The sequence below is a fragment of the Micromonospora sp. NPDC050397 genome, from assembly GCF_044901685.1.
Lineage (GTDB): Bacteria > Actinomycetota > Actinomycetes > Mycobacteriales > Micromonosporaceae > Micromonospora_G.
Window position 1 is genome coordinate 57672 of sequence record NZ_JBJDPS010000007.1, and the last position, 112250, is coordinate 169921.

The following is a 112250-nucleotide window of genomic DNA, read 5'->3' on the forward strand; positions in this document are numbered from 1 at the left end:
CGGTGTCGAAACCCCAGCCGGCGATCCGTGGGGCGAGTACGGCGAGCCGGTCGTCGGTGAGCGGGGAGACCCAGATCCAGGTGTTCGCGCCGATGCCGTACACGCTGCTCCTTCCGGTGGTCCGGGGCCGGCGGCGGCAACCGACGGCCCCGGGGGTCCGTTACTTTCCGCCCCACACCTCGGGGAAGCCGGGCATCTTCTCGCAGCCGCAGAGCGCGTAGTGCAGCGGCGGCATGTCGGGCAGCACGTACTGGGCGAGGTTGGCCTCGGTGATGGTCGGCTGCGGCAGCACCCACTCCTTCGGCACCTGCCGGCCGGCGAGGATCTCCACCGCCGCGATGACCGGCGTACGCCACTGGTAGGTCGGGTAGGTGGCCGCGATCGCGGTCAGCTTCTTCTCCTGCCAGATCTTCAGGAAGTCCTGCTGGTCCTCGCCGTTGATCGGCGGCACCTCCGCCCCGGCGTCCTCGAACGCCTCGATCGCCGCGACCGAGGTGGCCCCGGCGTCCATCCAGACGCCGTCGATCGTGCCGAACCGCTCGATGTAGTCGTTGACGATGGTCTTCACCTTGGCCGCGTCACCGTCGGTGAACTCGACCCCGACCACGTTCGCCCCGGCCTGGTCGAAAATCACCTTTGCCGCCGACCAGCGGGTCTCCAGCACGTCCACCCCGGGCAGGATGCGCAGCGCGAGGATCTTGCCACCCTTCTTGACCTTCTCCACCAGGAACTCGGCGGCGGTGGCGCCGAACGCGTAGCCGCCGATCGGGTGGACGAACGTGGTCGGGCAGTCGGTCTCCACCCCCCGGTCGAAAACGACCACCGGCAGCCCGGCGGCGCACGCCTTCTCCACCGCCGGGGTGAGCGCCTTGGTGGTGTTCGGCGAGACGATCAGCGCGCTGCACTTCTTGCCGGCGATCAGCCCCTCGATGTCGCTGATCTGCTTCTCGTCCTTGCCCTCGGCGTCGACGGCGGTGAGCGTGACACCGGGGTGGAGTTTCGCCTCGGCCTGCATGGTGGTCCAGCCCACCTGCCGCCACGGGTTGTTCACCGCCGCGTTGGAGAAGCAGATGGTGTGCGGACCCGGCTTGGTGAACTTCGCGGTGTCGGTCATCTGCGGGGCGATCGCCTGCAACCAGGGCGAGTCGGCCGGGCCGGTGGGGCTCATCTCCCGCTGCTTGACCTGCTCGTCGTAGTCGGCCTGGACGAAGAAGGACGACTGGCTGCCGGTGCCGCTTCCGGCCGGTCCGCCGTCACCCTCCCCGTCCTCGGGGGCGGTGGAGTTGCAGCCGGCGAGGGCCAGCACCGCCGCCGCGCCGAGCGCGAGTCGGCGCAGTGTGGTGGGGGAACGCATCGGGCCTTTCTCCTTCCGGTTGGCCGTGAATCGTGGCGTTTCGGTGAGCGGTGGAACCGGCTCTGACCCGCCGATGGTCAGCCCGAGCGGCGCATCCTGCGTGCCGCGTACGCGGCGGCGCCGATGATGATCACGCCCTGCACCACCTGCCGGAGCGACTGGGCGAGGCCGAACTGGTTCAGCAGTGAGAAGAGGGCCTGGAGGGTGAGCGCACCGGCGATCGCCGTGCCGACGCTGCCCCGCCCCCCGCCGAGCACCGCGCCGCCGAGCACCACGGCCGCGATGGCCTGGAACTCGTAGCCGACACCCGCCTCGGCGGTGACCCCGGTGGCGCCGCCGAGCAGGATTCCGGCCACCACCGCGCAGAGCGCGGAGATGACAAACGCGGTGGTACGGACCCGGCGTACGTCCACACCGGAGAGGGCGGCGGCCCGCTGGTTGCCACCGGCCGCGTAGACCTGGTGGCCGAACCGGCTGTGCCCGAGCAGCCACCAGAGCCCGAGGCCGACCGCCACCAGGATCAGCACCGCGTACGGCAGCATGGTCAGACCGAACGCGCCCTCGATCCCGCGGCGACCCAGCTCCCGGAAGTTGTCGGCCAGCGATCCGCGCGGTGCGCCGCCGGACCAGAGGAACACCGCCCCGTTGAGCACCAGCAGCATGCCCAGCGTGGCGATGAACGAGGGCACCCGCAGCCGGGTGGTGACCAGCCCGTTGACCAGCCCGACCAGCAGACCCCCGGCGAGCAGCAGCGGAACCAGCCACCAGGTGTTGCCCGGGTCGCCGTCGGAGAGCCGGGCGGCGACCACCACCACGGCCGTCACCAGGGCGCCGACGGAGAGGTCGAACTCCCCGGCGATGATGACGTACACCTGGCCGGCGGCGAGGATGGCCAGTGGCGCCGACCGGCGCAGGAAGTTGGCGAACGGGTCCGGCTCGATGAAGACCGGGTTGCGCCAGGCCAGCACCGCGATCACCACCAGCAGGATCACCCAGATCGGTGGCACGGCCCGCAGCAGACCCCAGGCCCGCCGCCCGGCCCCCTCGCCCCGCCGTACGTCCGGTGCCGGTTGCTCGGTGACGGTCACAGCCCCGCCTCGTCCCGCCGGGTACGCAGCGCGTAGAGCGCGACCGCGCCGACGATGATCAGTCCTCGGATCAGGGTCTTGAGGAAGGCGTTCACCTCGTACTGGTTGAACACCTGGTCGATCACGGCCAGGATCAGCACCCCGGCCAGGGTGCCGGCGACCGTGCCCCGGCCACCGGCGAGCGCGGTGCCGCCGACCACCGCCGCGGCGATCGACTCCAGGTCGTAGCCGCCGTCGGTGCCGACCCACGGCGCACCCGACCGCAACCGGCTGACCAGGAACAGCCCGGTCAGTACGGCGGTGACGCTGCACAGCACGTGCGCGGTGACGATCACCCTGGCCGACCGGACCCCGGAGAGTCGGGCCACCTCCGCGCTGCCGCCGACCGCGTAGAGATGGTGGCCGAAGCGGGTGCGCCGCAGCACCCACCAGGCGCCGCCGACGACGGCGAGCAGCAGGATCACCGACACCGGCACCGGCCCGACCGCGTTGTAGCCCAGGCCCTGGAAGGCGCGCGGCACCGAACCGGTGAAGTTGGTGAACAGCGCGTTGAGAATGCCGCTGATCACCAGTGAGGTGCCCAGGGTGGCGATGAACGCGTTCACCTTCAGCCCGGTGATGACCAGCCCGTTCACCAGCCCGATCGTGACGCCGAGGGCGAGCGTGACCAGTACGCCGAGCACCATCCGGTCCGGGTCGCCCTGCATCACGAAGGAGGCCGCGACCGCCGTGACCCCGACCGTGTACGCCACCGACAGGTCCAGCGAGCCGCCGATCAGGACGATGGTCTGGCCGACCGCGACCAGGCCGAGCGCCACCGACCGGACCGCCATGTTCTGTAGGTTGCTGACCGTCATGAAGTTGCCGCCGTCGAGTTCGACCAGCAGCCAGGCGACGGCGAACACCCCGCCGAAGACGAGCCAGACCGGGGCGCTGGCGAAGCCGAGGCGGGGCGGCCCGGTCCGGCCGAGCGCGGGGGAGAGGGTCTGCGCGGTCATCGGGCGGCACCTTCCAGGTCGGCCTCACCGGTCGCCAGCAGCATGATCTCGGCCTCGCTGGCCCCGGCCGGCAGACTGCCGGCGATGGTGCCCCGCCGCATCACCAGGATCCGGTCGGCCATCCCGATCACCTCGGGCAGCTCGGACGAGATCATCAGGATCGCCGCGCCGTTGCCGGCGAGTTCCCGCATCAGCTCGTGGATGCTCGCCTTGGCGCCGACGTCGATGCCCCGGGTCGGCTCGTCGAAGATGAGCACGTCGGCTCCGGTGGCGAGCCACTTGGCCAGCACCACCTTCTGTTGGTTGCCGCCGGAGAGGTAGCGCACCTCCCGGTGCGGGGCGCCGCCGCGCAACTGCACCCGGTCCAGCAGGTCGCGTACGGTCGCGCCCGCGCCGCGTCGGCCCGCCGCGCCCATCGCCCGGACCGCGAGCAGGCTGTTGTCGCGTACGGAGAGCGGCAGCACCAGCCCTTCGGACTTGCGGTCCTCGGTCAGCAGGCCGATGCCGCACCTGATCGCGTGCCGGGGTGAACGGAGCCGGCGGGGCCGACCGTCGACGGTCAGGGTGCCGGCGGTCAGCCGGGTCGCGCCGAAGAGCAGTTTCGCCAGTTCGGTCCGGCCCGATCCGGCCAGTCCGGCCAGCCCGACGATCTCGCCGGCACGCAGTTCCAGGTCGAGGTCGTGCAGTGGACCGGCGGCCCCGCCGTGCAGGGCCAGCCGGGTGGCGCCGGCCTGTCCGGGGGCGGCCCGGGGCGGGAAGTAGTGGTCGAGGTCCCGCCCGACCATCATCCGTACCAGCTCTCCGGGTTGCACGCTCGCCGTCTCGACGGTGTCGACCCGGCGGCCGTCCTTGAGCACGGTGACCCGGTCGGTCAGCTCGAAGATCTCCTTGAGCCGGTGCGAGATGTAGAGCACGGTCAGGCCGTTGTCCCGCAGCCGCCGGATCCGGGTGAAGAGCGCGTCGACCTCGTGCGGGGAGAGGGCTGCGGTGGGCTCGTCCAGCACCAGGATGCGGGGTTCGAAGGAGAGCGCCTTGGCGATCTCGACCAGTTGCTGTTGCGCCACCGGCAGCCGGCCGACCGGCGTGCGCGGGGCGACCACGTCGTCGGCGCCGAGGCTGGCGAGCAGTTCGGCCGAGGCCGCCTCCATCGCGCGCCGGTCGACGCCGAGGCGTCGCCGGGGTTCCCGGCCGAGCCAGATGTTCTCCGCCACGGTCCGCTCCGGCAACAGGTTCAGCTCCTGGTGCACGATGCTGACCCCGGCGTCGATCGCCTGCCGGGGATGGGTGAAGCGCACCTCGGTGCCGTCGATCGTGATTCCGCCGCCGTCCGGCTGGTACGCGCCGACCAGCACCTTCATCAGCGTGGACTTGCCGGCGCCGTTCTCGCCCATCACGGCGTGGATCTCGCCGCGTCGACATTCGAGATCAACTTGATCGAGAACCGTCACTCCGAAAAACCGTTTGGTGATCGCCCGCATTCGCAGCAGAACGGGGTCCGATGGCTCGTTGTCCTCCGTCGACGCAACGTCTGTCATCCGCGCCACCCCCGTGTCCGGCGACCCTTGGCATCGAAGAGTAGGCATTCATGACCGTCATGTAAAGCGAAAGTTACGCACGAAGTGGTAATACTTTTGCGTCGGCAACCAAAAGTTGATGAGATCGTCCGGAAAAGCCGGTCCGCTATGGATTGCCGCCCGAGTGCCCTCGCCGGCACCCGGGGTCACTCGGGCGGTGGCGCCGTGCTGCCGCGTCGTACCAGGGTGGGCACGACCGAGCCGACCGGGGGCTCGGTCGGCTCCCCGGCGTCGTCCAGGTCCAACAGGCGCAGCAGCGCGGCCATGCTCCGGCGCCCCACCTCGTCGAAGTCCTGCCGGACCGTGGTCAGCGGCGGGATGAGGAACTCCGCCTCCGGGATGTCGTCGAATCCCACCACGCTGACCTGCTCCGGCACCCGTACGCCGCGCTCGTGCAGGGCGCGGAGCAGGCCGAGCGCCATCTGGTCGTTGGCGGCGAAGACCGCGCTCACCTCACCCCGCCGGGCCAGCGCCTTGCCGGCGGCGTAACCGGACCGGGCACTCCAGTCGCCCGTGATCATCGGCGGCACCGGTCGGCCGGCGGCGCGGAGCACCGCTCGCCAACCCGCGACCCGGTCCTGGGCCTCGAGCCAGTCCGGCGGGCCGGCGATGTGCCACACCGTACGGTGACCGAGCCCCAGCAGGTGCTCGACCGCGAGCCGGGCACCGGCCACCTGGTCCACCCCGACCACCGGGGTACGTCCGTCGAGTCCCGCCTCGACCGCCACCGTCGGCAGCCCCGCCGGCAGGCTGTGCAGCGCGCTGGCGGCGGCGAGCTGCGGGGCGATGATGATGACCCCCTCCACCGACTGCTCGGCCAGCTTGTCCACGGCGGCGAGCACCCCGGCCCGGTCGATCCGTTCCAGGGTGGCGATGCTGACCCAGTAACCGGCCGCCCGCGCCGCCCGCTCGATTCCGTACAGGGTGGACGCCGGGCCGAACAGGGTGGTGTCGAAGCTGACCACGCCGAGCACCCGGGAGCGGCGTCGGACCAGCCCCCGGGCCAGCGCGTTGCGCCGGTAGTTCAGCGCACCGATCGCCGCCAGCACCCGCTCGCGGGTCTCCGGGCGTACGTTCGGGTGGTTGTTGAGCACCCGTGACACGGTCTGGTGCGAGACCCCGGCCAGCCGGGCCACGTCCGCCATCACGGCCCGGCGGCCGGTTATCGGCGTCACCACGCCCGCCGCCCCGGCCGGTTACGGCGCACGCCGGGCGACCGCTCGTTGCAGCAGGATGAAGACGGCCAGCAGTACGCCGATGACGATCTTCGTCCACCAGGAACTCAGGTCGCCCTGGAAAGTGATGATCGTCTGGATCAGACCCAGCACGAGCACCCCCAGCACCGTCCCGAACAGGTAGCCGGAGCCACCGGTGAGCAGGGTGCCGCCGATCACGACCGCGGCGATCGCGTCCAGTTCCAGGCCGGTGGCGTGCAGCCCGTACCCGGAGAGCATGTAGAAGCTGAGCAGCACGCCGCCGAGCGCCGAGCAGAAGCCGCTGATCGTGTAGACCGCGATCCGGGTACGCCCCACCGGCAGCCCCATCAGCAGCGCCGACTGCGGGTTGCCGCCGACCGCGTACACGTCCCGGCCGAGCCGGGTGTACGCCAGCACGTACGCCGCGACCAGCACCACGACCAGGGCGATCAGTACGCTGATCGAGACGAAGAAGCCGCCGGCCCGGAGTTTGCCCTGGGCCATCGAGGTCCAGAACGAGTCGGTGATCGGGATCGAGTCGGTGCTGATCACGTAGCAGAGCCCACGAGCCAGGAACATCCCGGCGAGGGTGGCGATGAACGGCTGGATCTCGAAGAAGTGGATGACGCAGCCCATGGCGAGGCCGAAGACGGCGCCGATCAGCAGCACCAGCGGCAGCACCACCCCCGGCGGCCAGCCGCGTTGCTCCAGCAGCGAAGCCGAGATCATGGTGGTCAGCGCGACCACCGCCCCGACCGACAGGTCGATCCCGCCGGTCAGGATCACGAACGTCATGCCGACCGCGACGACCAGCAGGAACGCGTTGTCGATCAGTACGTTGAGCAGGACCTGGGTGTCCGAGAAGCCCTCGTAGTTGACCGCCCCGAGGCCGTACATCAGGGCCAGCAGGGCAAGGGTCGCCAGCACCGGCAGGTAGCGCTGTCGGGAGCCGGCGAAGCGCGCCCCGGCGGTGCCGAGCACGGCGGTCCGGGTGCCCGACCCGTTGCCGCCGCCGTGGCCGAGATCGATCATGCCGGGACCTCCAGCTTCGGTGCCGGTGCGGTGGGTGCCGGCGGGTCGGGCCGCCGACGGCGGGCGAACACCCTGGCCCGGAACGCGGGCGACTGGGCCAGGCAGAGCACGATGACCACGACCGCCTTGAACAGCAGGGTGGTCTCCGGCGTGATGCCGATGGTGTAGATCGTGGTGTCCAGCGACTTGATGATGACCGCGCCGATCACCGTGCCGGCAATCGAGAACCGACCACCGGAGAGCGCGGTGCCGCCGATCACCACGGCGAGGATCGCGTCGAGTTCGATCAGCAGCCCGGCGTTGTTCCCGTCGGCGCTGGAGACGTTCGAACTGATCATGAGGCCGGCGACGCCGGCGCAGAGCGCGCAGAAGACGTACGCGCCCACGACCAGCCCGCGCGACCGGATCCCGGCGAGCCGGCTGGCCCGGGGGTTGCCGCCGACCGACTCGACCAGCAGACCCAGCGCCGTACGCCGGGTGAGCACCACCGCCACCGCCGTGACCACCACCGCGATCAGCACCGAGAACGGGAACGTCAACCAGTAGCCGGCCCCGATCAGCTTGTACGGGTCCGAGGTGACCGTGATGATCTGCCCACCGGTGACGAGCTGGGCGATGCCCCGGCCGGCGACCATCAGGATCAGGGTCGCGATGATCGGTTGGATGCCGACGGCGGCGACCAGCAGGCCGTTCCAGAGCCCCAGGACGACTGATCCGAGCAGGGCGATCCCGACCGCGACCAGCACCATGGCCACGCTCTGCTGGTTGTCCTGCTCGCTGATCCGCAGGCAGGCCAGGGCCCCGGCGATGGCCACCACTGCGCCGACCGAGAGGTCGATCCCGCCGGTGGCGATCACCACCGTCATGCCGAGCGCGACCAGCACCAGCGGCGCGCTCAGCCGCAGGATGTCGATCAGGCTGCCGTAGAGGTGCCCGTCGCGGAGCTGGATCGAGAGGAAGCCCGGGGTGAAGGCGAGGTTGCCGAGCAGCAGCAGGACGAGGACCAGCAGCGGCCAGAACAGGCGGTGGCGTACCAGGTCGGCGGTGCGCGGGTGCCGGATCAGGTTCGTCATGACGCCGACCCGCCCGCGATCGCCGCCATCACCCGGTCGGCGTCCAGGTCGCCGCTGTTCTCCAACTCGGTGACCACCCGCCGGTCCCGGAGCACCGCGACCTTGTGGCTCAACCGCAGCACCTCCTCCAACTCGGCCGAGATGAACAGCACCGCCATCCCGTCGTCGGCGAGTTGGACCACCAGGCGCTGGATCTCGGCCTTGGCGCCGACGTCGATGCCCCGGGTCGGTTCGTCGAGGATCAGCAGTCGGGGCTCGGTGATCAACCACCTGGCCAGCAGCACCTTCTGCTGGTTGCCGCCGCTGAGCGCGCGTACCGGCAGTTCCGGGTCGGCGGGTCGGATCCGCAGCGCCTGGACGTACCGGTCGACCAGCTCGTCCTGGCGGCGCCGGGGAATGGGGCGGGACCAGCCCCGGCTGGCCTGGAGGGCGAGCACGATGTTCTCCCGTACGGTCAGCTCCTCGACCAGGCCCTCGGCCCGGCGGTTCTCCGAGCAGAAGCCGATGCCGTGTGCCATCGCGCTGTGCGGCCCGCGCAGAATGACCGGCGCCCCGTCGACCAGGACCTGTCCCTGGTCGGCCCGGTCGGCGCCGAAGAGCAGCCGGGCCGCCTCGGTCCGGCCCGAGCCGAGCAGCCCGGCCAGCCCGACCACCTCGCCCCGGTGCACGGCCAGGTCGTACGGCGCGATCGCGCCCTCCCGTCCCAGGCCCCGGGCCTGCACCACCGGGGCGCCCTGTTCGATCGCGGCGACCGGCGGTTTGGGCTGCTCGTCGAGCTGTTCGAGCACCGCCAGCTCGCTGCCGATCATCTTGGCGACCAGGTCGAGCTGGCTCAGCTCGGCGGTCCGGTGCTCGCCGATCAGCCGGCCGTTGCGCAGCACCGTGATCCGGTCGGAGATCTCGTAGACCTGGTCGAGGAAATGGGTGACGAAGACGATCGCCAGCCCCTCCTCCTTGAGCTGGCGCATCACCCGGAAGAGCTGCGCCACCTCGGCGGCGTCCAGACTGGACGTCGGCTCGTCCAGGATGAGCACCTTGGCGTCGGTGTCGATGGCCCGCGCGATCGCCACCATCTGCTGTACGGCGAGCGAGTGGGCGCCGAGCGGGGTCGAGACGTCGATGTCGAGGTCGAGCCGGCGCAGCCGGTCGGCGGCCCGCCGACGCAGCTCCGCCCAGCGGATGTGGCCGAAGCGTCGGGGCTCGCGGCCGATGAAGATGTTCTCCGCCACCGAGAGGTTGGGGCAGAGGTTGACCTCCTGGTAGACGGTGCTGATGCCGGCCTGCTGGGCGGCGAGTGGCCCGGTGAACGCGACCTGCCCGCCGTCGAGATCGATTCGGCCGTGGTCGTGCCGGTAGACGCCGGTCAGCACCTTGATCAGGGTGGACTTGCCGGCGCCGTTCTCGCCCATCAGGGCGTGCACCTCGCCGGGGAAGAGGCGGAAGTCGACGTGGTCCAGGGCCACGACCCCTGGGAAGTGCTTGCCGATGTCGGTCATCGTGAGGATCGCCCGGCCTGCTGCCATGGCTGAAGCCCTTCTCCCGTGCGGTGGGCGGGTCGCCCCGGCGGCGCGCCGGGGCGACCGGAGATCGTTCCCTGGCTGGTCGCCGGGTCTAGTACTTGCGGTCCGGCAGCGCGGCCTTCGCCTGCTCCTGGGTGAAGGTGGTCTCCTCGGTCAGCACCCGCTGGGGTACGGTCTCGCCGGCGAGGACCTTCTTGGCCAGGTCCATGAGCTGTGGGCCGAGCAGCGGGCTGCACTCGACGATGAAGTTGATCTTCCCGTCGGCGAGGGCCTGCATGCCGTCCTTCACCGCGTCCACCGTCACGATCTTGATGTCGACGCCGGGCTTCTTGCCGGCGGCCTCGATCGCCTCGATCGCGCCCAGGCCCATGTCGTCGTTGTGCGCGTAGAGCACGTCGATCTTCGGCTGCGCCTTGAGGAAGGCGTCCATCACCTCCTTGCCCTTGGCCCGGGTGAAGTCGCCGGTCTGGGAGGCGACCACCTTGAACTTCGGGTCGGCGCCGATGATCTTGGCGAAGCCCTCCTTGCGGTCGTTGGCCGGCGCGGCACCGGTGGTGCCCTGGAGTTCCACGATGTTGACCGGGTCGGTCTTGCCCTCGTACTCCTTCTTCAGCCACTCGCCGGCCTTCTCGCCCTCGACCACGAAGTCGGAGCCGATGAAGGTCTTGTAGAGCGAGGTGTCCGGCGAGTCCACCGCGCGGTCGGTCAGGATCACCGGGATGCCGGCGTCCTTGGCCTCCTTGAGCACGGTGTCCCAACCGGACTCGACCACCGGGGAGAACGCGATCAGGTCCACCCGCTGGGTGATGTAGCTGCGGATCGCCTTGATCTGGTTCTCCTGCTTCTGCTGCGCGTCGGAGAACTTCAGCTCGATGCCGGCTTCCTTGGCCGCGTCCTGGATGGACTTGGTGTTGGCCGTACGCCAACCGCTCTCCGCGCCGACCTGCGCGAAGCCCATGGTGATCGTGTCGTCCGAACCGGCGCCACCGGCGCCGTCACCGCCGCCGCAGGCGGTCAGCGAGGCGACTGCGAGCAGTCCACCCAGCGCCGCTGCGGAAATCCTTCTGAACACCGCTTCCTCCTGACCCGTCGGAACGTCTTGGGGGTGGCGTCGGGGGGACTCCTGCCGCCTGGTGTCCGCGTCCCCGGCTCCGGTGAACCGATCTGTCGTTGTCGGATGGGGCGGGTGTCCCGGTGGTGTGTCCATCCGGGAGCTGATCGCCCGTTGAACGGGCGCCGACCGAGGCCGGTCGACGCGGGTGTTGTGGGGGTGAGGGCCGTCGTGTGGCCCCCGCGTTTCGGTAGTGTTAACGCTCTCATCGCGGCCGTCAAGGGTTTGATTCGACCGCTACCTATCTGTGATTTGAGGTAGCGCCGCCCGCCCAGGGCGACTGGCCATCCGGGCGTGGACATCGAGCGATCAGCCTGTTAGCGTTCACATCCACGGTTTTCCACGCGCCTGCCGCCCGGCCGTCGGGAGACCGCTTCCGGCTGCCCCCACACATGCAAGGAAGGGCCCCTTATTAACGCTATGCGTTAATAAGGGGCCCTTCCTTGCGCTTCAGGCGCGCGGGTCAGGCGTCGCGGCGCTTGAGCAGGACGGCCGCCGCGGCGAGGGCGACAACGACGTAACCGGCGAAGACCGCCAGCCCGGCCCACGGGCCGAGCATCCCGGCGCTCGGGGTGACGGCCATGAAGGACTCACCCGCGTGCGACGGCAGGTACGGCCCGACCGCGTCGTTCCAACTGCTCGGCAGGAGCGGGAAGAGTCCGGGCACCACCAGCATGGCGCCGAAGAGCGCGGCGATCGCGGCGGCGGTGGCCCGCAGCATCGCGGCCAGGGCCAGGCCGAGCAGACCGACGCCGGTCAGGTAGACGGCTCCGCCGACCACCGCCCGGAGCACGCCGGGATCGAACAGGTCGACGCCGTGCGTACCCAGGATCTGCTGGCCGCCGAAGAAGGCGGCGAGCGTACCGACCAGGGTCAGGGCGAGCGTGACGCCACCGAAGACGAGGGTCTTGCCCCAGAGCACCGGAAGCCGCTTCGGCACCGCCGCGAGCGTGGTACGGATCATGCCCGTGGAGTACTCACCCGCCACCAGCAGTACGCCGATCACCCCGATCACGAGCTGGGCGAGCTGTACGCCGCCGAGGCTGGCGCCGACCGGGTCGGCGGTGCCACCGGCTCCGATGCCCAACGAGTCGCCACCGACGTGTCCCGAGGCGACGGCGGAGAAGAGCAGCCCGAGCGCGACCACCACGCCGACGGTGGCGAGCAGGCTGACCACCGTCGACCGGAGCGACCAGATCTTGATCCACTCGGAGTGGATGACGCGGCCGAGGGTGACCCGCCCGGTCCGGCGGTGACGCGTACGCGCCACGCCCGGCGTACTCGCGAGAGCGCGGGTTTCCAGCATCGTGGTGGTCATGTCAGGCGGCCTTTCCGGCGAGTACGGGCTGCGGCGAGGTGGTGGCGGAGTACTCGACCGCGTCGTGGGTCAGCTCCATGAAGGCCTCCTCCAGCGAGGCGTGCTGCACCGAGAGTTCGTGCAGGGTGAGGCCGGCGGCGGCGGCGCGCTCGCCGATCTGTTCGGTGCTCAGTCCGGAGATCTCCAGCACCCCGCGTTCGGCACTGCTGATCGTGACCTCGGGACCGGCGAGCAGCTCGCCGAGCTGGTGCGCGTGCGGCGAGCGGACCCGGACGCCACTGGTGGAGGCCAATCCGCAGAACTTCGCCATCGGCACGTCCGCGATCAGCTTCCCCCGGCCGACCACGACCAGGTGTTCGGCGGTCAGCGCCATCTCGCTCATCAGGTGCGAGGAGATGAAGACGGTACGTCCTTCGGCCGCAAGGTCCTTGAGCAGGTTGCGGATCCACCGGACCCCCTCCGGGTCCAGCCCGTTGACCGGCTCGTCGAGCAGGATCGTCTGTGGGTCGCCGAGCAGCGCCGAGGCGATGCCGAGTCGCTGTCCCATGCCGAGGGAGAAGCCACCGGCCCGCTTGCGGGCCACCTCGCGCAGACCGACCAGCTCGATCACCTCGTCCACCCGGCGACGCGAGATCCCGGTGGTCGCGGCGAGCGCCCGCAGGTGGTGGTACGCCGACCGCCCGGTGTGCACGGCCTTCGCCTCCAGCAGGGTGCCGATCTCGTGCAGCGGCGCGGCGTGGTCGGTGTAGCGGCGGCCGTTGACGGTCACCGTGCCGGAGGTGGGCGCGTCCAGGCCCACGATCATCCGCATGGTGGTCGACTTGCCGGCACCGTTCGGACCCAGGAAGCCGGTGACGATGCCGGGGCGGACGGTGAAGCTCAGGTCGTCCACCGCGATCTTGTCGCCGTACCGCTTGCCCAGGTTCTTCACTTCGATCATGCTCGGACGCTCCTCATCGGGGCCGTGCCGCCAGCGGCGGCGCATGTCCCCAACCATCGCCTCTGCTGGGGGTACGCGTCGTCGTCCGGACGCAGACACCTGGTGTACTACAGAGGTGGTATAGCGAGCCGCTTACTCAGTGTGATGGGGGTTCGTTGGCCCGGACCAACCCGCTCTGGTACGCGATCACCACGAGCTGAGCCCGGTCCCGTGCGCCGAGCTTCGCCATCGCCCGGTTCACGTGGGTCTTGGCGGTCAGCGGCGAGACCACGAGCCGTTCGGCGATCTCGTCGTTGGAGAGCCCGGCCGCGACCAGGACCAGCACCTCCCGTTCGCGCTCGGTGAGCGTGTTGAGCTGTGCCGGCACGGTGGCGGCGGCAGTCTGGTCCTCGGGCTGGGACAGGAATCGGGCGATCAGGCCCTTGGTGGCCACCGGGGACAACAGGGCGTCGCCGCGCGCCACCACCCGGATCGCGTCCAGCAGTTCGGCCGGGTCGACGCCCTTGCCGAGGAAGCCGCTCGCCCCGGCCCGCAGCGCCTGGAGGACGTACTCGTCGACCTCGAAGGTGGTCAGGATCAACACCCGTACGCCGGCCAGGCCCTCGTCCTCGGTGATTTGTCGGGTTGCGGCCAACCCGTCCAGATCCGGCATTCGGATGTCCATCAGCACCACATCGGCCCGGGTTGTCCGGGCCAGCTCGACCGCCTCCAACCCGGTGGTCGCCTCACCGACCACCTCCAGGTCGGGAGCTGAGTCGACCAGCACCCGGAAACCGGCCCGGATCAGGTTCTGGTCGTCGGCCAGCAGCACCCGGATCGTCATGACTTGTCCTGACCGCCGGGCAGCACCGCGCGTACGCCGAAACCCCCGCCGGGCAGCGGCCCGGCGTCCAGGGTCCCGCCGACGGCGGTCACCCGCTCCCGCATGCCGAGCAGTCCGTGCCCGGTGCCGGCGACCGGACCGGCGGCCGGCTGACCCGGCCCGGGATCGTTCTCCACCTCGACGGTGAGCGCCTCCGGCCGGTAGTCCAGACCGACCCGGGCCGCGCCGCCGCCGTGCTTGTGTACGTTCGTCAGCGACTCCTGAACCACCCGGTACGCCGCCAGGTCCACCGCCGCCAGCAGCGGGTACGGCTGCCCGGAGAGGCGCCAGCGCACCGACAGCCCGGTCCGGTGGAACGAGTCGACCAACTCCTGCAACCGGTTCAGCGTCGGGGTCGGCTCGGTCGGCGCGGTGGCGTCGTCGGACTGGCGCAACACGCCCAGCACCGTGCCGAGCTCGTCCAGCGCCGCCCGACCCGCCTGCCGTACGTGTCCGAGGGCCTGCTCGGCCGCCTCCGGATTGCTCCGCAGCACGTGCCCGGCCACCCCCGCCTGTACGTTGATCAACGCGATGTTGTGCGCCATCACGTCGTGCAGGTCCCGGGCGATGCGCAGCCGGTCCTCGGCCACCCGCCGCCGGGCCTCCTCCTCCCGGCTCTGCTCGGCCCGGGTGGCCCGTTCCTCCACGGCGGTGATGTAGTCGCGGTGGTTGCGTACCGCGTCACCGACGGCGGTGGCCAACCCGCTCCAGAGGGCGAGGACGATCTTCTCCGAGTCCAGCCACGAACTCCGGGACGAGGAGTAGATCGCCCCGGCCACCAGGAGCAGCGCGGTGAACGTACCGGCGGTGATCGCGGTGATCCGGTTGGTGGTCGCCGCGACCGTGTAGACCGCGATCACCACCGCGAAGGTGGAGAGGTTGCGGGCGGCGCCGAAGGCGATCGAGGCGGCCGTGGCCGCGCTACAGAACGCCAGCACCGGCAGCGGCCAGCGGCGACGCAGCGCCACCGCCGCGCAGACCAGCGCGCTGAACGCGATCTCGCCCGCGCTGAGCTGACCCCGGACCGGGGCGGGGTCCACCAGGGGCTCGCCGATGCTGACCGCGAAGAGGCCGACGGCCGCCGCCGCGTCGAGGGCGTACGGGTGGAAGCGGGCCGTCCGCCGCCACCACCCCATATCCCACATACCGTGACGTTACGTCAACCCCCGAGGAGCCGTCCCCCACGTCGTCGAGGATCGGCCCGGAACGGCAACGATGTCCGTCGTCGCGTCGGAAGTCCGGATCGCGGAAAGCGGTCCGCGATCTGTGACGTCAGCCGGAGAAGATCTGTGACGTCAGCCGGGAAAATGGTGAGAAGTAGTTCGATCTGGAGAGCTGCATCACGCCATTTCGCGGCGCCTCGCCGGACGTGATTCGTGCCATATGTGTCCTCCCTCGGTGTGCATCTAATGCCCGAGAAGTAAAAGTAGAGCCTGTCCGGCTCATGGCCACCCGCGCCAGCGGACCGAATCCTGGGGGGGATTATCAATGAAGGTGTATTCGGCGATAGCCGACGTATTTGTCAAGGATGGCGTCGACACCGTGTTCGGCCTTGTCGGGGACGGCAACCTGCGATTCGTCGACAGTTTTGTCAATGAGTACAAGGGCACGTACGTCGCGGCCGCGCACGAGGCCGGCGTCATGTTCATGGCGTTCGGCTACGGCTACGTCTCCGACCGGCTGGCGGTCGCCACGGTCACCCACGGGCCGGCGTTGACCAACACGTTGACCGGGCTGGTCGAGGCGGTACGCGGCCGGGTGCCCCTGGTGCTGGTGGCCGGCGACACCGAAGACCCGGCCAGCGTCCAGAACATCGCGCAGCGCGACGTCGTCCTGCCGACCGGAGCCGGCTTTGTCCAGGTCAGGTCGGCGGGTACCGCCGCCGCCGACACCGCCGCCGCCATCCGCCAGGCCCGTGCCGAGCGTCGTCCCGTGGTGCTGAACGTCCCCGTCGAGCTGATGACGAAGGAAACGGGCACCCCGCCGGTCGTGCAGACCGTCGTGCCGGCAACGCGGACCGAGCCCGACGCCGCCTCGCTGAAGCGGGCGTTGGAGATCATCGCCGAGGCGCGTCAACCGGTGCTGCTCGCCGGCTGGGGCGCCCGCGACGACCGGGCCGAGTTGCTGGCGTTGGCGGATCGCATCGGGGCGCGGGTCGCGACCACCCTGAAGGGCAACGGCCTGTTCCGTGGCAGCCCCCGCGACCTCGGCTTCCTCGGCAGGCTCGCCTCGCCCGAGGTCGCCGAGGTCTGGGAGAACGCCGACTGCGTGATCGCGTTCGGCACCAGCCTCACCAAGCTGACCACCCGAGGGGGCGACTTCCTCCGGGGCAAGCGGTTGATCCACTGCGAGCCGGACGCCGGACAGATCGGCCTGGCCGCGCCGGTCGACGTCGGCCTGGTCGGTGACCCGGGGCGGGTCGCCGCCGCCCTTCTCGACGGGCTCGGTGCCGGCGGTGCGGCGGCGCCCGCTCCGGCACCGCTCGCACCGCCCACCTGGCCGACCAAGCAGACGGCCGAAGGCACCGTCGACCTCTGGTCGACGCTGAGCTACCTCGACAACGCGGTGCCGGAGGACCGGATCTACGTCACCGACGGCGGCCGGTTCATGGTGCAGGCGTGGAAGCTGATTCAGGCTCCGGACCCGAGGTCCTTCGTGTATCCGAACAACTTCGGCTCGATCGGGACCGGCATGGGCGCTGCGGTCGGCGCCGCGTTCGCCGCGCCCGGCCGCCCGATCCTGATGGTCACCGGCGACGGCGGTTTCATGCACGGCGGTCTGGCCGAGTTCAACACCGCCGTCCGCTACGGCCTGGACCTCATCGTCGTCGTCTGCAACGACGCGGGATACGGTGCCGAGCACGTGCAGTTGGTCGACCACGGACTCGACACCGGCCTGGCCTTCTTCGACTGGCCCGAGCTGGCCACGGTGGCGGAAGCGCTGGGCGGCCAGGGCTGCACGGTGCGCCGCCCCGAAGACCTGGAGCGGGCGGCCAAGGCGATCGCCCAGCGGGACCGGCCGCTGCTGATCGACGTCAAGCTCGACATGGCCGCGCTGCCACCGCTCTGGTGACCCGGGGCTGAGACGGGGGCGTACCCGCCGCTGTCGTTGACGGCGGCGGGTACAAGTCCCGGACCGGTCGCGGGTGGCGGCGGCACCGGAGTGACCGGTGCCGGTCAGCGCGACCGCTCGGGGAGCAGCCGGTCCAGTGGCGGTGGGACGCGATCCGGGTCGAGGGCGTGTACGAGTGCGGCGCCGTACCGGGCCTTGCGACCGCTGGTCGTACCCATGAAGCGCCGCAGTTGCCGCCCGATCGGTCGGTCCCGCTGTGCGGGCTGGTTCTGGAACAACCGGAACCGCTCCAGGTCCCCTTCGGCGGCGAAGACCCGCTCGACCCCCGCCGTGCCGAGCGCGCGGATCAACTCGTCTTCGAGGTCGGCGACGCAGACGTGGAAGCCGAGCGCCTCCATCGCGTCCCGGGTCAGGGCGTCGCCGAACCCGGCCTGCTCCAGCCCGCGCCGGAAGTAACCCTCCTCGGCCTCGTCACACAGCCCCCGCACCTCCACCGTCAGCCCGTCCGGGCCGAACAGGCGCAGGAACCGGCCCACGCTCATCGCGCCACCCATCGACAGCACGCAAACGCCCTCGTCGACCAGGTCACGGTCACGCCGCTCGGCCAGCGCCTCCACCGCGCTCCGGTCGCTGACCCCCTCGACCAGCACGACCGTACGCAGACCGTTGCCGGCCAACTCGCGCGCGACCGCAGCCGCGTCCCCGGAATCCGTTGCGCCGGCCGCCCAGACGCCGACGGCGGCCCGGAACCGGTCCGGTTCCCACCCGACCGAGGGAGCGGCAGCACCACTCCCGGCCACGGTCCGCGCCTCAGCGGTCGCCACGACCCGTCTCCCACATCTCACGCGTCATCTCGTACTCGACCTCACCCAGCTCCGAGCCGGGCAGCGGGTCGTCCCAGACCGGGAAGTACGTGCGGGCGTACCGCAGACCGACCGCCTCCATCACGCCCCGGGAACCGGTGTTCACGGTCATCGTCTGCGCGATGACGCGGCTCTGTCCGACCGTGTCGAAGGCGTGCCGCAGCAGGGCCCGGGACGCCTCGCTGGCCAGTCCCCGCCGCCAACAGCGGCGCGGCAGGCGGTAACCCAGCTCCGCGACCATCGGGTCGTCCGGCTGGTCAGGCCCGTGTGCCGGCGGAAGCATCATCAGCGCGACGAACTCGCCCTTTTCCTCGCTGGCGGGTGCGGTCGAACCACGGGAGCCGCCCTCGGTCCCGAACGCCATCCAGTAACCCAGCCCGTCCACCTTCTCCGTCAGGGCCATCCGTTGCTCGTGCGAGACGACCACCTCGTCCCTGGAGTGCGCCCGACCCGCGATGAAGCGGAGCACCTCCGGGTCCGAGTCGAGCTGGACCTCCAGTTCGAGGTGCCGGTCGGCCAGGGGGACCAGCAGCAGCCGGTCGGTGTGCAACGTGGGTTGGGCCATCCGGCAAGGGTCACACGACGATGCCGTACGCCGCGATCTGTTTTGCCACGGCTGACCAGGTTGGCCCGACAACCACCCCGCCGGGGGTTCCAATGGGCGCTGGTACATCCTTTGAAACCCCCGGGCGATCCGGGCGCGTCAGTGGGGAGTTCTCTTACCTCTGGGTCGCCCGGTCCTGCTGGGTCGAGTTCAGGCCCTTTCCGGCAACGCTGGTGTTGGGGACCGGGTGGGAAGAGGTCTTGCCCTTGGGCGCAGGCGTCGCGACACTGGAGGCAACTTGTGCGGACTCTGCGAGCGCCAGGTGTTGCGCCTTCACGGCGTCGTACTTGAGGAGAGGGAGCGCGGCCTCTCGATCATCCCGGTGAACATAGATGCTGCGCGGATCCCGCGCTTCCACTCCTACGAAGGCTGACATGACCAGGTCCTGATGAGCGGCTGCGTACTCGTCGTCGCCCTTCACGGCCTTGAACCCGCTTATGGCTTCGGTGTCACCGCGCTTCTTTGCATCCTTCCTCGCGTTTTCCCTTCCCATGACGAGAGCTTCGGCAATTTCCAGGCGAGATGCTCGACTTGCCATGACCTGTCTCCTGTCCGATGTTGACCCTTTGTGCGACGCCAGAGCCGGCTACCTTCGGATGGTCACGCACCACCAAATACCGGGTAACAGTTGGCGGTCTACTTGCTGGAACGAGCCGAGAATCCTTGTGGTTCACGGACCCATCACGCTCTCGTCGTGACTGACAGACATGTCTTGACCGACTGTCCTCGCGGCGGGACCACTGCCCGCCCCCACCACTGTGGGGGCTCAGACCGACCGCAACCGGCGCCGAACCGGCGGGTCCGAGATCCAGCCGGTGAACCGTGCCTCGGCCTGCTCGTGGTCCAGAGCCAGTTCCGGCACCGCGCGATCACGGAAACGGGCCATCACGTCGACCAACTGTCGCCGGTCGTTCCGGTAGAGCGTCCACATCCGCCGCCGGAAGACCGGACACGGCCACTGCTCACCGTCGTCGCGGCACCGCCAGTCGTCGCCCGGCCGGTGCGGGGCACCCATCGCCTCCTCGACGGCGTCGTGGTCGTCGGTCGTCACACCCGGGCTCCCATCCGGTCGGCCAGCTCCGTCACCAGGGACGACGGAACACCTTTGGTACGGCGAAGAAGCTCGCCCATCACGTCGTGCGCGACCGGCCGGGCGCGGATCTCGGTCGGCGCCAGCCGGTCCGCCTCGACCAGAGCCTCCCCAGCATGGCCCAACTCGCCGACCAGCAGGTACCCCCGGGAGATGTCGATCAGATGTTGCACCCGGCGTTCGGGCAACAACCCGTCGAGACACCGCCGGCCCACCCGACCGTGCACCGCGAGCGCCTCCCGCCCCTCGCCCAGCTCGACCGCCGACGCCGCCCGGTGCAGCTCGACGTTGGTCGGGCCGAAGGAGGTCCGGTAACGGTTGTCGTCCGAGCCGAGCGCCTTCGCCGCGACCCGGGCCTCCCGGAGCAGCTCACCGACACTGGCGTTGTCGCCGAGGTGCGCCGCCGCCATCGCCGCCTGCAACAGCAGCGACCCGTACACCGAGACGCGGTCGGGGTCCGCCCAGGTCGGCCCGGCCGGCGCGATCCGGTGCGCCATGACGATGTTCGCCTCGAACGCGGCGCGATGGTCACCGGCCCCGAGCAGCGCGTTGGCGAACCGGGTGGTCCCGGTCCCGGCGAGCAGTGGATCGTCGGCCCGCGATGCGAGCGCGATCGACCGCTCGGCGGCCAGCCGGGCCAGGTCGAAGGCGCCGAGCTTACGGGTCACCGACGAGACGATCTGGTACGCCTGCGCCAGCAGCCCCGCCCCCTCGGCACCGTGGCACGTCTCGGCCGACCGGGTATCCCGGAGCAGCTTCGGCATGGCGGTGACCAGTTGTTCGTACCGGGCGTGCTGGAGGCTCAGCCAGGCGTGCTCCACCGAGCGGCGTACCTGCGCCAGCGTCGGTTCGGCGTGCTCAGCGGCGGGGACCACCGGGGCGAAGCGGGCGAGCGCCGCCCTGATCCCGCCCAGGTCGATCGAGTCGGTCGAGGTCCCGCCCGCGCCGTTCGCCGCCCGGCCGACCAGGATGTCGAGACCGACCCCGAGGGTCGTCGCCAACTCGTGCAGCGTGGTCAGACTGTCCAACCGCCGCTCGCCGCGCTCGACCTTGTCGACCCAGCTCTTGGACTTGCCGATCCGGTCGGCGAAGACCTGCTGGGACATCTTCCGCCGCCCCCGCCAGTACGCCACCCGCCGCCCGATGGGCAACTCCTCCACGGGTCACACCGCCGGGGTACGCCGCACCCGACCGGACGACACCCCGGCGGCGAAGAACTCGTTCGGGAGGGGGTTGGCCGACGTACCGAATCGGCCCGTGTTGCGCGCACGTCGCCGGGTGCCGGGAGCCGGCGGTAGGTCGGGCGTCCCTTCGCCCGACACCGGTACGGGCGCCGCCGCCTGATCGTCGTCGTGATCTCGCATTCGCAGTCTCCTCTTCTCGATTGGAAGGGGCCGCCCCGGTGACACATGCGGGTGGGGAAGCGCGGGGCGGCCCCGCAGTTCCGCCCGGGCTCTTGCCGGTAGCTCCGAGCGGTTCCACTAGTGACAGTCTGGTGAGGAGTCCGCTACGTTCGAAACGATTCGGGCTTGGGTCGAGGATTGACGAACTGCTTGTGGGTGCCTTCCGAGTTGATCCGTCAACGACGAGAGAGGTCGAGAACGTGAGCATGTCTCCCTACGAGTTCCTTCTACGTGAGCTACGGCAGAGCCGAATCGACGCCGGGATGACACAGGAGGGACTAGGCGAGCGAATCCACTTCTCGGCCCAGAAGGTGAGCGCGGTGGAGACCGGCCGCGCGCCGTTGACCGGCGATTTCGTGCAGCTCGTGGACGACGCCGTGGGTGCCCGGGGCCGGTTGGTGCGCATGTGGGAAGAACTCGTGAAGGACGACGCCGCGCCTAACTGGTTGCTTGAGTGGATCGAGATCGAGCGCGCGGCGACCCTACTGCGCTGGTTCGAACTCTCGTTGATTCCCGGTCTGCTTCAAACCGAGGCGTACGCCCGGGCGGTGCTCAGCGCGGGTGGGCGGTACTCCGAGCAAGAGATTGCTCAACGTCTTGCCTCCCGCATGGAGCGGCAGGCAATCCTCAGCCGCGAGCAGCCGCCGAAGTTCGTCGCAGTGATCGACGAGATGGCGCTGCGGCGGACGGTCGGACCGGCAGCCGTGATGGTGGAGCAGTTCGAGCACCTGCGCGAGATGGCAAACATGCGGCACATCCACCTGCACGTGATCCCGGAGTCTGCCGGTATGCACGCTGGTCTCGTAGGTGGGTTCATCTTGGCCAAGGGGCCCGAGGGCGAGGCCGCGCACCTGGACAATCCGTTACGTGCGCACGTGACCGACCGTGTCGTGGACCTGGATATGCTTCATGATGTGTGGGAGAGCCTCCGAAGCGACGCGGCCTCCCGCCGGGAGACCGTAGACCTTATCCAGGAAGTGGCGAAGACATGGACCTGAACGGTGCCGTCTGGCGGAAGTCGACCCGTAGCCCCAACGGTGGTTCGACCTGTGTCGAGGTGGCGATGAACCTTCCGGGTGTTGTTGGCGTACGGGACAGCAAGGACCCGAAGGGCCCGGCGCTGGTCTTCGGCCCGGACGCGTGGCGCGCGTTCGTGACGCTCGCTCAGCAGCACTGACCAGCCCTAACAGGACCGGCAACTCTCGACGCGGAGGTGGTGGCGTGATGGACACCATCGGTGCGCGGTGGCGGAAGTCGTCCAAGTCGGGGACCAATGGCGGCGACTGTGTCGAGGTTGCCGACAATCTGCCCGGGCGTGTGCTGGTGCGGGATACCAAGGATCGTGACGGTGGCACGCTGGCCTTCGGCCTGGACGCCTGGCGCGCGTTCGTCACGCTCGCCAGGCGGCATTGACCAGCCGGGGCGGGCATGTGCATCCTGGATCTGGATCGGCAACGCTCACTCGACCCGGAGGTGGCGGCACGATGGACATGACCGGCGCCCGGTGGCGGAAGTCGACCAGGTCGGGAACCAACGGTGGTGCGTGCGTTGAGGTGGCCGACAACCTGCCCGGGCGTGTGCTGGTGCGGGACACCAAGGACCGTGACGGTGGCACGCTGAGCTTCGGCCCGGAGGCGTGGCGCGCGTTCGTCACGCTCGCCACGCAGCACTGACCAGCCCTGACAGGACCGACAACGTTCGACGCGAAGGTGGCTGCGTGATGGACATGACCGGCGCCCGGTGGCGGAAGTCGACCAGGTCGGGGACCAATGGCGGCAACTGTGTCGAGGTGGCCGACAACCTGCCCGGGCGTGTGCTGGTGCGGGACACCAAGGACCGTGACGGTGGCACGCTGAGCTTCGGCCCGGGGGCGTGGCGCGCGTTCGTCACGCTCGCCAAGCGGCACTGATCCCCGCTCCTGCCGCGCGGTTCCCGGATCAATCACTCCACACTCGACCGGAAGGCGGCAACATCATGGACCTGACCGGTGCAACCTGGCGGAAGTCGACCCGCAGTTCCAACGGTGGGTCGACCTGTGTCGAGGTGGCGAAGAACCTTCCGGGTGTTGTTGGCGTACGGGACAGCAAGGCCCCGACGGGTCCGGCGCTGACCTTCGGCCCGGACGCGTGGCGCGCGTTCGTGACGCTCGCCAAGCAGCATTGAGCAGCCCTAGCAAGACCGGCAACGCTCGACGCAAAGGTGGTGGCACGATGGACATGATCGACGCCCGGTGGCGGAAGTCCACCAGGTCGGGGACGAACGGCGGCGACTGTGTGGAGGTTGCCGACAACCTGCCCGGCCGTGTGCTGGTGCGGGACACCAAGGACCGTGAGGGTGGCACGCTGAGTTTCGGTCCGGCGGTTTGGCGGGCGTTCGTGACGCTCGCCAAGCAGCACTGAGCCTCGTCCGGCCGCACGTCCCAGGCTCGGAATCTGGGATCTGTGGCCCGTCGCGGATCATCGCGTATCGACCGGTGCTGAGGGTGTTGGTTTGGAACGCCCGGGGTCTGACCGCCGAACAACTTCGACAGGTCCAAGGCCGGGCCCACGCAATCCGTTACGCGCCAAGGAACTCAACTCCGGCCTACGGTGGGCATTGACGCAGAGCAATGGAACTTTTACGCTGAGTGCGGGCATCGATCACCATCGCCGCATGGCCAAAGCCGGCGGGAGAACGGGGGGCAAGGTGAGGATGGACAAGCTGCTACAGCTACTGGCGCTCACTGTGGTAGCGGTCCTGGCAGGCGCTACTGCGGTTGCCGCGCCCGCTCAGGCATCACACCTCACCAACTCGGAGACGGAAGCTGGTTCAGAGGTGCAGGATTTTGCGCCTCCTGTCTATTTTGAGCATGTGCAGAGCGGGCTGTGCCTGGATGGCAGCGTCAGCCAGGGCGTCCGGCTCAACGTCTGCAACTACCTTGCACATCAGTCCTGGGAGCAGAATTTCGGGCGGCTTTATCACCCGCAAAGTGGGCTGTGCCTGGACGGTAGCGTGAGTCAGGGTGTTCGTCTCAATGACTGCAACAGCGGTTTCTACCAGCGCTGGATCCTGATGCCAGCATTCGCGATCTCGAACGAGCAGACCGGGCGATGCCTCGATGGGAGTGTAAGTCAGGGAGTGCGGCTGATTACCTGCGAGCCTGGCAACGATTACCAACAGTGGTTTCGACAAGGCGGATAACCGGCAGGGATCTTTTCCTTGAGATGTGCCGGGTTGACCTTTGGGTGCGAGCGTTGATCAACTCACTGTTTGGCTGGACCTGACACGGAAGCGGGGGCAAGGTGAACATCGACAAGGTGCTGCGGCGACTGGCTCTCACCGTAGTGGTGATCCTGATGGGAATTGGTGCGGTTGCCGCGCCCGCCCAGGCGTCACTTGTAAGCGGTCCGGACGCACCAGCCGGGTCAACGGCAACGAAGGCTGCCGCAGTCTTCTTCTTGGAACACCAATCCAGTCAACGGTGCCTGGACGGCAGCGCCAGTCAAGGCGTGCGGCTCAACACCTGTCATTTCAACTCGTACCAGCTCTGGAACGACAACATCCCGAGGCGGTTCTACCACCCGGAGAGCATCCAATGCCTGGACGGGAGCCTCTCCCAGGGCGTCCGGCTGAACACTTGTAACGGCAGCAATTTTCAGCAGTGGACGTACCAGGCCGGCAGTGGGTTGATCGTCCATGCACAGAGCGGGCGGTGTCTTGACGGCAGTGTCAGCCAGGGGGTTCGACTGATCTCCTGTGACGCCGGGAATCCTTTTCAGTGGTGGATCCAGTCCTGAACGTGGATTTCGATCGTTGCTACATCCGATCGAAGGGCAACCTGAGCGCACCCACCGGGTCGTCTTCAACCTGGGTCGTGGGAGGTTAACCGTCCGGTGTCAGCGGCGCAGGGCGGTCTCCCGCTCCATGTGGGAGAGCTTTTCCGGATTGCGTACGGCGTAGAGGCCGGTGATCAGGCCGTCGTCGACGCGTACGGCGACGACGGTGTCGATCTCGCCGTCGAGTCGGATGATCAGCGCCGGGTAGCCGTTGACCTGTGCCGGCTCCAGCACCGCCGAAGCGGGCATCAGCCGGCCCAGCCCGACGGTCAGCAGACGGGCCACCTTGTCGGCACCCACGATGGGCCTCGGCACGGCCTGCCTGATCCCGCCACCGTCACCGAGCAAAACAACATCCGGCGCGAGGATGTCGAGCAGGCGTTGCAGGTCGCCGGTCTCGGTCGCCAGTCGGAACGCCTCGATCGCGTCCCGGGTCTCGCCCGGGGAGACGACCCCGCGCGGACGGCGTGCGGCGACGTGCGCCCGTGCCCGGTGGGCGACCTGGCGGACCGTGGCCGGGCTCTTGTCGACGGCCTCGGCGATCTCGTCGTAACCGAGGTCGAACACCTCGCGCAGCACAAAAACCGCCCGCTCGGTCGGGGCCAGCGTCTCCAGCACCAGCAGCATCGCCATCGACACGCTCTCGGCCAACTCGACGTCCTCGGCCACGTCCGGCGTGGTGAGCAGCGGTTCGGGCAACCACGACCCGAAGTAGGACTCCTTGCGACGACCCAACGTACGCAGCCGGTTGAGCGCCTGCCGCGTCGTGATCCGGACCAGGTAGGCGCGTTCGTTCTGCACGCCGTCGTGGTCGACGTCCGCCCACCGCAGCCAGGTCTCCTGGAGTACGTCCTCCGCGTCCGCGGCCGAGCCGAGCATCTCGTACGCGACGGTGAACAGCAGGCTGCGGTGAGCGACAAACGCCTCGGTGGCGGGGTCCATGGACGGCTCCTCTGCGCGCTCGGTCGGGCCACCCATGGGACACCGCAACCCGTCGTCCTGTGACACCGGAATTGTGGTCGAACGCGGTGAGCCACGTCACGTGACCGTGCTGTCACGCGGGGCGGGTCGCTGGCGTCTCGTGTTCGTCCGGTGCGGCAAACAGGCAACACCACGAGTGAGGACAAAGCCATGGAACCCCGTATCGACCTGTTCAGCAACGAGACCGGCCTCAGGTTCGCCAAGCGGTTCGCCAACGCCGGCCTGGCGATCCAGCAGTCGTCACTGCCGAAGTCGACGCAGGCGCTGGTGGCGCTGCGCGCCAGCCAGATCAACGGCTGCGGGTGGTGCATCGACATGCACGTCAAGGAGGCCGAGGCGGCCGGCGAGAACCCGCTCCGGCTCCACCTGCTCGCCGCCTGGCGCGAGACCACCGTGTTCACCGAGGCCGAGCAGGCCGCGCTGGCGCTTGTGGAGGAGGGGAGCAGGATCGCTGACGCCCACCAGGGGGTGTCCGACGAGACCTGGGGGCAGGTGCGCAAGCACTACGACGACGACCAGATCGCCGCGCTGGTCTGCCTGGTCGCCCTGATCAACGCGGCCAACCGGATCGCCGTGATCGTGCATCAGAAGGGCGGCTCCTACCAGCCCGGCTCGTTCGCCAAGTTCGACTGACCCGCCAGGCGAGACGTGGCCCGGACCGGGATCAGCCGATCCCGGTCCGGGCCCGTACGACGGTGGCAGCTCACCCGGGTTGCTGTGCCTCGGTGAGCCGGCGTACCACGCGCATGGTGAGGACTGCCGTGACGACCGCCGCCACGGCCGCCGTCACCCAGAGGGAGTACGCCAGCGCACGGGTGTCCAGCAGGGTGCCGTGGTACGAGCCGTCACGGGAGGTGGCCGTCCCGTGCAGCCAGATCAGGATGTTCAGCCCGACCGTGGTGAGCACGCCTGCCCACCACGAAGCCAAGGGGACCACGGGGACCCATCGGGGCCTGGGCTCGCCAGTCCGCTTCAGGGCGCGTACCACCAGATAGGGGATCGTCAGGTTGGCCACCGGGACGAACCACCCGCCGATCGCCCACCGGGGCGACCATTCCAACCCGGCGCCCAGCCGTTCGGCGTGACGCCGCGCCTGGTGGAGCCAGGTGACGAAGGCCGAGAGCAGGAGCAGCGTCGCGAACGCCCACACCACGTCGATTCCGCCGGTCGCGAAGTCCCGGGGCAGCAGCGCGTAGACCAGCCAGGCCGGCAGCACGTACGCGCTGTCGTGGGTGACCGTGACGATCCGGTCCTCGTAGTGTCCGATCGCGACGGTTGCGCGGAGTACGCCGACGGCCGCCCAGAGGACCAGCGTGACCTTTGTCAGCCGGGCGGCAAGCACCGGGCCACGTGTAGCCGAGGGCGGCGCCTCACCTGACGGTGCACCGGTCGACAGTCCCACGAGCGTCCATCCCTCCGTCGGTCACCGGCGAGTATGCCCGGCTGACGACGCCGACGGGTGCCCGGTTCGACCGGACGGCTCAGTCGCCGCTGGTGGCGTCGGTCGAGAAGGCGAGCCCCCTGCCGGCCTCGACCTCCGCGAGACGGTCGGTGAGTGCCTGGTGGACGTACGCGTACGCGTCGCTGCCCAGGACGATCCGCCTCGGTGCCGGCTCCCGGTCGACGCTGTCGATCATCGCCGCGACCATCGCGGTGAGGTCGCCGACGGTTGGCAGGGCCGGGTTCCTGATGCCCCGGGGGAGGGCGGCCGGGGTGTTGTCGTACGCCTTCATCGGGGTGGCGAGCCGGGCGCCGCCGTGCCGGAACCCGGTGCGCGCGCTGCCCGGTTGGACGATGGTCACGCCGATGCCGAAGGGGGCGACGTCCTTTGCCGTCGACTCCATGAAGCCCTCGATGCCCCATTTGCTGGCGTGGTAGACGCCGGCACCCGGGTTGATGGCCTGCCCGCCGTAGCTGGAGATCTGCACCAGGCGCCCGCCGCCCTGCGCACGCAGGTGTGGCAACGCCGCCCGGACCACCCGGATCGATCCGAGCAGGTTGGTGTCGAGCTGGTGGACAACCTCTTCGTCGGTGAGCTCCTCGGCCGCGCCGAACAGGCCGTAGCCCGCGTTGTTGACGACCACGTCGATCCGACCGAGGTCGGCGAAGGCGTGCTCCACCACACGTTGGATCGATTCGGCGTCGGTCAGGTCGAGCTGGGCCAGCCACAACCGGTCGCCGTGTTCGGCCCCGAGACCGTCCAGCGCGTCCGTCCGGCGAATCGTCCCGGCGACCCGGTCTCCGCGCCGGAGGAGTTGTTCGGTCATCTCGCGGCCGAAGCCGCTGCCGACTCCGGTGATCAACCACGTACGTTCGTTCACGGTAACGCTCCCTCCGTGTGACAACCTGTGGTGACCACTCTGCGCCGGACCCGTACCGGGTGACCGTGTCCCGTTTTTCCTGGGAGTGGCAGGGCCAGTCAGTGCCGCAGCAGTTCGAACAGGCCGAGTACGCCGACCGCGACGATCAGGGTGCGCAGGGCCGCCGGGCGGAGGAGGCCGCCGAGCCGGGCGCCGATCTGGCCGCCGAGCGCGGATCCGGCCGCGATGAGCAGGACCACGGTCCAGTCGTACCGGGCGACGAAGAGGAAGACGAGCGCGGCGGCCATGTTGACGACCCCGACCAGGACGTTCTTGATCGCGTTGAGGCGGTGCAGTGGCTCGCCCAGGAACGCGCTCATCAGCGCCAGGTAGAGGGTGCCCTGCGAGGCGGCGAAGTAGCCGCCGTACACGCTGGTGAGCGCCAGTCCCGCGATCAGCGGCGGTCCGTCCCCGCGCCGGCCGGCGGCGGCCTCGGGGCGTCGGCGCTGCATGGCGCGGGAGATCAGCGGTTGGCAGGCGACCAGCACCAGGGCGAGCCCGACCAGCACCGGCACGATGCGTTCGAACGCCTCGGCCGGCAGGACCAGCAGCAACGTGGCCCCGGCGAGGCCGCCGGGGATCGCGGCGGCGCAGAACCGCAGTACGCGCCGACGCTGACCGGCGAGCGCCGCGCGGTAGCCGACGGCGGCGCTGACCGATCCGGGTATCAGGCCGAGCGCGTTGCTGACGGTGGCGGTGATCGGCGGTATGCCGAGGGTGAGCAGGACCGGGAAGGTGATCAGCGTGCCGTTGCCCACCACGGCGTTGGCGGCGCCCGCGCCGACCCCGGCCGCCACGACGGCCAGCATCTCCCACGGCGTCACGGGCGTTCACCGCCGGTCCCGTTCTGGTCGCGGCGGTGGGCCCGGCAGCCGAGGGGTGATCTTCGCACCCTCTGCTCCTACCCCAACTCGCCGCCGGACGCAAAATCCGCCGTGGTCAGTCGCGGGCTGCTCCTCCCGTCGTGAGGCCGTCGTCGGACGCGGCGGCGTGGCAGGCGCCCCAGCCCTCGGCGCGGGCGACGATCCGGCCGGCGCTGATCGCGACGGCGGTCTCGGTGGCGTCGCTCACAGCGGGTACGCCGGCAGCCGAGGCGAGCAGGCCCCGGGTGTCGTGCACGATCTGGAGGCGTGGCCAGGCCGACGACGGCACGGACTGGCGCAGGTCGGCCCGGAGTTCGGCGACGGTGAGCCGGGCCAGTGGTGCGAGTTCGTCCGGGGCGCCGCTGACCAGCGCGAGGGTGACGTCGGCGTCGGGCGGTGCGGCGCGTACCGCCTCCTCGACGGCGGAGATCCGGTGCAGGCCGAGGATGGCGATCACACCGTCGCCGGTCAGCCGTGCCGGTTGGTCGCGCAGGGCGTCGGTGGCGTTCGGCGGTGACCACGGCTCGTCGACGGGCCGGGCCGGTCGGACCAGGGCGAGGTGCGGCACGTCCCACCGGTCGTCCAGGTCCAGGTCGGCGATCTGTCGTACGGCGCGCAGCACGCTGAACGGTTCCACGAAACCGGGTGCGGCGGCGGCGAGTTGGCTTGCCCCGTGCAGGGTGGTGAGCGCGGTCTCGGCGACGCGTACCAGCCGGCCGGCGGGGGTTCCGGTGCGGTGCAGCCGTTCCAGGGCGAGCCCGAGCACGATCGCGTCGAGGTGGGTCAGTTGCGCGTACGGCAGCCGGGTCCGGTCGGCGGCGAGGATCTCCGGGATCAGGTCCATGCCGAGCCGGGCCGCGCCGGAGGAGTCGGTGGCGAGCGGGAGGCGGGCGAGCCAGGCGCGGGCGAACTCCTCCAGGGCCGTACGCGGTGAGTTGCCCGGGTCCCGGTAGGGCGGATCGGGCGCGCGTTCGACCTCCTCGGCCAGTACCGCGAAGTAGAGCGCCTGCTTGCCCGGGAAGTTGGAGTAGACCGCGCCCCGGGTCAGCTCGGCCCGTTCGGCGATGTTGTCGATCTTCGCGTCCCGGAACCCGCGCTCGACGAACTCCTCCCGGGCGGCGGCGAGCACCCGGGACCGGTTGCGTTCCTGCATCTGCGCCCTGGTGAGCCGGACCATCGTTCTCCTCGGGTCGCGGCGCCTCCGCTGAGTCCGGAGCGCCGTTGCGTGTCGTGCCACTCCAAGATACCGTCACCACTCAGATGATATGAACATCTGAAGTGAGCATTCGAGATTGGAACCGTGATGACCGACACCCCTGCCCACGAGACGGGCGGTGCCGTCCCGGAGATCGACGTGACCGACGCCGACCTGCTGCGGGACCCGTTCACCGCGTACGGCGACGCCCGCGAACGCTCACCGCTGGCCCGGATCAAGGCGCCCGGCTTCGGGGCGGTTCGGGCACTCACCGCACCCGAGGAGGCCAGGGCGACCCGGTGAGGTGACCCTTGACCAGCCCGGACGCGATCGGACGCGGTAGGGGCCCGCCGGAGTCAACGGGGTGGGACAGCGCTGTTTATGATCTTCGCCATGCCCGCCGCCCCGACCCTGTCTCCCACCGTGGACCCGGCTGCCGCGTACCCCGAACTGGTCAGCTTCCGTGCCGCGTTGCGGGGCGGGGACTGGGACGGCGTACGGGCGCTCGCGGACGCCCAGGACCCCGCCGGACGTACCCGGTTGATCGCCCTCGCCGCCGACCACGAGGAGGCTGGCCCGCTGCCGCGCCAGCGGCTCGCCGCCGACCCCGCCGACACGCTCGCGGGTGCGCTGCTCGGCGCGCGTCTGGTGATGGAGGCGTGGGAGGTACGGAGTTCCCGCCAGGCCCAGTTCGTCAGCCAGGCCCGGTTCGCCCGTTTCCACGAGATCCTGCGTGACGCCGAACGGGTGCTGATCGACGCCGCCGCCTACGATCCCACCGATGCGGCGGTCTGGACACATCGGATGCCCACGGCACGAGGACTCCAGTTGGGTCTCTCCGAGGCGCGGCGCCGGTACGACCGGCTCGCCGAGCACCACCCGCACCACCTACCCGCACAGTCGCACCTTCTCCAACAACTCGCGCCGAAGTGGGGCGGGACGCTGGAAGCCATGCACGACTTCGCCCGCACCGAGATGCTCGCCGCCCCGGAGGGCGCGCCGAACGCGGTCCTCGTGGTGGAGGCGCATCTCGAACAATGGATGCAGCTTTCCGCGGGCGAACGGAACTCCTACCTGACCCGTACCGAGGTGCGGGAGCAGATCCGGGAGGCGGCGGCCCGATCGGTGCAGCACCCGAGCTACCGGCGGACCGTCGGTTGGGTGCAGGTGGAGAACTACTTCGCCTTCATGTTCGGGATGATCGGCGACGACGTCGCGGCCGCCAGGCAGTTCGCCGCGATCGGCCACCTCGCCAGCGAAAGCCCCTGGCACTATCTCGGCGACCCGCTCACGGTCTTCGCCCAGCGTCGTGACAAGGCAGTCAAGAGAGGCGGCGCGCGATGATCCGTCAGATCGAGGTGGACGGCGTACCCACGCTGCTCGCCGCCACCACCGGACCGATGCACGCCGGGCTGATGTTCCGGGTCGGGCAGGCCGACGAGACCCTGGCCCGTCGGGGCATCACCCACCTGCTCGAACACCTGGTGCTCTTCCCGGTCGGCACCGCCGACTACCACTACAACGGCACCACCGGCAGCGTCATCACCTACTTCCACCTCCAGGGTTCCGCCGCCGACATCACCACCTTCCTGGTCGGGGTGTGCCGGTCCCTGCGCGACCTCGCCACCGACCGGCTGGAGACCGAGAAGACCATTCTGCGTACGGAGTGGAGCGGCAAGAACGGCTCCGTCACCGACAGCATGCCGCTGTGGCGGCACGGCGCCCGGGACTACGGGCTGGTCAGCTACCCCGAGTGGGGGCTGTCCGGGTTGACCGGGGACGACCTGCGGGAGTGGGTGGCCCGGTACTTCACCCGGGAGAACGCCGTGCTCTGGATCGCCGGTGACGAGGTGCCGCCCGGCCTCACCCTCGACCTGCCGTCGGGGCGGCGGATGCCCGCGCCGGTCGCCTCCTCGGCGTTGCCGGTGACCCCGGCGTTCTTCTCCGGCAACTCACGGGCGACCGCCCTGGACGCGGTCGTGCCGAGGAGCATCGCCGCCACCGTCTTCACCGGCGTGCTGGAGCGCGAGCTGTTTCGGAGCCTGCGCCAGCAGGGCGGCCTCTCCTACACCGCCGCGACGAACTACGACCCTCGGGGCGACGGCTTCGCGGTCATCACCGCGCTGGCGGACGCGCTGCCGGAGAAGCAGGACGCGGTGCTCGGCGGGTTCGTCGACGTACTGGCCAAGCTCCGGGTCGGTCGGGTCGACGAGGCCGACCTGGTCGCCGTGGTCGGCAAGGCCACCGAATCGCTGACCACCGCCGAGGCCGATGCCGCCCGGCTCCCCTCGGCGGCGTTCAACCTGCTCACCGGCCACCCGTTCCAGTCCAGCGACGAGCTGGTGCAGGAGTTGAAGGAGGTCACGGTCGAGCAGGTGCACGCCGTCACCGGTGTGGCGCTCGAATCGTCGCTGCTGATGACCCCGCACCGCCGGACCGCCGACTGGGCCGGGTTTGTCGCCGCCCCGAACGGTTCCACCGAGGCCGTCGAGGGGACGACCTACCCGGGGCTGGGCAACGTGTCGAGCCGGCTGGTGGTGGGGGAGTCGGGGGTCAGCCTGGTGCCCGAGGAGGGCGACCCGGACACCGTACGGTTCGACGAGTGCGTGGTGATGCTGGCCTGGCCGGACGGTGGCCGGCAGCTCATCGGGGCGGACGCCATCACGGTCCGGGTCGAGCCCACGCTCTACCGGGACGCGAACCCGAGTGACATCGACGCCCGGGTGCCGGCCGGGGTACGGGTGGACCTGCCGGCCCGGTCCCCCGAGCAGATCCCCCGCCCGGAGACCGTCGACCCGTCGGCCGGCAAGGGCATCCGTGGCCGGCTCTCGGCCGAGCGGATCCAGATCATCGGGCTCGGCGTGGTCACCGTGCTGCTCGGCCTGGTGGCCCTGGGAGGCACCGTGGCGATGATCGTCGACTCCACGGAAGTCCGCCCGCTCACCTTGATCGGCGTCTGGATCATCGTCGGCTACGTCGGCCGTAACTTCCTGGCGAAGTGGAGGGAGCGGTAGCGCGGCGGGTGCCCGGCCGGTAGCGGCCCGCACGGTCACGGGGTACGGCGGACGAAGACCTCGATCCCGTCGAGCACCCGTTGCAGGCCGAACTCGAACGCCCGGGTCGGCTCGTACGCGCCCTGGTTCGCCTCGCCCGCCGCGCTGCCGACCGCGCTCGCGACCGGGTAGCGGTCCGGGTCGAGCACCTCGGCGAGCAGTGGTGCCTGGACCTCCCACCACTGCTCGTCGGTCATCCCGGTACGCCGTCGCACCAGGTCGGCCTCGACCGCGCCCCGGGCCGCCCCGGCGACGTAACCGAGCAGCAGGGTGAGCACCGAGTCCATCTCCACCTCGGTCAGCCCGAGGTCGGCCAGTGCGCGTAGTTCGTAGTCGTACTTGGCGATCAGGTGTGGGCCCATCGGTGGGCGTTGCACCGCGACCTCCAGCATCCACGGATGCCGCTGGTAGGTGGTCAGGTTCTCCCGGGCGATCTGCTCCAGCCGGGTACGCCACTCCGCGTCGACCGGTTCCGGCCGCTCCATCCGCCCCAGCACCGTGTCGAGCATGACGTCGATCAGCTCGGCCTTGCTCGGCACGTAGGTGTAGAGCGACATCACCCCGACGCCGAGCCGTTCGGCCAGCTTGCGCATGGAGAGCGCGGCCAGACCGTCGGTGTCGGCCAGCGCGATCGCGGTGTCGACGATCCGGTCCACGGTCAGCCCGGTCCGGGGGGCCGGGCGTTCGGTGCCCCGCCAGAGCAGGGCGATGCTGCGGGCCGGGTCCCCGCCGCCGGTGTACTCGGTGGTCATCTCCGCTCCCAGGGCGCTCTCGATCGGGTTGGCACCCGCCAACCGTACGGTGTACGGTCGGCGTTCCGTACACCGTACGATTCTAGGGGGTCAGGATGGCGGCACCAGCGGCGGCCGTACAGGTCGAGGGACTGGTCAAGCGGTACGGTGGGCGACCCGCGTTGGACGGGTTCGACCTCGCCGTCGAGGCCGGCACGGTGCACGGCCTGCTCGGGCCGAACGGCGCCGGCAAGACCACCGCCGTACGCATCCTCAGCACGCTGCTGCGACCCGACGCCGGCCAGGCCCGGGTCGCCGGTCACGACGTGGTCCGCGACCCGGTGGCGGTACGCACCCGGATCGGCCTGGTCGGCCAGCACGCCGCCGTGGACGAGATCCTCAGCGGCCGGCAGAACCTGGTCATGTTCGGCCGGCTCTACCACCTGCCGGCGTCGGCCGCCCGGCGTCGGGCGGACGACCTGCTGCACCGGTTCGGGCTCGCCGACACCGGCGACAAGCCCGTCTCCCGCTACTCCGGCGGGATGCGTCGACGACTCGACCTCGCGGCCAGCCTCATCCTCGCGCCGGCCGTGCTCTTCCTCGACGAGCCGACCACCGGGCTCGACCCGCGCAGCCGGGCCGAGGTCTGGCAGGCCGTACGCGGCCTGGTGGCCGGCGGCACCACCGTGCTGCTCACCACCCAGTACCTGGACGAGGCCGACCAGTTGGCCGACCGGATCTCCGTCGTCGACCACGGTCGGACCATCGCCGAGGGCAGCACCGACCAGCTCAAGTCGCGGCTCGGCGGGGACCGGATCGACGTGGTGGTCCGCGCCGCCGACCGGGTGCCGATCGCCGCGTCGGTGATCGCCGGTGTCACCGACGCGGCACCCGAGGTCAACCCGGACACCCGGAGGGTCAGCGCCCCGGTGGTCGACCGGGTGGCCGCGCTCACCGCCGTCGTCCGGGCACTCGACACCGCCGGGGTCGAGGCCGAGGACATCGTGCTGCGCCGGCCCACCCTCGACGAGGTCTTCCTGCACCTGACCGGTCACCCCGCCGTCCACACCGACCCGCCCGACGGCACCGGTGCCCCCGAAACCAGCGGCGGGAAGGCCCCCGAAACCTCCGACAAGAAGAAGGTGACCGCGTGACGGCCCTCGCCCCGCCGCCGACCCGCTCCATTCCCGGTCGCCTGCGCTGGGCGGTCGCCGACGGCTGGACCATCACCCGGCGCGACCTGTCCCACTGGGCCCGCCAGCCCTGGCAGATCGCCATCGGGCTGCTCTTCCCGGTGCTGAACGTGCTGATGTTCGGCTACCTGCTCGGCGGCGGGATGACCGTGCCCGGCGGCGGCGACTACCGCGAATTCCTGCTGCCCGGCATGTTCGCCCTGACCATGGTCTTCGGGCTGGAGACGACGTTCGCCGCGGTCGCCACCGACGCGACCAGGGGAGTCACCGACCGGTTCCGGTCGATGCCGATGGCGCCCTCGGCGGTGGTGGTCGGACGCGGCGCCGCCGACCTGCTCAACTCGATCGCCGGGCTGGCCCTGATGATCGTTTGTGGGCTGGCCGTCGGCTGGTCCTGGCATCAGGGGACGGCCCGCGCGGCGGCTGCGATCGGCCTGCTGCTCTGGCTCCGCTTCGCGTTGCTCTGGGTCGGCATCTACCTCGGACTGCTGACCAAGGGGCCGGAGGCGCTGGTCGCCGTACAGATCCTGGTCTGGCCGCTGGCCTTCCTCTCCAACAGCTTCTCGGCGCCGGCCACCATGCCGGGCTGGCTCGGGGCGATCGCCGAGTGGAACCCGCTCTCCTCGACCGTCGCCGCCACCCGGGAACTCTTCGGCAACCCCGGTGTGGGCGGCGACTCCTGGATCGCGCAGCACGCCCTGCTGATGGCGGTCGTCTGGCCTACCCTGCTGGTCGTGGTCTTCTTCCCGCTCGCCGTACGCCGCTACCGTGGGCTCGGCGCGTGACCGACAGCCTGCAAGCCGCACCGGAGGTGGTCGGCCCGACCGGGCCGGGCCGGCCGCCGGTCGCCCTGCCCCGGTGCGCGGTGCTGTTCGAGCCGGCCGACCCGCCCCGCCGCGCGACCGTGGTGTTCTGGAGCGTCGAGGGTGAACCGGAGCCGGTCGGTGAGCCGGGGCAGGTGGAGTTGCTCGTGCCGGACCGGGCCGGGCTCTCGCCGCGTACGGTCCCGGTCCGCCGGGTTCCGGTCCGCGACGCCCTGCCGCTGCTGCTGCGGGCCCGGCGCGGTGGCGACGACTCGCACCCGACGGCGGTGTTCTGGGGCGCGGTAGCCGACGAGGCGCTGCACATGGTCGGCCGGGGTCGGTTGGTCCCGGGCATCGCACCGTCCGGCTACGACGCCTGGCGGGTCGGTCCGCTGGACCCGCCCGACCTGGACCGGATCGCCGCCCTCGGTGCCGCGATGCCACCCGCCGCCCGCGCCGTTCCGGTGCCCGCGGCGGAGCCGGCGCGGCTGCCGGACGCGACCACGCTGGTACGCCGGTTCCTCGACGCGGTCGCCGACGCCCTGCCCCGTACGCCGGACGGAACGGGTCCGTACGCCGCCGATCCGCCCCGAGCCGTGCCCGAACTGGTCGACTGGGCCGGCGAGGTCGCGGCGGTGGACACCGGAATCCGGCTGTCGCTGCGGGTCGAGGCGGACCCGGACGACGTCGGCGGCAACCCGTTGCGCGCGGTGTTGCAGGTGTTCGAGCAGACGGATGCCGGGTCGCTGGTCGACGCCCGTACCCTCTGGGAGCCGGCCGGAGCCGGTCCCCGGATCGACCGGCCGGAGAGCGCGCGCACCGACACCACGCTCGCGCTGCGCCGGGCCGGGCGGGTCTTCCCGGCGCTGCTGCGACTGCTGGAGGAGGCGGTGCCGGACACCCTGGTGCTGGACGACGACGAGGTCACCGAACTGCTCGGCGGCGGCGCTGATCGGCTGGCGGCGGCCGGGGTGGCCGTGCACTGGCCCCGCGAACTCGTCGCCGACCTGCACAGCAGCGCCGTGCTCGGCGACGCCCGCCGGCAACCGCCGGCCGGCACCGGCGGACTCTTCGGCGACGGCCGGATGCTGGAGTTCAACTGGCAGGTGGCGCTCGGCGGCGCGGTGCTGACCCGGGCGGAGCTGGACGCGCTGGCCGAGGCACACCGGCCGGTCGCCCGGCTGCGCGGCCGGTGGGTCCTGGTCGACCCGGAGATCGCCCGGCGGGCCCGGCAGCGGAGCCTGCCGCCGATGAACCCGGTGGCGGCGCTCGCGGCGGCGCTGACCGGCACCGTCGACGTGGACGGGCGGCAGGTGGCGGTCGGCTCGACCGGCTGGCTGGACGAGTTGCGCCGACGGGTCGCCGACCCCGACGGCGGGTCCGAGGTGCTGGCCGCGCCGGACGGGCTGGCCGCGACCCTGCGCGACTACCAGCTTCGCGGGCTGCGGTGGCTGGTCCGGATGACCTCGCTCGGTCTCGGCGCCTGCCTCGCCGACGACATGGGGCTGGGCAAGACCGTCACCCTGATCGCGCTGCACCTGCACCGGCAGCGGGAGGCGGCGACGGCCGGTGCGACCCTGGTGGTCTGCCCGGCCTCGCTGCTGGGCAACTGGGAGCGGGAGGTCCGGCGGTTCGCCCCGGGGGTGGCCGTACGCCGGTTCCACGGCAGTGCCCGGGAGCTCGACGACGCCGACGGTTTTGTGCTCACCACGTACGGCACCATGCGGTTGGACGCCGCCCGGCTGGCCGAACAGGACTGGGGTCTGGTGGTCGCGGACGAGGCCCAGCACGTGAAGAACCCCGCCTCGGAGACCGCGCGGGCGCTGCGCACGATCGACGCCCGGTCCCGGGTGGCGCTGACCGGGACGCCGGTCGAGAACAACCTCACCGAGCTGTGGGCGATTCTCGACTGGACCACCCCGGGGCTGCTCGGACCGCTGCCCGACTTCCGGGAGCGGTGGGTACGGTCGGACGGTCGGGCCGCCGACCTGGACCGGCTGGCCCGACTGGTCGGACCGTTTCTGCTGCGGCGGCGCAAGTCGGACCCGGGCGTCGCCCCGGAGTTGCCGGCCAAGACGGAGACCGACCAGCCGGTCACGCTCACCCCGGAGCAGGCCGGTCTCTACCAGGCGGTGGTCCGGGAGACCCTGGACCGGATCCGGGACAGCACCGGCATGGCCCGGCGCGGGTTGGTGCTGGCACTGCTCACCGCGCTGAAGCAGATCTGCAACCACCCGGCGCAGTACCTGGACGAGGAGCGGCCCCGGCTGCGCGGTCGCTCCGGCAAGCTCGAACTGCTCGACGAACTGCTGGATACCATCCTCGCCGAGGGCGGGGCGGTGCTGGTCTTCACCCAGTACGTCGCCATGGCCCGACTGCTCGAAGAACATCTCGCCGAGCGGGGGATCACCACCGCTCTGCTGCACGGCGGCACGGCGGTCAACCGGCGGGAGGAGTTGGTGGCGCGGTTCCAGGCCGGCGAGATCCCGGTCTTCCTGCTCTCGCTCAAGGCGGCCGGCACCGGTCTCAACCTGACCCGGGCCGATCACGTGGTGCACTACGACCGGTGGTGGAACCCGGCGGTGGAGGAGCAGGCGACCGACCGCGCGTACCGGATCGGGCAGACCCGTCCGGTGCAGGTGCACCGGCTGATCGCGGAGGGCACGGTGGAGGACCTGATCGCGCGGACGATCGCGGAGAAGCGGGGACTGGCCGAGGCGGTCCTGGCCGGTGGGGCGGCGGCGCTCACCGAGCTGACCGACGACGAGCTGGCCGACCTGGTCTCGCTGCGGGACCGGGGGGCGGCGTGAGCCGGGGCGACGAGACCAAGGGCGCGGTGGATCCGGCCCGGACCGAGGTGCTGGGCTTTCCGGCGTTCCCGAAGGGGATGACCCGGGTACCGCGGTTCGCCCGGTCGTGGTGGGGACGGGCCTGGCTGCGGGCGATGGAGGAGACCGCGCTGGACACCATCCAGCTCCGCAAGGGCCGGAGGTTCGCGTACGGGGGACACGTCGGCTCGATCGCGGTCAGCCCGGGGCGGCTCGCCGCGACGGTGTACGGCGACGACGGTGACGCGTACCGGACGGTGGTGGAGGTCGAGCGGCTGGACGGGGCGCGGTGGGACCGCCTGCTCGGTGCGATCACCGCGAAGGCCGGTCATCTCGCCGCCCTGCTCGACGGGGACGTGCCGCACGAGCTGGTCGAGGCGGCCCAGGACGTCGACGTACGGCTGCTGCCGGGCCTGGGCGACCTGCAACCGCACTGCTCCTGCCCGGACTGGGAGTTCCCCTGCCGGCACGCGGCGGCACTCTGTTACCAGGCGGCGTGGCTGATCGACACCGACCCGTTCGTGCTGCTGCTTCTGCGCGGTCGGGGACCGGGTGAGCTCCTCGGCGACCTACGCCGGCAGCCGGTGGTGGACCCGTCGGTGCCGGTGGCGCCGGTCGGCGTCGACGCCGTGGCGGCGTTCGCCGGGCCGGTGGCGGAGCTGCCGCAGGTCCGGCCGGAGCTGCCGGAGCTGGACCCGGACGGGTTGCTGCCGACGGTCGTACCCGGGCCCGGGGTGGAGCCGGCGGTGCTGCGGCGGCTGGTCGCCGACGCGGCGCGCCGGGCGCGGGAGTTGCGCGCAATGTGAGTAGACAACCGACCCGTCGAGCTGATCCCGGGCTGACCGGACCGGCCGCCGCCTCCCGCCGAGCCCGGTGGGAGGCGGCGGTGCCGGGTCAGGAGACGCTGATCGAGCCGTTGCCGTTGCGTACGCAGGCAACCGTCCGGTTCGGCGTCACAGCCGCTCCGGCCAGGCACTGTCCGAGCACCGCGTGTCCGGCGGCGTTCGGGTGCCACGACTCCTGGCAGGTCTGGAAGTACGACACACAGGCGTTGGCGATCCGCTGGATGGCGATCTTGTCGTAGCCGGAGAGGCTGGTCAGCGGGTTCCCGGTCGGCCCGTCCTGGAGCCGGATCGGGGTGGCCAGGGTGCCGGTGGGGCTGTTCGCGCTCTCGCAGAGCCGGGCGCCGTCGAAGGCCCGCTGCACGTTGAGGTAGACCAGGTCGTCGCCGGGGAACTCGGCCCGCATGGTGTTGGTGACCGACTGGACCAGGGTGCCGAGGTTGCCGGAGAAGAGGTGACCGGCGGCGAGGCTGGCCCGGTGGATCGGGCAGCCGCCCGCGTACCGCTCGGCGCCCAGGTCACGGAACTTGTCCCGGCTGTCGTCGCGCCCGTCCTCCTCGTGGAACCTGGACTCCAGGTCGAACGGGAGCGGGTTGGTGTAGTCCTGGAAGACGATCCGGTGCTGCCCGTCGGGGTCGATCTGGTCCAACGTGCCGAGCAGTTGCCGTACGGCGTTGGTCGTCTCGGCGGTGGCGGCGCTGATCTGGGCCGGTGTGGCCAGGTCGCCCGCGCTGCACGGCGCCTGCTCGACCGGGCCGCCGAGGTAGGCCCAGAACTCCCACCAGCCGGTCCAGGCGTCGGCGACGAACCGGTTGGCGCACTTCGACGCCACGTCGCCGAAGGTGAACGAGCTGTTGTTCGACCCGAGACCGATCAGCACCAGGTCGATGTCGTGGGTCTGCGCCACCGCGCGGAGCTGGTCGAGTTGCGCCGGCACCGCCCGGCCCTTGGTCCGGTTGTTCGAGGCGGTGGCGATGTCGTACGGCTGGCCGCCGGAGCAGGCGAGGTTGAACCGGGCCTGGATGCCTGGGAGGTTGGCCTGGTTGAGCGACGCGTTGGCCGACCGGTGGCAGAAGAACGCGTTGTTGTTCGGCGCGGACCAGCCCGGGAAGCCCTGGGCCACGCCGTTGACGTCGGTCACCGAGGTGTACGCGCCGGCGCCCTCGCCGCTGACGAAGCTGTCGCCGAGCGCGACCGCGGCGGTCGGTAGGGCGGCGATCTCGGCTACCGGTCTGGCGGCGGCGCCGCTTCGGGTGGCGGTGGCCGAGAGCGCATCGACCGAGCTCAGCGTCGCGACGAGCGCGACCACGAGCGCGGTACGACGGAACATGGACATCTGTCCTCCCTGCTGATTCATCGAAAGCGAGGGATATTCGCGAACGGATCAGACCACGCCCCGAGCCCGTCGTCAACGATCGATGTCTGCCCGGTCGGTGCGGCCGGTCACGAGAAAAGGGTTGACCTCAACAATCGTTGAGGTTGGAGACTTCGTACTCCGACGTACGAGGGGATGGATCGATGAGGGCTGCGGCGTTCACGGAATTCGGCGGGCCTGAGGTGCTCCGGCTGATGGAACTGGAGACCCCACAGGCGGGCGCGGGACAGGTCCGGGTCCGGGTGCGGGCGGCCGGCGTGCAGCCGTACGACTGCGCGCTGCGGGGCGGTTGGACGCCGCCCGGGATCACCGGCGACCTGCCACGGGTGCCGGGCAACGAGTTCGCCGGCACCGTCGACCAGGTCGGCGAGGGCGTCACCGGGGTGACCGTCGGTGCCGAGGTGCTCGGCTTCGGACAGCTCAACTGCTACGCCGAATACTTGGTGATCCCGGCCGACCAGATCACCGCGAAGCCCGAGTCGCTGCCGTGGACGGTCGCGGGTGGCTTCACCGCCGGAGCGCAGACCGCCCACATCGCCCTTGATACGCTGGCCGTCGGAGCGGGTGACGTACTGCTGGTGCACGCGGCGGCCGGCGGGGTCGGCACCGTCGCGGTGCAACTCGCCCGGCTCCGGGGAGCCACCGTCATCGGCACCGCCCGGGAGGAGAACCACGACTACCTGCGCGGGCTCGGCGCACTCCCGGTCACGTACGGCGACGGCCTGGCCGACCGGGTCCGGGCGCTCGCGCCGACCGGGGTCACCGCGGCGCTGGACGGGGCCGGCGGTGACGCGCTGCGGGTCTCGCTCGAACTGGTCCCGGACCGCAGCCGCATTCTCACCCTGGTCGAACACGCGCGAGCCGACGCGCTCGGCATCCGGGTGACGCCCGCCCTGCGCTCGGCCGCCCGCCTCGCCGAACTCGTCGACCTGCACCAACGCGGCGAGCTGCGGCTGCACGTACGCAGGACTTTTCCGCTGGAGCGGGCGGCGGACGCGCACCGGGAGGTGGAGAGCCGGCACGGCCGGGGCAAGGTGGTGATCACCATCGACTGACGCGGGTGGTGGGGACGCATCCGTTCCGGTACGTCCCCACCACCCGTGCGGTCAGTTCGCCAGTGCCACCGGCGCCGGCTGGATTTCGACCCGGACCGCCGTGCCCGGGGCGTAGTCGGCCAGCCGGGCGCTCGAGACCTGCGCCACCACCAGCGTCTCGTCCTGCATCGCGACGGTCACCCGGCTGATCGGCCCGAGGAAGCTCGCCGCGAGCACCCGACCGGTGCCCTCCGGGTCCGCGACCAGGTCGACCGCCTCCGGGCGGACCAGCGCGGTCACCGGCGCCCCCGGATCGGCCGGGGCCTCGCCCGGCTCGACCAGCGGCAGCGTGCTGCCGAGCACCTCCACCCGGTCGGCGGTGAGCCGGCCGGGCAGCCGGTTGCTGAGCCCGACGAAGTCCGCGACAAACGCGCTCGCCGGCCGGAGGTAGATCTCCGACGGCGGCCCCAACTGCTCCAGCCGGCCGCCGCGCATCACGCCGACCCGGTCCGCCACCGCCAGCGCCTCCTCCTGGTCGTGGGTGACAAAGAGGGTGGTGGTGCCGACCTCGATCTGGATCCGCCGGATCTCGTCGCGGAGCTGGACCCGCACCTTGGCGTCCAGCGCGGAGAGCGGCTCGTCGAGCAGCAGCACCCGGGGCTCGATGGCGAGCGCGCGGGCCAACGCCACCCGCTGCTGCTGGCCACCGGAGAGCTGGTGCGGATACTTCGCCGAGTGCATGCCGATGCCGACCAGGTCGAGCATGTCGGCGGCCCGCTGCCGCCGGGCCGCCGCCGGGCGCCCGCGCAGCCGCAGTCCGAACTCCACGTTCTCCCGGGCGGAGAGGTGCGGGAAGAGGCTGTACGCCTGGAACACCATTCCCATGCCGCGCCGGTTCACCGGGCGCTCGGTGATGTCCTCACCGTCCACCAGCACCCGGCCCGAGTCCGCCTCCTCCAGCCCGGCGAGCACCCGCAGCGCGGTGGTCTTGCCACAGCCGGAGGGGCCGAGCAGGGCGACCATCTCGCCGGGTGCGAGTTCGAGGTCGAGCCCGTCCAGCGCGGACGTGTTGCCGAACCGGCGGTGCAGTGATTCGAGGCGTACCGTGACGCCCTGCCGGGCGCCGTCGCGGGCGCCGGGGGCGGCGGCGACGCTGGTCGTACCGGTCACCGGGTCTCCTTCGGGGAAGTGCGCCGCCGGCCGCCGCCGACGAGGGACAGGAGCATCAGTAGGACGAACGCGAGCACCAGCGCGGTCAGCGAGACCGCCACCGACATCGGGGCGCTGCTCTTGCCGACCAGGTTGATCGCGACCTGGAGGTTGCTGCGGTTGAGCAGCGAGGCGATGGTGAACTCACCCAGCACCAGCGCGACGGTGAGGAAGGCGGCCGAGAGCACGGCCGAGCGGATGTTCGGCAGCACCACCCGCCAGATCACCGTGGCCCAGCTCGCGCCAAGGCTGCGCGACGCCTCGGCCAGCGTCCGTACGTCGATCGCGGAGAGCCCGGCGTCGAGCGACCGGTACGCGTACGGCAGCACCAGGATCGTGTACGCGAAGGTGAGCGTGAGCGGCGAGCCGCCGAGGAAGTACGTGACCCAGGCGTAGACCGGGGCCAGACCGACCACCAGCACGATCGCCGGGATGGTCAGCGGCAGCAGGCAGAGGAACTCCACCAGCCGGCGGACCCGGGGCAGTCGTAGGCGTACCCAGACCACGGTCGGGACCAGCAGCAGCAGGGTGAGGGCGACGGTCAGCAGGACCAGCCCGAACGAGTTGGTGACCCCGGTCGACAGGTCCGGGTACGTCTCGCCGAGCTGCCGCCAGTCGACCAGCAGCTTCCAGGTCTCGAGGGTCCGCGTGTCGTTCGGGCCCCGGGTGGTGAACTCGAGCATCGCCAGCAGCGGCAGCAGGAAGAAGATGCCGAGCAGGGTGACGATCGTCCAACGGAAGGCCCGCTGGCGCCGGGCCCGGCGGCGGGTCACCCCAGCCATCGCGAACTCCTTCGCTGTAGCACCGCGTAGAGCCACATCACCAGCGCGACGACCACGATCATGCCGAGGGCCATGGCCTTGCCCAGGTTCTGCTGGCCGAGGATGACCTCGCTGGTGAGGGCGCCCCGGATCTGTAGCGGGATGATCGGGCTGCCCTGGCTGACCAGCGCGGCGGCGGTCGCGTACGCCGAGAACGCGTTGGCGAACAGCAGCAGCGCCGAACCGAGGAACGGCGGCGCGAGCAGCGGCATCGCCACCAACCGCCAGTACTGCCAGGTCGAGCCGCCCAGGCTCTCCGCCGCCTCGCGCCACTGCGGACGGATGCCGTCCAGGGCGGGCAGGAAGACGATGACCATCAGCGGCACCTGGAAGTAGGTGTAGACGAGCAGCAGCCCCGGCATCTCGAACAGCCACACCCCGTGGGCGTAGATGTCGACGCCGAGCTGGTCGTGCAGGAACACCGTGACGAAGCCGCTCAGTCCGATGGTGGCGAGGAACGCGAACGCGAGGGTCACCCCGCCGAACTGGGCGAGCACCCCGGCCGCCGAGGTGACCACCCGGCGCAGCAGGCCGTCCGGCTTCGCGGTGACCAACGCGTACGCGAGCAGCCCGCCGAGCACGGCGCCGACCAGCGCGGTGACGGCGGAGAGCAGGATGCTGCGCCCGAACGCCTCCAGGATGTAGGAGGTGCCGACCGCAGACAGGTTGTCGAGGGTGAAGCCGCCGCCGTCGCCGGTGAACGCGCCGATCACCACCACCAGGGTGGGGATCGCCAGGAACAGCACGATGAACGTGAAGAACGGGACGACGCCGAGCAGGTCACGACCCGGCAGGCTGGCCCGGCGCCGACGGGCCGGGGCGGGCCGGACCCCGGGCGCGGGCGCCACGGGGTCCGGGTGTGGAGTGACGACGGTCATCGTCGCTCAGCCCACTGCCTTCGCCCAGTTCGCGGCCAGGCTCTCCTTGGCCTTCGTGGTCTGCGCGTCGGTGAGGAACACCGGCTCGCCGCTGGTGGTGGGGAGCTTGCCGTACGCGGCCTGGTCGATCGTGCCGGCCTTGACCATCGCGTCGGCCCGGACCGGGCGCGCGCCACCGCCGAGCCAGAGGTTCTGGCCCTCGTCGGAGTAGAGGAACTCCTGCCACAGCCGCGCGGCGGCCGGGTGCGGGGCGTCCTTGCTGATCGCCTGGACGTAGTAGGAGCCGACCACCGCGTTCGCCGGGACCACGGTCTTCCAGTCCATCTTGCCCTGGAGCTTGGCGCCCTGGGCGACGTTCAGGTAGTCCCAGTCGATGACGACCGGGGTCTGGCCCGACTCGACTGTGGTCGCGGTCGGGTCGACCGGCAGGAAGTTACCGGCCTGCTTGAGCTGCTTGAAGAAGTCGACGCCCTTGGTGATGTCGTCCGCGGAGCCGCCGTTGCCGAGCGCCGCCATCGCCACACCGCTGAACGCCGCACCGGCCTGGGTCGGGTCGCCGTTGAGCGCGACCTTGCCCTTGAACTCCGGCTTGAGCAGGTCGGCGACGCTCTGCGGCGCGGGCACCTTGCTCGCGTCGTAGCCGATCGACATGTAGCCGCCGTAGTCGTTGACCCAGGTGCCGTTCGCGTCCTTGAGCGCGGCCGGGATGTCGTCCCAGGTCGCGACCTTGTACGGGGCGAAGAGCGAGGTGTTCGCCGACGCGACCGCGCCACCGAGGTCGAACACGTCCGGCGCGGTGGCCTGACCCTTGAGCTGGTTCGCCGCGTTGATCTCGTCCTGGCTGGACGCGTCCGGCTGGGCCGAGTTGACCTTGATGCCGTACTTGGTGGTGAACGCCTTGATGATCTCGCCGTAGTTGGCCCAGTCCGGCGGCAGCGCGATGACGTTGAGCTGCCCCTCGTCCTTGGCCGCCGCGACGAGCTTGTCCAGCCCGCCGAAGTCGCTCACGCTGACCGCCTTGGCCGCGTCGCTGTTCGAAGCGGCGCTTTCCTTTTCCGGGGGCGAGCAGGCGGCAATGGCCAGCGCCGTGGTGGACGCGGCCAGTAGGGCAACTGTTCGGGCAACAGAGATTCGCACATTTCCTCCTTCTAGCCGACGCGGCGTTCGACCAGCACGGACCGCGCGATTTCGGCTTGTACGCTCGTGACTGGCGTGGAACATCATGCACGTCCGTAATCCTGTGATCACGGGGGTAAATCGACGCTCCGGTGAACGTATGGCGCTATCCAGTCGAACGATCGGCGCCGGTGATGGCGGGATGAGCGATATGGGTGTGTACTACCCCGGCCTGTCCGGAAACGGGCGCCGCTGGCGTGCGCGCTGCGGCTGCCGACAGGGTCGTGAAGAGCATCAATGCTGATCGTTTGTTTTGGCGTCGGTATGGGCCTGTCTGAAATCGATCAGCTCTGTCGTCGGTTGCCCAAATGATTCGACCCGTCGGTCGAGCGCGCCGAAAGGGTGGGCGAAATCAGTTCTGGCCGGGTGGCGACGAATGCTGACCCGGTGGCCAGAAAGGCCATTCCTCGAATTCGCGGCAACGACCGTCGTCGGCGAAACGCACGATCCACAGGTCGCGGAACTCCTCGGTGACCGGATCGCCGTACCGCACCTGTACGCGTACCACGGCGGTGTCGCCGTCGACCGCGACCACCTCGCTGGTCATCGCGAACACCTCGTCCGGCCCCTCGCGCTGCGCCTCCCACATCTGGGCGATCGCCGGCAACCCGCGCACCGGCTCGTGGTACGGCGCCTGCCGGTAGGTCGCGTCCTCGGTGAAAATCGTGGCGAGCGCCTCGGTGCCCGATGTCCGCCAGATCCGCTGGTACGCCGCCACCCAGTCGCTCACCCCTGCTCGCTCCATGCCTGTGAGCCAAGCACGCGACCGGGCGCCCGCGCCCGGAATGCCGGCAATCCCAACGATGGCCTGGCAGTTGCGTCGGGCCGGCGGTGGCGCCGGGCTGGCGGTGGCGCCGGCCCGGCAGTTGCGCCGGCCCGGCAGTTGCGCCGGGCTGGCGGTGGCGCCGGGCTGGCGGTGGCGCCGGGCTGGCGGTGGCGCCGGGCTGGCGGTGGCGCCGGGCTGGCGGTGGCGCCGGGCTGGCGGTCGCCGGTGGTGGGGGTCAGGCTGGTGGCCAGTTGGCGAGGAGGAAATCCAGCGCGTCCAGGGACCTGGACCACGAGGCGTCCGCCGCCCGTGGGTGATGGCGGAACCCGCCCGACCTCTCCAAGCTTACGTACCCGTGGAAAGTGCTGTGCATGAGACGTACGGCGTCGGTCTGGTCGGGCTCCGAGAGCTGGTAGCCGCGCAGAATCGCCCGGGTCATGTCCGAGTGGCGGCGTGCCGCACTCGCCTCGGCCGTCTCAGGGTCGAGCTCGACCTGCATCGCGGCGTACCTTCCGGGGTGCTCCTTCGCGTAGTCGCGGTAGGCGTTCGCGAACGCCACCAGCGCGTCCTTGCCTGCGCGCCCGGCCAGCGCGGCGGCGGCGAGGTCGGCGAGTTCGGCGAGCGCCAGTACCGCGACCCGTGCCCTCAGGTCCTGCGCGTTCCTGATGTGCGAGTACAGGCTCGCATCCTTCACGCCGAAGCTGCGGGCGAGTGCCGAGACGGTCACGTTCTCGAAGCCGACCTCGTCGGCCAGGTCTGCCGCCGCACGGGTCAGGCGCTCGGCGGTCACCCCCGCACGTGCCATCTGCCAGCCTCCCTTAAACTAGATCTCCTAGGTTAAAACATAATGATTCGCCGGAACTCGCTATCAGGTGTAGCTTCCTGGCTATGGTACCCCTCACCGAGCGCGACATCCGCGCGTCGTTCGTCAACTGCACCAGGGGCGAGGCGCAGCGCCTGGCCCTGCCCCGGGACCTGGCCACCCGCCCCTGGGATGACCTGGACTTCTTCGGGTGGCGCGACCCCGCCGCGCCGCAGCGGGCGTACCTGGTCGCCGAATCCGGCGACGGAATCGTGGGCGTGGCCCTGCGGCTGGCCTCGGCGCACGCCGGCCGGGCCCGGCGCAACATGTGCTCGCTCTGCCTGACCACCCACACCGGCGGCGGGGTCTCGCTGATGACCGCCCGTAAGGCGGGGCGAGGTGGGCAGCAGGGCAACTCGGTGGGCCTCTACATCTGCGCCGACCTGTCCTGCTCGCTCTACCTGCGCGGGAGGAAGCAGGCCGGGCCGGGCGGACGGATGCACGAGTCGCTCACGCTGGTGGAGCAGGTCGGGCGGACCACGACCAACCTGGCCGGCTTCCTCAACCGGGTGGTCGAGTAGCCCGGCCGTTTAGGATCCGGGTCCGGTGGTCGAGTAGCCCGGCCGTTTAGGATCCGGGTCCGGTGGTCGAGTAGCCCGGCCAATTACGACCCGGACCGGGTGGTCGAGTAGCTTCGTCGGCCGCGACCTGGAGGCCAGTCCGGTGGTCAGCGCCAGAAGACCGCGACCGCCGCGTTGGCCAGGGTGAGCACGATGATCCCGATGAAGTGCCCCCGGTTGACGGCGTCCCGCTTGCGGGAGAAGAAAACCATCACGAAGATCATCAGTGCGATCACCAGCTTGGTGGCAAGCTTGGCCGGCGACGGCTCGTCACCGTCGCGCAGCGGTGCGGCGAGCCCCAGACCGGAGACCAGCTGGATGACCGCGCCCCAGAGCATCGCGGGGTTGATCCGGAGTACGCCGCTGACGTACTGGGCGATCGAACCGCCGAGCAGGACCGCGAACCCGATCAGGTGGACATAGAGCAACACCAGGCGAAGGGCTTCCACCCCGGCCATTCTTCACCATGCCCCACCCGGCCGGCGCCCCGCCCCGCTCCAGTGTTAGGAAGGGCCCCTTCCTCTACCAAAAACGATAATAAGGGGCCCTTCCTTACACCTCGGACCAGTGATGGGGGCGGCGGAGGAGCCGTGCCAGGACGACGACCAGCAGCGTCGCGCCGGCAACGCAGGCCCAGAACCAGAACCACCCGCCCGGGCCGGACGGTGGGTCGGCCACCCGGATGCGCCCACCAGCGACCACGTCGTCCGCCACGTCGATGGCGAGCACCTGGTCCGGCGCGGTGAGCAGGATTGTCGGTGCGGCGGCGGCCGGGGCCAGGGCGAGCACCCTGACGGTACGGACGGCGGTGTACCCGGTCTTCGCCGTCGCGGGCTCCGGGTAATACGCCACCGCCACGGCACTGCCGTCCGGATGCCAGCCGAGCAGCCGGATCGCGCTCACGCTCGCCACCGCGGGCAGGACCGGACCGCCGACCGGCACACCGGAGCCGGGATCAACCGCCCGTAGGGTTGCTGCGCCGTCGTCCCGCGCCTCGGCGACCGTCAACGCGTGACCGTCCGGCGTCCAGGCTCCCTTGCCGGCGAGCCTGCTTCCCGGCGCCAGCGCGAACGAGGAGATCGGCCGGCCATCGAGGTCGGCGACCGTGACGGTGCCCGACATCTGATACGCCAACCGACGCTGGTCGGGCGCGAACGCCACCGTGTAACCGTCGTACGACAACGGTCGCCCGTTGACGGTCGGCACACTCGGCAGCCGGCGGCTCACCCATCCGTCGACCTCGATCACACTGAGCACCGGTTCGAGGCCGCCGCGCTGCGGGTTGACCGGCACCATCTCGCGTACCACCAACCGGCGACCGTCCCCGGACCAGCCGAGCGGCACGGTGAGCTGGCTCTGTGACGCCGGGCCGGCGCGACACTCCCGATCACCGGTGGTCAGGTCGACCAGGCCGACGCACCCCCGGTCCTCGCCCCAGGCCGGATACGCGACCGTCCGGCCGTCGGGGGAGAGCACCACCTGCTCGCCGGCCGGGGCGTCGAAACCGACCTCGAACTTCCGGTACCGGTCCGCGTCGGCCCCGACCACCGCGACGACCCCGTGCTCGTCTCCGGCGGTCAGTCCGTTCCCGCTGCCGCTGAACAGGACGGCCGCCGGCCCGAGCCGGGGCAGATCACCGGTGTACAGGGTGCCGATCACCGGCAAGCCGATCCGGCTCGGGAGCGCGCCCGCGGCCCGGTCGGGCGGATCGGCGAACGCGCCGGGTACTCGAACGCCCCGTCCAGCCTGACGGTCTGGGTCGCCGACGACCGGCCCGACGGCCGGGACGGTCGCGCAGAGGACCGCGACGACCCCGGCCAGGGCCATCCTGGACCGAACGCGGTGCGTGTCGACACCCATGGGAGCTGATCGTGCCGCAGCCGGCGAGGAGTGTCCACTGGGTGCCGGACAGCCGGTCACGTCCCCCGGTCGCCCTGGTCCTTCGACCGTACGGCGGCGGCGAGTCGTACGTCGCGCGGCGCGGAGCGGTAGACCGAAGTCGCCGTCCGGCGAGACTTCGGTTCGTAGCCCGCCGGTCCGGGGTGAATCCACACTCGTCGGTATGACACAGGAATCCCCTTCGGCCGGTCCGCCGACGCGAATACCGTTCGGCCGACGGGTGCTGCCCGCCGTCGGCCTCGCCTTCCTCGCCCCCTGGGTGGCCGAGTACCTGATGGGCAGCCACTCCGTCCGCGACCTTCCGCTGATCGTCTTCCTGCTGCCGATGTACGGCGGCGGCGCGCTGCTGATCCGGGAGGTGACCCGCCGCAGCGGCCGGGGGTGGCCGACGATGCTGCTGCTCGGGCTCGCCTACGGTGTGATCGAGGCGGGGCTGCTCGACCAGTCGCTGTTCAACCCCGACTACGGGGGGTACGACTTCCAGAGCACCGCGCCCATCCCCGGGCTCGGGGTGAGCGCGTACTTCCTGCTGGTGTTCGTCGCGGGACACGCGATCTGGAGCATCGGCGTGCCGATCGCGCTGGTCGAGTCCCTGGTTCCGGAACGCGCCACCACCCCGTGGCTGCGTACGCCCGGTCTGGTGGTCGCCGCCCTGCTCTACCTCGGCGGCGGTGCCATCATCTACGCCGACCTGTACGCCACCGAGGGCTTCCGGGCCAGCCCGCTCCAGGTCACGATCGCCGCCGTGGCCGCGTTGGCGCTGGTCGTCGCCGCGTTCGTGGTGCCGCACCGGTCGCCACGTCCCGAGGTCGGGGCGCCGACCCGGCGGCTGCCGGTGCTGGTGCTGGCCTTTGTCGTCGCCCGGCTGCTCTGGATGCCCGAGAGCTGGCTCGGCGTCCTGCTCAGCACGGTGCTGCTCGCCGGCATGGCGTGGCTCGTCTGGCGGTGGTCCCGTAGTCCACAGTGGGCGCAGGGACACCGGCTCGCGCTGGCCGGCGGCGCCCTGCTGGTGCACGCCTGGGACGGTTTCTATTTGCACCCGTGGCGGGCCATCTCGCCCGCCGAGGAACTGGCCGGCGACATCGCGTTCACCCTCGCGGCGATTACCCTGCTCTGGGTGACGATCCGGCGACTCAAGCGCAGGCGGCTGGTCGAGCGGGAGCCACCGCTGCTGGTCGGAAACTAGGCGGTCGTCGCCACGCGACGGCGACCGGGTCAGCTCACCCGGCTACCGCCCGCTGACCGGTCCCGGGCCTCACCGCCCCAGGTACGCCCCGCCATTGACGTGGATGACCTGGCCGGTGAGGTGGCCGGCGTCGGGGGAGGCGAGGAACGCCACGGTCGCCGCCACGTCCTCCGTGGTGCCGGCGCGCCCGTTGCGGGTGGCCGCGACCCGCCGTTCGACGCCCTCGGGGGTCATCCGGTCACGGAAGAACTCGGTGTCGAGGATCAGGCCGGGAGCGACGACGTTCGCGGTGATGCCGCGTGGACCGAGTTCGCCCGCCAGCGTCGCGGTCCACGCCTCGACGGCGGCCTTCGCCGCCCCGTACGCCCCGGCGCCCTGGCGGGCGGCGATCGAGCCGATGGTCACCACCCGGGCGTTCCCGCTGAACCTTGCGGTGAGCGCGGTGGTCACCAGCACGGCGGAGAGCAGGTTGGCGTCGAGGTTGGCCCGCCAGTTCGCCGCGACGCTCGCCAACTCCCCGGCCGCAGCCGTCGGACGGTCGAAGTCGGTGTTGCCCCCGGCGTTGTTGACCAGGACGTCGACCCGCTCGGGTAGGTGCGGCAGCGCGTCGGCGATCGCGTCCGGGTCGGCCGCGTCGAACGCCACCGGGGTCGCGCCGATCCGGTCCGCGGCCTCCTTGAGCAGACTTTCCCGACGACCGGTGATCACCACCCGGTCGCCGGCCCGGACGAGTCTCCGCGCGACCGCGTATCCGATTCCGGTCGCGCCCCCGGTGACGACAACAGCCCGCACGACAGACTCCTTTAGGCCTAAAGTATTCTGGTGTTCGACGGTAACACGAGGAGAGCAAAATGGACGATGACGTCGACGCCATCGCTCGGGCCTGGGCCAGGGAGCGCCCCGGCACCCCGGTCGGGTCGATCGGCGTCATCACCCGGATCTGGCGGATCGGTAAGATTCTCAACGACGAACGGCGCCGCACGCTGAACCGGCTCGGCATCGACGCGGCGACCCTCGACCTGCTCAGCACCCTGCGCCGCGCCGGCCGCCCCTACACCCTGGCACCGGGCGAACTGGCCCGGCTGTCGCTGGTCAGTGCCGGCGCGATCTCGCAACGCGTGGCCCGTGCCGAGCAGTCCGGGCTGGTCTGCCGGAAAAAGGCCGGACCGGACGGCCGAGGCGTGCTGGTCACCCTGACCACGGCCGGCCACCGCCTGCTCGACCGGTCGGTCGACGCCCTGCTCACCCACGAGGAGGGCCTGCTCGACGCCCTCAGCGCGGACCAGCGCGACCAGGTCTCCGACCTGCTCCGGGTGCTGCTCGCCGACCTGACCGAGCGGGTCGGCACCGACGGCCGGTCGGGACCGTGACCGAAGGTCAGTGCGAAACCGGCCCTGCATGGCCGCGAGCGGGTTGACGAACAGGGTGTGCTGTTCGCCGGCACGATGTTCGTCAACCAGCCGGACATCCCGGTCCCGCTCTGCGCGCGGGCATGCGCGGACGCCGGTATCGCGAGCGGTGCGCCCGACGAACCGCACGTCCCCGCCCGACGGCGCCGGCGGCAGGCGGGACGCCTGCCGGATACCATCGGCCGCGTGCAGGCCACCGTGCGTGACGTCTCCGGTCGGGAGTTTCGTCAACGGACCGGCTGGCTCTATCTCCTGATCGCGGTCGCGCTGCTCGGACTCGGGATGAGCGCGGCCAACGTGGCCCTCACCAACGAGCGCTCACTGGCCGGCAACTGGACCCAGACCGCGATCGACTGCCAGCGACGGTTCCCGTGGACCCCGACCTTCGGCGCCGTTACCGACGCGGGCGACCGCGAGACGTACGAGCGGTTCCAGGAGTGTCTGCGGCCGGCACAGCACCGGCGGGTGTTCGGCATGCTCGGCGGAGCGGCACTCGTGGCCGTCGGCGTGCTCACCGTGATGCTGGTGGTGCCGGCGGTGGACCACCATCGACTTCGCCGCCACCGGGGACTGTTCCTACTGCCCGGCGCGGACGAGCGGTTCGCGCGGCTCTGCGACGAGTACGGGCTGACCGGGCGCCACCGACCCCACCTGCTCGTCGCCGGCCCGCCGGTACGGCAGGCGTTCACCACCGCCCGGTTGTGGCGACGACCGGTGGTGGTGCTGCCGGCGGCGGTCGCCGTCGCGTACCGTGATCCGGCACGGTTCGACCCGGTGGTACGGCACGAACTCGGGCACGTACTGGCCGGCGACGTGACCTGGGTGTCGGCGGTCCGTGGACTGAACTGGCTGCTGGTGCCGGTGGTCACCGCCGCGGTCGTGCCCGGGATCGTCGCCGGTGGACTCAGCGGTCAGGCCCTGACCATGTGGGCCAAGGCCGTGCTACTCGCCGGGGTCACCGTTGTGCTCGCGGCCGGGCTGCTCCGCAGACGTGAACTCGACGCGGACCGGCACGCGGCCCTGACCGGCCCGTCCGGACCGCTGCTGGCGCTCCTCTCCGGCGCACCGGGCACCCCGGCACGTCGACCTGGGTGGACACCCCGGCGGTGGTTGGCCCGCCACCCGTCGCCGGCCGCCCGGATCGCCGCGCTGCATTCCCCGGCGGCGCGCGAGGGCGGCCCGGTGCAGGGGTTCGTCACCGGACTGGTCGCGCTGCCCGCGATGACGGTCGCGGCGGATCCGGCCGACACGCTGGCCCCGGCGGCACACCCGCTCCTGGCGGCCGACGCGGCGGCGGTGGCGGGCGCGCTCGTGCTCGGCGGCGTACTCTTTCCCGCCCTGCTGCGGCGGGCGGTGACCGCCCGCCGCGCCGGTCTGCCGGTCTCCTGGTGGCGGCCGGTCCTCGGGGTGGCCGCCGGTCTGCTGCTCGGCAATCTGCTCGCCCCGGCGTGGCTGGCACCCGGCGTGGTGGTCTTCCCGGTGCCGGCGCAGGAATCGTGGACCAACCTCTGGCTCGCCGTGGTGACCTCGCTGGCCGGGGCTGCGGCGGTGAGCGCCTGGACCGGCCTCGCCGCCCTGTTCGCCACGGTCACGGCGACCACCGCCCGGCCGGCGCGGCGGTTGTGGTGGGCGACCTGGCTGGCCGGCGTCTGCCTGGCCGGCGCGGCGCTCTGGCCGGCGACGGTGCTCGGCACGCTCTGGTTGACCGGGCGTGCCGCCGTGCCCGCGTTCCTCCTGCTGGCGCTGCCGCAACAGTGGTGGCCGTGGCTAGCGATGGCCCTTCCAACGGTCGCCCTGCTGCTGCTCGCACACTCGGCCGGACGGCTGTCCCGGCTTCGACGGGAGCTGACGCTGCCCGCCGGTGCCGCCCTGGTCGCGGTCGTACTGGGGGTCGGGATCACCGCCCTGCACCTGGTTACCGTGACCGCCGTCGACCGAGGCGATTCGGATCTCCGGTTGGCGCAGGAACTCTGGTGGATCGCCGTGCTCACCGGTTTGGCGCTCTTCGTCGCCGTTGTCGCCCGCCGTGGTCACGCCGCCCTCCCACACGCGGTGGTGGTCTCCTGGGCGAGCACCGCGCTCGTCGCGCTCGCCGCGCACTGGCAGACACCCCCGGAGCTACAGACCGGGATGGAAGCCCAGCTCCGGGTACGGATCGCGGTGGTGTGGCTGATCTACCTCACCCTCCTCGCCGCCCCGCTGGCGGTCGTGGCGACATCCGTGCCGCGCCTGCGCATCCCGCCACGGATCCGGCCGGGCCGGGCGCGACCGTGGCTTTTCGTGACGACGGTCGGGCTCGCCGTCATGGTCTCCGGTGGGCTCGTCGGCGTGGTGGGCGTGCCCGGTGGCTACCTGGTGGTGGAATCCACGACGGATCCGACCGCCGTGCCGGCGACCACCGTGACGGCGCCACCCAGCCCGTCGTGGCCACCGGGGCCGACCCCCACCGGGCGGTCCGGTTCGATCCTGACCCAGGCCGAGGCGCAGGCGGTCGCCGAGACGTTCGGCGAGGAACTGCCGCAGCTCTGGCGGCCGGGCACCCCGCCGTCGGCGCCGGAAAATTTCGACGTACGGCCGGTGGAGTGCGGGCCGCTGGTCAGGAACCAGTTCCTGGACGAACTCGCCCCGCACCGGCAAAACTCCGCGCTGGCCTACTTCACCCAGGGAAACCCGATCCAGGGCTCCACCCTGGAGATCACCGTGACCTCGTACGCGGTGCCGGTCGCCGAGTCGGTCTTCGCCGGAGCGGAACGGGCGCGCCTCGACTGCCCACGCTTTGTCATGACGGCGGGCGCCGTCAGGATCACCGGTACGCCCCGGGCACGGCCGGCACCGGCTCTCGGGGACCATTCCTGGCGGGTCTACCACGAGATGGAGAACTCGCTTGCCGACGGTCTGCCGCTACCGGGCAGTGGTGGCACAGCGTACGCGATGGTCGGGGTGGGGAACACCCGGATCGCCGTCACCATGCTCTCGACCGGCGAACCCGTCGACGAGGCCCTGTTCGAACAGGCGCTGGCCCGGACCGTGGCAGCCCTCTGACCCGGGCGACCGAGGCTTGCCGACCCCGGGTTACCGGGGCCCGGCGGCCCGCACCAGCCGGAGCTGGCCAATCTCGGAGGTGTTCTTCATCAGCTCCGCGTTGACCCAGGCCACCATGTGGGCAACCCTGTGTCCGGGCTCGTCCTGCCACGGGAACGGCGCGGGCAGATCGAGATCACCCTCGGTGAGCCGGTCGAGCACCGCCACCCATCCGGTGCGAAGGTCGCGTAGCCAGGCCACGGTGCCGTCGCGGTCACCGGGCCAGCCGATCGCGGTGCGTTCCCGGGGTTGCCTCCCCTCGGCGTGGTCGATGGTCACGCTCCACCACCAGCCGAGGTGCCAGGTGATCCAGGCGATCGTCGGTACGGGAATCGGGTCTGGCTCGGACTCGGACCAGTCCGGAACCCACACCCCGTCGGCATCCGCCCGCACCGTCCAGCAGACCGGGGCCGGCTCCCAGAGCAGGTCCTCCGGCACCAACCGCTCCAGGTGATATTCGAGCAGTGACCAGGTCAGGTCGAACTGCCAGCGCAGCAGTTCGGTACGGGTTGCCGACACGCCGCGATCCTCGCATCAGCATTCGGTGCCGGGCGAGCGAATATCGCCGTCCGGGCCGCCAGCATCGGTCCGGGTGTTCTGATCGACACCCTGTTCGGTGGCCGTCGACCTGGCCCCGTGGCCGCGACGGCGGCACGGGATGTAGACCACGGGAGTATGTTCCGAGCGTGAGCGGTGATGTGAAGGTGGCCGGGGCGGCTGCCGTACCGGTGTTGTCATCGTCGTTGGACTATTACCTGATCTCTGCCGAGCCGGGTGACCCCTTCGTGCCTGTGGCGGGAATCCTGGTCGAGGAGTTCGTGTTCGGCGACGACAGCTCGACCATCACGCCGCGCGGCGCCGGCTGGACGGCCGGGCAGGACGGCTGGTGGGATGCGGGGCCGGTGAGCCGGCGGGTCCGGGCCGAGCGGGACCTGCGCCGACGGGTGACCGTGGCGAGCCGTGACGAGGTCGGGCGGATCTACCGCCCGCTCACCGGCGAGGCGTTGCCGGACGAGGCGACCCTGCGCTCGCACTTCGGCGGCGCCGAACCGGCGCGGTTCTCCGCCCCGCTGCGGCTCACCGCCGAATCCGTTCCCGAGGGGGTCCACGAGCGGCGGGTCTACCGCATCCTGCTCGCGGACGACCTGGGTGACGAGAGCCTGGCGAGCCTTTGTGCACGGTGGGGGATGGAGGTCGTCGGTGACCGCCGAGACCCGTCGACCCGGGTCGTCGGTAGTGCGGAGGCGACGATCGGCGACGATCGTTTTGCCTGGGACCTGCGCCGGATCGGCTCCGGAGTGGCCTGGGGCGTGGATGTGACCGTCGACCTCGGCGACAGCCGTACCGACCGGATCGAGCCGCTGCTGCGCGGGCTTGTCGCGGTCGTACGCGAACAGGGGCTGATCCCGGTGGCGATCGAACGCTTCTCCTGACCCGGGTGTCAGCCCGGAGAAAATGTGCCGGTCCGACGCGCCCGGCATTTACGGTCGTACGATGGTCGATCAGCCGTTGTCCGACGGTCCGTCGACGTGTCCACGGCGGGCGCCGGACGTCTCCGAGAACGACAGGTTCGCCGCCATGCGCATCCGCCCCTACCGTTCCGGTGACCGGAACGCCGTCCACGACATCTGCATCCGCACCGCCGACGCGGGCGAGGACGCGAGCGGGTCGTACGCCAACCCGGGCGTGCTGCCGGACATCTTCGCCCACCCGTACACCTGGTTGGAGCCGGACCTGGCGTTTGTGCTCGACGACGACGGGCAGGCGGTCGGCTACGTGCTCGGCACCGCCGACACCGGGGCCTTCGTACGCCGGTTCCGGCACGACTGGCTGCCCCGGGTGGCCGGTCGCTATCCGGATCCGGCCGGCGAACCGGGCACGCCGGACGAGGTGATGGCGCACCTGCTGCACACCCCGGAGCGGATGATCCTGCCCGAGCTGGTCGACTATCCGGCCCACCTGCACATCGACGTGCTTCCTGGCTACCAGCGGTCGGGTCACGGGCGGTCCCTGATCGACACCTTCACCCGGGCGGTACGCCGAGCCGGCGCGCCTGGCGTGCACCTCGGCATGGTCACCGTCAACCACCGGGCCCGCGCCTTCTACGACCGGCTCGGCTTCCACGTCATCGAGGTGGCCGACCCCGGGCCGATCACCTACCTCGGCCTTCGCTTCTCCTGACGCCTTCGCTTCTCCTGACGCCGCCCGACCGGGCGACCGTCGATCCGACGACCGCCAACCGGGTGACTGTCGGTCGAGCTGGAAGAGTCGTCGACCGCGATACGGTCGGGTGGTGGCGACGTTGACGACGCCCCGGCTGCGACTCCGGGAGATGACGGTCGCGGATCTGGACGACATGGCCGCGCTGATCGGCGATCCCGAGGTGATGCGGTATTACCCTCGACCGCTGTCGCGTTCCGAGACGCTCGGCTGGATCGAGTGGAACCGGCGGCTCTACCGGAACCGGGGCTTCGGGCTCTGGGTGATGCTGGACCACGACGACGAGTTTCTCGGCGACTGCGGCCTGACCGTGCAACGGGTCGACGGGGTGGACGAGATCGAGATCGGCTATCACGTACGGGCCGACCGGCAGCGCCGGGGCTTTGCCTCCGAGGCCGCCCTCGCCTGTCGCGACTACGCGCGGGACGTGGTGGGCACCGATCGGCTGATCGCCATCATCAACCCGGAGAACGTGCCCTCACAGCGGGTCGCGGAGAAGATCGGCCTCTCGCTGGAGAAGCGTACGGCCGGTTGGGGCACCGGGGAACGCGAGCAGGTCATCTACGCCGGGGCGTTGTAGGACACGTTCGACGAACTCCGGCTCGTCGTACGGCTTGACCTCAACGTTTGTTCGGGTTTTACGTTCGGTCGGTACCGATCCCCGTGGAGGAGCCGACCATGCGCGTCACCGACCAGTTTCCGGACCTCACCCGTACCGACGTGGGCGTCGCCCTGTCCAGCGAATGGGTGCTCGGCACACCCGAGCGGCAGCGGGCGGCGGCTGAGGCGACCGTCGCCGCCTGGCGGGACGAGCCCTGGCCGGCCGGTCTGCTGTCGTACGCCATCTACCTCGACACCGACGGCGAGCTGCTCCGGCACTACTCACAGTGGACCGACGACGCGGCGGTGGACGCGTTTGTCCCGGCCGGACGGGAAAGCCGGATCGACGCCGAGGTGCCCGGTATCGAACGGCGCGACCTCGCCCGCTACCAGGTTTACCGGGGTAACCGCGCCGACGACGGTCCCGCCCCGGGTGCCATGGTCGCCGTACGCGTCGACACCGACGGCGCCGACCGGTCCCGGCGTTGGGTCGACGCGGTCTTCGAGGCGCTGGCCGCCGACGAGCGGCTGCCGGCCGGTGGCATCGGCGGCTTCTTCCACATCAGCGCCGACGGCACGCGGGTGTTGAACTACGCCGAGTGGACCAGCCCGGAGGCCCACCTGGCGGCGCTCGCGGCGAACCGGGACGGCATTTCGAGCGGGCCGCTGTGGGACCGGGTCCGAACCATGGACGGGGTGCGGCCGGTCGGCGTCAGGCGGTACCGCCTGCACCGCACGCTGACCGACTGAGCCGGGCGTCCGGGGACGTGGCCGCCGACGGTCACGCCACCCCCGGAATCCGACGATGGGTCGGGTCGCGTCGGCGGCGGGTTCGACAGTCGTAGCAGAAGACATTGATGATTTTGAACATCAGTCGGACGACCGACCGTATGGAGATCCGTACTGTCGGTCAAAACCCTGGATGCCACCGGCAAGTCGACCGATCACGCCCTCGTACGTGTCCGCCCTGAAGGGAGCACCAGTGACCCTGTCCTCCCGTACCTCCCGGGTCCGTCACCACACCGCAACCGTGCTGGCCGCCGCGGTCGTCGCGGCCCTCCTGCCGGCGATGGCCCAGCCCGCCTGGGCCGCGCCCGACGACAGTACGGGCCAGACGTCCCCGGCCGGACGCAACCCGCTCTTCCTCACCGGCCCGAACGAGGGCACCCCGGACAGCATCGCGATCAGGCACCTCCGCGCCGATCCCGCCCGGTACGGCGTCACCGCCGCCGACCTCGCCGAGCTCGCGGTCTCCTCCACCACCTCCAGCCGCGCCAGCCGGGTGACCCACGTCAACCTTTCCCAGCGGTTCAAGGAACTCGAGGTCTTCGGCGCGACGGCGACGGTCAGCATCGCCTCGGACGGAAGTGTTGTCTTCGTCGGCCACACCCTGGCGTCCAACCTGGCGGAGAAGCCGACCGGCGCCGCCGCCCTGGACGCCGCCGGGGCGGTACGGGCCGCCGCCGACGCCCTCGACCTGCCCGAGCCGAGCGCCCCGAAGGTGCTCGACCGTCCCGATGGCCCCGCCCAGCGCACCGTCGTCTCCGGCTCCGGCATCTCCGACGAACCGATTCCCGCCCGGCTCGGCTGGCACCGTACGGCGGACGGGCTGCGCCTGGCCTGGCAGTTGGTGATCGACGACTCGACCGACGCGCACCTGTGGAACGCCACAATCGACGGTACGACCGGCGAACTGCTGGGCGCCGAGGACTGGACCTCCCACGACGCACCGGAACAGCTCGCCGACACCCTGGGGCGGCGCGGCGGGTCCGAGCACGGTGGCCCCGGCCACGGTGGCCCGGGGCACGGCACGGTCGTCGGGCCGCAGTTCCCGCCGCAGCGGGTGAACGACGGCTCCAGCTACCGGGTCTTCACCTTCCCGAAGAACGACCCGAACGAGGGGCCGCGCACGCTGGTGACGAACCCGGCCGACGCGTTCGCCTCGCCGTACGGCTGGCACGACAGTGACGGGGTGCCGGGTCCGGAGAGCACCACCACGCAGGGCAACAACGTGCGCGCCTACGCCGACCGGGACGCCAACAACCAACCGGACCCGGGCAGTATCCCGGACGGGGGAGCGGGGCTGGACTTCAACCTCCCGGCCGACCTGAACCAGCAGCCGCAGACGTACACCCAGGCGGCGGTGGCGAACCTCTTCTACTGGTGCAACATCGTGCACGACCTGACCTACCGCTACGGCTTCGACGAGGAGGGCGGCAACTTCCAGGCCGACAACTACGGGCGCGGCGGGGTCGGCGGCGACGACGTACGGTGCGAGGCGCAGGACGGCTCGGGGCAGAACAACGCCAACTTCTCCACCCCGGCGCAGGACGGCGGCGCGCCCCGGATGCAGATGTTCCTCTGGCCGGGCAACCAGTTCGGGCTGCCGAACGCGGTGACCGTCGGTTCCGGCACGTCGGCCGCGACCTACCAGGCCGAGTACGCCCGCTTCACCCCGGCGCCGACCAACGCCGGCTTCTCCGGCCCGGTCGTGCCGGTCGACGACGCGGTGGAGGCGGTCGGTGACGGCTGTACGCCGTATGCCCTGGCCGCCGGGTCGATCGCCCTGGTCGACCGGAGCGCCGCCTGCACCTACTACACGCAGGTGGTCAACGCCGAGGCGGCCGGTGCGGTCGCGGTGGTGGTGGTCAACAACGTCGAGGGTGCCCCCGTGGTGATGGCCGGTTCGGTGGCCCCGCCGGTCGGCATCCCGGCCGTGATGGTGAGCCAGGCCGACGGTGCCACGCTGCGGGCGGCGCTGCCGGCGGCGGGCCGGGTGCACCGCAACACCGACCGGCCGGCGATGCGGGACGCCGCCTTCCGGTCCGAGACGATCTTCCACGAGTACGGTCACGGCGTCTCCAACCGCCTCACCGGTGGCCCGAACGTCAACTGTCTCACCGGGCAGGAGCAGATGGGCGAGGGCTGGAGCGACTTCCTCGCCATCGTCTCGCTGATCAACCCGGACCTGGACGACCCGGAGGGCCCGCGCGGTTACGGTCAGTACGCACAGTTCGCCGACAGCCGCACCGGCGACGGCTTCCGGCCCCGGCCGTACTCGCGGAACATGGAGATCCAGCCGTTCACCTACGACAGCATCAAGACCGGCGCCTGGCTGGACGGCACCTCGCTGGCCGCACCGCACGGGATCGGCCACGGTTGGGCCGCCGTGCTGTGGGACGTGACCTGGGACCTGATCGACCGGCACGGGCTGAACCGCAACGCGTACGGCGCCTGGAACACCGGCGGCAACAACCTGGCCATGCAACTCGTCATCGACGGGATGAAGATCCAGGGGTGCGGGCCGGGCTTCGTGGTCGGTCGGGACGCCATCATCGCCGCCGACGCGGCGTTGACCGGGGGCGAGAACAACTGCACCCTGTGGGCCTCGTTCGCCCGCCGAGGGCTGGGCTACAGCGCGGTCCAGGGCACCACCGGGCGGGACGACAACTCGGCCGCGTACGACACCCACCCGGCCTGCGAGCGCGACTTCACCAAGCGGGCGGCCAAGCCGGCGCTGAACTCGGCGAGGGCCGGGTCGACCGCCCCGATGCAGTTCGACCTCGACCGCTACCGGGGCCGGGACATCCTGGCCAGCAACTCGCCGTACTCCCGGCTGGTCGACTGCCAGACCCTGGCCACGGTCAACCCGGACGGGACCGTCACCCCCGGCCCGCTGCCGGTGAAGGCGGAGACCCCCGGCCGCTCCAAGCTGGAGTACGACGGGCACGGGCGCTACACCTTCCCGTGGAAGACCGACCGTGGCTGGGCCGGCACCTGCCGCGAGTTCGTGCTGCAACTCGAAGACGGCGAGCAGTTCCGGACCTACTTCCAGTTCCGCTAGCACCGCCGCCCTGCTCTCGATGATCCTGAAGAGTTCGGCCGGCTATGGCGGGCCGAACTCTTCAGGATCACGGGCGGAGCAGCCGGTGGACGAGGGCGGCGAGCAGGGCGCTCCGGTCGCCCATCGCGGCGAGGTCCACCCATTCGCCCTCGGCGTGGGCGTTGCCGCCGACCGGGCCGAGGCCGTCGAGGGTCGGCACACCCCGGTAGGCGGTGAGATTGCCGTCCGAGGCGCCGCCGACGCTGGCGCCGGTCGGCTCGGGCAGTCCCAGGTCGACGGCGACCTCGCGGGCGAGGTGGTAGAGCGACGCGGAGGCCGACGCGGGTAGTGCCGGCCGGTGGACCCCACCGTGTACGGCCAGCCGGGTGCCGTCGACCACCGGCCGCAGCGCGCGGATGGCCCGGTCGACCCGGGTGAACTCGTCGTCGTCGAAGGAACGTACGTCGACCGCGAGGGTCGCCGAGGCCGGGACGGTGTTCGCGCTGGTGCCGGCCGACATCGTGGTCGGTGTCACGGTGGTCTCCCGGCTGGCGAAGCCGGCCACCGTCAGGATCTGGTGGGCGAGTTCCAGACCGGCGTTGGCGCCACGAGCCGGGTCGAGCCCGGCGTGGGCGGCCCGGCCCAGGATGTCCAGGCGGTAGCGGGCGATGCCCTTGCGTGCGATCTTCAGCGCGCCGTCGGCGCTCGGCTCGCAGACCAGCGCGGCACGAGCCCCCTCGGCGGCGTGCTCGATGAACGCCCGCGACGTCGGGGAGCCGATCTCCTCGTCCGCGTTGACCACGATGCTGACGCCGTCCAGTGCGGGCAGCACCGACAGCGCGTGGAACATCTGGACCAGTCCGGCCTTCATGTCGAAGCAGCCCGGCCCGGTGGCCCGGTCGCCGTCCACCGCGAACGGCCACCGGGACAGCGTGCCGACCGGCCAGACCGTGTCGTGGTGGCCGATCAGGAGAACCCTGGTGGCGCCGTGACTCCACATCAGGTGGTGACCGGCGCGTTCGGGCGGGATGCCGAGCAGACGCGCGCCCAGGTCCGCGACCTCGTCGGCGCTGGCGGCGGTGGCGCTCCGGTCGGTCGAGGGGGATTCGGCGGACACCAGTACGGCGAGGTCGTGCACCATCGCCGGGCGGCGGGACCGCAGTTCGTGGAGGTACGAGGCGGTGCCGGTCGGCTTGCCGGGGGTCGGTTCGGCGCTGACGGACATGGGAGGTCCTCTCTCGGCGGGGCGGCTCTGGGGTACGCGAAGATCTGCACCAACGAAATTGACTAGACAATCGAAGGTCTCGATCCATGCTCGCGCCCCGGTCGCGCTGGTGTCAATGGTTCGACTAGATTGACTAGACAACCTTGGATGACGGGAGTCTTGTGTGGACGTAGCCGGGCATTCGGGCGCGCCCGCGTACCAGCGCATCGCGGCGACGTACCGGAACAAGATCATTTCGGGTGAGTTGCGCCCGGGGGACCAGCTTCCCACCGAGCACGAGATCACCGAGCTGTTCGGCGTGGTCCGCCAGACCGTCCGCAGTGGCCTGAGTGTGCTGGTCACCGAGGGGTTGATCGTCGCTCGCCGGCCGCACGGCTACTTCGTCCGGCAGCGCGAGCACATGGTCTACCGACCGCAGCAGAAGTCCCGCCCCCGCCCCGCCACCCCGGAGATGGACCGCTTCTCCCAGCAGATCGTCGCCGAGGGCAGGACGCCGAGCCAGCTCATCGAGGTCTCGCTGGTCCAGGCCGGGCCCGAACTGGCCGAGCGGCTACAGGTCAACCCCGGCGACACGATCGTCGCCCGGCGCCGGGTCAGGTTCATCAACGGCGAGCCGACCAACATCAACGACTCGCACTTCCCGCTCGACCTGGTCCGGGACTCCGAGATCATGTCGCCGGCCTACCTGTCCCGGGGCACCGACCAGGTGCTGGCCGAACTCGGCTACCGGCAGGACTACGCCATCGACGAGATCTTCGTCCGGATGCCCACCCCCGACGAGATCCACCGCCTCAACCTCGGCCCCGGCACCCCCGTCGCCACGCACTACGACACCGGCTACACCGCCGCCGGGCAGGCCGTCCAGTGCACCGTCAACGTCCTCCCGGGGGACCGGCACAAAATCGTCTTCGAGCGCCAGTGGCAGGACGATCCCGGCAACTGACCCGCTCACCCGACCAGCACGTCAAGCAGTTCGCGCAGGGACCCGATCCGGAAACGCTCCCCGCGCGGACCCGTGCCGTCGCGGTCCAGGTGTACGGCACGCAGACCGGCCGCCCGCGCCGCGACCACGTCCAGGTCGTGGCGGTCACCCACGTTCACCACCGACCCGGGCGCCAGCCCCCACCGGTCACAGGCCGAGACGTACGCGGCCACGGCCGGCTTGGCGGCACCCAACTCCTCGGCGGTGTAGACCGGTCCGACCCGGCCCAGCAACCCGACCCTGGTCAGCTTGTCGGTCTGCTGCTCGACCGTCCCGTTCGTCAGCACGGCGGTACGCAGACCGGCGCGGCGGATCATCTCCAGCGTCTCGGTCACGTCGTCGTACGCCCGCCAGGAACGCTCGTACCAGTGCAGATATCCGCCGAAGAGCCGGTCGAGCCGATCCGGCTCGTCCTCGAACGGCACCCCGAGGTCGGTGAGGAAGTCGCGCAGCCGGCGGCGTCGCTGCTCCTGGAAACTGATCCGGCGTTCCCGCCAGGCCACCATGTGACGCTCCTGGACGGTGGACCAGAGCGCGAGCACCTCCTCCGTCGGTGGCACACCGAGCGAGGGCAGCCAGGCCAGGAGCGCTTCGGTCACCGCCGCCTCGTGGTCGACCAGCGTCCCGTCCAGGTCCAGCAGCACCCCGCGCAACTCCACCCCGGGACCCTAGCGCGCTACCCGGCCGCCCCGGCGGGTCCCCGTGACGGGGCGGCCGGGACCGGCCCGGTCACCGGCTGACGGGGCGGCCGGGACCGGCCCGCTACCGGCGCAGCGCCCCGGTCACCACCTTCGCCGCCTCGGCGATCAGCGCGTCGTCGTACGCGGCGTCCGGCTTGTCGCGGCTGGACAGGATGGCGAGCACGAGCGGCTCACCGTCGGGCGGCCAGACCACGGCGATGTCGTTGCGGGTGCCGTACCCGCCGGAACCGGTCTTGTCGCCGACCGTCCAGCCGGCCGGCACGCCGGCCCGGATCGTCTTGTCACCGGTGGTGTTGCCGCGCAGCCATCCGGTCAGCACCGCCCGGTCCTCCGCGTCGAGCGCCGAACCGAGGGCGTACGCCCGCAGGTCGGTGCCAAGGGCTCGGGGCGTGCTGGTGTCCCGCTGGTCGCCCGGCTTCGCCTCGTTGAGCGCCGTCTCGGTCCGCTCCGGGTCGGTGACCTGGTCGCCGAGGCCGCGCAGCGCCTGTTCGAGGCCGTCCGGACCGCCGAGACGCCGCAGCAGCAGGTTGCCGGCGGTGTTGTCGCTGTAGCGCACCGCCGCGTCGGCGATCGCGCGCAGCGTCATGCCGCTCTCCACGTGCTTCTCCGTCACCGGGGAGTAGGTCACCAGGTCCGCGCTGGTGTAGCGGACCACCTGGTCGAGTTCGGCCGTCGACGTGGTCGCCAACACCGCGCCCGCCGCGAGGGCCTTGAAGGTCGAGGCGTACGCGAAGCGTTCGTCCGCGCGGTGCTCCACCGTACGGCCGGTTCCGGTGTCGAGGGCGTAGACGCCGAGCCGGGCACCGAACCTCGCCTCCAGCCGTTCGAACTCGGGGCCGAGTCCGGCAACCGGAGCGGGGCTCGTCGCCGCGGCCGAAGCGGTGGCGCCGGCGGTGGCGGTCGTGCCGCCGGTCGGCGTCCCGGTCGACGAGCAGGCGGCGAGTGGGACCAGCGCGAGCGCGGCCGAGACCACGATCGCGACACGTCGGGGCGAGGGGACCACGAAGCGGAGTCGCATCGTCGATCCTTCCTGTTGTTCTCGGTGGGTTCGGTTGCCCGGCCGGGGCGATGTTGAGCGTCGCACTGCCGGGCCGATGCCGTCCAAGACACAAGTGTGCGGATCAATGCTGATCCGGCATAGACTGCCCAGCCGTGGATGTCGTACGGGCATGTGAGGCATTTGTGGCCGTCAGTGGGTACGGCAGTTTCACCGTCGGCGCGGCGGCGGCCCGGATCCCGCAGTCGGTCGCCAGTCGCCGGATCGCCGCCCTGGAACAGCACTTCGGCGCCAAACTCTTCGAACGGTCCTCGCGCAGCGTCCTGCTCACCCCGTTCGGCCGGGACATGCTGCCGTCGGCGCGGCGGCTGGTCGAACTCGCCGAGGCGATGGAGCACGACGCCGAGCGGGCGAAGCTGCGACCGTTCCGGCTGGCCGTACCCGTTGTCTGCGCGGCCCGGCCGCTGGCGCTGCTGGTCGCCGAGGCCCGGCGGCACGACCTGCATCTCGAACCGCAACCGGCCGGACCGGGCGAGCGGGCGGAACTGGCCCGAGCGCTGGAGGTACGGGCGGCGCTGGTGGCGGCACCACCGACCGGGAGCACCTGGCGGGTGCCGCTCGGTCTCGCCGGCCGGGACGACACCGGCACCAGTGCCGTCTACCTGGAGACGCTGCGGGCGGGGCGGGCCGACCGGGCGACGCGGCGGCGACGCGCCTGGATCCAACCGGAGGACGACGTCCCCCACGTACGTGACCGGCTGACCCGGCTGGCGGACGCCGTCGGTCTGCAACCCGCGCAGGTCACCGTCTCGACCGCGCTCGTCGACGCGGCGGCCCAGGTGCTCGACTCGACCGACCTGCTGCTCTGCTCGCCCGACCAGGCCGACGACCTCGGACTGCACTGGCGCCCGATCGGCGAGCTGGACCTGGCCCGCGGTTACGACGTCGCGGCGTCTTCGGGCGAGGACGCACACCGGATCCGTACCCTGCTCTCCGCCGCGATCGGACGGTGCCTCGGCGTGCCGGGCCCCGCCGGGGCCCGACCGTGAGTGCCGTGCGGGTCCTGCGCGAGGCCCGGGAGGCGCTGCGTGACGGCGGCCTGCGCGGCTCGTTCCTGGTACGCGACCTGGACACCGGCGACGAACTCGGCCTCGACCCCGACCTGGAGTTCCCGGTGGCGTCGATGGTGAAGGTGCCGCTCGCGGTCGCCACGCTGGAACGGATCCGGCGGGGCGAGTTGGACGGCGCGACGATGGTCCCGGTGGCACCGGGCCGGATCACCACGGCGGGCCCGACCGGACTGAGCAAGTTCCGCCACCCGGTCACGGTCGCCATCGACGACCTGCTCTACCTGAGCACATCGGTGAGTGACAGCGTCGCCGCCGACGCCCTCTTCGAGCTGACCCCACCGGCCGAGGTCACCGCCGAGCTTCGACGCCTCGGCTTCGACGGCATCACCGTACGTCAGCTCGCCAGCGAACTCACCCGTACGCCGGCCGAGCGGCTGGACCCGACGGAGACCCATCTCGTGCACTCCCTGGCCATCGCGGCGGCGACCCCCGGACACGGTCACCCGGTGCCGCAGCTCGACGTCAGCCGCGCCAACGTCGGGTCGGCCAGGGCCTTCGTGGATCTGCTCCGGGGCCTGTGGCGACCCTCGACCGTGCACCCCCGCACCGCCGAACGGGTTCGCGGGCTGATGGCCGACAACGTGCACCGGCAGCGGCTCGCGCCCGACTTCGCCTCCGACGCGTCGCGCTGGTCGTCGAAGACCGGCACCCTGCTCAATCTCCGTCACGAGGTCGGGGTCGTCGAGCACGCGGACGGGCGGGCGTACGCGGTGGCGGCCCTCACCGAGTCGCGCGTGCCGGCCGTCGTCCAACCAGCGGCGGAGGCGCTGATGGCGCAGGTCGCCCGGACCCTGCGCGACCACCTCCGGATGTCCTGACCGCCACACCACAGTGCCGCCGGTCGATCTGGCAGACTTGGCACGGTGGTGACCGGGGGAGCCGACCGTGACAGCGGGCGGGGCGTGATCACCCCGGATGGCTGCGCGGTTGAGGTCTACCTTCGACTGCCGCCCAACGGCGAGCCGGAGATCGTCAACGGTGTGATCCCGGCGGGCGCCACGATTCTCGAACTCGGCTGTGGCACCGGACGATTGAGCAACCCGCTTGCCGAGTTCGGTCACCGGGTCGTCGGCGTGGACGAGTCCCCGGCGATGCTCGCGCACCTGCGGCAGGTCGAGCCCGTACCGGCCCGGATTGAGGACCTGCGGCTGGACCGGCGATTCGACGTCGTCCTGCTGGCGAGCCACCTGGTCAACACCCCGACCGACGAGCAGCTTCGGCGCTTCCTGGTCACCTGCCGGCACCACCTTGCTCCCGGCGGGCAGTTGATCGCGCAGTGGCACCCGCCGAGGTGGTTCGACGCGCTCCAGGTCGGCGCCTTCCGCGAAGGTGACCTCGGTCCGGTCTTCGGTCGCCTGGACGTGCTCGACATCGCCGGCGACCTGCTCAGCGGGGAGACCTCCTACCGCAGCGGCGACGACGTGTGGGTGCAGCGGTTCACCGCGCGCCGGCTCACCGAGCAGCGGCTGACCGAGGAGCTTCGCCGCGCCGGCCTGGGAGCGCCGCGTTGGCTGGACGACGCCCACCACTGGTTCAGCGCCCGGCTGGCGGACGACCCGGACAGGTGACCCCCGGCCAGCGGCTCCACCCCGCCCGTCGCCGGTAGCTCCGTTTCTCGGCCTCGGTCGTTGGTCCAACGGACGGTCCAACGCCGGTGACCTGGCCGGCGCCGAGGAACGTAGGTGCCGACATGCGCAGGTGGCTGCCGCTGCTCACGGTCTGTCTGGGTACGTTCATGCTTCTGATCGATGTCACGATCGTGAACGTCGCCCTGCCCGACATGGTGGTCGACCTGCACGCGTCCTTCGGGGCACTGCAATGGGTCGTCAACGCGTACGCCCTGGCGCTGGGGGCGCTGGTGCTCGGCGCGGGTTCGGTCGCCGACCTCGTCGGGCACCGCCGGGCGTACGTCGTCGGGTTGGTGGTCTTCGCGGTCTCGTCACTGGCCTGCGGCCTGGCACCCGGTCCGGGCGTGCTGATCGCCGCCCGTGCCGTCCAGGGCGTCGGCGCGGCGGCCATGTTCGCGACCACGTTCGCCCTGCTCAACAGCGCCTACGTCGGCCGTGACCGGGGCACCGCGTACGGGATCTGGGGTGCGGTCTCGGGTGCCTCGGCGGCGGTCGGCCCGATCCTCGGCGGCCTGCTCACCGACGGGGTGTCGTGGCGCTGGATCTTCTTCGTCAACCTGCCGGTCAGCGCCGTCGCCCTCGTGCTCTGCGCCACCCTGCGCACCGACGCCAACGCGCGTGGCCGGGGCCGGGTGGACATCGGCGGCATGGTCGGCTTCAGTGCCTCGGCGGCCTGTGCGACGTACGCGCTCATCCTCGCCAACGAGCGCGGCTGGGCGGACGTGGCGGTCTGGGCGCTGTTCGGGCTGGCGGCGGTGCTGCTGACCGGGTTCGTGATGGTCGAGTCGCTCTCCCGACACGCCATGTTCGACCTGAGACTGCTGGGTGACCGTTCGTTTGTCGGGGTGCTGCTCGCCGGGCTCCTGCTGACCTTCGCCGCCTTCGCGACGTACCCGTACACCTCGATCTGGCTCCAGTCGGTGCTGGGAATGAGCGCGATCGGCGCCGGGCTGGCCGGTCTGCCGATGTCGATCACCGCGTTCGTGGTCTCGGCGGTGCTGGGGCGGGTGCTGCACGGTCGGCGGCCGGATCTGGTGATCGGCGCCGGGCTGCTCCTCGTCGGCCTCGGCAGCCTGCTCACCGCCGTACTCGTGCACGGCTCGGCGGGCTGGCCGGAACTGGTCCCGGGCCTGGCCGTGATCGGCGTCGGCGTCGGGCTGGCGACGCCGGTCCTCGCCTCGGTCGCCATGTCCCTGGTGCCGGCCGCGCGCGGCGGGATGGCCGCCGGCGCGGTCAACACCGCCCGCCAGCTCGGGTTCGCCTTCGGTGTCGCCGCGCTCGGCAGCGTCTTTGCCGCCCGCGCGCAGAGTGTCCTGTCCGGGCGAGGTGTTCCTGATCCGGGGCGGGTCGCGCGTGCCGTCGCCGGTGGGCAGACGCCCGAGCTGCTGCACGCCGCGCCGTCGGACGGGCGGACTCTTCTCGACGGCGCGGCGCACGCGGCGGCGGTGAGCGGTGTCCAGGCCACCTTCGCCGTGGCCGGAGCCGTCGGTGTGGCTGCCGCCCTGCTCGTGGCCGTGCTCATGCGACCCACGGCGGCCAGGCGCGAGCAGGAACGGCCGCCCGTACCGAGCCCTACAGTTCCGCGCTGAAGAACTCGTGCAGCGCCGCGACCGCCGGGGTGACGTACTCGTCCCGGTCGTAGAGGTCGACGTGGCTGGCGCCGTTGATCCGGTGCAGCCGTTTCGGCTCCCGGGCGTGCGCGAACGCCTCCGTGGTCATGTGCGCGGTCACCGCCTCCGTTCCCACGATCATGAGCAGCGGATGCGGCGCGATCAGGTCGACGAACCGGAACGCGTCGAACGACACCACGCGGTCGATGCTGTTCCAGGTGAACGCCGTCGCCGAGCGCGGGTGCCGGGCGCGGTCGGTGCGGTAGTACTGCCAACCCTCGAAGGTGTGTCGACCGAGCGCTCGGGCCTGCTCCTCGGTCGCCGGGAAGATCGGGAAGGTGCCGCCGCCCTCGCCCCGCACCTCGGCGGTACGGGCCGAGGCCGCGGCGTCGAGCAGCCCCTGGACCACCGACGGGTCCTGGGTGCCGTCGGCGCCCTCGCGGAACTGGCGGCCGATGTCCGCGGCGCTGACCGTCGCGACGGCCCTGATCCGGTGGTCGGTCGCCGCGGCGGGCACGACGTAACCGCCGGAGGCGCAGATGCCGAGCGCCCCGATCCGGTCCGGGTCCACCTCCTGACGCACGCTGAGGAAGGAGACGGCGGCCTTGATGTCCTCGACCCGGTGGGCGGGGTCCTCCAGGCCGCGCGGGCTGCCCCCGCTCTCACCCTGGTAGGCGGCGTCGAAGGCGAGGGCGACATAACCCTGCCGGGCCAGGCGCTCGGCGTACAGACCGGCCGCCTGTTCCTTCACCCCGCTCGCCGGGTGACCGACGACGATCGCCGGGCGGGGTCCGACGACCCCGTCGTCGGGAAGGTGAAGATGACCGGCGATGGTGATGCCGGCGCTGTCGAACGTGACGTTTGACTTCACTTGTGCGTTCCTCTGGATTGGTGTCCGAATCAGCCCGGGTATCTCCCGGACCCCTGCCGCGTCGCGGAGGCAACGCGTCGTACACATCGAGACTTTCGCCGTCGGACCAGGTGCGGAAGGTCGGGTCATTGCCCCGGAACGCATCCGCCGGGGAATGCAACTGCCAGGGAAAAAAGCTGCCCCCTCACAGGGGGCCGGGCGGTTGAATAATGGAACGATGAGTGCCGCGCCGAGCCGTCTCTCCGAATTCGGCGACTTCCTGAAAGCCCGCCGAACCGAACTCACACCACGCGAGGTCGGGCTACCCGACAACGGTGCGCCGCGCCGGGTCACCGGCCTGCGCCGGGAGGAGGTCGCGCAGCTCGCGGCGATCAGCGTCGACTACTACACGCGGTTGGAGCAGGGTCGGGTGCGGGCGTCCGCCTCGGTCCTGGTCACCCTCGCCCGCGCGCTGCGCCTCGACGACGACCAGCAGACCTATCTGTACGAGCTGGCCGGCAAGAGCCGCGCGCGCCCGCGCCGCCGCCAACCCCAGCGGGTACGCCCGGCGATGCGCCGACTGCTCGACCGGCTCGGCGAGACCCCGGCGTTGGTGTTGGGCCGGCGAATGGACATTCTCGACTGGAACGCCGGTGCAAGCGCCCTGTTCACCGATTTCGCGCGGATTCCGGCGAGCCATCGCAACTACGTACGGCTGCTCTTCGCCGAACCTGCCTTCCGTGCCCTGCACAGCGACTGGGAGAGTGCGGCTCGTACCGCCGTGGCCTCGCTGCGGATGGAGGCCGCGCAGAATCCGGACGACCCCGACCTGGCCGTGCTGGTCGGTGAGCTGTCGATGCGCGACCCGGATTTCCGTGCCTGGTGGGCGTCCCACCACGCGGCCAGTGTCGGGTACGGCACCAAGCACTACCGCCACCCGCTGGTCGGCGTCCTGACGCTCGACTGCGACATCTGGACCAGCCCGGACGACAGCGGACAGCGTCTGATGGTGCTCACCGCCGAGCCGGGCACCCCCTCGCACGAGGCGCTGCGAATCCTCGCCTCATGGACCGCCGAACCCTCGGCCGCCAGGGCACCGGGCGGACCAACTCCCGGAGCCTGACCGCCCGCTGGCGGTAGATTCGACGGAATGCGCGTCCTCTTCGCCAGCCTCGCGTCGGTCGGGCACACCTATCCGCTGCTCCCGCTCGCGATCGCGGTGCGGGACGCCGGGCACGAGGTGCACTTCGCGGCGGGCGAGGAGGTGCACGCGCCGCTGGCGGCGAACGGCCTGGGTCCGTTCCGCCCGGCGGACTCGTTCTACGAGATCTACCCGGAGGACCTGGCGCCGGAGCTGGCCCGGTTGCGGCCCGACCTGGTGGTGCACGGGTGGGGCGTACCGGGTGCGGCCGTCGCCGCCGCCCGCGCCGGGATCCCCGGCATCTGGCACGGGTTCGGTCGACTGATTCCCGAGGGGATCGGCTTCGACCTGCCGACCCGCAACGCCGAGGCGCCCGACCGGCCGCACCTCGACATCTGTCCACCGTCGCTCCAGGACAAGGACTTTCTCGCGACGGCGGACCGGGTGCTGCTCCGCCCGGTCCCGTACTCCCCGCCGGGGGAGATGCCCGAGTGGCACGGTCGGGACACTTCGCGGCCACTGGTCTACCTGACACTCGGGACCGCGTTCGGCACCACGGAACTGCTCACCACCGCGCTGAAGGGGTTGGCGACGCTGGATGCCCGAGTGGTCGTCGCGACCGGTCGGGTGCGCCCGGAGCAGCTTGGCGACGTACCGGGGAACGTCACCGTACGGGCCTGGGTGCCGCAGGCGGAACTGCTGCCGTACGTCGACGTGGTGGTGCACCACGGCGGCAGCGGCACCACCCTCGGCGCGCTCGCCGTCGGCGCCCCGCAGTTGCTCCTGCCCCAGGGCGCCGACCAGTTCGCCAACGCCGAGGCGGTCCGGGCGGCCGGCGCCGGGTTGCGCCTGCTCCCGGACGAACTCAGCGCGGACGCCGTCGCCGACCACGTACGGACGCTCTTGCCCCGGCCCGGTCGGACCGACCACCGGGACGCGGCCCGCGTGATCGCCAGGGAGATCGCCGAGATGCCCGGTCCGGACCAGGTCGCCCGCCACCTGCCGAGTTACGCCGAGCGTGGCTGACCGACACATCCCTCTCCATTCGGGCAGGATTGTGCAAGAGGAGGCGAGCATCGTTCTAACGAATCACCAGTTCACGATGCTTCGATTAGAGGGTCACATTCCCACTTGAACGAACGCGGAGAGTACCCAGATGGCACTCGATTCCTACCTCACCCTGGGCCGTTCCGGGCTGCGGGTCAGCCCGTTCTGCCTGGGCGCGATGAACTTCGGCGAGGAGGGTGGCTGGGGCTGCGGCGCCGAGGAGTCCGAGCTGATCCTGCGGAGCTACCTCGACCGGGGCGGCAACTTCATCGACACCGCCAACTTCTACACCAACGGCCACTCGGAGAAGATCCTCGGCGACTTCTTCGCCGCCCGCCCCGGACTGCGCGACCGGGTCGTGCTCGGCACCAAGTTCTTCGGCAACATGTACCCGGGTGACCCGAACGGTGGCGGCGCCGGGCGGAAGGCGATCGTCTCGCAACTGGAGCAGTCGCTGCGCCGGCTGGGGACCGACTACGTCGACCTGTACTGGCTGCACAACTGGGACGCGCACACGCCGGTCGAGGAGACCATGCGCACCCTGGACGAGCTGGTGACGGCGGGCAAGATCCGCTACGTCGGGTTCTCGAACACGCCCGCCTGGTACACCGCGCAGGCGAACACCCTCGCGCTGCTGCGGGCCTGGACGCCGGTCATCGCGCTCCAGGTCGAATACTCGATGCTCGCCCGTACGGTCGAGGGCGAACTGGTCCCGCTGGCTCTCGACGCCGGCATGGGCGTCCTGCCGTGGAGCCCGCTGGCCGGCGGATTCCTCTCCGGCAAGTACCGCCGTGGCGCCGAGGCCCAGGACACCTTGCGCGGGCAGATCACCGGCGGCCCGAGCGACGCCCAGTACCCGGTCATCGACGCGCTGACCACCGTCGCCGAGGAGGTCGGGGCCGCGCCGGCCGCCGTCGCCCTGGCGTGGCTGCGCAGCCGCCCCGCCGTCACCGCGCCGATCCTCGGCCCACGCCGGGTCGGGCACCTCGACGCCAACCTCGCCGCCCTCGACCTGACGCTCACCGCCGCGCAGCTCGCGACCCTGGACGAGGTGTCGGCACCGACGCTCAACTACCCGTACGACCTCAACCAGCAGGTCGGCCCGATGCTCCAGTTCGCCGGCACCACCGTCGACGGGCGCTCCTCGGTGGTCTACCCGCCGCTGCTCCAGGACGCGACCCGCTACTGAGTGCCGGCGGGTTACCGAGTGCCGGCCGGGTCACCCCGCCGGTTCGATCGTGACGACGACCGGACCCAGACGCAGCGTGCCGTCGTTGAGCGGGGTGCAGCGTACGCCGCCACGGCCACGCAGAGCCCGCCACGTGCCGGGAGCGACGGTCACGTCCATCCACGCGCACGGGTGCGCCCGCCGGTTCACCCGTAGGCTCACCGGGCCGTCGCCCGAGTCCAGGGTCAGCACGGAGCCGACCAGGTCGTCGACCGGGATCCCGGAGACGAGAATGTTCCGTCTGAGCTGCACCAGGTCGGCGTCGGGCGGCAACGACTCCCGCGCCATCACGGTGATGCTCGCGTCCCGGTGCGCCGGCTTCGCGAAGTAACGGTCGCCGACGATGCCGAGCCCTTCCCGGATCCGGACCTGCCCCACCAGCTCACCGGGTGGGGCAGGCGCCGGACCGTCGCTCGGGCGTCCCTGGTAGCGGTGCACGGGGGAGGCCAACAATTGGACGATTTCCGGCATGACAGCGAGTCTACGAACCCCGAACGCCTGGCCAGGGCACCTGGGGCAGCCAGAGCACCGATCCCGGGTGGATGGTGACGTCGGTGGCGACCAGCCGGGTCGCGGTCGCCGCCGGCTCGCCGCTGCCGGTGTTGCGGGCGAATCGGGGATGGGCGCCGCCACTGACCTGCAACCGCACCCGGTGCCCGGGACGGAACCGGTACGCCGTCGCGGACATCGCCACCGTGACCTCGACCGGTTCGTCGCCGGTGAACGCCGGCAGCCGGAGCAGGCCGTCGCAGACGTTGCGGGAGCGACCGGTCTTGTCCACGTCACAGAGCCGGGCGAAGAGGTCGACGTTGCCGCCCGCCTTCGCCGACACCCGCAGCCGGGCGCTCACCGCCCCGATCACCTCCAGTGGTTCGGTCAGCGCGCCGGTGGTGAAGGTGAGCACGTCGGGGCGGGCTTCGAGCGCGGTGTTGTCGCGTACCCCGGCGGTGCGGGAGAGCAGCGGCCCACCGACCGAGGGCGTCGGGTCGGCCGGGTCGTAGCGGAACCCGCCGACCGGCCGGGATGCCCCCGGCGGCTCGTCCTCCAGCCGGCCACCAACCTGGCCCGAGCCGCCGGGCTGTCCGGCGGTGGGCCGCGTGTTCGCGTCGGCCCCGAGCTTGGCCACCCCGGCGACCGGCTGCCCCTCGTCGGGGTGCGGGTAGAGCGGCCGGGTCACCGAGGGAGGCGGCCAGTCGGCCAGGTCGCGCCACTCGTCGGCGCCGCCGACGTGGACCCGTACCGGTGAGCCGGGCGGTGCGGACCGGTCGCCGGTGATGTGCGCACGCAGCCAGGCGACGCTCTCGTCCAGCACCATCGGGCCGTCCGCCTCCAACATCGAGGTGTGCGTCCACGGGCCGACGAGCAGTGAGGTGGGGCAACCGGCCGCGCGCAGCCGGGCGTACTGCTGGAGGTTCTGGTCGAGGAGCAGGTCGTGCCAGCCGGCGATCACCTTGGTCGGCACCCGGAGCCGGTCGGCCGCCGCGCCGATGTCCATGCCGTCCCAGAACGGGGCGTCGCGGTCGGGGTTCCCCAACAGCCCGTCGATGTACGGCACCCGCTGTCCCACGCCCGGCACGTACGCGTCGGCGAGCGGCAGTGACCGGGTGATGCGGGACAGCCGGCGCTGTAGCCGGATCACCGCCCGGGCGAAGCGCAGCGCGCCCCGGCCCTGGTGCACCACGGCGACCGAGGCGATCAGCGAGTTCTCCAGCGCGAACGCCCCACCCGGGTAGACCGTCGCGTACGGGTCGTGCGCGGCCACCTGGACGACGAGGGCGCGCAGCTCCGGTGGCGGGTCGAGCGCCATCGCCCACTGCACGTAGCCGAGGTAGCTCAGCCCGACCATGCCGAGGTCACCGGTGAACCAGGGTTGCTCGCGCAGCCAGGCCACCGAGGCCAACCCGTCCGAGGGCTCGTCGAGCCACCAACGGAACTCGCCGCCCGATCCGCCGGTGCCCCGGCAACTCTGGATGACGACGTGGAAGCCGTGCGCCGCGTACGCGAAGCCGAACAGTGAGGCGAAGGGAAAACCGCGACCGTACGGCGTCCGGACCAGCAGTGTCGGGAACTCGCCCGGGCCGAGTGGCTGGTAGTGGTCGGCGAGCAGTGGCGTGCCGTCGGCCGCCGGCACGGTGATCCGCCCGGTGTAGCCGACCTCGTGCGGGCCAACCCCGCGCCGGTTGAGGCGGCGCATCAGCCGGATGTGCCGGGGTAGCCGACCGGGGGAGAGGCGGGTGGCGGGCTCGGTCATGGGGGCCTCCTCGGTGTCGAGGAGACTTATCGTACGTCGTACGAGAATTCGTGGCCAGCCGGGACCGTGACGGTGCCCACCCCGGCTGAAACGCGGCGGGGCGTCTGCGTTTAATGGGGTGTGACAGTGATACCGCTCCGATTTGTCGGTGACCCCGTCCTGCGCGAGCCGGCGAAGCCGGTCGAGACGTTCGACGCGGAACTGCGCCAACTGGTCAAGGATCTGCGGGAGACGCTCGCCAACGGCCGAGGTGCCGGCCTGGCCGCGCCCCAGATCGGTGTCGGCCTGCGGGTCTTCGCCATCCACCCCGACCTCTCCGACGGCACGCTCGACCACCTCGTCAACCCGACGATCACCTTCCCGGACGACGAGGAGCAGGACGGCATCGAGGGCTGCCTCTCCATCCCGGGCGTCTACCTCGACACCAAGCGTCGGATGAACGTGGTCGCCACCGGGTTCAACTTCCACGGCGACCCGGTGCAGATCGTCGGCGCGGGGCTGCTCTCGCGTTGCGTCCAGCACGAGACCGACCATCTCGACGGTGTGCTCTTCCTGGACCGGCAGGACCCCGAGGGGCAGCGCCGCATCATGGCGACACTGAGCGCCGCGACCTGGTTCGACGGGTACGAGGGCCGGGAACCCGTCGTCAAGGTCAGCCCGCACTGACCGCCGGACGGAGCCCGGCGGCCGACGCCCGCCGGGCCCGCCAATTCATCCGGCCCAGGTAGCCGGCGCGCCCCGAAAGACGGCCGGAACTTTCGACATCCCAGGCACGAGTCCTGATCGTCGTGCGCGCGTTTCCGTTGCCAGCTCCTCCTGCGCGTCGCCACCGCGAGATGACAGGCAGGCCAAACGCCTCGCCAGACGGGCCCGGTGTCAACGGAAGGTTACCGAAAGATTTCCGGAAAGTGTTGACAAGCAATCGATGCCGTACCGATACTGGCGCCATCGATCGGCATCAACCGTTGTCGATTGAAATCACGCACCGCGACCTGCTCCTCCGGCCGTCGACCGCACGACGACCGGCCACCCCACCGCGTGGTACGGCGCGACGTGCGGTGACCACCACCTGGCCACCACCGCTGAGCCCTGTCGGGCCGTAACACGCTGCCCTGGCCTCCCCGCCAGCCCTCACGAGGAGGAAGCACGCAGATGAACGACACCCCCGTCCCTGCCAAGACGCACCGGCGCGGCCGGCTCAGGCTGCTCGTCGGCGCGGCCTGCGCGGTCGCGCTCACCGCCGCCACGGCACTGCTGCCCGGCGTCGCGTACGCCGCCATCACCTCGAACCAGACCGGCACCAACAACGGCTACTTCTACTCGTTCTGGACCGATCGTCAGGGGTCGGTCTCGATGGAGTTGGGTTCCGGCGGCAACTACAGCACCTCGTGGAGCAACACCGGGAACTTCGTCGCCGGTAAGGGCTGGAGCACCGGCGGGCGCAGGAGCGTGACCTACTCGGGCAGCTTCAACCCGTCCGGCAACGCCTACCTGACCCTCTACGGGTGGACCACGAACCCGCTGATCGAGTACTACATCGTCGACAACTGGGGGACGTACCGGCCGACCGGAACGTACAAGGGCACGGTCACCAGCGACGGCGGCACGTACGACATCTACCAGACGCAGCGGGTCAACCAGCCCTCGATCATCGGCACCGCGACGTTCTACCAGTACTGGAGCGTCCGGCAGTCGAAGAAGACCGGTGGCACCATCACCAGCGGCAACCACTTCGACGCCTGGGCCCGTAACGGGATGAGCCTCGGCAACCACAACTACATGATCATGGCGACCGAGGGGTACCAGAGCAGCGGAAACTCCAACATCACCGTCGGCGGCTCCGGTGGCGGCGGCGGTGGCGGGGGTGGAGGCGGCGGTGGCGGCGGTGGCTGCACCGCGACCCTCTCCGCCGGCCAGCAGTGGAGCGACCGCTACAACCTCAACGTCGCGGTCTCCGGCTCCAGCAACTGGACCGTGACGATGAACGTGCCCTCGCCGGCGCGAATCATGTCCACCTGGAACATCAGCGCCAGCTACCCCAGCGCCCAGGTGCTGACCGCCCGGCCCAACGGCAACGGCAACAACTGGGGTGTCACCATCCAGGCCAACGGCAACTGGACCTGGCCGAGCGTCTCCTGCAGCGCGAGCTGACCCTCGGCGCAAGCCCCACCCGTGGCGCGGCGGCGATCCGGCCGCCGCGTCACGGCGGCACGGCGGCACGGTCCGGGCCCGCTGTAAACCGCTTTTGCCGGCCCGCCGGACCGAGGATGCTCTACCGGGTGAATGATCAGCAGCAGTACGGTGGCACCACGCGCCCGCCACCGCCGGACATCCGCATCGTGCACCTCGACGGCCCGGTGTTCCGAGCCCTCGCCGCGGGTGACCTGGGCGAGGCCAACGGGAGCAGCCCGGTGCCCCTGTCGGCGTACCTGGCCGGTCCCGAGTGCCAGGGAACGTGGCGTATGCGCAGCCGCCAGGCCGTGGAGGATCCGGCCAGCGCGGCCTGGGTCACCGGCATCATCTGGGACGAGCGCCGACGGATCGCCGTCGGCCGGGCCGGCTACCACGGGCCGCCGGACCCGGCGGGCATGGTGGAGATCGGGTACGCGGTCGACCCGGCACACCGCCGCCTCGGTTACGCCCGCGCCGCGCTCGAAGCCCTGCTCAAGCGGGCTGCCGAGGAGCCCGAGGTAGCCATCGTGCGAGTCAGCATCCGACCCGACAACCTGCCCTCCTACCGCTTGGCGTCGCAGTACGGCTTCCGCCGGATCGGGGAGCAGTGGGACGACGAGGACGGACTGGAAATCATCTACGAGGTCGCCGCGGGACAGTCGTGGCGGAGGGAAGATCAGGCACCTGAATGACGCGGTGACGCGGCGCCACGGACCGTGCCACCTCGGTGATTCGGAAAATTCCTACATGGAAAAACATGTACGCACACGTTTTTCCATGTAGAAACTTTCCGTCTCACCACTCCGGCCGCGGCTCACCCGTTGACCCGCTCACCCGTTGACCTGCTGGCGTCAGGCGCTCAGCGGGAAGATGGCCCCGAGTTCGGTGAAGACGGCGCCGTTGAGGGCGAACGCGGCGCGACACTCCTCCACCACCCGGCGCTTCTCCAACTCGTCCACCGGCAGGGCGTCGAGCAGCGCCCGGTACTCGCGCTTGAAGGAAGCGGGATTGGCGATGCCCTCGAAGACGTAGAAACGTACCCCGTCGCCCTTGCGCGCCAGGCCCCAGCTCTTCTCCGCGATGCTTCGGATCACCTGCCCACCGGCCAGGTCGCCCATGTACCGGGTGTAGTGGTGCGCCACGTACCCGGCGGGCCAGGTCGCGGCGACCTCGTTGATCCGGGCGGTGTACCGCAGGGTCGCCGGCAACGGCGCGACCCGGTCGCGCCAGCCTTCCCCCAACAGGTACGCGAGGTCGCGCTCCAGTTCACCCACCCGCATCAGCTCGGGGCGGAGGAACGGGCCGGCGACCGGGTCCCGCTCCAGTGTGACGGCGGCGTCCTCCAGGGCGCGGTACACGAACAGCAGTTGCTCCGTGTAACGAGCGTAGGCGTCCACCCCGACGCGGCCACCGAGCAGATCGGTCATGAACGCCGCGCTGTTGACCTGGTCATGAGGACCCTGGCTGGCCGTACGAAGGACCGACGAGAAGGGGGGTGTCGACATGCTGCCTCCCGGGTAGCGCGTGCAGCCATGGTCCAACTAAGGCTTACCTAAGTCAAGATCTGAGGGTGCTCCCGTCGAGGGGCGCGGGGTCGGCCTGTTCCGATCAACCACCATCCGTGAAACCCTGTCGAAGCGAGCAATATATCGATGGAGGTGGATGGTGGCCACTGTTGCGCGTACGTGTTCCACGATGCTCGGCGCGTTAGCCCTCGCCGTCGCGACGGTCGCCGTGCCGGGCTCGGCGGCCGGAGCGGCGGCGGACCCGCCCTCGGTGATCGCCGAGCCGGACACGATCCTGGTTCCCGAGGGGACGAGCGCGTCGTTCACCGTACGGCTGAGCCACGCGCCGAGCAGCACGCTGTTTCTCGGCGTCGGGATCCGGGGCAGCGGCACCTGGGCCAGTCCTCCGGTGGTGATCGTCTTCACCCCGACGAACTGGAGCACCCCACGGCCCTACTCGGTGCACAACATCCCGGACGCCGACACCGTGGACGACGTCGCCAAGTTCACCCTCTCCGTCCAGGGGTACGTCCCCGACGAGGTTGTCCTCGCCCAGGTCGACGACGACTGAGGGTCAACGACGACTGAGGGTCAACGACGACTGAGGGTCAACGACGACTGAGGGTCAACGGATCGGGGCACTCGACCACCGGACGCCGGTGATCTCCTCGGATCGGGCCCAGAGTCCACGCCCGAGGTCGGGGTCCTGCGCCTCGGGCGACAGCGTCGCGAGGCGCGGGTATCCGGAGCGCCCGCCCTTGCCGTCCGGACCGACGTACGCCCCGGCCGGCAGGTTGGCTTCGGTGGCGGCGAAGAGCTGGGGGAGTGCCCCCATCTCCACGTCCTGCGCGAAGAGGTTGCCGGAAATCCGCATGGCGACGCCCATCAGCCCGGTCCCCTTCTTCTGCATCGGGGTGTTGCTGTAGCCGGGGTGGGCGATGACGCTCTTGATCGGCCTCGGCGACCTCTCCTCCCGCCGGGCAAGCTCCACCCCGAACACCGCGTTCGCCAGCTTCGAGGCCGAGTAGGCGGCGAGCGGCGCGTACTTGCGCCGTTGCCAGGTTAGGTCGTCCAGATCCAGCTCGCCCTGGGCGTGCAGGTACGACGTCACGGTGACGACCCTGGGCGCGTCCGACCGACGCATCGCCGGCTCCAGCAACGCCGTCAGTGCGAAGTGACCGAGATGGTTCGCCATCAGGTGGTGTTCGGCACCCTGTGGCGTGACGGAGTGCCCGACCGCCGAGATCCCGGCGTTGTTCACCAGTACGTCGACAGCCGCCTCCTGCCCGATCCGCTCGGCGGCCCGGCGGATCGAGTCCAGGTCCAGGAGGTCGACGTGACGTACCTCGACCTCCGCGCCGGGATGCGCCCGACGTAGCGACGACGCGACCGCCTCCCCACCGGCGACGTCGCGCACCGCGAGCAGCACCCGCGCCCCGTGTGCGGCCAACTCCCGTGCGGTCACCAGCCCGAGGCCGCTGGTCGCCCCGGTCACCACGAAGGTGCGCCCCTGCTGGCTGGTCATCCGATCGGCGGTCCAACCCGGCGCGGTGGACGTGCTGCAATTCATCGTGGCACCCCTCCTGATTTCGTGACTGATGTCCGGCTCGTGACCTGCGGTCGGCAGATATCGACCGCGGCGAGTTGGCAAACCGTAAACCTTGCCATTAATGTCAAGGTCAAGCGAAGGCGGGACCGGCCGTCCCGGATCACGACAGGAGAGTGGGCGTCGGATGAAGATCGGAGACCTGGCGGAGCGGACCGGAGTCGCCCCCCGGCTGCTGCGCTACTACGAGCAGGTCGGCATCCTGCACCCGTTCCGGTCGCCCAACGGCTACCGGTCGTACGGGGAGCCGGCCATCGAACGGGTGCTACAGATCCGCGAACTGCTCGAAGCCGGCCTGACCACGGACATGATCCGCGAGGTCCTGCCCTGCCTCGGCGCCGAGCGACCGCCGGACCCGCGCGAGTGTCCGACCCCCCAGGACCTGGACGGGCTGCGCCGCCAACTCGCCAGCATCGAGCGGCGCATCGACGTCCTGCAACGCAACCGCCAGGCGATCAGGAACTACCTCAGCGCCTGGGAAGAGCCCTGCGTCACCACGGAGTCGTCCAACTGAGGGACACACTCAGCCCGTGGTCGGCCTAGGACCTTGGCTCGCGGAATGGGGTCGCGGCGGCGTACGCCGCTCCGTACGCTGACGCGGCCAACCACAACGGAGGAAACTGCATGCATTGTCAGACCTGCCACGCCGAAACGACACCGACGAGCCTGGAGTGTGGAGTCTGTGCCACCCCGACAGGTGCGCCGGCAATCGTCCCCGGGGCGCGAACGTACGCCGTGCGGGGTGTCGGAATGGCAGCGGCGATCCTGGTCGGACTCGTGGTACTGCTCGACGTACTGCTCGCCTTCTGGCCGCTCGTCGGTGGTGCGATGGCCGAACGCGCAAAACGCGAACTCGACCCCGACGTGATCAACGCCGCGTCCCTCGTCGAAGCCCTCGCCCAGTTGGCGTACCTCGTTCCGTTCGCCGCCGCCGGGGTGCTTGTCATCGTCTGGGGCTACCGGGCGCGGGCTAACCTGGACGCCTTTCCGGGCGCCACGACAACGCTGGGCAAGGGCTGGGCGATCGCCGGTTGGCTGGTGCCGATCGCGAACCTCTTCATGCCGGCACGCCTGATGGCGGGCATCGCCCGGGACAGCCTGTGGCGCTCGACCACGCCCGCCCTGGTACGCATCTGGTTCGGTGGCTGGCTGCTCTACCTGTTTGTCGGTCAGGCGGCGACGCTGGACGACACCGGGAACTGGGAGGCGCTCCCGACCGAACTCGCCGACGAGAGCGACTACCAGGCGTACGTCGACTACTACTCCGCCGCCACCGGACCGAACCTGCTGGTGGCGCTGCTCGGCGCGGTGGCCGGCGCGGCCCTGATCCTGCTGATCACGCGGGTGTCGGCGGCCCAGGAGACCCGGATCGGGCGCGGCACCCAGGCTGCCCCGGTGATGCCCGGCATGCCGATGACCACCGCCTGAGTCATCGCCGCGACCAGTCGATTCAAGGTTTGCCGCAGGAGTGGCCAAGGTCGGGCGTCGAGACTCATGGGCGCCCAGTCAACCTGTCTCCGCCGAGTAGGGCACTGACACCCGGCAGAGAAACGGCCGATAGGAGTAGCTCCATGCACATCATGCGTAAGGTCGCCGCAGGAATCGCGCTCGGCGCCGTCCTGGCGCTCGGCGCTCCGGCCGTGTCGGCGCAGGCTGCCACCCAGGCCAGTGCCGCCTTCTGCGGGCCACAGCACTGGCAGGACCAGAACACCTACGGCGCCCGCTGCATAGGTGGTGACTCGGCCACCCGCTACTACGCCAGGGTTCTCTGCACCAACGGCAGGTACGCGATCGGTCCGACGATCACCGGGTCCGCGTGGTCGTACGCCTACTGCACGAAGTTCGGTGGGAACGTACACATCGCCCCGGGGGCGTACGGCGAGATGTGGTTCCTCTGAGCGACCGGACACCCGTCGCTGGTCGGACCCGGCGTGCATTGTTCTGCGGTGAGCGTTGATCCGGAGGTTTCTGGCCTTCGGATCAACGCTCACCCAGGCTGGTCGCCTCAGGAGAGGGCGAGGACGCAGAACTCGTGGCCCTCCGGGTCGGCCAGGCACGTCCACGGGACGTCGCCCTGGCCGAGGTCGAGGTCAGTGGCACCGAGGGTCCGCAGCCGGGCCACCTCCGCCGCCCTGTCGTCACCGGGGTACGGCAGCAGGTCAAGATGGACGCGGTCGGGCACAGTCTTCATGTCCGGGGTGCGGAGGAACTCCAGGTACGGGCCGACGCCCATTGCCGAGCGCAGCACCGCACGATCGTCGGCCATCTCGTGCAGGGTCCAGTCCAACGCCTCACCCCAGAAGCGAGCCATGGCCTGCGGGTCGGCGGAGTCGACCACCATCCGCGCGATCGGCCCGGTGTCCCGGTAGCGTTCCCGAGGCTCCAGCACGCAGAACTCGTTGCCTTCCGGGTCGGCAAGCACCGTCCACGGCACCCTGCCCTGGCCCACGTCGGCCGGCGTCGCACCGAGAGCCTGGAGGCGCGCGACCAACTCCGCCCGGTGGGTCGCAGAGGCGCTGGCGAGATCGAGGTGCACCCGGTTCTTCGTCGTCGTCTTGGGTTCCGGAACGGGGACAACGTCGACGCACACGGTGACCGGGTCCGGCCAGACAAAGTCGCGACCGGGGGCAACATAGGTGGTCAGGCGGCTGAAGACGGTCCACCCGAGCGCCTCCGCCCAGAACCGGCCAACCGCCGAATGATCGAGCGCCTTGATGTTCACCTGCACGGGTCGCAGCGCCATGCCGGCGATCCTATGCGCTCGTCCGTAACGGACGTGGTCAGCGGCGGCGTCGGGGCGGTTTGGTGTGACGGGTAGGTGCGGGACGGAGGCCGTCGAGTTGGACGTACACCTCGCGTTTGGTGGTGGCGTTTCCGCGTTCGTCGAGGACATAGCCGGTGAGCCAGATCCAGCCGTCGCAGGTCGGCTCCCGGGAGCGGGAGATGAGGCGGAGGATCAGCGCCCGGTCCCCGGCAAACTGGACGCTGGCGCGTTCGCCGATCAGGAGCACGTCGCCGGGCTCGGGCAGGGGCGGGCCGAACCTCATCAGGGCAGCGGGATGAGGAAGCCCGGTCCCTCGGGTGAGATGCGTACCCAACATTCGGTCTGCTCGCCGCAGGTGGGACAGCGTCCGCCGGGGTCGGGGAGTGGGCCTTCGCCAGCTCGTACGAGCTGACCAGAACATCAACAGCGGTGTACGGAGCCGCCCCGCTCGTCGGAGCGGATCCAGCCGACGAAGCGGTTGTGCAGCCAGCCGCTCGGCACGTGCCGCAGATCCTCGGCCGCGACAACGAAGAACTGCGCCAGGTAGAGCCCGAGCGACACCCGACTGCCAGCGAACTCGGCCCGCAGCTCCCGCCGTCGCGTCACGCACGGCCAGTCACCCCCACACCCCGAGCAAACCCAGGTACGCGCCACCGGATTATGCGTACTCACCCCTGCTCCTCCTCGGTCACTAGGTCTAATGGCTCGTTTGCGCTGTTCAGTTGCGTCGCCGTTTGGCGGACGATCGCGGTCACCCGAACCAGGAGTTCGAGGCATGGGGTGGAGCAGTCGGACGACTCCCATGCGCACTCCGGCGCGTGCCCGGTCACCCACACCTCGTCCGACCGAATATGCAGCCTCTTGAGATGCACCCGTGCGACGACGACCACCACGGCTGCGCTCGGTGGAAGATCCCGGCAGTGCGACCATTCGCCGGGCTCAAGACGAAGTGCGGTGCCAACGGGCACCTGTGGCAGCCCTGCGGGCGTGGTCACGACCGTCGACCGTTCCCGAGGCGGAACCGGCAGCCCCGATTGCTGCGGAGTCGCGCCAGCGTCACGTCCTCGGGATTTGCTGGCACTGTCGGCTGCCCTTCGGCAGACGGCGCCGGTCCTGGAGTCGCTTTGAGCTCCTGGTGTTGATAGCCGGCTCGCTCCGGATACTGAGTTGCGGGGCCGATGCCGTCGTCATCCGGCTGGTAGGGATCGCTGAACCACCGCCATCTGGCCATTCAGGACCGTCCGGGGGCGTGGACCGATACCCGCTGTCCTGTGGGGCGTCCCTGGTGTGCCTGCCTGACCTGCTCGTACGCCATCCGTCGCCCCTTTGCGATGGAGGCGCGGCGGCCGGGACTCGCTTCCCCTCACCGACCGCCGCACCCGCTCTGGCGGATGCGGTGACCTGACGCAACGGGGTAGGCCAGGTCACCGCATCCGGACTGGGTAGGGGTGCCGCGACCGCGTGGGCTCGAAGCTGATGGAGCCGAGAATCCAACACCCCTTTGTGTCCTGTCCGCCGTGACAACTTGTCGGACAAGACGTAACTTGAGGTTAGGATTGGTGTGAGCGCAGCCACAAGGCCATCACCGTACGTATTGTTGTTCGTACAGGACGACCGGATCGGAAGCTCTGATGACCGTCACCCTGTTCAGCCGCGTCGCGGATGACCTGCGACGCGATCTTGTTCAGATGCCAGCCGGACAGAAGCTGCCCAGCGAACATGACCTCACCAAGCGCTACAAGGTGTCACGGCAGACCGTCAGGACCGCCCTGCAAACCCTTGCCAGGGAAGGGCTCATCGTCTCGACCCAGGGCCAGGGATGGTCCACTCGCGACCAGCGAACGCTCGACTGGGTCGCCTCTACGCCAGAACGCAACACGCGCACCGACCAGTCTCCGGCCGACACCTGGTCCAACGGGATCCGATCCCAGGGACGCGAGCCGAACGAGGTCATCACCACCGAGACGATCCTCGCTTCCGGCCGGATCGCCGCCTTCCTCGAAGTGCCCGAAGGTGAACCGGTGACCGTTCGCAGGCGACTGCGGTACGTCGATCGACAACTTCACACAACGTCGGACAGCTACTACCCGCGCTGCTTGGTGGCTGGGACGGTGATCGAGCTGCCAGCCGATGTCCTGCCGGGCACCTATGCCGTCCTGGAGGCGGCCGGGCATGGGTGGCGGACCTGGCGCGACACCCTGAGGTCCCGGCCGCCAACCGCTGCCGAGCTTGACCTGTTCGGCCTTGACCCCGGTGTGGCGGTCACCGAACACACGAGGGTTCGCAGGGCCGAAGACGGCCGGGTCGTAGCGGTATCGGTCACCGCGCTACCCGGCGACCGCAACGAAATCATCTACGAAGGGACGGCGTGATGACTACGCAGACCATGCTGGGCGTGCTAGCAGTCGAGGAGATTTCGATCTACGACCACGAGTACCGCACCGACATGCCCGCCCGCACCATGTACCAGCCGGTCGGAGTGCCCCTTCGGAACGACGGGATCTTCCGTCACTGGATGCTCCGAGGCGAGACGTACCGCCTAGAGCACGACGGCACCGGCTGGCGAGTCCATAACGACCTGTTCGGCGACCATGAGTATCGCCTCGTAGACGCCCAGGACGCCCAATACGTTTCCCGGTTTCTGTTGAGTGGCGGCGAACTGTTTCTGGCTGCAGGGAGCATCTACGAGATCCGCACTGTTGAGCCGATGGGCCCGTGGGCTCTCTATACAAGCTGATTCTTCCTGTTCGGAACTACAACATCTGGGTGACCGCCAACCTATTGGGCATCGGGCTGGGTGTTATGTCAGGGTAAGAGTCTTCAGTGACTGTCGCGGAGCGTCCCCGCGCTGTGACGCGTTAGGCGGTTTATCGAACCCCTAACAACGTCTCGATCGGCGACCTTCCGGCGCGTGCGGGCCTCCGGGCTTCGTCTAGGATCCAGCTAATCATGTTTCCGCTATAACGATCTACGTGGAGTCTGCCCTCCGCGATGGCGGGGGCTGATGAGAAGATGAAATGGACCCCCGTGAAGTCGCGATTCAATTGGCGTGACAAAGTGCTTAGTCTTGTGAGGGTGCTTTCTCGAAGTGGCTCGGGCATCGCTTGAAGAATTCCAAGGGATGGAAGGTCTTCCTCCTGTACAATCCGAAAAAGGTCGGTGTCATCCTTGGTAAGCGATGACATTGGTACCACTAAATCAACTTTGGATAGAACGATCAGTAGAGGCACTGCTGATGTTCCACCTCTGATTTGTTGTTTCAGGCGGGCAACAAGTCGCAAGTCGTCTACTTCGCGTGAAATTGTCTCCCTGTCGTCTCTCTCCATTAAGTGGTCAAAGGGTATAACATGGGCGATGCCGTGTGCCGAAATGACATACTCAAGGTAACCCGGGTTCCGCTGCTCCTCGTCGCTGAAGTCCAGCCAGTATTCGCCAGCCGAGTCACCCACCTCAAGGTCGATTTTTGTTCGCTTCGCGTTTATGGTGCCTTCATACAAGGAGACGTTGCCGGTTGATGTCGACCGTGGCCAGATGCCTGCTGGTAGGTTGCGAATCGCTTGATAGACCGCGATGACGGCACGCGACTCCGCGCTGAAGTCAACGCCGGGTGCTCGTCCGTTCATAAGGGCATCAAATATGAGAATACTGAATACCGTTTTTCCTGCCTGGGGGAGTCCTGTCACGGCGAGGCGGAACTTATAGTGCCTGATGCGGCGAGTGTATCGGATGAATTGGAAGAAGAATAAGAAATATAGGGCCGAGAAAATTGCGAGCATGAGTGCCGTGCCAGTACCTGAATCTAGCGAGATGCGATCCGTGAGGGTTAGGGCTAATGCCAAAAGAGAGGAGATTGCAAAGATTGCCTGCGAAGTTACCAAGATCAAATCGAAGGCACTTCGGGTGGGCTTATTGTCGGAGCCGAATGCGTTCATGATTCGCTCAATATTGCGTAGACCGAGATTGAGCAAAGTAATGCACCTAGGAAGGTTGACGTCATCCATAGCAGGGTCGGTGGAGCATTTGCGGTAATTTGAGTTGCGACGCTATGAAGCGCGATCAGGTCGCATCCTGCCTGACATTGAGTGGCTTTCATCAGCAGGTTATCGGACTCGATCATGGTGTCTCGACTGACCGCAATTGCCGTCTCGAAGACGATGACGAAGATCCCAATCATCGCGACAAGCTTCCAAGATTCGCCTCTCCCGGTTAATGCTCGCGTTAGGGCTGCAAAAGCTACGGACACGATGCTGAATGCGATGTCACTCAAGGTGAAGCCTGAAATAAATGCTCTTTCCGGGCTAAAGCGAACCGTTGCGAGAACGAACGCCGGCACTAAAATTGGCGCCACCACGACAGCCGTGACATCTATGATCTTGCTGACCCGTGTTGCTGCCTGCAGGCCGATCGGTGACTTTGCCGCATCCTCGATAGGTATTTGCGGGGGCCCGGCGGGAGCTGGCGTATGCCCAAGAAGGGGATCAGCCATCAGTATATATCCCTTCGGATGCTCCGACTCCAATTGCCGACATACCATACCGACAGATTCAAGATCGACATACTGCCGGAGCCAGGTTCGTGTTCCAGTGCTGTGTTCGGTCCTCGATTTGTGCTAAATACGACCAGGCTGGCGCCTGTGCTCGCCCAGGTATTGTCCGATAAGTGACAGCCGTGCCTGAAGCGCGTCGTCTTGCTGGCCGTATGGGAGCATCGAGGCGCGGGGCAACGGATGGGCTGTCGCGGCCGCTGTCTGTCGCGGGCCATGCCGCTTCAAGCGCCAACCAACTTGTTGCGCTACGTGCGGTGAGGCTCCTGCCGGCGCCGGTGTCGTCGTGAATCCTGCGCGCACTGCTGGTGGTGGTTTCCGGTGGCGTCGGTTCACCAGACGGCGACCTGGACCATTGTGTACCGGTGCCCTCGACGTAGACGGTGATGGCGCCGGCGTCGGACCCTTGGCAGGTCGATGAAGTGTCGTGGCAGGGCTCGTGGCGCTGGTCAGGCCCTTACTGGCGCCGTCTGAGCGGGGCCCTTCAGACGGCTGTTGAGGGGGCAGAGTCGGCTGCGATCGGTCTCGGCGGGGCACGCGGTCCAGTACGCCGTCGGCCCGTTCCCGCAATCCGTGCTGGTGACGCGGCTGCTCAAACCGGCTCAGCAAAGTGCACTGTGGTGAGTGCTGGTCCGCTATGGCCGATCGCCTTTCCGGAGCCTCGTTGCATGAAGGTGCAGAACCAGGTGACGGTGTTGACCTTCGATGGCCTGACCAAAGAGACTTTGTGAACGGGAGTCAACCAACCGGTGGCTCAAGGATGAAGTGGAGTCCGCCCGCCTGTCCATTGGGGATTGTCGGCTGCTCGCGCGGCGGCTGTCCTTAATGGTGGGCTTGGCTTTCCTTTTTCATTCACCTATTCGGAGTCAGGAGGGTTATATCGGCGTGCGCTCATGAGGTAAGTGTCATCACGGCGGCCGGTTGAATGCCTATCGCCGGTCGTGGAGCGAACAAACGTTGCAGTTAATTGGAAAGCGGGGAAGTGCTATGCGTCTGCGTAATGGTTTGATCAGTCTGGGGGTTGGCGTCGCCCTGGCGTTGGGTGTCGGGGCCGCGCCCGCCCAGGCCGCGACGAGCTGGAACCTTCAGTACACGCCGGCCGACATGGTGGGCGCGCACGCCTGGGGAACCGTCGGCACGCGGTCCGACGGCCGTTGGACACTCACGGGCAACATCAGGGACTCCGCGTCCGACAGTCACGGGGCCCGACTCGAAGTCTGGGTCGTCTACGACTGCGGATTCGGTGGCGAGCGCTACGAACAGCTCGACGCCAGTGGCTACCTCGCCGAGAACCGGATGACCTGGAACGGTGACGGCGACACCACGTCGATGATCGCGGTTCGCGAGGTGCTGACCGAGGCGGGCGAGAACTGGGACTGGGATAGCTGGGTGACCATCTACGGCGGTGTCTGCTGAGCCCCGCCGGCTCCTAGCTCTCTACGCAGTGAGGGCTCCTGTCGACTCCCGGGTACGGGAGTCGACAGGAGCCCTGTGTGCGTACTGCTGGTGGTGCTGTTTAGCCGAAGGCGCGGGCCTGCCAGCCGACGATCTGGTCAGCGGGGAGTGCCGTGGGGAAGATGGCGACCCGGTCGAGTTCGCCGGTCAGGCGCTGGCCGCCGTCCTGGTCTGCGGCGAAGCGCAGTTCCCGGGTGGCACAGCCGATGATGCCGCCGTCCGGGACCTTGGCCGTGCCGGCGACCTGGCCGTCGACGTAGACCGTGATCGCACCGTCGTCGGCCATAGTGATCACCAGGTCGATGAAACGGTTGGTGGGCAGGGTCGCGGTGCTGGTCACGCCGTTGCCGGCGCCGATGAAGCGGAGCTGGTTGCTCGGCGTCAGGTCGATCAGCACCCCGTCGGTGCCCGGGTTGCCGCCCGGCTGGAAGTCGAACAGCCGGCGGTAGCTGCCGGTTGTCGTCACCTTCACCTCGGCCGCGAAGGTGGCCGTGTTCAGGTATCCCAGCGTGGTCGGGGTGGTACGCAGGTAGCGTGTCCCGTTGAGCGCCAGCGCGCTGCCGGTGGGGCCGGCGTTGACGTACGCGGCTCCGGTCTGGACCGTCGCGGTGCGCCCGTTGGGGGAGCGGTCCGCGATGGTGTCGCCGGAGGTCGGGTCCCAGGCGACGAGCGGGTGTGCCGGGTTCGGCACGGCGCACGGCGGCGGGACCGGCAGGGCGATGCTGGTGCTGGCGGTGGCCCGCCAGTCGTCGTTGATCAGTCGTGCTTCCAACCGTGAGGCGCCCGGTTCGGCGTCCCGGGTCGGGGCGACGGTGAAGGCGTAGACCTGGGAGTCTCCCGGGCGCAGCTTCGGCGTGTTGAGCTGGCCGGGCCGCACGGTCCAGCCCTCCGGCACGGCGAGCTTGACCGTCGAGGCCGGCACGGTGGTCGTACCGGTGGCCTTGACCGCGACGGTGACCTGCGCGGTCTGGCCGACCTCCAGGGTGGCCGGGGCGGTGATCGCCAGGTCGACCTGGGCGGTGGCGACGTACGTGTGGCCCTTCTTGACCTCGAAGGTGACCTTCTCGCCGCCACCGGTCGTGGTGATCTTCCGTCCGCTGGCCGCGTCGACGATCTGGTACGGGCCGGTGAACATCGAGTTGCGCAGGCTGACGTTGCCGTTGCGGCCGGCGGTCACCTTGATCTCGTCGGCGGCACCGCTGGACCAGCGTACGTCCACGGTGTTGTCGCCCTGGGCCCGCAGCCCGCTGACGGAGCCGTTGGCCCACTTGCTCGGCAGTGCCGGCAGGACCTGGATCTCACCGGTCTGGCTCTGCAACAGCATCTCGGCGATGCCGGAGGTGGCACCGAAGTTGCCGTCGATCTGGAACGGCGGGTGGGTGTCCCAGAGGTTGTTCAGCGTGCTGCCCTTGAGCTGCTCGCTGAGCATCTTGTGCGAGTGGTCGCCGTCGAGCAGCCGGGCCCAGAAGTTGATTTTCCAGGCCTTGCTCCAGCCGGTGCCGCCGTCGCCACGGGCGTTCAGCGACACCTCGGCCGCCGCCGCGATCTCCGGGTTCTTGGTCGGGGAGATCTGCGAGCCCGGGTGCAGGGCGAACAGGTGTGACACGTGCCGGTGGGTGTCGGTCGGGCTGTCCAGGTCGAGCTTCCACTCCTGGAGCTGGCCCCACGAGCCGACCCGGATGCCCGGGTCGAGGTTGGCCAGCGCGGCCTTGACCTCGTTGCGGAACGTGCCGTCGCCGCCGAGGATGCCGGCGGCCTCGATGGTGTTGGTGAACAGGTCCCAGACGATCTGCTGCGACATGGAAGCACCGGCGGTGAAGTCACCGTTCTCCGGGGAGTAGCTGGGGGAGACGACCAGCTTGCCGTCGCGCGGGTCGACAATCAGCTCGTCCATCCAGAACTGGGCCAGCTCCTTCATCAGCGGGTAGGCCCGGTCACGAAGGAACTGCGTGTCCTGGGTGAACTCGTAGTGCTGGTAGTAGTGCTGGGCCAGCCAGGCACCCGCCTCCGGGAACCAGAACGACTGCGGGTAGTTGTGCAGCCCGGTGAAGCCCCACGGGTTCGTCTCGTTGTTGACCACCCAGCCCCGATTGCCGTAGATCTGCTGGGCGGTGACCTTGCCCGGCGCCACCATCGAGTCGACGTAGTCGAACAGCGGCGCGGTGGTCTCGGAGAGGTTGGTGACCTCCGCCGGCCAGTAGTTCATCTGGAGGTTGATGTTGACGTGGTAGTCGGCGTCCCACGGCGGGCTGGTCGAGTTGTTCCAGACGCCCTGGAGGTTCGCCGGCAGCGAGCCGCCCCGGGACGAGGCGACCAGCAGGTAGCGGCCGTACTGGAAGAAGAGGTGTTCCAGCGCCCGGTCGGCGGCGTTGTTGCCCTTGTCGTAGCCGCGCAGCAGGTCGTCGGTGGGGATGTTCGGCATGACCTGGCCGAGGTCGAGGTCGACCCGGTCGAAGAGTGCCCGGTAGTCGGCCTCGTGCGCGGCGAGCAGGTCGCCGAACGACTTCGCCGAGGCGGTGTCGACCCTGCCCGTGACGGCGGCGTGCGGGTCGGTGCCCCGGTAGGTGGGGTAGCGGCCGGCGTAGTCGGTGCCGGCGGCGAGGACCAGGGTGGCCGAGTTCGCGCCGGCCACGGTGACCGTGCCGTCGGTGCCGTCGGTACGCGTCCCGCCGTCGTTGACGACCTGGATCTGCGACTCGTACTTGAGCTTGTTGTCGTTCAGGGTGCCGGCGAAGGTGATCCGGCCGCCGCTGGCGGTGGTCGACTTCGAGCGGTTGTTCGGCGCGGTCACCCCGGCGGTGAAGCCGACCTTGCCGGGCTGGTCGGCGCTGAGCCGGACCACCAGCACGTTGTCCGGGTTGCTGGCGAAGTACTCGCGGGTGTAGCGGACGCCCTCGTCCACGTAGGAGACCTTGGCCAGCGCGTTGCCGATGTTCAGCTCGCGGCGGTACTCCTGCACCGCGCCCGGGTCCTGGGTCAGCCGCAGCGACAGGTCACCGAAGGTCTGGTAGGAACCGAAGCTGCTCTTGGGCTGGCCGAGCCGGTTCGCCACCTCCTGCGGGGTGATCCGGCCGTTCTGGTTGATCAGTGCCTGGATGTCGGCGATGGCGTTGGGCCGGGGCGAGGTCCAGTTGCCGAAGTTGTAGCCGGGTGCACCCGGGCCGCCGGTCCAGAGTGTCTTCTCGTTGAACTGCACGGTCTCGTTCGCGACCCGGCCGAAAATCATGCCGCCGAGCGCGCCGTTGCCGATCGGCAGCGCCTGGGTTTCCCAGTCGGCGGCCGGTTCGTCGTACCAGAGGGTCAGCGGGTCGGCGCCGGCCGCGGCGGGGCCGGTCTCCGGGGCAGCCAGCGGCGTCGGCCCGGCAAAGGCGGGCACGGGTACGGCGACCGCCGCCGCCAGCACACCCGCGAGCAGGGTACGGGGCACGAGTCGCCTTCTTCGCGTCGATGACGGTTGGGCGGGTGGTGGTGCTTGGGGGCTCAACAGTTCCTCCGGAATCATCCGAGGTGCACGGGGGTGGTGGCCATGATTCGTTGGATAAAAACGGACTAATGGCAGTACGGTGCCAAGAGGCATCGGATGTTTAATCGGCAGGTTACGGATTGAACATCGAGGAAACAAGACCCGTACCTGTTGGTGGCCGGTAAGCCGCCGGTGAGCCCCGCCCGGTGTCGGTGGCAGAATCCGCGACATGTCGAGTGATGTCGCCATTCCGCCCGTGTTCCGGCAGAACGTGGTCGGGAACTGGGGCGACGACGGTCGGCGGTGGCTCGTCGAGCTGCCGTCGAGGGTCGCCGCCATCGCCCGCGACTGGGAGCTGACCGTGGGCGACCCGTACCCGTTGAGCTTCAACTGGGTGGCACCGGCCCGACGCGCCGACGGATCGGCGGCGGTGCTGAAGCTCGGCGTACCGTCGTCCGGGCACCTCGCCGACGAGGCGAACGCGCTGGAGGCGTACGCCGGCCAGGGCGCCGTACGGCTGCTCGCCCGCGACGACGACCGGGGCGTGTTGCTGCTGGAGCGGGCCACGCCCGGCAGTCCGGCGAGTGATCTGGTGCCGCATCTTCCCGGCCGGCTGGGCGGCACCCTTCGGGCGTCGGACGAGGCGGCCACGGCCGCGTTTGTCAAGGTGACCCGACGGCTGCACCGCCCCCCGCCACTCGGCTGCCCGCTGCCCGAGCTGGCCGATCGGGGCGGGTCGTTCGTCGCCCACCTGCGTGCGTACCCCGACGACCGGGTGCTTCCGCGTCGTCTGGTGGAACGCGCGAGCCGGCTCTTCGACGAACTCGTCGCGAGCGCCACCGACCGGGTCGTGCTCCACGGCGACCTGCACCATGACAACATTCTGCGGGCCGACCGGGAACCGTGGCTCGCCATCGACCCGCACGGTGCGGTCGGTGATCCGGGCGCCGAGGTCGGTCCGCTGTTCTGCAACCCCGACCCGTCCCGCCGCGACGACAACCTGGTCGCGCTGGTCCCGGCCCGGGTCGAACAGGTCGCCGACGGCCTGGGCCTGCCGATCGACCGGGTTGTCGCCTGGGGTTTTGTGCTCTGCGTGCTCTCCGAAGTGTGGGACGTCGAGGGCGGCGCCACCACCACCGGCCGTGCCCTCGACGTCGCGCTGACCCTCCTGCCACGTCTACCCTGAACCCCGCTGTGCAGCGCAAGGAAGGGCCCCTTGTTAACGCATAGCGTTAACAAGGGGCCCTTCCTTGCATGTGAGAGGAGCGCGCGTGCTGGTGGACGGGCTGTTCGCGGAGACATCCGACGATTCGGGGGCGCTGGTGGTCGCCGGCCGGTCGTTGTCCCGGCAGGAACTGGTCGGCTGGGCGACGGCCGTCGCCGACGACATCCAGGGGGCGGCGGTGGTCGCGGTGCACGCCACGCCGACCGTCGAGACCGTCGTCGGGGTGCTGGCCGGGCTGATCGGCGGGGTGCCGGTCGTGCCGCTGCCGCCGGACTCCGGCCCGGCCGAACTCGCCCACCTGCTCGGCAACTCGGGCGCCGAGATCGTGCTGACCGAGCAGCCGGACCTGCTCGCCGACCTGCCGGCCGGGACGCGGCGTCCGGCGGTGCTGCCGATCGCCCGGACCAACCGGTCGAGCACGAGCTATCCGGAGCCGCCGGCCGGACACCCGGCGCTGATCCTTTACACCAGCGGCACCACCGGACCGCCGAAGGGCGCCCTGATCAGCCGGGCCGCGATCGCCGCCGACCTGGACGCGCTCGCGCAGGCGTGGCAGTGGACCCCGGACGACACGCTGGTGCACGGACTGCCACTGTTCCACGTACACGGGTTGGTGCTCGGGGTGCTCGGTCCACTGCGGCTCGGTGGGCGGCTGGTGCACACCGGCCGCCCGACCCCACAGGCGTACGCGGCAGCCGGCGGCACGCTCTACTTCGGCGTACCGACGGTCTGGTCCCGGATCAGCGCCGACGAGTCGGCCGCGCGGGCGCTGCGCGGGGCGCGGCTGCTGGTCTCCGGCAGCGCGGCTCTGCCGGTGCCGGTCTTCCACCGGCTGGCGGAGCTGGCCGGTCAACCGCCGCTGGAACGCTACGGCATGACCGAAACCCTGATCACGGTCAGTGGTCGGGCGGCCGGCGAGCGGCGCCCGGGGCAGGTCGGCCTGCCGGTCGCCGGGGTGCGCACCAGACTGGTCGACGACAGCAGCGCTCCGGTGCCGTCCGACGGCGAGTCCATCGGCGAGTTGCAGGTGAGCGGCCCGACCCTGTTCAGCGGTTACCTCGGTGCCGGTGCCGGTGCCGGTGCTGGTGGTGCTGGTGCCGGCACCGGTGCTGGTTTCGATGCTGGCGCTGGTACTCGTTCTGGTGCTCGTGCTGGTGCTGGAACGGCGGAGACGGTCGACGGCGGCTGGTTCGCCACCGGGGACGTGGCGACCATCGGTGCCGACGGTTGGCACCGGATCGTCGGCCGGGCCTCGACCGACCTGATCAAGAGTGGCGGCTACCGAATCGGTGCCGGTGAGGTGGAGGACGCCCTGCTCTCCCACCCGGCCGTGGCCGAGGCAGCGGTGGTCGGCACCCCGCACGACGACCTGGGCGAGCAGGTCACCGCGTACGTGGTGGCCGAAGGGGTGAACGCGGAGCAGCTCATCGAGTTTGTCGCGGCCAGGTTGTCGGTCCACAAGCGTCCACGCCAGGTGCACCTGGTCGACGGGTTGCCCCGCAACGCCATGGGCAAGGTCGCCAAGAAGTTGTTGACCGCCGGGTAGCCTGCCGACGCGCCCTTGATCGGGTACTGCCGCCGGTGGCGCGGAGGCGCGTTCCTACCATGGATACCGGCTGTCCACCGAGCGGTGGTGGGTGGCGTCCCGACCACGATACTTGGGACCGACACCGATGGACATTTGGGATCGACACTGATGGTAGCCACGGGCATCGACGCCGATTTGCTGCTCCGACCGATCTTCCCGCCCGGGGAGGCTCCGACGAGGATCGCCCGGGGTGAGCTGTTCGAGCGGGCCGGCGTCGTGGCACGGCCGGAGTGCAAGCTGGGCCAGGTCACCCGTCGCCGTCCGCAGGGCGTCACCGCGCACCAGTGGAGCTCGGCGATCCGTACGCAGCTCGCCTTCGTGGTCGGCGACCGGCACAGTCTCGTGCCCACCTTCGCGGTCGAGCTGACCGACACCATCGGCCGGGGTCCGGAGGTGAACCGGGACGACCGGATGACCAACGCGGTCTGCGCCGCCGTCGGACTGCCTCTGCTGCGGGTCGAGTCGGCGACGCTGCGCGGCGGTGGCAACGGGCGTCGGCTGCTCGACTATGTGCTCGACGCCCGGGTGTTCCGTGCCGTGGCCGAACTGGACGAGCCCGACCCGACCGGCGCGGCTCCGCTGACCTACCGGGACATCGTCGGACGGCTCCCGGACGGGCGCAGCGGCTACGTCAACGATCTCGGCGCGGTCGCGAGGGCCGCCGCCGTCGACGCGTACGCGGGCCGGCAGGTGGCCGACCCGATCATCCGTAGCCTCTACGTGAGCTGGGCGAACGGGCCGACCGAGGGCTGGGCCTGGCTGGAGGTCTCACCCGGCGGGTTCTTCTTCGAGCGGGTGCGGATCTGGGAGCACGGGGTCACCTGCGGCGTCGACCCGGGTCGGTTCGCCGAGGACCTGGCGGTGGCGGCGATCGGAGAGCGGCTCAAACACCTGGGGGACCAGGCTCCGGTGCTCGCCGCCCGGGAGCGGCTGAGCCGGGACCTGGCCGAGCTGCGCGGTCGCCAGGGGGAGTTGGCGGACGACTTCGCCTTCGCCCACGTCACCTTCGACTGACCGTCGGCCCCGGACCCGGGTCGGTGAAGTGAAACGTGGCGTACAGCTTCGGTACCTGAACTGTCCTTCAGGGATTTCCATACGCCGTACTGATCTTTCTTAGCATCCATATGCCCAGGTTGGGACGTATGGCGGCAAGGAGGAAGATACGGTGCGTATGACAAGACCCAGGTCCGCGCTGGTCGCGCTGGTCGCGACGCTGGTGACGGTGGCCGGGGGAATGACGTTCGTCGGGGCCGCGAGTGCCGCCGAACCGTCCCAGTTCACCGTGGTCAACGGCGCGATCCGTACGGCGACCGGCACCCCCGTGCCCGCGTCCGGCACCCACGCCTCGCTCTGGGCCAATTCGAGTTACGCCACCACCAGCATCAGCGGTTCGGGGCGGGTGCTGATCGGCGCCATCGGCGAGAACTGCCAGGGCTGGCCGACGGTACGGCTGACCGTCGACGGTGTGGTCGTCGGCAGCACCACGATCGTCAGCGCCACCAGCTACGGGACCTACCCGGTCGGCGCGGCGGTCGGAGTGGGCCAGCACAACGTGAAGATCGAGTTCGTCAACGACTTCCAGGCGTCGCCCTGCGACCGGAACGTCCACATCGCGTACGCGAAAATGGAGACTCCCGGCACCACCGACACCAAGTTCAGCTTCGCCGTCATGCCGGACACCCAGCAGGAGGTGCTGAACAGCGGCGACACCCGGTTCCGCAACCGGACCGACTGGCTGGTGCAGAACCGGTCCGCGCTGGACCTGCGGTTCGTCACCTCCTCCGGTGACGTGGTCAACTGGGACACCCCCGACCACTCCCAGTACGTGATCGCCCGCAACGCCATGCGCCCGATCGAGACCGCCGGGATTCCGTACGCGTTGGCGATCGGCAACCACGACACCCAGGCCACCGGCGTCGGCGGCTCGGCCCGCGACCCCGCTCGCACCCGGGAACTCGTGCGGGACACCACCGTGTTCAACCAGTTCTTCACCGTCAGCCAGTACGGCGCGGTCAAGGGGCAGTTCGAGACCGGCAAGGTCGACAACTCGTACTCGACGTTCGAGGCCGGCGGTGTGCAGTGGATGGTGCTCACCCTCGAACTGTGGCCCCGGGTCGAGGCCGTCAACTGGGCGAAGAACGTGGTCGCCGCCCACCCCCGGCACAACGTCATCGTCGTCACGCACGACTACATCGACGGTAACGGCAACATCGAGCAGAGCGCGTCGTACGGCGCGACCAGCCCGCAGTATCTTTTCGACAACCTGGTCAAGCAGTACGCCAACATCCGGTTCGTCTTCTCCGGTCACGTCGGCGTCGCCGGCAACCGGGTCGACACCGGTGTCAACGGGAACAAGATCTACACGTTCCTTCAGACGTTCCACTCGAACACCACCAACCCGGTCCGACTGGTGGAGGTCGACACCGCCGCCAACTCGCTGCGTACGTGGATCTACGCGCCGTACAACAACCAGTCGTTCACCGAGTACGACCGCTCCTTCACCGGCATCGGCGTGGTCCGCTAACCCCTACCGGCGCCCCCCGCCCACAGGTTAGGAAGGGCCCCTTCCTATACAAAAAACGATAAGAAGGGGCCCTTCCTTCGGGCGAGGGTGGAGCGTTCCGGGCGACCGCGCGCCTGCCGGCGGGCGGTGGGCGGTGGGGGTCCGGGCGGTGGGCGCCCGGCGCCGGTACGGTTAGCGGGACTGGCGGACGCGCTCCAGGTAGCCGACGAGGTCCCGCATCCGTTCTACCGGCCAGGGTAGGTTCCGCCCGATTTCGTCGCTGTTGCCGGCCCACATTCGCTGGGCCGCCGCCCGTGTCGGTTCGCCTGCCGTGCCGTCGGCGTGAAACAGGTTCGCCAGCGCGTCCCAGCGAGCGACCAGGTCCCGTACCGCCGGGTCGTCGACCGGGGTGCCGTCCTGGACGTGCCGGAGCAACTCCTCGACCAGGCCCGACCACTCGGTCTTGGCCGTCTCGATCGTTTCTGAGCCGAGTTCGGCCCGGCGGCGGGCCAGGTCCTCGCGCTGTTGGTCGGTGAACGAGGTCTCGAACACAGAGATCATCTCCAGGGTCGTCATGAACTGGTCCGGATCGGGCATCGATGCCGTGTCGATCTGCCCCAGCAGCCCGCGGAGCTGCTGGGTGAGCTGCTCGACCCGTACGGCGTGCGCCTCCAGCCCGTGCAACTGGGCGGCCAGCAGGCCACGCATGGTCGCCAGATCGTCGCCGGAGTCGGCGAGCACCACCGCGATTTCCTCCAGCGACAGCCCGAGCGTCCGCAACGCCCGCAGGCGGTAGAGCCGCCGTACGTCCTCGCCGGTGTAGCGGCGGTGCCCGGAGGACGTACGCTCGCTCGGCCGCAGCAGGCCGATCTCGTCGTAGTGGTGCAGCGCGCGCACCGTGGTGCCGCTGGCCCGTGCCACCTCGCCGACGCTCCACCGGCGGCCGGCGTCATCTTTCCCGATCACGCCAGCAACGCTATGACCTGCCGCGACGTCAGGTGCAAGTCCCGACCGAATCGGCCGGTTGACCCCGGTTGACCCGGTCGACCCGGTCGATCCAGTCGACCCCGTTCACGGGGTCGACCGGCCGGTGCCGCCCCGAGTGTTAACAGGGGGCCCTTCCTATACCGAAAGCGATAACAAGGGGCCCTTCCTTGCAGGGGCCCTTCCTTGCGCGGGGCGCTTTGCTTTCTTGTGCTGGGGCTTTGTGTTGTGGGTTGTTTGCGCCGTGTGTTGCTTGAGCTACAACTCGGTGACCACCACGTCTAGTTGGCGTGGGCGGCCGGGGGCTGGCGGCTGCTCCTCGACGGTGTACTTCAGGTCGCGTAGCGCCTCGACCAGCTTCGCCGTGCTGCGTGGCATCGCGCCGGCCAGCAGTAGGTCGCGGACGAGTCGCCCCTTGGTGGCCTTGTTGAAGTGGCTCACCACCGAGCGCCGGGCCACCCCGCCCACCATCTGCTCGTGCAGCACCCGTACGGCGACGGTCCGCTCGGCGGTACGGCCGGTCGGTCGCCACATCGCCGCGTACGCCCCCGAACGCAGGTCGAGGATCGGGGCACCGTCGGCCGCCTCGGTGACCACCGGTTCCAGCGGCTCCCGCCAGTACGTGGCCAACCCGCCCAGCCCCGGCAGGTTCACCCCGATCGAGCAGCGGTACGCCGGAATCCGGTCGTCCACCCGTACCGCCCCCCAGAGGCCGGAGAAGATCAGTGCCGAGCGGCGGATCCGGGACCGGGCGGCCCCGGCCAGGCTGCCGATGTCGAGCGCGTCGTAGAGCACGCCGGTGTAGATCTTCGCCGCCGGCTGGGCCGGTGCGGTGCGCAGCCCGGCGTTGCGGCTGATCTCGTCGTCCTGCCCCGGGCTCAGGCCGAGCACCGCGCGGGCCCGTTCCCGGTCGTCGCCCGCGCAGAGTTCGACCAGCGTCTCCAGCACCCGTTCCCGAGCCGGATTCAGTTCGCCCAGATTGATCGTGTCCAGGTTCAGCGGTCGGCCGGACCGGGGCGCGGTCTTTCCCTCCGACGGTGGCAGCAGGATCAGCACGAACAGCAGCGTACGGCCCACGCGGTCGGCCCCCGGCGCCCGGTCGCCGGCACCGCACCCGTTAAGGAAGGGCCCCTTGTTAACGCTATGCGTTAACAAGGGGCCCTTCCTTCAAAGGTGGCGGAGTTGCGCCATGTCCGTGCTCCGCCACCGGCGAAGCCTGCCCTCGACCATCCCGCCCGCCCAGAATCGGCGGCGGTGGCACTCGGCTGCCGCCGTCCGCCCGAGCAGGAGCGGGCCGACGGCGAGGACCGGCCGAGGTCGTCCCCGTGACGTGAACCGCCCCGCTGTGTGGGGGCGGGGCGGTTCACATCACTTCCGGGTACGTCTCACAACACTTCCGGGTACGTCTCACAACCAGTCGTTGCGGGCCACGAACCAGCCGAGCTGCATCCGGGTGGCGCTGCCGGTGATGTCCATGAGCTGGCGCAACCGGCGCTGCACCGTCCGCAGCGACATCCCGAGCTGGGAGGCGACGGCCTTGTCCGGCAGCCCGGTCATCAGCAGCGACAGGATCTGCCGGTCGGTCGCGCTGGGCAGCCCCCACCGGTCGATGTCGTCGATCGCGTCGGTCGCGGGGGAGAGGCGTAGCGGCGTGGCCCGCTCCCAGACCTCGATGAAGAACGCCACCAGTACGTCCACCCAGGTCGCGCCGCGTACCACCAGCGCCCAGGGTTCGATCGTGCCGGTGCGTCCCGGGAACGAGAGCAGCGCCACCCGCCGGTCGGCCACCGCGAGTTTCCCCGGTACGTCCAACGCGACCCGCGCCTGCTCACCCGCCGCGACCAGCGCGCCGATGTGGGTCGAGGCGTTGGGCCGCTCCAACGCCCGCCGGTCGTAGACCACCCGGAACCGTACGCCCCGACCGAGCAGGTCCAGCTCGGTCGGGTTCTCGTGGATCTCGGCCGTGTACGGCGGCCGGTCGAAGCCGAGCACCTCCTCCTGCGCCCCGCGCAGGAACTGGTCGAAGGTGCGGTTGATCACCGCTCGTCCCACCACCATGTGCACGCCCTGGTCGAGCGGACCGGCCGCGCGCTGCCGCTGCAACCAGTCCCGCAGCCCGATCCGCGCCTCCTGGAGTTCTCGCATCCGCTGCATCACCAGCGAGTCGATCGCGAGGTCGGGGGAGGTCGCCTCGGCCCGACCGTCGACCGTGTGCACCAGGCCGGGGCGTTCCAACATCCGTACCGCGCGGGCGACCTCGCCGGGGTTGAGGTCGAGCCGGCCCGCCAGTTCGGCGGTGGTCCCGGGTTGCCCGGAAACCAGCTCCAGGTAGACCCGTTCCTCCAGCTCGGTCAGGCCGAACGCCGCCAGCATCTGCCACCACCCCGATCGACCCGTCCATCCTCAGTGGACCATGATCGATCCTGGAGCGCTCCCAGGTCCGCGTCAAGCGCCGTCCCGGATATCCGACGCGGTCCGCCCGCCGTGGGCCACCTTCCCGTCCACGCATCGATGGCAGACGTTCATTTACGTACCGTCCTACGGAAAGCACTGATCGTTACGGTTCTCGGACCGCCCACCAAGGAGGTCATCGATGGATCGACGGAACATGCTGCGCGCCACGGTGCTCGGGGCCGGCGCGGTGGCGCTGCCCTTCACCGCCTGGTCAGCCGCGTACGCCGCACCGGCACAGAACGCGTCGGGCCCGTACGGTCCGCTCCAGTCGGCCAACTCGCACGGCATCCAACTGCCGGCCGGTTTCACCAGCCAGATCGTCGCCCGTTCCGGCCAGGTCGTGCCCGGCACCTCGTACACCTGGCACAGCGCGCCCGACGGCGGGGCCGTCTTCGCCAACGGCAGCGGCTGGGTGTACGTCTCCAACTCGGAGGTCAGCTCCTCCTCCGGCGGCGGCGCGTCCCGGATCCTCTTCGACTCCAGTGGCGCCGTCGTCGGGGCGTCCCGGATCCTCTCCGGCACCAACAACAACTGCGCCGGTGGCAAGACCCCGTGGAACACCTGGTTGTCCTGCGAGGAGGTGAGCCTCGGTCGGGTGTGGGAGACGTACCCGCTCGGCGGCACCGCCGTGGTCCGCCCCGCGATGGGCCGGTTCAAGCACGAGGCCGCCGCGGCCGACCCGGACCGGCGGGTCATCTACCTCACCGAGGACGAGACCAACGGCAAGTTCTACCGGTTCATCCCGACCACCTGGGGCGACCTCTCCAGCGGCGCGCTCCAGGTGCTGGTCGCCGGCAGCGGCACCTCCGGCTCGTTCACCTGGGCCGCCGTGCCCGACCCGGACGGCTCCCCGACCGTGACCCGGTCGCAGGTGTCCGGGGCGAAGTCGTTCAACGGCGGCGAGGGCTGCCACTACTCCGACAACACCGTCTGGTTCACCACCAAGGGCGACAACCGGGTCTGGCAGCTCAACCTCACCAACAACACGTACGAACTCGCCTACGACGACAACCTGGTCAGCCCTGGCTCGGCGCCGCTGACCGGGGTGGACAACATCACCGGTTCCACCTTCGGTGACCTCTACGTCGCCGAGGACGGCGGCAACATGGAGATCTGCGTGATCACGCCGGACGACAAGATTTCCGTCTTCCTGCGCATCACCGGCCAGGGCTCGTCGGAGATCTGCGGTCCGGCGTTCACCCCGGCCGGGAACCGGCTCTACTTCTCGTCCCAGCGAGGCACCTCGGGCTCCTCCTCCGGTGGGATCACGTACTGCGTCACCGGTCCGTTCCGCACCTGAGAGTCCGCGGCGGCGAACGGCTATCCGGCCGCCGCCCGGCCGCCTTCACCGTCCCCGCCGGTCTGTCGCCCGTCCGGCGGGATGTCGTCCGAGAGCCGCCGCCGGAGCCGGAATTGGATCACGGCTCCGGCGATGCCGAGGAGCAGACCGATCGCCACGGTGAGGGCAACCTGCCAGCCGGCCGTGGCGATCGCCTCCGCCTTCTGCCCGCCCAGCTCACCCTCGCCGTCCTGGCCCGGCAGCGCCGCCGACGAGAGCAGTCCGAAGGCGACACACGGCAGGACGAAGGCGAGCGCGACGAGCAGGCGCCCGAGGACACCGGTGAGACGAGTCTTCAACGTCGGCGCCCGCCCGTCCACCGTCGCTCGCCCGGGATTACTTCTGGTAACCGTAGTTGTCGCACGTCCGGCGTTGGAGGACGCAGTTCTTGGTGCGCTTGTTCATGGTGGTGACATCCCACATCACGAAGGCGTCGCCATGCATGGACGAGGCGCTCTTACCCTCCTTGTCCGAGGAGAGGTAGTAGCCCTGCGGGGTGCCCTTCACCCCGTACTGGATGTCGAAGGTGATCGCCGGGATCTTCACCGGGTGGCTGCGCGGGCAGGCGTTGCCCGCCGCGTACGCCACGTGGTCCTTGTGGTTGGGGCTGTCCACGTGCTTGCCGTCCCAGCAGTCCGGGAACCGCATCATGTAGTGCAGGGTGGCGTCCCCACCGCAGATCGGCCAGTTGCCGTTGGTGCTGCGGGCGATGCCGTCGAGGTCGCCGGGGCCGTAGAAGGCGCAGTAGAACTGTCCGCTCGCGCCGCGCGGGGTCGGCGTCTTCTTCTTGGCGTCGCCACTGATCATGCGCATGCCGTTGGGCATCGGCATCTGGCCGGTCGAGTCCTGCAGGTGCGAGCGGTAGTAGACCCGGAAGCCGGTGGTCTCGACCGGCTTGCCGGTCGCGTTGTCGTAGAGCGTCGGCACCCAGTACGCGGAGTGGTCCTGGACCGGCTTGCACGAGGTGGCGGTGAACTTGGTCAGGTCTTGCGCCACGGTGTGCGCGTCGACCGCCTTGTTGCCGACGAAGGAGTGCATGTGCGAGGCACCCGGTAGGCCGGGGGCGACGATCGGGTCGTCCGGCAGCCGGTGGCTGTACTGGCAGTCCGCCCGGAACTCGGCGAGGTTGCCGACACCGGCCGGCACGGGGTCGATCTTCAGCGCGTTGTACGCGTCGACCTGTGCCTTCCAGGCCGTGTTGTCGACCGGGATCCAGCCGGTCTTGGGCACCTTCTGCGTCGTCGCGGCCGAAGACGTGGTGGCGGCGGTGGACGGGGTCACCGGGGCGGTGGCGGATGCGGCGGCGGACGGGGCCGCGCCGAGCGACTCCGCCTGTGCCGCCGACGGCGAGGCGTACGCGAGCGAGTTGGACGCGTTCGACGGCTCGGGTCCGGCGGCGGCGCCGGTCACGTACACGACCGCGCTCGCGACGACGACCACGGCCGCGGCGGCACTGATCGCCACACCCAGTTTGTTCCGGGCGAGCCATCCGGGCAGGCCCGGACGTGACGGCGGCGGGCTCGCGTCGGGTTCGCGAAACGAGGTGTACGACACGGATTACTCCCCAACAAGCAGGACGCGAAATGCCGACCGGACGGCCACGGCCGCCGTATGTTAGGCACTTTCCGCGCGTACCCGTTAGTTTCTTAAACCTCCCTTAAAGCAGGTAGTGCCGACGACCGATGAATCCGATCCGGCTAATCCGGCTGATTTCCCCGGTCGTCCGGGACCAGGCCGTTGAGGAGTTGGTCGAGCAGCCGGTCGAAACCGGACGCGGTGCCGTTTCCGCCGCTGGTGACCACCTCGGCGAGCCGGGGGTAGTCGCCACCGCCCAGCACCGCGCGCAGGTAGCGGGCCTGTGCGTCGGCCACCTCCTGAGGTTGCCCGATGCCCTGCTCGGCACCGCGTTCCTGGGCGATCTCCCGTGACACGTAGTTTGCGACGAAGCCGGTGAGGATGGCGATGACCTCCATCTTCGTCTGGCCGTCGAGGTCGGTGCCGCGCAGCGCGGTGAGCGCGTACTCCAGGGCGGCGAGGGTGTTGGGGCCGAGCGTCTGCCGGAAGACGAGCGCGGACGGCAGCCACGGGTGGCGCCGCATCAGGCCGCGTTGCAGGTGGGCCAGTGCCCGCAGGTCGGTCCGCCAGTCGCCGCTGGACGGTGGCAGCCCGTCCTCACCGCTGGCCTGGTCGATCATCAGCTCCAGCAGGGTCTCCTTGTCCGGCACGTAGCTGTAGAGCGACATCGCCCCGGCGCCGATGTCGGCGGCGACCCGGCGGATCGTGACGGCGCCCAGCCCCTCGACGTCAGCGATCGCGATCGCGGCCGAGGTGACCTCGGTACGGGTGTGGGTCGGTGGCCGACCGCGCCGGGAGCCGCCGGGGCGTAACCACAGCGCCTCGGGGTCGACGGCACCGGTGCCACCGGTCGGTCCTGCCCGGCCCACGCGCGCCACCTCCGGTTGTCTCGGCGCTGCTCGCCATCGGCGCCGATTTATTCTAGTACGCCGTACGACAATTGGGTTTTGTCGGCGCGGGACCATCCGGGTCAGCCCGCCTGGTCCGCCTCCGTGCCGGTCAGGGTATCGCCGGTCTCCAGCAGGGTCTTCAGGCCGGAGAGCAGTTCCGGCCAGCCGTGCTGGACCCCCTCCCGAATCGCGCTGCCCGGCTCGAACCCGTCGTGGGTGACGGTCAGTTTCACCATTTCCCCGCGCGGCTCGATCTCGAAGGTAACCTTCGACCGGGGCTCGGCGGCCATCCGGGCCAGCAATTCGTCGCCCATCTCGTACGCCTTGGCGAACTCCGGTGTGATGGCGTGCCAGGTGAACGAAAGCCGCCGGTACGGGTCCGATTCGAGCACGACCTGGCCCGGATCGGTGATCGTGATCCCGTTCACCGACCACGCCATCGCCGATCCGACGGTCCAGTCCGACTCGAAGGTGACACCCCAGTAGCGCCGGGTGAAAGCCGGGTCGGTCAATCCCTGCCAGAGACGCTCCGGAGTGGTGCGGATGTAGTTGGTGTAGACAAATTCGAGGTCGCTCATCGGGCTCTCCTCCAGTGCTCGCTTCAGGTCGGCGAGCGCGTGCACCCGCTCGCGGTGGTACTGGCTGATCCAGCGTTCGGTGATGGCGTTGATCGGCGCGGCGTTGAGGTGGTGCAGCTTTTCCCGGCCGCGCCAGACCGGGGTCACCAGGTTGGCCGACTCCAACACCGCCAGGTGCTTGCTGACCGACTGTCGGGTCATGTCCAGGCCGGCGCAGAGCTCGCGCAGGGTCTGGCCGTTGCGGGCGTTCAGGCTGTCGAGCAGCCGGCGCCGGCTGGCGTCGGCCAGCGCCTTGAACACCTCGTCCACTCGTCCGCCCTGGAAAAATGCAGCCGCCCCTGAAAATCGCAGCCGCCCTTGAAAATCGGAGCCGTCCGGTAAGAAATGCAGCCGTCGGGCTGCCTAAAAATAGGCAACCAAACGGCTGCATGTCAACGCGGGGCCGGCGGGTCGCGCGCCGGCACCCGCCCGCTGACCTCGCGTTACTCGAACTCGTACCGGTAACGGGCGCGCCGGGCTCCCGGCATCACGGTTCTCACCCAGGCGAGCGGGTTCACCCCGACCGGCTCGGGACCGAGCAGGTTGAGCCGGACGAACCGGTCGGCCGCCGGGGACGACGACGCCTGGATGTCGTACGGGTGCTCCTGGGCCATGATCTCGTCGAGCACCGGCGAGTTCACCCGACCCGCGGAGAGCCAGATCGAGATCTTCGCGTACGCGTTGACCAGTTCGCGCCGTCCCACCATGAGCAGGGCGACCGGGGCCACCAGCCCGAACAGGTAGAACCAGGAGAACCGCCAGCTCAGCACCCCCACCAGGGCGGTGGCGGGTACGAAGAGCGAGATCCGGAACTGGGCCTCGGCGACCCACCGGTCGAACTCGCCGTGCAACTCCGGCTCGGCGCCGATCAGACGCTCCACCGTGGGTTCGAGATCCTTCAACACCTCGGCGACCTTGCGCTCGATGCCGAACATCGACTCCGCGATCGCCTGGTCCAGCACCGGGTACTTCACCACGAGTTCCGCCGTCGTGACGGTGGCGGGCACCAGCAGCGCCCGGTCCGGATGCCGTACCGGCAGGGCCTGCCACGCCCGGTCGATCAGTTGGTGGCAGTTGCCCTGGTAGTCCGGGATGGCGGAATACTGCTCGATGGCCCGCCTGCGGATCATCTCGAACAGCGGCCGGCTGACCGACCGGGGACCGGGGCAGCGCATGCTGGAGTCGATCCGCCGCAGCGTCTCACCGCGAGCCAGCCTGACGACATTGCGGTAATCCCAGCCCGAGGCGAGGAGCCTCGGCTCCAGCAGCCGGTTCGTCGTGTTCGAGATAATGCCGATGATGTACGCGCAGACGCTGATCGCGCCGAGCAGAACCGTCTTGCCGAGCCAGTTGCCGAGCTGGACCAGACTCTCCAGAGCCGGCGGATACGGCTGGAGTTCGAGGATGTTGTCCCCGACGGCGATCCAGAGCGCCAGCACCCAGACGTATCCCGCGATGAGTGGCGCACGCACCTCTCGGAAGCCGGGCAGCAGATTCGCGAGCAATGTCAACCCTTCTCGGTCCACATAGTGCTTTGTCATTCCACTTGGTGCGGCCGGAAGCGTACAACGCCGTGCTCACCTCCCCAGCGGACCGCCCGGTCGAGCAGGGCGCGTGCCATGACGACCAGGCAGGTCCCCGCGTTGACGAACGAGCCGATCACGTCACTGGGGTGGTGCATGCCCCGGTACATCCTGGTCAGCGCCACCCCGATCGGGATCAGCACCAGCAACGACCACCAGGCCACCCTGGTCGACGTACGGCGGGCGTGCAGCGCCAGCAGGATGGCGAGCCCGCAGTAGAGCGCGACCGCCGCCGAGGTGTGCCCGGACGGGAAGCTGGAGGTCGGCGGTGACACGTCCATGTGCTCGACGGCGGGCCGTTGCCGGTCGATCGCCAGGGTGGTGAGCAGGAAGACCAAAGCCTGGGCGCTGACCGCGCTGACCAGGAACACCGGCTCCCGCCAGCGCCGTAACGTGACCGTGAGGGTGAACGCCACCACGGCGGTGACCGCGATGATCGCCGGCGTGCTCGCGATCGTGCTGAACACCAGCGAGACGTCGTTCGCGCCACTGTTCCGTTCGAGTTCCAACTGCCGGTTGACGGTGTCCTCGACGGTGAGCGGCCAGACGTCGTTCAGCACCTTCGTGACCAGCAGCCCCAAGCCGACCATGACCCCGTAGAGGAGGGCGATCGGCAACACGAGTCGGGTGGCGACCTGCCGGAGGACGGTGATTGTCGCTGCGAGGGGCATCGCGCCTTGCTACCCGCCGTCGTCGGACGCTATGCACCGGGGGCCGTTGGCGTGCTCGGGCTCTCACGTTCGAAGACGCCCTCGGTCAGCGGGGCGCTCGGACGGCGCCGGACCCTGCCCCGCCAGGTGGCGAAGGCGGCGGTGGTGGCGGCGACCACGGCGGCGCCGAGCACCCAGCCGCCCAGCACGTCACTCGACCAGTGCACGCCGAGCGCGATCCGGCTCAACCCGGTCACCAACGTGACCACGACGGCGGCGAGCCAGAGGCCCCAGCGGGCCGCCCGCCGACGCCGGGCGCCGCCGATGCCGCCGGCAACGGGCAGGAAGACCAGCAGCAGTACGCCGGTCGCCAGCGCCGCCGTGAGCGCGTGACCGGACGGGAAGGCGTAACCGGGCGCGTGCGACACCGGGTCGAGCAGGTCCGGCCGTTCCCGCCCGAAGAGGAGTTTGAGCGTGGCGCCGAGCACGCCGCCGGCCACCGTGGTCGTGGCCGCCCAGAGCGCGACCCGACGGGCGCCCCGCCACCAGAGCCAGACGACCACCACCAGGACCGTCACCCGCAGCGGCCCCGGACCGAAGACGTCCGTCCAGGTCTGCATCGCCGACGCCCAGCCGGGATTGCCCAGGGCGTGGGCGTGCAACGATCCGGCCAGGCTCTCGTCCAGGTCGCGCAGTGGCGACCAGGCCGTGACGACGAGCAGGGCGAGCACCGAGAACGGCACGAGCACGAGCAGCGCCGCGACCGACGCGAGCGTCAGCCGCAGGCCCAGCGAACGGTCCGGATCGAGGCGCCTACCCCACCATCCGCTGTTGGTCGACTGTTCATCTTCTCGTGGTTGCGGGCAGCGCATGCGTCCGCTCTACCCGGCGGCCCCGTGAACCATGCCCGGTTGCCCGGGACGGGTGTTCCGTCAGGCGGCTGATGCCAGCGTCCGGCCCCAGATGCGCTTGTCGGCCGTGCTCGGTCCGTACGACTCCATCAGGACGGGGGCGGCGAGCAGTGCGCCGATCGTGGCGGCCCAGCGCGCGGGCCGGTCGAGCCGCGCCGGCCGGGCGCGGCCCAGCAGCGCCGTCAGCCGCTCCTGGTACGCGAGGTCGCCGCGCTGCCCCGGGGCCAGCCGGTCCAGCCGCGCCCCGTCGACCAGGTACGCCGAACAGACGGCCAGCTCCGGGGCACGTCCCGGGGCGTCCAGGTGGGTGACGGCGAGCGCGTCGACGCCACCGACCACCTCGACCGCGTAGCGGTGGGCCACCGCGTCGAAGTGACCCACCCGGAACGGTCCCTGCCAGGGTCCGTTGCCGTTGTGCCGGTCGGGCAGGGCGGCGGTGAGCGCCGGGTCCTCGGTGACCAGCGGGCCGACGCCGTGCCGCGTCGTGTACGTGCGCACCACCCCCAACCGTCGCGCGCCGTGACCCGCCTCGGCCAGCAGTGTCTCCGCGTTCTCGAACGTCGTGGTCGACCACGTCGTGTACGGGTGCCAGCCGAACCACTCGTCCAACAACACCCCCTGCGCCCCCTCGAAGACACACCTGCCGGAGCCGAGCAGCCGGCGTCGGGTCGCCGGCCCGTCCACGACGGAGACGATCGCGCCGAAGGTCCGGAACACGGAGACCACCTCGTCCACCGACGGCCCGCCGAGGTCGCCCAGCTCGTCGGTGAGCCGGTCCCGTACGGCCGCCAGGCGTGCGCGCAGTCGGGCCGGGGCGAGCGTGTCGCCGGCCCGGGGGGCGTCGGCGTGACGCAGCGCGTACGCCGTGGTCTCGCCGACCCCCATGCCGCAGGAGCCGTGCCGGCTTGCCCCCCGACCCAGCTCGCGCAGCCGGTTGGCGGCGACGTGCCACGGTGTGCAGAGCGGCGCCTC

At 70.3% G+C, this 112250-nt stretch carries 113 protein-coding genes (2 of these 113 cut by a window edge); 51 read left to right on the forward strand and 62 right to left on the reverse strand.

Going from position 1 to position 112250, the window contains the following annotated elements; genetic code table 11:
- From ACI2K4_RS23335 to ACI2K4_RS23400, 14 genes are all read right to left on the reverse strand, one after another.
- A protein-coding gene (locus ACI2K4_RS23335) for a sugar phosphate isomerase/epimerase family protein (protein ID WP_404514141.1) crosses the window boundary here: on the reverse strand, positions 1-103 show its 5' end (the start). It extends 779 nt beyond the left edge of the window; only the first 103 of its 882 coding nucleotides appear in the window; it begins with the start codon at positions 101-103; its stop codon lies beyond the left edge, outside the window.
- A gap of 57 nt (positions 104-160) precedes the next feature.
- On the reverse strand, positions 161-1354 hold the full coding sequence (locus tag ACI2K4_RS23340; RefSeq protein WP_404514143.1) for an ABC transporter substrate-binding protein: 1194 nt from the start codon (positions 1352-1354) through the stop codon (positions 161-163).
- Between the two features lie 77 nt (positions 1355-1431).
- Positions 1432-2442, reverse strand: a complete 1011-nt coding sequence (locus ACI2K4_RS23345; RefSeq protein ID WP_404514144.1) for an ABC transporter permease — start codon at positions 2440-2442, stop codon at positions 1432-1434.
- On the reverse strand, positions 2439-3440 hold the full coding sequence (locus ACI2K4_RS23350) for an ABC transporter permease (RefSeq protein ID WP_404514146.1): 1002 nt from the start codon (positions 3438-3440) through the stop codon (positions 2439-2441). The genes ACI2K4_RS23345 and ACI2K4_RS23350 overlap by 4 nt, the downstream gene beginning before the upstream one ends.
- The gene (locus ACI2K4_RS23355) at positions 3437-4888 is read right to left on the reverse strand and encodes a sugar ABC transporter ATP-binding protein (protein WP_404514147.1); all 1452 of its coding nucleotides are present in this window, start codon (positions 4886-4888) and stop codon (positions 3437-3439) included. Before ACI2K4_RS23355 ends, ACI2K4_RS23350 begins: the two co-directional genes overlap by 4 nt.
- A gap of 272 nt (positions 4889-5160) precedes the next feature.
- Positions 5161-6159, reverse strand: coding sequence for a LacI family DNA-binding transcriptional regulator (locus ACI2K4_RS23360; protein ID WP_404514398.1), 999 nt, complete (start codon positions 6157-6159; stop codon positions 5161-5163).
- 51 nt (positions 6160-6210) lie between these two features.
- Positions 6211-7242 carry a galactofuranose ABC transporter, permease protein YjfF gene (yjfF, locus tag ACI2K4_RS23365; RefSeq protein ID WP_404514148.1) on the reverse strand — a complete coding sequence of 344 codons (1032 nt, stop codon included), beginning with the start codon at positions 7240-7242 and terminating at the stop codon, positions 6211-6213.
- Positions 7239-8315, reverse strand: coding sequence for an ABC transporter permease (locus tag ACI2K4_RS23370; RefSeq protein ID WP_404514150.1), 1077 nt, complete (start codon positions 8313-8315; stop codon positions 7239-7241). The genes yjfF and ACI2K4_RS23370 overlap by 4 nt, the downstream gene beginning before the upstream one ends.
- A complete protein-coding gene (locus ACI2K4_RS23375; RefSeq protein ID WP_404514151.1) occupies positions 8312-9838 on the reverse strand; it encodes a sugar ABC transporter ATP-binding protein in 1527 nt (508 codons plus the stop codon). The genes ACI2K4_RS23370 and ACI2K4_RS23375 overlap by 4 nt, the downstream gene beginning before the upstream one ends.
- A gap of 88 nt (positions 9839-9926) precedes the next feature.
- Positions 9927-10907 carry an ABC transporter substrate-binding protein gene (locus ACI2K4_RS23380; protein WP_404514152.1) on the reverse strand — a complete coding sequence of 327 codons (981 nt, stop codon included), beginning with the start codon at positions 10905-10907 and terminating at the stop codon, positions 9927-9929.
- Positions 10908-11409: 502 nt separating this feature from the next.
- On the reverse strand, positions 11410-12264 hold the full coding sequence (locus ACI2K4_RS23385; protein WP_404514153.1) for an ABC transporter permease: 855 nt from the start codon (positions 12262-12264) through the stop codon (positions 11410-11412).
- 1 nt (position 12265) lies between these two features.
- The gene (locus ACI2K4_RS23390; protein WP_404514154.1) at positions 12266-13204 is read right to left on the reverse strand and encodes an ABC transporter ATP-binding protein; all 939 of its coding nucleotides are present in this window, start codon (positions 13202-13204) and stop codon (positions 12266-12268) included.
- A gap of 136 nt (positions 13205-13340) precedes the next feature.
- Complete coding sequence (locus tag ACI2K4_RS23395) at positions 13341-14027, reverse strand: response regulator (protein ID WP_404514155.1); 687 nt, start codon at positions 14025-14027, stop codon at positions 13341-13343.
- Positions 14024-15211 (reverse strand): sensor histidine kinase, encoded by a 1188-nt coding sequence (locus tag ACI2K4_RS23400; RefSeq protein ID WP_404514156.1) that lies wholly within the window; start codon positions 15209-15211, stop codon positions 14024-14026. The genes ACI2K4_RS23395 and ACI2K4_RS23400 overlap by 4 nt, the downstream gene beginning before the upstream one ends.
- Positions 15212-15554: 343 nt before the next feature.
- On the opposite strand from ACI2K4_RS23400, the gene ACI2K4_RS23405 reads away from it, so the two are divergent.
- On the forward strand, positions 15555-17138 hold the full coding sequence (locus tag ACI2K4_RS23405; RefSeq protein WP_404514157.1) for a thiamine pyrophosphate-binding protein: 1584 nt from the start codon (positions 15555-15557) through the stop codon (positions 17136-17138).
- A gap of 104 nt (positions 17139-17242) precedes the next feature.
- Here the strand turns inward: ACI2K4_RS23405 and ACI2K4_RS23410 are convergent, their stop codons facing one another.
- The 6 genes from ACI2K4_RS23410 to ACI2K4_RS23435 form a co-directional block, all read right to left on the reverse strand.
- On the reverse strand, positions 17243-17962 hold the full coding sequence (locus ACI2K4_RS23410) for an ATP-dependent endonuclease (RefSeq protein ID WP_404514158.1): 720 nt from the start codon (positions 17960-17962) through the stop codon (positions 17243-17245).
- On the reverse strand, positions 17949-18566 hold the full coding sequence (locus tag ACI2K4_RS23415; RefSeq protein ID WP_404514159.1) for a GNAT family N-acetyltransferase: 618 nt from the start codon (positions 18564-18566) through the stop codon (positions 17949-17951). The genes ACI2K4_RS23410 and ACI2K4_RS23415 overlap by 14 nt, the downstream gene beginning before the upstream one ends.
- Before the next feature lie 154 nt (positions 18567-18720).
- On the reverse strand, positions 18721-19143 hold the full coding sequence (locus ACI2K4_RS23420; protein ID WP_404514160.1) for a hypothetical protein: 423 nt from the start codon (positions 19141-19143) through the stop codon (positions 18721-18723).
- 228 nt (positions 19144-19371) lie between these two features.
- Positions 19372-19656, reverse strand: coding sequence for a hypothetical protein (locus ACI2K4_RS23425; RefSeq protein WP_404514161.1), 285 nt, complete (start codon positions 19654-19656; stop codon positions 19372-19374).
- Positions 19653-20855, reverse strand: coding sequence for a helix-turn-helix domain-containing protein (locus tag ACI2K4_RS23430; protein ID WP_404514162.1), 1203 nt, complete (start codon positions 20853-20855; stop codon positions 19653-19655). Before ACI2K4_RS23430 ends, ACI2K4_RS23425 begins: the two co-directional genes overlap by 4 nt.
- A gap of 3 nt (positions 20856-20858) precedes the next feature.
- Positions 20859-21059 (reverse strand): hypothetical protein, encoded by a 201-nt coding sequence (locus tag ACI2K4_RS23435; protein ID WP_404514164.1) that lies wholly within the window; start codon positions 21057-21059, stop codon positions 20859-20861.
- Positions 21060-21304: 245 nt separating this feature from the next.
- Here ACI2K4_RS23435 and ACI2K4_RS23440 point away from each other — a divergent pair, with 245 nt between their 5' ends.
- The 9 genes from ACI2K4_RS23440 to ACI2K4_RS23480 all read left to right on the forward strand — a co-directional run bounded on the left by ACI2K4_RS23440 (position 21305) and on the right by ACI2K4_RS23480 (position 24874).
- Positions 21305-22096: a helix-turn-helix domain-containing protein gene (locus ACI2K4_RS23440; protein ID WP_404514399.1), complete on the forward strand. Its 792-nt coding sequence runs from the start codon at positions 21305-21307 to the stop codon at positions 22094-22096.
- A complete protein-coding gene (locus ACI2K4_RS23445; RefSeq protein ID WP_404514165.1) occupies positions 22087-22275 on the forward strand; it encodes a DUF397 domain-containing protein in 189 nt (62 codons plus the stop codon). The genes ACI2K4_RS23440 and ACI2K4_RS23445 overlap by 10 nt, the downstream gene beginning before the upstream one ends.
- 47 nt (positions 22276-22322) lie before the next feature.
- On the forward strand, positions 22323-22511 hold the full coding sequence (locus ACI2K4_RS23450; protein ID WP_404514401.1) for a DUF397 domain-containing protein: 189 nt from the start codon (positions 22323-22325) through the stop codon (positions 22509-22511).
- Positions 22512-22588: 77 nt separating this feature from the next.
- Positions 22589-22771, forward strand: coding sequence for a DUF397 domain-containing protein (locus tag ACI2K4_RS23455; protein ID WP_404514403.1), 183 nt, complete (start codon positions 22589-22591; stop codon positions 22769-22771).
- 53 nt (positions 22772-22824) lie between these two features.
- Positions 22825-23007, forward strand: a complete 183-nt coding sequence (locus tag ACI2K4_RS23460; protein ID WP_404514405.1) for a DUF397 domain-containing protein — start codon at positions 22825-22827, stop codon at positions 23005-23007.
- A 65-nt stretch (positions 23008-23072) separates the two neighbouring features.
- Positions 23073-23261 carry a DUF397 domain-containing protein gene (locus ACI2K4_RS23465; protein WP_404514166.1) on the forward strand — a complete coding sequence of 63 codons (189 nt, stop codon included), beginning with the start codon at positions 23073-23075 and terminating at the stop codon, positions 23259-23261.
- Positions 23262-23314: 53 nt separating this feature from the next.
- Positions 23315-23497, forward strand: coding sequence for a DUF397 domain-containing protein (locus ACI2K4_RS23470; protein WP_404514407.1), 183 nt, complete (start codon positions 23315-23317; stop codon positions 23495-23497).
- Between the two features lie 292 nt (positions 23498-23789).
- Positions 23790-24278 carry an RICIN domain-containing protein gene (locus ACI2K4_RS23475; RefSeq protein ID WP_404514167.1) on the forward strand — a complete coding sequence of 163 codons (489 nt, stop codon included), beginning with the start codon at positions 23790-23792 and terminating at the stop codon, positions 24276-24278.
- A gap of 101 nt (positions 24279-24379) precedes the next feature.
- Positions 24380-24874: an RICIN domain-containing protein gene (locus ACI2K4_RS23480; protein ID WP_404514168.1), complete on the forward strand. Its 495-nt coding sequence runs from the start codon at positions 24380-24382 to the stop codon at positions 24872-24874.
- Between the two features lie 99 nt (positions 24875-24973).
- On the opposite strand, the gene ACI2K4_RS23485 is transcribed toward ACI2K4_RS23480, so the two are convergent.
- Entirely contained in the window at positions 24974-25855 is an 882-nt protein-coding gene (locus ACI2K4_RS23485; RefSeq protein ID WP_404514169.1) for an RNA polymerase sigma-70 factor, read from the reverse strand.
- A 189-nt stretch (positions 25856-26044) separates the two neighbouring features.
- Between ACI2K4_RS23485 and ACI2K4_RS23490 the strand changes: the two genes are divergently transcribed.
- Positions 26045-26527, forward strand: a complete 483-nt coding sequence (locus tag ACI2K4_RS23490) for a carboxymuconolactone decarboxylase family protein (RefSeq protein ID WP_404514170.1) — start codon at positions 26045-26047, stop codon at positions 26525-26527.
- Between the two features lie 70 nt (positions 26528-26597).
- Here ACI2K4_RS23490 and ACI2K4_RS23495 read toward each other — a convergent pair whose 3' ends face one another.
- From ACI2K4_RS23495 to ACI2K4_RS23510, 4 genes are all read right to left on the reverse strand, one after another.
- Entirely contained in the window at positions 26598-27236 is a 639-nt protein-coding gene (locus ACI2K4_RS23495; protein ID WP_404514171.1) for a DUF4328 domain-containing protein, read from the reverse strand.
- A 139-nt stretch (positions 27237-27375) separates the two neighbouring features.
- A complete protein-coding gene (locus tag ACI2K4_RS23500; RefSeq protein ID WP_404514172.1) occupies positions 27376-28215 on the reverse strand; it encodes an SDR family oxidoreductase in 840 nt (279 codons plus the stop codon).
- A 98-nt stretch (positions 28216-28313) separates the two neighbouring features.
- Positions 28314-29078 carry a sulfite exporter TauE/SafE family protein gene (locus tag ACI2K4_RS23505; RefSeq protein ID WP_404514174.1) on the reverse strand — a complete coding sequence of 255 codons (765 nt, stop codon included), beginning with the start codon at positions 29076-29078 and terminating at the stop codon, positions 28314-28316.
- A 115-nt stretch (positions 29079-29193) separates the two neighbouring features.
- Positions 29194-30294: a TetR/AcrR family transcriptional regulator gene (locus tag ACI2K4_RS23510; protein WP_404514175.1), complete on the reverse strand. Its 1101-nt coding sequence runs from the start codon at positions 30292-30294 to the stop codon at positions 29194-29196.
- A 126-nt stretch (positions 30295-30420) separates the two neighbouring features.
- Here ACI2K4_RS23510 and ACI2K4_RS23515 point away from each other — a divergent pair, with 126 nt between their 5' ends.
- From ACI2K4_RS23515 to ACI2K4_RS23525, 3 genes are all read left to right on the forward strand, one after another.
- Complete coding sequence (locus tag ACI2K4_RS23515) at positions 30421-30615, forward strand: hypothetical protein (RefSeq protein ID WP_404514176.1); 195 nt, start codon at positions 30421-30423, stop codon at positions 30613-30615.
- 90 nt (positions 30616-30705) lie between these two features.
- Positions 30706-31656 carry a hypothetical protein gene (locus ACI2K4_RS23520; protein ID WP_404514177.1) on the forward strand — a complete coding sequence of 317 codons (951 nt, stop codon included), beginning with the start codon at positions 30706-30708 and terminating at the stop codon, positions 31654-31656.
- Positions 31653-33326: a M16 family metallopeptidase gene (locus tag ACI2K4_RS23525; protein WP_404514178.1), complete on the forward strand. Its 1674-nt coding sequence runs from the start codon at positions 31653-31655 to the stop codon at positions 33324-33326. The genes ACI2K4_RS23520 and ACI2K4_RS23525 overlap by 4 nt, the downstream gene beginning before the upstream one ends.
- Before the next feature lie 35 nt (positions 33327-33361).
- On the opposite strand, the gene ACI2K4_RS23530 is transcribed toward ACI2K4_RS23525, so the two are convergent.
- A complete protein-coding gene (locus ACI2K4_RS23530) occupies positions 33362-34117 on the reverse strand; it encodes a TetR/AcrR family transcriptional regulator (protein WP_404514180.1) in 756 nt (251 codons plus the stop codon).
- A gap of 95 nt (positions 34118-34212) precedes the next feature.
- On the opposite strand from ACI2K4_RS23530, the gene ACI2K4_RS23535 reads away from it, so the two are divergent.
- The 4 genes from ACI2K4_RS23535 to ACI2K4_RS23550 are packed head-to-tail and all read left to right on the forward strand — an operon-like array spanning position 34213 to position 39726.
- Positions 34213-35250 (forward strand): ATP-binding cassette domain-containing protein, encoded by a 1038-nt coding sequence (locus tag ACI2K4_RS23535; protein ID WP_404514181.1) that lies wholly within the window; start codon positions 34213-34215, stop codon positions 35248-35250.
- Positions 35247-36074 carry an ABC transporter permease gene (locus ACI2K4_RS23540; RefSeq protein WP_404514183.1) on the forward strand — a complete coding sequence of 276 codons (828 nt, stop codon included), beginning with the start codon at positions 35247-35249 and terminating at the stop codon, positions 36072-36074. The genes ACI2K4_RS23535 and ACI2K4_RS23540 overlap by 4 nt, the downstream gene beginning before the upstream one ends.
- Positions 36071-38902 carry a DEAD/DEAH box helicase gene (locus ACI2K4_RS23545; protein WP_404514184.1) on the forward strand — a complete coding sequence of 944 codons (2832 nt, stop codon included), beginning with the start codon at positions 36071-36073 and terminating at the stop codon, positions 38900-38902. Before ACI2K4_RS23540 ends, ACI2K4_RS23545 begins: the two co-directional genes overlap by 4 nt.
- Complete coding sequence (locus tag ACI2K4_RS23550; RefSeq protein ID WP_404514185.1) at positions 38899-39726, forward strand: SWIM zinc finger family protein; 828 nt, start codon at positions 38899-38901, stop codon at positions 39724-39726. The genes ACI2K4_RS23545 and ACI2K4_RS23550 overlap by 4 nt, the downstream gene beginning before the upstream one ends.
- A gap of 88 nt (positions 39727-39814) precedes the next feature.
- Here ACI2K4_RS23550 and ACI2K4_RS23555 read toward each other — a convergent pair whose 3' ends face one another.
- Entirely contained in the window at positions 39815-41098 is a 1284-nt protein-coding gene (locus ACI2K4_RS23555; protein WP_404514186.1) for a hypothetical protein, read from the reverse strand.
- A gap of 182 nt (positions 41099-41280) precedes the next feature.
- On the opposite strand from ACI2K4_RS23555, the gene ACI2K4_RS23560 reads away from it, so the two are divergent.
- On the forward strand, positions 41281-42192 hold the full coding sequence (locus ACI2K4_RS23560; RefSeq protein WP_404514187.1) for an NADP-dependent oxidoreductase: 912 nt from the start codon (positions 41281-41283) through the stop codon (positions 42190-42192).
- A gap of 51 nt (positions 42193-42243) precedes the next feature.
- Here the strand turns inward: ACI2K4_RS23560 and ACI2K4_RS23565 are convergent, their stop codons facing one another.
- The 6 genes from ACI2K4_RS23565 to ACI2K4_RS23590 form a co-directional block, all read right to left on the reverse strand.
- The gene (locus tag ACI2K4_RS23565) at positions 42244-43341 is read right to left on the reverse strand and encodes an ABC transporter ATP-binding protein (protein WP_404514188.1); all 1098 of its coding nucleotides are present in this window, start codon (positions 43339-43341) and stop codon (positions 42244-42246) included.
- Positions 43338-44162: an ABC transporter permease gene (locus tag ACI2K4_RS23570; protein WP_404514190.1), complete on the reverse strand. Its 825-nt coding sequence runs from the start codon at positions 44160-44162 to the stop codon at positions 43338-43340. Before ACI2K4_RS23570 ends, ACI2K4_RS23565 begins: the two co-directional genes overlap by 4 nt.
- Complete coding sequence (locus tag ACI2K4_RS23575; RefSeq protein ID WP_404514191.1) at positions 44150-45079, reverse strand: ABC transporter permease; 930 nt, start codon at positions 45077-45079, stop codon at positions 44150-44152. Before ACI2K4_RS23575 ends, ACI2K4_RS23570 begins: the two co-directional genes overlap by 13 nt.
- 6 nt (positions 45080-45085) lie before the next feature.
- Positions 45086-46216 carry an ABC transporter substrate-binding protein gene (locus ACI2K4_RS23580; protein ID WP_404514192.1) on the reverse strand — a complete coding sequence of 377 codons (1131 nt, stop codon included), beginning with the start codon at positions 46214-46216 and terminating at the stop codon, positions 45086-45088.
- Positions 46217-46607: 391 nt separating this feature from the next.
- Positions 46608-47000 carry a YybH family protein gene (locus ACI2K4_RS23585; protein WP_404514193.1) on the reverse strand — a complete coding sequence of 131 codons (393 nt, stop codon included), beginning with the start codon at positions 46998-47000 and terminating at the stop codon, positions 46608-46610.
- A gap of 256 nt (positions 47001-47256) precedes the next feature.
- Positions 47257-47826: a TetR/AcrR family transcriptional regulator gene (locus ACI2K4_RS23590; protein ID WP_404514194.1), complete on the reverse strand. Its 570-nt coding sequence runs from the start codon at positions 47824-47826 to the stop codon at positions 47257-47259.
- A gap of 83 nt (positions 47827-47909) precedes the next feature.
- Here ACI2K4_RS23590 and ACI2K4_RS23595 point away from each other — a divergent pair, with 83 nt between their 5' ends.
- On the forward strand, positions 47910-48404 hold the full coding sequence (locus ACI2K4_RS23595; protein WP_404514195.1) for an FBP domain-containing protein: 495 nt from the start codon (positions 47910-47912) through the stop codon (positions 48402-48404).
- 146 nt (positions 48405-48550) lie between these two features.
- Here ACI2K4_RS23595 and ACI2K4_RS23600 read toward each other — a convergent pair whose 3' ends face one another.
- Both ACI2K4_RS23600 and ACI2K4_RS23605 read right to left on the reverse strand, forming a co-directional pair.
- The gene (locus ACI2K4_RS23600) at positions 48551-48892 is read right to left on the reverse strand and encodes a hypothetical protein (RefSeq protein ID WP_404514196.1); all 342 of its coding nucleotides are present in this window, start codon (positions 48890-48892) and stop codon (positions 48551-48553) included.
- A gap of 103 nt (positions 48893-48995) precedes the next feature.
- Complete coding sequence (locus tag ACI2K4_RS23605; protein ID WP_404514198.1) at positions 48996-50303, reverse strand: hypothetical protein; 1308 nt, start codon at positions 50301-50303, stop codon at positions 48996-48998.
- A 202-nt stretch (positions 50304-50505) separates the two neighbouring features.
- On the opposite strand from ACI2K4_RS23605, the gene ACI2K4_RS23610 reads away from it, so the two are divergent.
- Complete coding sequence (locus tag ACI2K4_RS23610) at positions 50506-51528, forward strand: hypothetical protein (RefSeq protein ID WP_404514199.1); 1023 nt, start codon at positions 50506-50508, stop codon at positions 51526-51528.
- Positions 51529-51597: 69 nt separating this feature from the next.
- Here ACI2K4_RS23610 and ACI2K4_RS23615 read toward each other — a convergent pair whose 3' ends face one another.
- On the reverse strand, positions 51598-52320 hold the full coding sequence (locus tag ACI2K4_RS23615; RefSeq protein WP_404514200.1) for an SDR family NAD(P)-dependent oxidoreductase: 723 nt from the start codon (positions 52318-52320) through the stop codon (positions 51598-51600).
- Between the two features lie 59 nt (positions 52321-52379).
- Between ACI2K4_RS23615 and ACI2K4_RS23620 the strand changes: the two genes are divergently transcribed.
- Both ACI2K4_RS23620 and ACI2K4_RS23625 read left to right on the forward strand, forming a co-directional pair.
- Positions 52380-52898, forward strand: a complete 519-nt coding sequence (locus tag ACI2K4_RS23620) for a MarR family winged helix-turn-helix transcriptional regulator (protein WP_404514201.1) — start codon at positions 52380-52382, stop codon at positions 52896-52898.
- Positions 52899-53123: 225 nt separating this feature from the next.
- On the forward strand, positions 53124-55979 hold the full coding sequence (locus ACI2K4_RS23625) for a M48 family metalloprotease (RefSeq protein ID WP_404514202.1): 2856 nt from the start codon (positions 53124-53126) through the stop codon (positions 55977-55979).
- Between the two features lie 30 nt (positions 55980-56009).
- Here the strand turns inward: ACI2K4_RS23625 and ACI2K4_RS23630 are convergent, their stop codons facing one another.
- The gene (locus ACI2K4_RS23630) at positions 56010-56537 is read right to left on the reverse strand and encodes a DinB family protein (protein WP_404514203.1); all 528 of its coding nucleotides are present in this window, start codon (positions 56535-56537) and stop codon (positions 56010-56012) included.
- A gap of 167 nt (positions 56538-56704) precedes the next feature.
- On the opposite strand from ACI2K4_RS23630, the gene ACI2K4_RS23635 reads away from it, so the two are divergent.
- The 5 genes from ACI2K4_RS23635 (at position 56705) to ACI2K4_RS23655 (ending at position 62682) form a co-directional block, all read left to right on the forward strand.
- Positions 56705-57451 carry a hypothetical protein gene (locus tag ACI2K4_RS23635; RefSeq protein ID WP_404514205.1) on the forward strand — a complete coding sequence of 249 codons (747 nt, stop codon included), beginning with the start codon at positions 56705-56707 and terminating at the stop codon, positions 57449-57451.
- A 61-nt stretch (positions 57452-57512) separates the two neighbouring features.
- Positions 57513-58199 (forward strand): GNAT family N-acetyltransferase, encoded by a 687-nt coding sequence (locus ACI2K4_RS23640; RefSeq protein WP_404514206.1) that lies wholly within the window; start codon positions 57513-57515, stop codon positions 58197-58199.
- A 112-nt stretch (positions 58200-58311) separates the two neighbouring features.
- Entirely contained in the window at positions 58312-58818 is a 507-nt protein-coding gene (locus ACI2K4_RS23645; RefSeq protein ID WP_404514207.1) for a GNAT family N-acetyltransferase, read from the forward strand.
- A gap of 98 nt (positions 58819-58916) precedes the next feature.
- On the forward strand, positions 58917-59588 hold the full coding sequence (locus tag ACI2K4_RS23650; protein ID WP_404514209.1) for a monooxygenase: 672 nt from the start codon (positions 58917-58919) through the stop codon (positions 59586-59588).
- Between the two features lie 232 nt (positions 59589-59820).
- Complete coding sequence (locus ACI2K4_RS23655; RefSeq protein ID WP_404514211.1) at positions 59821-62682, forward strand: M36 family metallopeptidase; 2862 nt, start codon at positions 59821-59823, stop codon at positions 62680-62682.
- A 67-nt stretch (positions 62683-62749) separates the two neighbouring features.
- Here ACI2K4_RS23655 and ACI2K4_RS23660 read toward each other — a convergent pair whose 3' ends face one another.
- Complete coding sequence (locus ACI2K4_RS23660; RefSeq protein WP_404514213.1) at positions 62750-63886, reverse strand: M20 family metallopeptidase; 1137 nt, start codon at positions 63884-63886, stop codon at positions 62750-62752.
- Between the two features lie 163 nt (positions 63887-64049).
- Here ACI2K4_RS23660 and ACI2K4_RS23665 point away from each other — a divergent pair, with 163 nt between their 5' ends.
- Positions 64050-64829 carry a GntR family transcriptional regulator gene (locus ACI2K4_RS23665; protein WP_404514214.1) on the forward strand — a complete coding sequence of 260 codons (780 nt, stop codon included), beginning with the start codon at positions 64050-64052 and terminating at the stop codon, positions 64827-64829.
- Positions 64830-64834: 5 nt separating this feature from the next.
- Here ACI2K4_RS23665 and ACI2K4_RS23670 read toward each other — a convergent pair whose 3' ends face one another.
- The gene (locus ACI2K4_RS23670) at positions 64835-65527 is read right to left on the reverse strand and encodes an HAD family hydrolase (RefSeq protein ID WP_404514216.1); all 693 of its coding nucleotides are present in this window, start codon (positions 65525-65527) and stop codon (positions 64835-64837) included.
- Between the two features lie 103 nt (positions 65528-65630).
- On the reverse strand, positions 65631-66587 hold the full coding sequence (gene bla / locus ACI2K4_RS23675) for a class A beta-lactamase (RefSeq protein ID WP_404514217.1): 957 nt from the start codon (positions 66585-66587) through the stop codon (positions 65631-65633).
- 134 nt (positions 66588-66721) lie between these two features.
- Between bla and ACI2K4_RS23680 the strand changes: the two genes are divergently transcribed.
- From ACI2K4_RS23680 to ACI2K4_RS23695, 4 genes are all read left to right on the forward strand, one after another.
- A complete protein-coding gene (locus ACI2K4_RS23680; RefSeq protein WP_404514219.1) occupies positions 66722-67615 on the forward strand; it encodes a LysR family transcriptional regulator in 894 nt (297 codons plus the stop codon).
- The gene (locus ACI2K4_RS23685; protein ID WP_404514221.1) at positions 67612-68514 is read left to right on the forward strand and encodes a serine hydrolase; all 903 of its coding nucleotides are present in this window, start codon (positions 67612-67614) and stop codon (positions 68512-68514) included. The genes ACI2K4_RS23680 and ACI2K4_RS23685 overlap by 4 nt, the downstream gene beginning before the upstream one ends.
- 45 nt (positions 68515-68559) lie before the next feature.
- On the forward strand, positions 68560-69264 hold the full coding sequence (locus ACI2K4_RS23690; RefSeq protein WP_404514223.1) for a class I SAM-dependent methyltransferase: 705 nt from the start codon (positions 68560-68562) through the stop codon (positions 69262-69264).
- Between the two features lie 122 nt (positions 69265-69386).
- Positions 69387-70913, forward strand: coding sequence for an MFS transporter (locus ACI2K4_RS23695; RefSeq protein ID WP_404514224.1), 1527 nt, complete (start codon positions 69387-69389; stop codon positions 70911-70913).
- Here the strand turns inward: ACI2K4_RS23695 and ACI2K4_RS23700 are convergent.
- Entirely contained in the window at positions 70897-71805 is a 909-nt protein-coding gene (locus tag ACI2K4_RS23700; RefSeq protein ID WP_404514226.1) for an alpha/beta hydrolase, read from the reverse strand. The genes ACI2K4_RS23695 and ACI2K4_RS23700 overlap by 17 nt on opposite strands.
- Before the next feature lie 217 nt (positions 71806-72022).
- Here ACI2K4_RS23700 and ACI2K4_RS23705 point away from each other — a divergent pair, with 217 nt between their 5' ends.
- The 3 genes from ACI2K4_RS23705 (at position 72023) to ACI2K4_RS23715 (ending at position 75161) form a co-directional block, all read left to right on the forward strand.
- A complete protein-coding gene (locus ACI2K4_RS23705) occupies positions 72023-72907 on the forward strand; it encodes a helix-turn-helix domain-containing protein (RefSeq protein WP_404514227.1) in 885 nt (294 codons plus the stop codon).
- Between the two features lie 27 nt (positions 72908-72934).
- Positions 72935-73951, forward strand: a complete 1017-nt coding sequence (locus tag ACI2K4_RS23710) for a glycosyltransferase (protein ID WP_404514228.1) — start codon at positions 72935-72937, stop codon at positions 73949-73951.
- Positions 73952-74081: 130 nt separating this feature from the next.
- A complete protein-coding gene (locus ACI2K4_RS23715) occupies positions 74082-75161 on the forward strand; it encodes an aldo/keto reductase (protein ID WP_404514229.1) in 1080 nt (359 codons plus the stop codon).
- A gap of 30 nt (positions 75162-75191) precedes the next feature.
- On the opposite strand, the gene ACI2K4_RS23720 is transcribed toward ACI2K4_RS23715, so the two are convergent.
- Positions 75192-75671, reverse strand: coding sequence for a molybdenum cofactor biosysynthesis protein (locus ACI2K4_RS23720; RefSeq protein WP_404514231.1), 480 nt, complete (start codon positions 75669-75671; stop codon positions 75192-75194).
- A gap of 10 nt (positions 75672-75681) precedes the next feature.
- Positions 75682-77451 (reverse strand): CocE/NonD family hydrolase, encoded by a 1770-nt coding sequence (locus ACI2K4_RS23725; protein WP_404514232.1) that lies wholly within the window; start codon positions 77449-77451, stop codon positions 75682-75684.
- A gap of 120 nt (positions 77452-77571) precedes the next feature.
- On the opposite strand from ACI2K4_RS23725, the gene def reads away from it, so the two are divergent.
- From def to ACI2K4_RS23740, 3 genes are all read left to right on the forward strand, one after another.
- A complete protein-coding gene (def, locus tag ACI2K4_RS23730) occupies positions 77572-78117 on the forward strand; it encodes a peptide deformylase (RefSeq protein ID WP_404514233.1) in 546 nt (181 codons plus the stop codon).
- A 486-nt stretch (positions 78118-78603) separates the two neighbouring features.
- Complete coding sequence (locus ACI2K4_RS23735) at positions 78604-79602, forward strand: glycoside hydrolase family 11 protein (protein WP_404514235.1); 999 nt, start codon at positions 78604-78606, stop codon at positions 79600-79602.
- Between the two features lie 128 nt (positions 79603-79730).
- A complete protein-coding gene (locus ACI2K4_RS23740; protein WP_404514236.1) occupies positions 79731-80315 on the forward strand; it encodes a GNAT family N-acetyltransferase in 585 nt (194 codons plus the stop codon).
- A gap of 159 nt (positions 80316-80474) precedes the next feature.
- Here ACI2K4_RS23740 and ACI2K4_RS23745 read toward each other — a convergent pair whose 3' ends face one another.
- A complete protein-coding gene (locus tag ACI2K4_RS23745) occupies positions 80475-81128 on the reverse strand; it encodes a heme oxygenase (biliverdin-producing) (RefSeq protein WP_404514238.1) in 654 nt (217 codons plus the stop codon).
- 157 nt (positions 81129-81285) lie between these two features.
- On the opposite strand from ACI2K4_RS23745, the gene ACI2K4_RS23750 reads away from it, so the two are divergent.
- Positions 81286-81699, forward strand: coding sequence for a hypothetical protein (locus tag ACI2K4_RS23750; RefSeq protein WP_404514240.1), 414 nt, complete (start codon positions 81286-81288; stop codon positions 81697-81699).
- Between the two features lie 54 nt (positions 81700-81753).
- Here the strand turns inward: ACI2K4_RS23750 and ACI2K4_RS23755 are convergent, their stop codons facing one another.
- Positions 81754-82698, reverse strand: a complete 945-nt coding sequence (locus ACI2K4_RS23755) for an oxidoreductase (protein ID WP_404514241.1) — start codon at positions 82696-82698, stop codon at positions 81754-81756.
- A 163-nt stretch (positions 82699-82861) separates the two neighbouring features.
- Here ACI2K4_RS23755 and ACI2K4_RS23760 point away from each other — a divergent pair, with 163 nt between their 5' ends.
- The 3 genes from ACI2K4_RS23760 (at position 82862) to ACI2K4_RS23770 (ending at position 84632) form a co-directional block, all read left to right on the forward strand.
- The gene (locus tag ACI2K4_RS23760) at positions 82862-83248 is read left to right on the forward strand and encodes a MerR family transcriptional regulator (protein WP_404514242.1); all 387 of its coding nucleotides are present in this window, start codon (positions 82862-82864) and stop codon (positions 83246-83248) included.
- 236 nt (positions 83249-83484) lie between these two features.
- Complete coding sequence (locus tag ACI2K4_RS23765; protein ID WP_404514243.1) at positions 83485-84162, forward strand: DUF4328 domain-containing protein; 678 nt, start codon at positions 83485-83487, stop codon at positions 84160-84162.
- 143 nt (positions 84163-84305) lie between these two features.
- Positions 84306-84632 carry a hypothetical protein gene (locus tag ACI2K4_RS23770; protein WP_404514244.1) on the forward strand — a complete coding sequence of 109 codons (327 nt, stop codon included), beginning with the start codon at positions 84306-84308 and terminating at the stop codon, positions 84630-84632.
- A 107-nt stretch (positions 84633-84739) separates the two neighbouring features.
- Here the strand turns inward: ACI2K4_RS23770 and ACI2K4_RS23775 are convergent, their stop codons facing one another.
- The 3 genes from ACI2K4_RS23775 to ACI2K4_RS23785 all read right to left on the reverse strand — a co-directional run bounded on the left by ACI2K4_RS23775 (position 84740) and on the right by ACI2K4_RS23785 (position 86104).
- A complete protein-coding gene (locus ACI2K4_RS23775; protein WP_404514245.1) occupies positions 84740-85477 on the reverse strand; it encodes a VOC family protein in 738 nt (245 codons plus the stop codon).
- A gap of 37 nt (positions 85478-85514) precedes the next feature.
- Positions 85515-85781 (reverse strand): hypothetical protein, encoded by a 267-nt coding sequence (locus tag ACI2K4_RS23780; RefSeq protein ID WP_404514247.1) that lies wholly within the window; start codon positions 85779-85781, stop codon positions 85515-85517.
- A gap of 137 nt (positions 85782-85918) precedes the next feature.
- On the reverse strand, positions 85919-86104 hold the full coding sequence (locus ACI2K4_RS23785; RefSeq protein ID WP_404514249.1) for a hypothetical protein: 186 nt from the start codon (positions 86102-86104) through the stop codon (positions 85919-85921).
- Positions 86105-87129: 1025 nt separating this feature from the next.
- Between ACI2K4_RS23785 and ACI2K4_RS23790 the strand changes: the two genes are divergently transcribed.
- Both ACI2K4_RS23790 and ACI2K4_RS23795 read left to right on the forward strand, forming a co-directional pair.
- Positions 87130-87870: a GntR family transcriptional regulator gene (locus ACI2K4_RS23790; RefSeq protein WP_404514251.1), complete on the forward strand. Its 741-nt coding sequence runs from the start codon at positions 87130-87132 to the stop codon at positions 87868-87870.
- Entirely contained in the window at positions 87870-88235 is a 366-nt protein-coding gene (locus tag ACI2K4_RS23795) for a hypothetical protein (RefSeq protein WP_404514253.1), read from the forward strand. Before ACI2K4_RS23790 ends, ACI2K4_RS23795 begins: the two co-directional genes overlap by 1 nt.
- Positions 88236-88365: 130 nt before the next feature.
- Here the strand turns inward: ACI2K4_RS23795 and ACI2K4_RS23800 are convergent, their stop codons facing one another.
- Positions 88366-89430 carry a hypothetical protein gene (locus tag ACI2K4_RS23800; RefSeq protein ID WP_404514254.1) on the reverse strand — a complete coding sequence of 355 codons (1065 nt, stop codon included), beginning with the start codon at positions 89428-89430 and terminating at the stop codon, positions 88366-88368.
- Entirely contained in the window at positions 89427-89984 is a 558-nt protein-coding gene (locus ACI2K4_RS23805) for a hypothetical protein (RefSeq protein ID WP_404514255.1), read from the reverse strand. Before ACI2K4_RS23805 ends, ACI2K4_RS23800 begins: the two co-directional genes overlap by 4 nt.
- Before the next feature lie 1044 nt (positions 89985-91028).
- Between ACI2K4_RS23805 and ACI2K4_RS23810 the strand changes: the two genes are divergently transcribed.
- On the forward strand, positions 91029-91457 hold the full coding sequence (locus tag ACI2K4_RS23810) for a hypothetical protein (protein ID WP_404514257.1): 429 nt from the start codon (positions 91029-91031) through the stop codon (positions 91455-91457).
- 100 nt (positions 91458-91557) lie between these two features.
- Here ACI2K4_RS23810 and ACI2K4_RS23815 read toward each other — a convergent pair whose 3' ends face one another.
- Positions 91558-94923 carry a glycosyl hydrolase family 95 catalytic domain-containing protein gene (locus ACI2K4_RS23815; RefSeq protein WP_404514258.1) on the reverse strand — a complete coding sequence of 1122 codons (3366 nt, stop codon included), beginning with the start codon at positions 94921-94923 and terminating at the stop codon, positions 91558-91560.
- A 265-nt stretch (positions 94924-95188) separates the two neighbouring features.
- Between ACI2K4_RS23815 and ACI2K4_RS23820 the strand changes: the two genes are divergently transcribed.
- The 4 genes from ACI2K4_RS23820 to ACI2K4_RS23835 all read left to right on the forward strand — a co-directional run bounded on the left by ACI2K4_RS23820 (position 95189) and on the right by ACI2K4_RS23835 (position 100296).
- A complete protein-coding gene (locus tag ACI2K4_RS23820; RefSeq protein ID WP_404514260.1) occupies positions 95189-96145 on the forward strand; it encodes an aminoglycoside phosphotransferase family protein in 957 nt (318 codons plus the stop codon).
- A gap of 85 nt (positions 96146-96230) precedes the next feature.
- Entirely contained in the window at positions 96231-97730 is a 1500-nt protein-coding gene (locus tag ACI2K4_RS23825; protein ID WP_404514262.1) for an acyl-CoA synthetase, read from the forward strand.
- A gap of 150 nt (positions 97731-97880) precedes the next feature.
- Entirely contained in the window at positions 97881-98786 is a 906-nt protein-coding gene (locus ACI2K4_RS23830) for a DUF2726 domain-containing protein (RefSeq protein ID WP_404514264.1), read from the forward strand.
- A gap of 157 nt (positions 98787-98943) precedes the next feature.
- Positions 98944-100296 carry a carbohydrate-binding domain-containing protein gene (locus ACI2K4_RS23835; protein WP_404514409.1) on the forward strand — a complete coding sequence of 451 codons (1353 nt, stop codon included), beginning with the start codon at positions 98944-98946 and terminating at the stop codon, positions 100294-100296.
- Between the two features lie 171 nt (positions 100297-100467).
- Here ACI2K4_RS23835 and ACI2K4_RS23840 read toward each other — a convergent pair whose 3' ends face one another.
- The 3 genes from ACI2K4_RS23840 to ACI2K4_RS23850 form a co-directional block, all read right to left on the reverse strand.
- Positions 100468-101241, reverse strand: coding sequence for a MerR family transcriptional regulator (locus tag ACI2K4_RS23840; protein ID WP_404514266.1), 774 nt, complete (start codon positions 101239-101241; stop codon positions 100468-100470).
- Between the two features lie 276 nt (positions 101242-101517).
- Entirely contained in the window at positions 101518-102315 is a 798-nt protein-coding gene (yaaA, locus tag ACI2K4_RS23845; protein ID WP_404514411.1) for a peroxide stress protein YaaA, read from the reverse strand.
- A 351-nt stretch (positions 102316-102666) separates the two neighbouring features.
- Complete coding sequence (locus ACI2K4_RS23850; RefSeq protein ID WP_404514267.1) at positions 102667-103632, reverse strand: helix-turn-helix domain-containing protein; 966 nt, start codon at positions 103630-103632, stop codon at positions 102667-102669.
- 220 nt (positions 103633-103852) lie between these two features.
- Between ACI2K4_RS23850 and ACI2K4_RS23855 the strand changes: the two genes are divergently transcribed.
- Positions 103853-105013 carry an alkaline phosphatase PhoX gene (locus ACI2K4_RS23855; protein WP_404514269.1) on the forward strand — a complete coding sequence of 387 codons (1161 nt, stop codon included), beginning with the start codon at positions 103853-103855 and terminating at the stop codon, positions 105011-105013.
- Between the two features lie 20 nt (positions 105014-105033).
- On the opposite strand, the gene ACI2K4_RS23860 is transcribed toward ACI2K4_RS23855, so the two are convergent.
- The 8 genes from ACI2K4_RS23860 to ACI2K4_RS23895 form a co-directional block, all read right to left on the reverse strand.
- Positions 105034-105351, reverse strand: a complete 318-nt coding sequence (locus ACI2K4_RS23860) for a hypothetical protein (RefSeq protein ID WP_404514270.1) — start codon at positions 105349-105351, stop codon at positions 105034-105036.
- A gap of 37 nt (positions 105352-105388) precedes the next feature.
- A complete protein-coding gene (locus ACI2K4_RS23865; RefSeq protein WP_404514272.1) occupies positions 105389-106606 on the reverse strand; it encodes a DUF1996 domain-containing protein in 1218 nt (405 codons plus the stop codon).
- Between the two features lie 143 nt (positions 106607-106749).
- Entirely contained in the window at positions 106750-107496 is a 747-nt protein-coding gene (locus tag ACI2K4_RS23870; RefSeq protein ID WP_404514274.1) for a TetR/AcrR family transcriptional regulator, read from the reverse strand.
- 101 nt (positions 107497-107597) lie between these two features.
- Positions 107598-108404, reverse strand: coding sequence for an ArsR/SmtB family transcription factor (locus tag ACI2K4_RS23875; RefSeq protein WP_404514276.1), 807 nt, complete (start codon positions 108402-108404; stop codon positions 107598-107600).
- Positions 108405-108577: 173 nt separating this feature from the next.
- On the reverse strand, positions 108578-109645 hold the full coding sequence (locus tag ACI2K4_RS23880) for a hypothetical protein (RefSeq protein ID WP_404514278.1): 1068 nt from the start codon (positions 109643-109645) through the stop codon (positions 108578-108580).
- 26 nt (positions 109646-109671) lie between these two features.
- Entirely contained in the window at positions 109672-110388 is a 717-nt protein-coding gene (locus ACI2K4_RS23885; RefSeq protein WP_404514279.1) for a phosphatase PAP2 family protein, read from the reverse strand.
- A 29-nt stretch (positions 110389-110417) separates the two neighbouring features.
- Entirely contained in the window at positions 110418-111239 is an 822-nt protein-coding gene (locus tag ACI2K4_RS23890) for a phosphatase PAP2 family protein (RefSeq protein WP_404514281.1), read from the reverse strand.
- Positions 111240-111299: 60 nt separating this feature from the next.
- On the reverse strand, positions 111300-112250 hold the 3' portion of the coding sequence (locus tag ACI2K4_RS23895; protein ID WP_404514282.1) for an adenylosuccinate synthetase. 324 nt of this gene lie beyond the right edge of the window; 951 of the gene's 1275 nt are visible here — the last part of the coding sequence; its start codon lies beyond the right edge, outside the window — the gene reads right to left on this strand; it ends in the stop codon at positions 111300-111302.

Bases quoted from the DNA above. Each gene is read 5' to 3' on its own strand.
- ACI2K4_RS23340 (WP_404514143.1), bottom strand. From the start codon at position 1,354: ATGCGTTCCCCCACCACACTGCGCCGACTCGCGCTCGGCGCGGCGGCG.
- ACI2K4_RS23350 (WP_404514146.1), bottom strand. From the start codon at position 3,440: ATGACCGCGCAGACCCTCTCCCCCGCGCTCGGCCGGACCGGGCCGCCC.
- ACI2K4_RS23360 (WP_404514398.1), bottom strand. From the start codon at position 6,159: ATGGCGGACGTGGCCCGGCTGGCCGGGGTCTCGCACCAGACCGTGTCA.
- yjfF (WP_404514148.1), bottom strand. From the start codon at position 7,242: ATGATCGATCTCGGCCACGGCGGCGGCAACGGGTCGGGCACCCGGACC.
- ACI2K4_RS23370 (WP_404514150.1), bottom strand. From the start codon at position 8,315: ATGACGAACCTGATCCGGCACCCGCGCACCGCCGACCTGGTACGCCAC.
- ACI2K4_RS23375 (WP_404514151.1), bottom strand. From the start codon at position 9,838: ATGGCAGCAGGCCGGGCGATCCTCACGATGACCGACATCGGCAAGCAC.
- ACI2K4_RS23385 (WP_404514153.1), bottom strand. From the start codon at position 12,264: ATGACCACCACGATGCTGGAAACCCGCGCTCTCGCGAGTACGCCGGGC.
- ACI2K4_RS23390 (WP_404514154.1), bottom strand. From the start codon at position 13,204: ATGATCGAAGTGAAGAACCTGGGCAAGCGGTACGGCGACAAGATCGCG.
- ACI2K4_RS23395 (WP_404514155.1), bottom strand. From the start codon at position 14,027: ATGACGATCCGGGTGCTGCTGGCCGACGACCAGAACCTGATCCGGGCC.
- ACI2K4_RS23400 (WP_404514156.1), bottom strand. From the start codon at position 15,211: ATGTGGGATATGGGGTGGTGGCGGCGGACGGCCCGCTTCCACCCGTAC.
- ACI2K4_RS23405 (WP_404514157.1), top strand. From the start codon at position 15,555: ATGAAGGTGTATTCGGCGATAGCCGACGTATTTGTCAAGGATGGCGTC.
- ACI2K4_RS23415 (WP_404514159.1), bottom strand. From the start codon at position 18,566: ATGGCCCAACCCACGTTGCACACCGACCGGCTGCTGCTGGTCCCCCTG.
- ACI2K4_RS23420 (WP_404514160.1), bottom strand. From the start codon at position 19,143: ATGGCAAGTCGAGCATCTCGCCTGGAAATTGCCGAAGCTCTCGTCATG.
- ACI2K4_RS23435 (WP_404514164.1), bottom strand. From the start codon at position 21,059: ATGCGAGATCACGACGACGATCAGGCGGCGGCGCCCGTACCGGTGTCG.
- ACI2K4_RS23440 (WP_404514399.1), top strand. From the start codon at position 21,305: ATGTCTCCCTACGAGTTCCTTCTACGTGAGCTACGGCAGAGCCGAATC.
- ACI2K4_RS23445 (WP_404514165.1), top strand. From the start codon at position 22,087: ATGGACCTGAACGGTGCCGTCTGGCGGAAGTCGACCCGTAGCCCCAAC.
- ACI2K4_RS23450 (WP_404514401.1), top strand. From the start codon at position 22,323: ATGGACACCATCGGTGCGCGGTGGCGGAAGTCGTCCAAGTCGGGGACC.
- ACI2K4_RS23455 (WP_404514403.1), top strand. From the start codon at position 22,589: ATGACCGGCGCCCGGTGGCGGAAGTCGACCAGGTCGGGAACCAACGGT.
- ACI2K4_RS23460 (WP_404514405.1), top strand. From the start codon at position 22,825: ATGACCGGCGCCCGGTGGCGGAAGTCGACCAGGTCGGGGACCAATGGC.
- ACI2K4_RS23465 (WP_404514166.1), top strand. From the start codon at position 23,073: ATGGACCTGACCGGTGCAACCTGGCGGAAGTCGACCCGCAGTTCCAAC.
- ACI2K4_RS23470 (WP_404514407.1), top strand. From the start codon at position 23,315: ATGATCGACGCCCGGTGGCGGAAGTCCACCAGGTCGGGGACGAACGGC.
- ACI2K4_RS23475 (WP_404514167.1), top strand. From the start codon at position 23,790: ATGGACAAGCTGCTACAGCTACTGGCGCTCACTGTGGTAGCGGTCCTG.
- ACI2K4_RS23485 (WP_404514169.1), bottom strand. From the start codon at position 25,855: ATGGACCCCGCCACCGAGGCGTTTGTCGCTCACCGCAGCCTGCTGTTC.
- ACI2K4_RS23490 (WP_404514170.1), top strand. From the start codon at position 26,045: ATGGAACCCCGTATCGACCTGTTCAGCAACGAGACCGGCCTCAGGTTC.
- ACI2K4_RS23510 (WP_404514175.1), bottom strand. From the start codon at position 30,294: ATGGTCCGGCTCACCAGGGCGCAGATGCAGGAACGCAACCGGTCCCGG.
- ACI2K4_RS23515 (WP_404514176.1), top strand. From the start codon at position 30,421: ATGACCGACACCCCTGCCCACGAGACGGGCGGTGCCGTCCCGGAGATC.
- ACI2K4_RS23520 (WP_404514177.1), top strand. From the start codon at position 30,706: ATGCCCGCCGCCCCGACCCTGTCTCCCACCGTGGACCCGGCTGCCGCG.
- ACI2K4_RS23525 (WP_404514178.1), top strand. From the start codon at position 31,653: ATGATCCGTCAGATCGAGGTGGACGGCGTACCCACGCTGCTCGCCGCC.
- ACI2K4_RS23530 (WP_404514180.1), bottom strand. From the start codon at position 34,117: ATGACCACCGAGTACACCGGCGGCGGGGACCCGGCCCGCAGCATCGCC.
- ACI2K4_RS23535 (WP_404514181.1), top strand. From the start codon at position 34,213: ATGGCGGCACCAGCGGCGGCCGTACAGGTCGAGGGACTGGTCAAGCGG.
- ACI2K4_RS23555 (WP_404514186.1), bottom strand. From the start codon at position 41,098: ATGTCCATGTTCCGTCGTACCGCGCTCGTGGTCGCGCTCGTCGCGACG.
- ACI2K4_RS23560 (WP_404514187.1), top strand. From the start codon at position 41,281: ATGAGGGCTGCGGCGTTCACGGAATTCGGCGGGCCTGAGGTGCTCCGG.
- ACI2K4_RS23570 (WP_404514190.1), bottom strand. From the start codon at position 44,162: ATGGCTGGGGTGACCCGCCGCCGGGCCCGGCGCCAGCGGGCCTTCCGT.
- ACI2K4_RS23575 (WP_404514191.1), bottom strand. From the start codon at position 45,079: ATGACCGTCGTCACTCCACACCCGGACCCCGTGGCGCCCGCGCCCGGG.
- ACI2K4_RS23585 (WP_404514193.1), bottom strand. From the start codon at position 47,000: ATGGAGCGAGCAGGGGTGAGCGACTGGGTGGCGGCGTACCAGCGGATC.
- ACI2K4_RS23590 (WP_404514194.1), bottom strand. From the start codon at position 47,826: ATGGCACGTGCGGGGGTGACCGCCGAGCGCCTGACCCGTGCGGCGGCA.
- ACI2K4_RS23595 (WP_404514195.1), top strand. From the start codon at position 47,910: ATGGTACCCCTCACCGAGCGCGACATCCGCGCGTCGTTCGTCAACTGC.
- ACI2K4_RS23605 (WP_404514198.1), bottom strand. From the start codon at position 50,303: ATGGGTGTCGACACGCACCGCGTTCGGTCCAGGATGGCCCTGGCCGGG.
- ACI2K4_RS23610 (WP_404514199.1), top strand. From the start codon at position 50,506: ATGACACAGGAATCCCCTTCGGCCGGTCCGCCGACGCGAATACCGTTC.
- ACI2K4_RS23620 (WP_404514201.1), top strand. From the start codon at position 52,380: ATGGACGATGACGTCGACGCCATCGCTCGGGCCTGGGCCAGGGAGCGC.
- ACI2K4_RS23640 (WP_404514206.1), top strand. From the start codon at position 57,513: ATGGTCGATCAGCCGTTGTCCGACGGTCCGTCGACGTGTCCACGGCGG.
- ACI2K4_RS23650 (WP_404514209.1), top strand. From the start codon at position 58,917: ATGCGCGTCACCGACCAGTTTCCGGACCTCACCCGTACCGACGTGGGC.
- ACI2K4_RS23660 (WP_404514213.1), bottom strand. From the start codon at position 63,886: ATGTCCGTCAGCGCCGAACCGACCCCCGGCAAGCCGACCGGCACCGCC.
- bla (WP_404514217.1), bottom strand. From the start codon at position 66,587: ATGCGACTCCGCTTCGTGGTCCCCTCGCCCCGACGTGTCGCGATCGTG.
- ACI2K4_RS23695 (WP_404514224.1), top strand. From the start codon at position 69,387: ATGCGCAGGTGGCTGCCGCTGCTCACGGTCTGTCTGGGTACGTTCATG.
- ACI2K4_RS23705 (WP_404514227.1), top strand. From the start codon at position 72,023: ATGAGTGCCGCGCCGAGCCGTCTCTCCGAATTCGGCGACTTCCTGAAA.
- ACI2K4_RS23710 (WP_404514228.1), top strand. From the start codon at position 72,935: ATGCGCGTCCTCTTCGCCAGCCTCGCGTCGGTCGGGCACACCTATCCG.
- ACI2K4_RS23715 (WP_404514229.1), top strand. From the start codon at position 74,082: ATGGCACTCGATTCCTACCTCACCCTGGGCCGTTCCGGGCTGCGGGTC.
- ACI2K4_RS23720 (WP_404514231.1), bottom strand. From the start codon at position 75,671: ATGCCGGAAATCGTCCAATTGTTGGCCTCCCCCGTGCACCGCTACCAG.
- ACI2K4_RS23725 (WP_404514232.1), bottom strand. From the start codon at position 77,451: ATGACCGAGCCCGCCACCCGCCTCTCCCCCGGTCGGCTACCCCGGCAC.
- ACI2K4_RS23735 (WP_404514235.1), top strand. From the start codon at position 78,604: ATGAACGACACCCCCGTCCCTGCCAAGACGCACCGGCGCGGCCGGCTC.
- ACI2K4_RS23745 (WP_404514238.1), bottom strand. From the start codon at position 81,128: ATGTCGACACCCCCCTTCTCGTCGGTCCTTCGTACGGCCAGCCAGGGT.
- ACI2K4_RS23750 (WP_404514240.1), top strand. From the start codon at position 81,286: ATGGTGGCCACTGTTGCGCGTACGTGTTCCACGATGCTCGGCGCGTTA.
- ACI2K4_RS23755 (WP_404514241.1), bottom strand. From the start codon at position 82,698: ATGAATTGCAGCACGTCCACCGCGCCGGGTTGGACCGCCGATCGGATG.
- ACI2K4_RS23760 (WP_404514242.1), top strand. From the start codon at position 82,862: ATGAAGATCGGAGACCTGGCGGAGCGGACCGGAGTCGCCCCCCGGCTG.
- ACI2K4_RS23765 (WP_404514243.1), top strand. From the start codon at position 83,485: ATGGCAGCGGCGATCCTGGTCGGACTCGTGGTACTGCTCGACGTACTG.
- ACI2K4_RS23770 (WP_404514244.1), top strand. From the start codon at position 84,306: ATGCACATCATGCGTAAGGTCGCCGCAGGAATCGCGCTCGGCGCCGTC.
- ACI2K4_RS23775 (WP_404514245.1), bottom strand. From the start codon at position 85,477: ATGGCGCTGCGACCCGTGCAGGTGAACATCAAGGCGCTCGATCATTCG.
- ACI2K4_RS23780 (WP_404514247.1), bottom strand. From the start codon at position 85,781: ATGAGGTTCGGCCCGCCCCTGCCCGAGCCCGGCGACGTGCTCCTGATC.
- ACI2K4_RS23790 (WP_404514251.1), top strand. From the start codon at position 87,130: ATGACCGTCACCCTGTTCAGCCGCGTCGCGGATGACCTGCGACGCGAT.
- ACI2K4_RS23795 (WP_404514253.1), top strand. From the start codon at position 87,870: ATGACTACGCAGACCATGCTGGGCGTGCTAGCAGTCGAGGAGATTTCG.
- ACI2K4_RS23800 (WP_404514254.1), bottom strand. From the start codon at position 89,430: ATGAACGCATTCGGCTCCGACAATAAGCCCACCCGAAGTGCCTTCGAT.
- ACI2K4_RS23805 (WP_404514255.1), bottom strand. From the start codon at position 89,984: ATGGCTGATCCCCTTCTTGGGCATACGCCAGCTCCCGCCGGGCCCCCG.
- ACI2K4_RS23810 (WP_404514257.1), top strand. From the start codon at position 91,029: ATGCGTCTGCGTAATGGTTTGATCAGTCTGGGGGTTGGCGTCGCCCTG.
- ACI2K4_RS23820 (WP_404514260.1), top strand. From the start codon at position 95,189: ATGTCGAGTGATGTCGCCATTCCGCCCGTGTTCCGGCAGAACGTGGTC.
- ACI2K4_RS23830 (WP_404514264.1), top strand. From the start codon at position 97,881: ATGGTAGCCACGGGCATCGACGCCGATTTGCTGCTCCGACCGATCTTC.
- ACI2K4_RS23835 (WP_404514409.1), top strand. From the start codon at position 98,944: ATGACAAGACCCAGGTCCGCGCTGGTCGCGCTGGTCGCGACGCTGGTG.
- ACI2K4_RS23850 (WP_404514267.1), bottom strand. From the start codon at position 103,632: ATGCTGGCGGCGTTCGGCCTGACCGAGCTGGAGGAACGGGTCTACCTG.
- ACI2K4_RS23855 (WP_404514269.1), top strand. From the start codon at position 103,853: ATGGATCGACGGAACATGCTGCGCGCCACGGTGCTCGGGGCCGGCGCG.
- ACI2K4_RS23885 (WP_404514279.1), bottom strand. From the start codon at position 110,388: ATGCCCCTCGCAGCGACAATCACCGTCCTCCGGCAGGTCGCCACCCGA.
- ACI2K4_RS23890 (WP_404514281.1), bottom strand. From the start codon at position 111,239: ATGCGCTGCCCGCAACCACGAGAAGATGAACAGTCGACCAACAGCGGA.